This is a genomic window from Formosa sp. Hel1_33_131, from assembly GCF_001735745.1.
Classification (GTDB): Bacteria; Bacteroidota; Bacteroidia; order Flavobacteriales; family Flavobacteriaceae; genus Hel1-33-131.
This window is the reverse complement of the sequence record NZ_CP017260.1, coordinates 1-115,343: the sequence shown is the minus strand read 5'-3', so window position 1 is coordinate 115,343 and position 115,343 is coordinate 1. Positions and strand designations below refer to the sequence as shown.

Here is a 115,343-nt window from a genome sequence, read left to right as displayed (position 1 = left end):
AACAGAGAATAAATAACAAATTTTTTATACATTAGATTTAAATAAATGACACCAATGAATTTTTTAAAAAAACTTGGACTCACTAATATGTTATTGCTCGGCTTGTGTGCAATCATTATCTGTGTTTCCGAATACTTGTTTATGACAGGCGATGAGTTACATGGTATTTTTGTAGGGATCTGGGCACCAATGCTTCTAGGTTTAATGATATTCTTTAAACTCTTCCGTCTTGACCGCTAACTCCATCGTCCTCTCATTTTCTATTTTTGTATCTGTATGCGTTGTGATATGGGCTGTTGTTTTAATAAAACAATTTAACGATATTGGAAAAAAATAATAAGACCCTTAATCAATCCTTATGAGCTCTAAAAAACTAGGTTTAAACACTATTTGCACCCATTCAGGGTCCATCGAAGACAAAACCTTTCAAGGGAGTGTGTCGCCACTGTATATGTCAACGTCTTTTAATTTTATGGATGTTGATACCAAGCGCTATCCACGATATTTTAATACGCCAAACCAAGAACATCTATCAAAAAAAATTGCGGCTTTAGAACATGCGGAAGCAGCCTTGATTTTTGGTTCTGGAATGGCAGCAATTTCTGCAACTCTTTTAACCTTTTTAAAATCGGGAGACCATGCAGTGATTCAAAATGATATTTATGGGGGAACGCGTAATTTTATAGAGTCGCATTTCGCGAATTACGGCATAGAATATAGCTTTACGAAAGATTTATCTTACAAGGCATTTGAAGATTGTATTCAATCGAATACCAAATTAATTTATATAGAAACGCCTTCCAATCCACTCATGAAGTTAGTGGATATATTTGCGATTGCGAAATTGGCTAAAAATCATAAGATCATTACAGCTGCAGACAATACATTTGCGTCTCCAATCATTCAAAATCCGATTGATTTAGGGATTGATATTGTGATGCACAGTGCTACTAAATACTTTGGAGGACACAGCGACATTAGTGCTGGTGCGGTGGCTTCCTCTCAAGAAATTATGGATAAAATCTGGAGTCTAGCAAAAGATTTTGGAGGGAACCTGAGTGATTATACCGTTTGGTTGCTCGAAAGAAGTATGAAAACCTTGGGCATTCGTGTGAAAGCACAACAACGCAATGCGAAACGTTTGGCTAAATTTTTAGAAAAACATTCCGCTGTAAAAACAGTCTATTATCCCGGACTAAAATCCAATGAGTATCACAGCTTGGCTAAAATTCAGATGAAAGGGTATGGCGCTATGCTTTCTTTTGAACTTACAGATAAGTACGATGCTGAAAAATTCTTAGAAGCCTTGACACTCATCAAACCTTCTATGAGTTTGGCAGGCGTGGAAAGCACCATGTTATTGCCATCAAAAACTTCCCATGCATTACTCTCTGAATTTGATCGTGCGACACAAGGTATTACGGATCAATTGATTCGTTTTTCTGTAGGCATTGAAACTAAGAAAGATTTAATTGAAGATATAGAGCAGGCCATTTCTGCGAGCAATCCTAAAAAATAACTTTATGAAAATTGATATCCTTGCTTTTGGTGCCCATCCGGACGATGTAGAATTGAGCTGTGGCGGTACAATTTTTAAAGAAATTCAAAACGGAAAAACCGTTGGGATTATAGATCTCTCAAAAGGGGAGTTAGGAACAAGGGGCACTGCCGAGACTCGAAAGGTGGAAGCTGCCAATGCGGCTGAGATATTAGGCGTGTCGTTTAGAGAAAACCTGAATTTTTCGGATGGATTTATAATGAATGATAAAGCCCACCAACTAGAAATCATAAAAACAATACGTCAATACCGTCCCGAAATTGTGTTGTGCAATGCTGTTGATGACCGCCATACAGACCACGGAAAGGCAAGTCAGCTCGTCAGTGATGCTTGTTTTTTAAGCGGATTGGTGAAAATTGAGACCCATTCTGATGGAAAAAAGGATTTACAAGCGCCTTGGCGTCCAAAATCTGTTTACCATTATATACAATGGAAAACCCTTCAACCTGATTTTGTCGTGGATATTAGTTCGCAAATTGAACAGAAAATGGCTTCAGTTTTAGCCTATGCAACCCAATTCTATGACCCTAAGAGTCAGGCTCCTGAAACACCAATTTCTTCAAAAAACTTTGTAGATAGTATCCGTTACAGAGCCGCCGATCTCGGTCGTTTGGTAGGGGTGGACTATGCCGAAGGATTTAATGTAGAACGCCTTCCAGCAATAGATTCGTTATTTGACTTAAAATAATATAAAAAAAGGTTTGTATAAAATACTAAATACTATACATTTGCAACGCATTATTTGAATGCCAAACGGTGGTTGTAGCTCAGCTGGTTAGAGCACTGGTTTGTGGTACCAGGGGTCGCCGGTTCGAACCCGGTCTTCCACCCAAAAAGCAAAAGCTTCTCTAAATTTTAGAGAAGCTTTTTTTGTACACTTAATTTTGGTTTGTTTTACTCCACAGCCTTATCAACTCTAACGGCGTCTTCTCTATTGGCCAATTCCCAAGCCGTATGAAACACCAAGCGCGTTCTGTTCTCTAATAAATCGTATTCAATCTTATCTGGTGTATCTGTTGCCTTGTGGTAATCGGCATGGGTTCCATTAAAATAAAATATAATCGGAATGTTGTTTTTAGCAAAATTATAATGATCCGATCGGTAATAAAAACGATTGGGATCGTTCTCGTCATTATAAGTATAGTCCAATTCAATATTGGTGTATTTTGTATTCATTTCCTCAGATAGGTTGTGAAGATCGGTACTTAACTTATCACTTCCAATAAGGTAGATATAATTGCGTTTTCCTTCGGTTCTTTTGGGGTCGGTACGTCCAATCATGTCAATGTTTAAGTTGGAAACAGTCTGCGCTAAAGGCACAATTGGATCGTAATCCGTATAATACTGTGAACCTAACAATCCTTTTTCTTCGCCTGTCACATGTAAGAATATCACAGAACGCTTAGGTCCTTGACCTTTTTCTTGAGCTGCTTTAAAAGCTTCAGCGATTTCCAAAATAGCAACCGTACCAGAGCCATCATCATCCGCTCCGTTAAAAACTTCGCCGTCGTGCATGCCAACATGGTCTAAATGCGCAGAAAGAATGATGTATTCATCAGGTTTTTCGCTTCCTTTAATCATGGCGGCGACATTCTCAGAAATAATAGGTTCACTGACTTGTTTAAAATCGATTTCAATTGTGTTCGTTTTTAATAAAACGGCACCCATTGCTTCGCTCACTAGGAAGCCATACATGGGTTCTTCGTTGACATCTAAGGCCAAATTACTTTCACCTCCACGTTCGTCACGTGCTTGGTAATAGTTTGCATAGCGTTTAAACATCGCATCGTTAATCAGAAAGAAGGCTTTAGCTCCCAATTCTTTGGCGGTATTTTGTTTTGATCGCATTGCTTGACGTCCATTAGACCACTTAGAAATTTCATCAGTACCACTCATAAGATAGGTGCCATCTTCATTTTTTGGTTCGCCTGCAATAGCCACTACAATTTTATTGGTCACATCCATGTCTTTATAGTCATTATAAAGTGCATCTTTAATTCCATAACCAACCACAACAATATCACTTGCGTTGATGACGCTTGATTTTGCATCGGTAATGCTTATAAAATCTTGATAATATTCAAATGAAGTCTCATCTATATTTATAGATACTTTTGGAGTTTCTACCAATACTAAAGGCACATTTTGAAAATAATCTCCATCAGCCTTGGCTGCAGCGATTCCTAGATTTGTATAGCTATTCTTTAGATACTCTATAGCTATTTTTTGTCCTTTGGTCCCTGTTTCTCTCCCTTCAAATTCATCAGAAGCATAGGTGTAGAGTTTTTCTTTTAATTCTTCTGCTGTGATGCTAGAAGCAAAGGTCTCTTGGTTTTGAGCCTGACCAATGTTTTGGTTTGCTATCAATATAAATAGTAATAGCGTGATTTTAAGTTTCATAGAGTTGTATTAATGAAATGAATATTTATACAACGATATTACAAAAATTATAGTAACATTTAATTGATTTTAGCATTTTTTATACTTTTTAACCGTTTTTGATGATGGCAACTTCCATCTTAAAAGTACTTTAAAGTGTATGATTTTTACGATTAAAGTAAAAATCAATAGGTTTTGAATATTATTTTTGTTTAAATTTGCAACTTATATCTTAAACAAAATAATGATTATGAAAAAATTAATTACTTTATTATCTCTTGCCGTTGTAGGATTTACATTCGGTCAAGAAGAAGAGCCAAAATTGACTTTTAGTGGGTCGGTTGATGCTTATTACAGAGCAAATTTAGATGCTCCAAATGACGAAAATGCAATTGCACCAGGGTCTTCATTTGCAAACCTTTCAGGGTTTTCATTAGGAATGGCAAATATTGTTGCAAGCTATGAAGCTTCTAACGTTGGAGTTGTTGCTGATTTGGTTTTTGGACCCAGAGGAACGGATGCTGTTTTTGCATCTCCAATGAATTCAAGTTCTGCGAACGTTATCAATCAATTGTATGCCTACTGGAATGTAAGCGAAAAGGTGACCTTGACAATGGGTAATTTCAATACTTTTTTAGGGTATGAAGTTATTTCTCCTGTTGGAAACTTTAACTACAGTACGTCGTATTTATTTTCTTACGGACCGTTCAGTCATACAGGAATAAAAGCTGATTTTGATTTCGGTGATGATTTGACTTTAATGGCTGCTATTATGAATCCTACAGATTTAACTGAGTACAATCCTACAGGCGATTATGCAGTAGGTGTTCAGCTTGGGTACAAAGGACAGTACTTAAATTACTTAGCGTCTCAAGATTCTTTTGAAGTTGATTTCACAGGTGGAATTGATATTTCTGAGTCTTTTTTCTTAGGAATTAACGCTGCTTATTTTGATGCTACGGATGATATTGATATCGACACAAGTTTTGCAGGTGTTGCATTGTATCCTCAAGTTTCGACTTCAGATAAGTTTTCTGTAGGTTTAAGAGCTGAGTACTTTGTTGAAACTGAAGGTGGTGCTGGTGGTATTGGCGCTTATGATTTCAAAGGCGATGCAGATGTATTTGCAGTAACTTTAACAGGAAATTATTCAGTAGGTAACTTAATGATCAAGCCAGAATTTAGATTGGATTCAGCAAGTGAAGAAGCTACTTTTATGGACAATGATTTAATGCCTTCAAACAGCTTATCATCATTTGTATTAGCAGCGGTTTATTCGTTCTAACAAACATTTTATAATTTTTAAAAGGAGCCTTACGGGCTCCTTTTTTTGTTTAAATTTTTAAAACATTCACTTAAACAGTTTTTCAGAACTAAGTCCTCACATCTGTTGAGGGCTTTTTTATATATGATATTTTATAATATATTTGGCGAATTATTAATCATATAAACCCAAAACTATTATGAAAAAATTATTATTAACAGCTGTAGCTGTATTCGCTTTAACAACTGTTACTGCACAAACTGAAAAAGGAAGTTTATTAATTGAAACGAACATTGCCAATCAAATGGTGGGAACCACATCATTTTCACTTCTTTCTGCTGATGGAGAAATTGTATATTCATTAGGACTTGATGGCGGTTATTTTATCATGGATGACCTTGCAATTAAAGTAGGGTTGGGGTATGCCTCTAATTCTGTAACAGACGAAAATGTTTTTTCTTACCGTTTAGGAGCAAAGTATTACTTGATGAGTAAAATTCCTTTAACTCTTGATTATACTGGAGCTATAATTAAAGATTATGACGAAAACCCTTCATGGGTCGGCTTAGGAGCTGGTTATGCAATTTTCTTAGGGTCAAATGTCTCTATTGAACCTGGTTTGCGTTACAATGTATCTATGAACGACAAATTTTCTAAAGAAAATTTAATTCAACTTAACATTGGTTTTGCGTTACATTTTTAATATTCAATAGTTAAACAAAAAAAAGAAGCCTTAGGCTTCTTTTTTTTGTTTATAACTTAACTGTAATTACTTAAACAATAATTTTAAAGCTGTATTGGATCAAACTAATTAGAATACACGTGGCGTCAAAGGAAAAGAATACACTTCAGAGTTCTTAAACTTTAGGTTTTACTGAGTATAATCAGTATATCTATAGAGGTTTGTCGTATTATTCCCCCGAGAGCCAATCTACAATATATATTAATAAAATGTAATTATTTTCAATATTTTTGAATTTTAGAATTGTATCTTTAATTATTTTGTTTAATTTTACATTATTAATAATAAACTAAAATTAAAATTATGAAAAAATTATTACTTACGGCAGTACTAGCTTTGTTTTTAACAAACACAATGTCTGCTCAAGACTCTAAAGGGTATGTAGGTGTATCAATTGGTGCAGCGATTCCACAAGGAGATTTAGCTGACACAGCTAAAACAGGTTTAGACTTAGGCCTTATCAATGCAGGTTACCGTTTCAATGAAACATGGGGAGCAACTGTAAACTGGGGTGCTACTGGTCATGCTTTAGAAGGTACTGATGATGGTAGTATTGGAGTTGGATATTTTGCTGTAGGTCCAATGATTTCTTTTGGTGACTTTGACTTCAAACCTCAATATGCTTTTTCTTCTGCGACTATCGATTCAGGAGGAGCAGAACTTGATGTTGATATGGAATCTGCTTGGATCATTGGCGCAACTTACAACTACTCTCTTGGGGATAACTGGGGTTTAGCTGCTAATTTAGATTACTTTACTTTCACAGTAGAAGACGCTGATGACTCTGAGTCAATCATGAAGTTTTCTGTTGGAGTTCAGTACAAGTTCTAAGAAAACATTCTTAAATACTTTAAATCAAAGAGGAAGCGTCGCTTCCTCTTTTTTTATACCATAACTTTTGTATTTTTGTGGAATGAACCGAGCATGTTAAAAACAATGTAATTCAAGAGAATGAATGACAGCGAACACATATGACGGATAAAAAAACAATAAGAAAGACATATGAAAAAAATCATTATCATCAATGGCCCTAACTTAAATTTATTAGGCAAACGTGAGCCCGGTATTTATGGCGCTCAATCATTTGAAGACTTTTATACAGATTTAAAAACTAAATATGAAGGGTTTGAATTATCATATTTTCAATCCAATATAGAAGGGGAGTTGATTGATAAAATTCAAGAAGTTGGGTTTTCTTTCGATGGTATTATTTTAAATGCAGCGGCTTATACCCACACATCTGTTGGAATCGGAGATGCCATCAAAGCCATTGAAACCCCAGTCATCGAAGTGCATATCTCCAATACCTTTGCTAGAGAAGAGTTCAGGCATCAATCTTATATATCTCCAAACGCCAAAGGAGTGATCCTAGGGTTTGGTTTGCAAAGCTACGAGCTCGCATTACAAAGTTTCTTATAACAAAAAAGACGGTCTTTTCAGATCGTCTTTAATTTATAATATGTGCGTTGTGTTTATATATGAATCACTTCGCCATAAGCATCTGCTACAGCTTCCATTACTGCCTCACTCATTGTAGGGTGTGGGTGAATTGTTTTTAAAACTTCATGGCCAGTGGTTTCAAGTTTTCGACCTAAGACCGCTTCTGCAATCATATCCGTGACGCCGGTACCAATCATATGGCATCCTAACCACTCGCCATATTTGGCATCAAAAATCACTTTTACAAACCCTTCTTTATGTCCGCCAGCACTTGCTTTTCCTGAAGCAGAAAATGGAAATTTTCCAACTTTAATATCAATGCCTTTGTCTTTTGCTTGGGCTTCTGTCAGTCCAACACTTGCGATTTCTGGAGTACAATAGGTACAGCCTGGAATGTTTCCGTAATCAATAGCTTCTACATGTTGCCCCGCAATTTTTTCGACACATAAAATGCCTTCGGCAGAAGCAACGTGCGCGAGGGCAGGCCCCGGCGTTACATCGCCAATTGCATAATAGCCTGGGATGTTTGTTTGGTAAAAATCATTGACTAATATTTTATCTCTATCGACTACAATACCAACATCTTCTAAACCAATATTTTCAATGTTTGTTTTGATTCCAACGGCAGATAACACCATATCAGCTTCTAAAACTTCTTCTCCTTTTTTTGTTTTGATCGTCGCTTTGACCCCTTCACCAGAAGTATCAACAGAAGTGACTTCCGTAGATGTTAAAACCTTAATCCCACTTTTCTTAAACGAACGTTCTAGTTGTTTAGAAACATCTTCATCTTCGACAGGTACAATGCGAGGTAAATACTCAACAACCGTAACATCCGTTCCCATGGAATTATAGAAATAAGCAAATTCAACGCCTATGGCACCAGAGCCTACAATTATTAATTTTTTGGGTTGTTTCTCTAAAGTCATTGCTTTTCGGTAGCCAATTACTTTTTCACCATCTTGTGGTAAATTAGGCAATTCACGCGAGCGTGCTCCTGTAGCAATGATGATATGATCCGCACTGTATTCAGTACCATCAACATCGACTTTTTTCCCTGGCTTTAAAGTTCCATAACCAGAAATGACATCGATTTTATTTTTTTTCATTAAGAACTGAACGCCTTTACTCATGCCATCGGCTACATTTCGACTTCGGTTGACAACCGCATCAAAATCTTTATCAAATTCTTTGACCGTCAAGCCGTAATCATTGGCATGTTTAAGGTATTCAAATACTTGTGCAGACTTTAAAAGTGCTTTGGTAGGAATACACCCCCAGTTGAGACAAACGCCTCCTAAACTTTCCTTCTCAATGACTGCAGTTTTAAGACCTAATTGAGAAGCTCTTATTGCTGTAACGTAACCTCCGGGGCCACTTCCTAAAACGATAACATCGTATTTGCTCATAAAATCGGTATTTTGAATTGGTTTCAAGCTGCAAATTTACAAAACCTAATTGTAATATTAAAGGTCTTCAGTAAAATGTGTTTTGCTTTTTTCTTTTGAAAATTTTGAAGCATTAAAATCTCCAGAGGTTCCTTTAGGAATTGACAAGCATTGCCAGTCCGTATTTTTGATAAGTTTTCCAATAAAAACGAGTTGCCCCATATGATAGGCATAATGGGCTAACTGCCTGTTTAAGGCTTCTTGGACTGTGTGTCCCTGATTTCGGATGTAGATTATGGTATTTAAATCTTTTTCAACCAACTGATTAAAAGTGTTGAAAAAACAATCCCATCCTTTGTTCCAATGTTCCAAAATAGTTTCTTTATCCCAAGTATCATTGTTAAATTCTTGATCTCTATTTCGCCATGATTTTTCGCCATCCTCATTGAAAATATTTGTCCACCTCGAAAGCATATTTCCAGAAAGATGTTTGACAATTGTAGCCACGGAATTACTCTCTTCGTTTAGAGTCCAATTCAATTCGGCATCCGAAAGTTGTCCAATGGTTTTTTCACCTAGAGATTTATAGTAGTTAAATTCTTTAGATACACTTTCTAGGGTTGTGATTTTGTTTTTCAAATCTGTTATGAATTGATTTTTATTATGAAATGAATTTAGAAATTTTTCGACATTTATATGTAGGTTTTGTATATCGCAAAGATATTTACAAAAAGCAGAAAAAGTAATAAATACAACCACCCTAATTTTGCGATCTTTGTATTCATCATATAAATACCGTAAAAAGGGTAGTAGTCTATTTTAGCTTATCCTACGATAATCAACAATTTAAACGATTAATTAATTTACAATAGAAATGCTTCTCAGCTTTTGTAGTTTTGCTGTAATTTTATATTAAAGAACTTATTGTTTGTCGATTAAGATTTTAATTTGTCTGGGGTTTGTCTACTATCAAATATCTGTAATATTAAAACACGATTATCTTTGATTTTATAGATAATCTTAAAATGTTTATAAACAGCTCTGTACTGATTTGATTTTAAGTTTTCTTCTGTTTGATATAATACATCTATGCTCAAAGCATCTCCTGTTTTCTTAATACCATTTATTACACTATTAGCACCTGACACTGTTTTCAACCTCTTAACATAGAAATTCCAAATTCTCTTTAAATTAATTGTAGATCTTTTAGACCAAACTACTTGACCCATGTAGATATTTCTTTTTCTAATTCATCAGATGTTAAGTAATCACCTCTTTCTATTTCTTTTTCAGCTTTTTCCAATTCAGCTTGATACTCCGGTAATGTTAAGGGATCTCCTTCTACTGTATAAGCTACGATTTTATCAGCTACAAATTTCTCTTTAATTGAATCTACTCTGTTTAAAGCATCTTCACTTAAATTAAGAATCCATTGTATCAATTCATTTCTTTTTGCTTCTATGTTCATAATTTTAAAATATTATATTGTAAATATAATAAAACTGTGTCAATTTTCATATCTAAATTATTTATACTCCAACTTTTTTCAGTAATGAAAAACTATTATTTTATTGTTTTTAAAGAGGGAAATATTTGATAAGCCCTCCCATACTTTTAGCGTGGTCCTGCCACGTCTTTAGCGTGGACTTCAAACACATTCCCTTATTAGGGACAGCTTAGCGTAAAAGAGTTGTAAAGCTAGCATGGAAGTACAGATTTAGTGATCGTTAAACTTCAAACTCACAGAGTTGACGCAGTAGCGCGTGCCGGTTTCGGTAGGACCGTCATTAAACACATGTCCTAAGTGACCCTCACAGGTTTTACACACAATTTCGGTTCGGATCATGCCGAGAGTTTTATCGGAGATATACCCAACTTTCCCTTTGATCGCTTCATCAAAACTTGGCCATCCACAATGGGCATCAAACTTGGTACTACTTTCAAAAAGAGGTTCATTACAGCCTGCACAACAATAGGTGCCTTTTTCAAAATGTAGATTGTAAGTTCCTGAATGTGGCATCTCAGTGCCTTTTTTTCTAAGAATTCGGTATTGTTCATCCGTTAATTCTTCTTTCCAATTTTTGTCGGTTTTATTCATTTGGTGTTGGTGTAAATATTAAAGCAGCGCCATTGATACAATGCCGTTTGCCAGTTGTTTTTCGAGGTCCATCATTAAACACATGTCCAAGATGCCCTCCACAAGTTGCACAATGTTCTTCGGTGCGTGCCATCCCAATATTATAATCGACGGAAAAAGACACATTTCCTTTAATCTCTTTATCAAAACTAGGCCATCCTGAACCCGAATCAAACTTATCTGCGCCGTCAAAAAGAGGGGTATTGCAAGCGGCACAACTGTAAATTCCAGGCTTATATATTTTATTTAAAGGACTTGAAAATGCACGTTCGGTGCCGGCTTCTCTCAAGACACGGAATTGAAGTTCACTCAGTTGCATTTTCCATTCTTGCTTGGTTTTCGTCACTGGGAATACTTCCTTTTTTTGGGCAGTTGTTTGACAAGAAAATAGAAGACTGAGTATGCAAATTGAGATTATTTTTTTGATATTCATGAGTAGGGTTTTAAATTTTTATTAAAAATAAGTATTTATTTAATCAGTTACTTTTTTTTCACATAAATTTGTGACTATAAGTTTATTTCAGTGTCAAATCGGTAGAACGTTTTTACTAATTAAAAACATAAAAACAATTAAAAATGAAAAATCAGCTTTTAACTTTTATAGTGTGCCTCTTTTGTTTGTCTTGTGCGACCAATCCGTTTACGGGGAAAAAAACCATGGCATTTATGCCAAACACACAGTTGTTACCAATGGCTTTTGCGGAGTACGATAAATTTCTATCTGAACACAAAGTCATTAAAGGAACTCCTGATGCAGAAATGATTACTCGAGTAGGGCAGCGAATTTCAGTGTCTGCAGAACGTTGGTTAGATGCCAATAACCACCAAGGGTATTTGAAAGATTATAAATGGGAATACAATTTGGTCGATGATAAAGCCGTGAATGCTTGGTGTATGCCTGGCGGTAAAATCGTGTTTTATACAGGTATATTACCAATTGCTAAAAATGAAGCAGCCATTGCTGCGATTATGGGACATGAAGTTGCCCATGCTTTAGCAAACCATGGTCAGCAACGAATGAGTGCAGGCATGATTCAACAAGGGGTAGGAGTTGGTGTTGCGATGGCTACCAAGGATAAAAGTGCGTCAGAACAAAATATGTGGATGCAAGCATTCGCGGTTGGCTCTTCTGTTGGAGGGATGCTGCCTTTTAGTCGAGCGCACGAAACGGAGGCGGATCAAATTGGTTTATACCTCACAGCTATTGCTGGCTATGACCCCGATGAAGCATCTTTATTATGGGAACGCATGAAAGCAAATAGTGGAGGTAAAAGCCCTCCCGAATTTTTGAGCACACACCCGTCAAATGATTCTCGAATCGCCAATTTAAGAGCATTAGCAGCCAAGGCAAAAGAAGAAGCCCGTAAATTTGGAGTGACATCTTTTAGGTAATATTGACTTTATAATTGAATTAAATCATTAAATTAGGAGCTGCTTAACTAAATAAGCAGCTTTTTTTATGAAAAAATTTGAAAAAGGAAGTAAGCAACTAACCAAAGCTTGGGCTTTTTATGACTGGGCGAACTCCGTTTATCCTCTAGTAATTAGTACGGCAATATTCCCCATTTATTACGATAGTATGACCAGTTCATTTGCAAACGATGCTGGCGATATTTCCTATTTAGGGATGTTCTGGGATCCAATTAGCTTATACGATTATACACTGTCATTCTCTTTTTTAATAGTGGCCTGCTGTTCACCCATCCTCTCTGCTATTGCAGATTATATGGGGAATAAATTAAAATTTTTAAAATTCTTTTGCCTCTTGGGAGCACTCTCCGTAATGTGCTTGTTCTTTTTTACAGGTCCTGAAACTTTATGGGTGGCACTCACATTTACCATTTTGGCAAGCATCGGATTTTGGGGAAGTTTGGTGTTTTACAATGCTTACTTACCTGAAGTCGCTTTTCCAGAACAACAAGATAAAGTCAGTGCTCAAGGATTTATTTATGGGTATGCAGGCTCCGTCATATTACTTGTTTTTAGTCTTTTTATGGTAGAAAAACCAGAATTATTTGGAATTCCGGACAAAGCTTTAGCAACTCGAATTACCTTTTTATTGGTGGGTATCTGGTGGTTGGGCTTTGCTCAATTCACGTACCGTCGATTGCCAAACAATGTGTTTGATCGTAAACCAGAAAAAGACTTTATATGGAAAGGCCTTAAAGAATTGAAAATCGTTTTGAAAGAACTAATCAATTACCCCCAACTAAAATACTTTTTAGTCTCCTTTTTCTGTTTTAGTGTGGGGGTTCAAACCATTGTGTTGATGGCTGGGATTTTTGGAAGTAATGAACTCGGGTTGCCAACTATAAATTTAATTCTTACGATTATACTCGTTCAACTAGTTGCTATTTTGGGGGCCTATTTATTTTCAAGATTATCCACTAAAATCGGAAACATCAGAACCTTAAAACTGACCCTTATTATATGGTTAGGCGTTTGTTTTTTAGCCTTTTCTTTAGATAAGAGTCAAGCGTATGTTGATTACTACTTTTATGGCTTGGGCATTGTCCTAGGATTAGTTCTAGGGGCGACCCAATCCATTGGACGTTCGACCTACTCTAAGTTGTTACCAGATACACATGACCACGCCACTTATTTTAGTTTTTATGATGTCACCGAAAAATTAGCGATTGTATTAGGGATGTTTGTATTTGGGTTGCTCAATTCAATTACAAATTCTATGCAATATTCGGTGCTTTCATTGGCAGTCTTTTTTGCGATTGCCTACATTGTTTTAAGCCGTGTCAAAGCCACGGAATATGTCAAATAATTCTTATTAATTCCGTCAAAACTTAAATTGGCATAACAATTGAACTTTATTGATCTGAACGAAAGTCTCTACTCTGTTAAAAGAAGATAACTTCCGTTTTGTACGAACTATTAATATCAAATCAGTTCTGTTTTATGACAGAATGACCTAATATACCTATGAGCAAATCAAAATTTACAATGCTTGACAATTTGTCATTACAAGACTTTGATGAAAATTCAGAGTTAATTCCGTTAATGACCACTGAAGACGAAGAAGCTATAAAAAATGAATCCCTTCCAGAAACAATCTCGATTCTTTCCCTACGGAATACTGTTTTATTTCCAGGAGTCGTCATCCCAATTACAGCAGGGCGCGACAAGTCCATCCAATTAATTAACGAAGCAAATTCAGGTTCAAAAGTGATTGGAGTGGTCTCTCAAAAAGATGAGACTGTAGAAGACCCTAGCATTGATGACATCTATAGAACAGGAACCGTTGCACGTATTTTAAAAGTGCTTAAAATGCCCGACGGAAATACGACCGTCATCATTCAAGGGAAAAAACGATTTGAAATTTCTGAAATGGTTTCAGAAACCCCTTATATGGTTGCTAAAATTCAGGATGTTCCTGAAGTGAGCCCTTTAAGCACCACGGAGTTCCCAGCAATTATAGAGTCGATTAAAGACCTTGCCCTTCAAATCATCAAGCAAAGTCCAACGATTCCTAGTGAAGCATCTTTTGCGATTAAAAACATTGAAAGCAGTTCGTTTTTGATCAATTTTGTGTCTTCAAACATGAATTTATTGGTTGTTGAAAAACAGAAATTACTAGAAGTCCATGACCTTCAAGAACGTGCTTTATTGACCTTAAAGCACATGAATGTTGAGTTTCAACGCTTAGAACTCAAAAACGACATTCAGTCCAAAGTGCAAAGCGACATGAATCAGCAACAGCGCGAATATTTCTTACAACAGCAAATCAAAACCATTCAAGAAGAATTGGGAGGGGTGAGCTATGAGGAGGAAATTGAAGAAATGAAAGCACGTGCCGTTAAAAAGAAATGGAATGAAAAGGTAGAGGCACATTTTAATAAAGAAATTGGAAAGTTACAACGCATGAATCCACAAGTAGCGGAGTATTCAATTCAACGTAATTATTTAGACCTGTTTTTAGATTTACCATGGGATTCTTTTAGTAAAGATAATTTTGATTTGAAACGCGCTCAAAAAATATTGGACCGCGATCACTTTGGTTTAGAAGAAGTCAAACGTCGAATTATTGAATATTTGGCAGTTTTGAAACTTAGAAATGACATGAAATCTCCGATCCTTTGTTTATATGGACCTCCAGGTGTTGGTAAAACATCCTTAGGGAAATCCATCGCAGAAGCTTTGGGAAGAGAATATGTGAGAATTTCTTTAGGAGGCCTTCGAGATGAAGCCGAAATAAGAGGTCACAGAAAAACATATATTGGCGCCATGCCCGGACGAATTTTGCAAAGTTTAAAAAAGGCAGGCACTTCCAATCCTGTTTTTGTGTTGGATGAAATTGACAAGCTATCGAGCTCCAATCAAGGAGATCCGTCGTCGGCAATGTTAGAAGTTTTAGATCCCGAACAAAATTCGGAGTTTTACGACAACTTTTTAGAAATGGGGTATGACCTTTCAAAAGTGATGTTTGTAGCCACATCAAACAGTTTGAACACCATTCAGCCTGCGCTTTTAGATCGTATGGAGATTATTAATGTAAGTGGATATACCATTGAAGAGAAAGTTCAAATAGGAAAGAAATTCCTTTTACCTAAGCAAATTAAAGAACACGGAATGAAAACTTCCGATCTCAAAATTGCACAACCTCAATTAGAAAAAATAGTGGAAGGTTATACAAGAGAATCAGGAGTTCGTGGACTTGAAAAACAAATCGCTAAAATGGTGCGTTATGCAGCCAAAAATATTGCGATGGAAGAAACATACGAAGTTAAGGTTTCCAACGAAGCGATTGTTAAAGTTTTAGGCAGTGCAAAACTAGAGCGTGATAAATACGAAAATAATGATGTTGCTGGTGTCGTTACTGGATTGGCATGGACACGTGTAGGAGGTGATATTTTATTTATTGAATCTATTTTATCTAAAGGAAAAGGGACTTTAAATATCACTGGGAATTTAGGAAAAGTAATGAAAGAATCGGCAACTATTGCGATGGAATATATCAAAGCAAATGCGGATTTATATGGTTTAAAATCAGATATTTTTGACAGCTATAATGTACACATCCACGTTCCAGAAGGAGCCACTCCAAAAGATGGTCCAAGTGCCGGAATTACGATGTTAACTTCTTTGGTGTCTTTATTTACACAGAAAAAAATAAAGAAGAGTTTAGCAATGACAGGCGAAATTACTTTGCGAGGAAAAGTACTTCCGGTAGGGGGTATCAAAGAGAAAATTTTGGCTGCCAAACGTGCTAAGATCAAAGAGATCATTCTTTCTAAAGAAAACAAAAGTGATATTGAAGATATCAATCAAACGTATCTAAAGGGCTTAACATTTCATTTTGTTTCAGAAATGAGTGAAGTCATCGATATCGCGATCACAAATCAAAAAGTAAAAAACGCAAAAACACTCTAATTTTTAATATTTGGGCTCCGCTCAAAATAAACCCTTCTAATATTCGTTTTAGAATTGATTTATATATTTTTGCATGCGAATGAGGATATTGGTGTCGTTTTTTTTGGTTCTGAGTTGTAGTAGTGCTGTGCACGCGCAATTAGGAGGCGAATCTACATACCAGTTTCTAAATTTAATATCCTCACCACGCCAAGCTGCCTTAGGAGGTAAATCCATTACGAATGTGGACTATGATGTCACACAAGCATTGTACAACCCTGCGACTATTAATGTAGAAATGGACAACCAATTGGCAGTGAATTACTCGAGTTATTTAGGAGATATTAGTTACGGAACAGCCGCCTATGCGTACACATGGGATCGAAGAACGCAAACCTTTCATGTTGGAATGACTTATGTGAATTATGGTAGTTTTGATGGCTATGATGAAAATGGAATAAGTACAGGGGAATTTTCAGGAAGCGAAGCTGCTTTTTCCGTCGGATATGCAACTCAAATAGGCTATTCAGATTTTTATGCAGGGGCAAATCTTAAATTGATATCTTCTAAACTAGAACAATATAATTCCTTAGGAATTGCTACCGATGTGGGTTTTATATATATAAATGAGTACTTAGATTTTAATGCGGCATTGGTGATTCGTAATTTTGGAATGCAATTAACAACCTATGCAGGTGTGAAAGAATCATTGCCATTTGAAATTGATCTTGGATTTTCTCAAAAACTTGAAAATGTGCCGTTAAGATGGCATTTGACATTAGAGAATTTACAACAATGGCCCATAGCCACTGAGAATCCCGCCCGTGGTACGACCGATTTAAATGGTACGCAAACCCCCGAAGAAGTCGGGTTTTTTAGCAATATAATACGGCATACCATTCTCGGATTAGAATTATTCCCAGATAAAGGATTTAACATTCGAGTGGGGTATAGTTTTAGAAGGGCAGCGGAGTTAAAGATTTTAGAACAACGAAATTTTTCAGGGCTTTCTTTTGGGATTGGCTTGAAATTTAATAAATTGAGGTTTAGTTACACACATGCACGCTATTCATCGGCGGCAAATACAAGTTTTCTAGGACTTCAAATAAATTTACAATAGTGAAAAAAATAACAATTGCCATCGATGGTTTTTCTTCAACAGGGAAGAGTACGCTCGCTAAACAATTAGCACAAAAGCTTCAATATGTATATGTGGATTCTGGGGCGATGTACCGCGCAGTCGCTCTATATACCTTACAACATAAATTAATTCAAGACAAGGTTCTTGATACAGCAGCACTGATAAATCAGTTGCCATTGATTAAAGTGACTTTTCAATACAATGAATCTTTAAAAGCGTCTGAAATTTACTTGAATGGCGTGAATGTGGATACCGAAATTCGTACCATGGAAGTTTCAAATACTGTGAGTACAGTAGCAGCAGTCCCAGAAGTGCGCCAACAATTGGTCGCCTTACAGCAACAAATGGGGGCTGATAAAGGAATTGTGATGGATGGTAGAGATATTGGTACTGTGGTTTTTCCTGATGCTGAATTGAAACTGTTTATGACCGCCTCAGCAGATACACGTGCCCAACGTCGTTATGACGAACTGATAGGAGGGGGCACAGCGGTCACTTTTGAAGCTGTTCTTGAAAACATTACTTCTAGAGACCATATCGATTCTACACGAGAAGATTCTCCGCTTTTTAAAGCCGATGATGCCATTGAAATTGACAATTCAAATCTAAGTTTGGAGCAGCAATTTGAACAAGTTTTAGCACTTGTAAATTCAAAACTATAACATTCATAGCCTCTCCCTTAAAAACAGATAAGAAATCATTTGGAATCATTAGGGATAAATCGTAACATTGCACTCCTTTTAGCAAATAATAGATTCAGTAAAAGGAAATAACTTTAATTAATAACGCTTTTATAGAAGGGCTTAATCGAATTTAGCTTCTGTAAAATACAAATTTTAAAACAGCCATGGCTGAAGAAAACACAAATGTGGAAGAAGTAACTGCAGAAACTACCGCAGTAGAAACTCCAGAAGTAAACGAAGCTCAAGCAAATCCTGAGCAATTCCTAAAAGATTTTAACTGGCATAATTACGAAGAGGGTATTGACCCTGTGGACGATGCTAAACTTGATGAATTTGAGAAGTTAGTTGCAAGTAATTTTGTAGACACTCTTGATGATCAAGTTGTTGAAGGTACTGTTATTCATATTTCTGATCGTGATGCGATTATTGATATCAATGCAAAATCTGAAGGGGTTATTTCATTAAACGAATTTCGTTACAATCCAAACCTTACTATTGGAGACAAAGTAGAAGTTTTAATTGATGTGCGTGAAGATGCTACAGGTCAATTGATTCTTTCTCACCGTAAGGCTAGAGTTATCAAAGCATGGGATCGTGTGATCGCTGCGAATGAAACTGGAGAAATTGTAAACGGTTTTGTTAAATGTCGTACCAAAGGTGGTATGATTGTCGATGTATTTGGTATTGAAGCATTCTTACCAGGATCACAAATCGATGTGAAGCCAATTAGAGATTACGATCAGTATGTAAACAAAACAATGGAATTCAAAGTGGTTAAAATCAACCACGAATTCAAAAACGTTGTTGTTTCGCATAAAGCGCTTATTGAAGCGGATATCGAAATCCAGAAGAAAGAAATTATCAGTCAATTAGAAAAAGGTCAAGTTCTTGAAGGAGTGGTTAAAAATATCACCTCTTACGGGGTCTTTATGGATCTTGGTGGCGTAGATGGTTTAGTTCATATTACAGACCTTTCTTGGTCTAGAATCAATCATCCAAGTGAGATTGTAGAACTGGATCAAAAACTAAACGTTGTAATCCTTGACTTTGATGAAAATAAATCAAGAATTCAATTAGGTCTTAAACAATTAAGCAAACACCCATGGGATGCTCTTGGCGAAGAGGTTAAAATTGGAGACGAAATTGAAGGTAAAGTTGTAGTCATTGCTGATTATGGCGCATTTATTGAAGTTGTAGAAGGAGTAGAAGGCTTAATTCACGTTTCTGAAATGTCTTGGTCAACTCACTTACGTTCTGCACAAGATTTCGTTAAAGTAGGCGATAAAATTAAAGCTCAGATCTTAACTTTAGATAGAGAAGATCGTAAAATGTCATTAGGTATCAAGCAATTATCTGCTGACCCTTGGACAGACATTACTTCTAAATTCCCTGTTGCTTCTAAGCATACAGGAATTGTAAGAAACTTCACAAACTTTGGTGTTTTTGTTGAATTAGAAGAAGGTATTGATGGATTGATTTACATCTCTGATTTATCTTGGACTAAGAAAGTGAAACATCCTAGCGAATTTTGTGCTGTAGGAGATAACTTAGAAGTTGTTGTTCTTGAATTAGACGTAGAAGCTAGAAAATTAAGCTTAGGTCATAAACAAACAACAGATAACCCTTGGGATAAATATCAAACGGAATTTGCTTTAAACACTAAGCATACAGCTTCAATTGAAGAGATTGTTGACAAAGGTGCTACAGTGAAATTCAATGAAGATGTTATTGCATTTGTGCCCTCACGTCATCTTGAAAAAGAGGATGGGAATAAGCTCAAAAAAGGTGAAGAAGCTGAGTTTGTAATCATTGAATTCAATAAAGAATTCAAACGTGTTGTGGCTTCTCACACTGCTCTTTTTAAAGCAGAAGAAGTGAAGCATGTGAAAGCAGCCGTTAAAAAAGCAGCAAGTAGTGCAGCAGAAGCAAAACCTACTTTAGGAGATGCCAATGATGCTTTACAAGCACTTAAAGACAAAATGGACGGGAAATAATCCCAACCAAGTCTTATAATTTAAAAGAGCCTTCTCAATTGATTAGGCTCTTTTTTTATGTTTAATTTTTCATTAAGTGTCTTACTATTTTTTGTCATCCGGCTTTTGATGCCACAGGGTCAAATACTGACCTGTCGCCATTTTACGGGCCATGTAGATGGCTTTGTCCGCACGGTCGCCAACAAACAATTCATTGATTGTTTCCAGCCATAATTGCAGCCATTTGCCAAAATGCAGTGGGTCTATTGTATAGTCTAAATTTTTGTCCACCTTAAGGTGTTTCTGAGTAGGATTTCCTTTAAATTTTCGCACACCAAATAAATTGGTTTCCCAAAAATCAGTCAATTTTATAAGATGTGATGACCACTCATCTTCACTAATATGAGAATTGAATATGGGGCCTAACAATTCGTCTTTTCTAATTTTAGAATAAAAGGTATGGACTAAGAACTGGACGTCTTCTCTGGTTTCTATCGGTTTCATAACTTTGATTTTAGGAGGTTTCAGCGACATTTTCTACACGTTTTGCGGTGTCTAATTTTGAGAGTGTTAAACGAATCACACTGTCTTTTAAAGCTGTTAAATTGTGAGGGATATTTCCTTTCAAAGCAATAATAGCTCCTTTTTCCAAAGAAGATATTTCACCTTCAACTCCAAAATCGATTGCACCTTCTAAGACATGAACCCCGATGGGAAAAGGGGTTTTGTGTTCCTTCATTTTCTGATCTTTTGCCAGCAGTATTCTGATTTCTTTTGAAAAGGAAGTTTCTAAGATGACGCTGGTCGTAATTCGGTCGCGGTTAAACTGGAGTGCGTCGTTAAGGGATGCTGTTTTCATAATTATCTATAGTTTGTTTATCCCAAGCCACTACTTTTACACCTGAAGAGTAGTGAATTTTATTTGGTTTACTTATTATTAATTTGTTGAATTTTTTATAATTAATATTAATTTTTTTTAATTCAATATTTCGTAATGACCATTCTAGATGATGAATTTCAAATTTATTAAGGATTTTTTTAGTGTCCTGAAAAAGAGCATACCTTTCAGTTAACCATTTATCTAATGAATCTTTATTATTATTTACTTCTCCAATATCATAAGTAACTTCGAATTGATCTTTGAATTGTGAGTTATATGAAGTATATGTATTATTAGTTCTTTTCATATTTGAAAACCGATAGGGAAGTTTAGAAATTCCTTTAGCTATTTCACAAGACAAACGTTTACCTCCTTCAATACTTAAAAAATAGACTCCTGACTTATTATTTTTTTTCACATAAGTTCTGATATTGATTTCATCAAAATTTGAAATTGGTAAAAATGATAGAAAGTTTTTTGGTCTAATATTTTCCATAGTGAATGCTACAACAGATACCCATGCTTTTCCATCGTAAAGATCAATTTCTAATCCTTTTGGAAGAAACTTTTTTAAATCATCTAGTTCAACTTGCCAATGAAGAAATATGGCTTGATTCCATTCTTGATAAAATTTCCAAGGTTCAGATGGAATATTCCAAGGTCTATGCGCTGTGTTATGTAAGAGTTCTTTAATATTCATTATTTCTAAAAATAACTCCCAATTCCAAAAGAAACACAATAATAGTAAAAAATACCAATCTCAAAAATTAGATATGTTTCATTTACAAAAAGCAATCGTATAATTTGGTTACTTAATTCGTTCAGAAGAATTGGCGTTGGGGCTTTTTCTAATTATAAATATACCAAAAAAAAGCCGCTTCGTTGCAGAAGCGGCTTAAAATTTTAATGAAAATTATTAGGAATCAATCGATCCTAAGACACGTTTCATAAAGCTATTCAGAGCTTCTTTTTGTGGTGTGCCGTCTTTAATCATTTTATGAACTTCAAGGGCGCCATACATATTAGAAATTAATTCTCCAATTACATCTAATTCTTCGTCTTTTAGACTTGGAACTTCGGTGAGTGCTTCTAAAGTTTCAAGGGTTTCCACGATGTAATCTTCGTCGTTTGCCTCAATAAATTGCGTTAAATGTTTAATTACTGGCAGTTTCATCTACAAGTTCTTTTAGCACGTCAAACTTATTAGTTTGCGTTTGGTTTATAAATTGTCCTATTTTAAAAATTGCAAAAGTAGGCAAATTGTCCACCGTTGCGAGTTTTCTGCTTTCAGGGAATTTTTCTGCATCTACGATTACAAAGGTCGCCTCTGGCATTTCAGACGCTAATTTTTTAAACTTAGGTTTCATAATTCTACAATTTCCACACCAGGTCGCGGAGTATTGTACCACCACAAATGGATTGTCAGAAATAATTGCTTGCAGATTGTCTTCAGAAAGTTCTTGCATGATAAATAGTTTTTAGTGAGAAGCTAAATAGCTCGCAGTTCCTTTTGCATTTGGAGCCATGGCGTCTTTGCCTTCTTCCCAGTTTGCTGGACAAACTTCTCCTTTTTCTTGTACGTGTGTGTAGGCGTCTACCAATCTTAAAAACTCAGATACATTTCGTCCAAGTGGCATGTGGTTGACACTTTCGTGAACCACGGTTCCTTCTTCGTCAATAATGTAAGTCGCTCTGTAAGTAACGTTGTCACCTTCTACAAGTACCACACCCGTTTCTTCGTTGTATGTTTCGTCTGAGATGTCTAAAATCCCAAGTGTTGATGCTAAGTTTCTGTTAGAATCCGCTAAAATAGGGTAGGTAACACCTTCAATACCACCGTTGTCTTTCGCTGTTGATAACCATGCAAAATGCACTTCTGGTGTATCACAAGAGGCACCAATTACGATGGTGTTTCTTTTTTCAAACTCAGCCTTCGCCGCTTCGAATGCGTGTAATTCTGTTGGGCATACAAAAGTAAAATCTTTTGGGTACCAAAATAAGAGTACTTTTTTCTTGTTGTTGATTGCTTCTTCGAGAACGTTTACTTTAAAAGTATCGCCCATTTCGTTCATTGCATCTACATTTAAATTCGGGAATTTTTTTCCTACAATTGCCATAATATCTTTTTATTGGTTATTAAATTGATAGCCGCAAAGATAGGGTATGATTATTCTTATTTTAGTTTAGAAAAATTATAATTTCCTATACTACTATAAGTATAAATGATTCTTGTAAAACGAAAGCTAATTAGGACTTTTTGAGCTGTTTTATTTTGATGGAAAATGCCGCGAATAAGAGGGTCATAAACGGACTGATCCAATTGAAAAAAGCAAAGATAAAATAATCTGCAACCGAGACGCCTAGTACACCACTTTGATAAGCGCCACAGGTATTCCAAGGAACCAATACCGATGTTACGGTTCCAGAATCTTCAAGTGTACGGCTTAAGTTTTCAGGGGCCAATCCACGATCTTTATACGCTTTTTTAAACATTTTCCCTGGGATAACCAATGCTAAATATTGATCAGAAGCAGTGACGTTCAGTGCCAAACAGCTCGCAACAGTGCTGGCAAACAATCCAAAGGTATTGGTAGCCAAACTTAATAATGCTTTACTAATTCGAGAAAGTGCTCCTATAGCATCCATAACGCCTCCAAAGACCATGGCACAAACGATTAGCCAAATGGTTCCTAACATACCACTCATTCCGCCAGAAGTAAATAAATCGTTCAGTTCTAAACTCGTCGTCACAACGGCTGTGTCAACCGTAATCGCTTTCATAACGCCTTTATAAGCGGCTTCAAAACTCAATGTATTTGTTTCTGCGATTGCCATGATAATTTGTGGTTGTGCAATCACGGCTGCAATCGCTCCCAACAACGTTCCAATAAGCAATGCTATTAAGGGCGGTGTTTTTTTAACGATTAAGATGATAACTAAAACGGGGACACTAAACAACCAAGGCGAAATATTAAATGCGCCATCAATGGCCTGAAGTTTATCAGAAATATCGGGGGTTCCATTGGTATCAATATTCAATCCAATAATTAAAAAAATAATTAGGGTTATTATAATAGTAGGCACTGTTGTTAAAGCCATGTATTTTATGTGATCAAACAATTCACTCCCAGCCATTGCAGGTGCTAAATTTGTAGTATCACTAAGTGGCGACATTTTATCGCCAAAATAGCCTCCAGATAATACGGCTCCAGCAGTCATTCCAGGAGAGATCCCTAAAGTGTTTCCGATTCCAATTAATGCAATTCCTACAGTAGCAGAGGTGGTCCAACTACTTCCTGTGGCAATGGATATGATGGAACAAATGATGACCGAGGCTACAAGAAAAAACGTGGGGTTTAAGATTTGTAATCCATAATAAATCATTGATGGAATGACCCCACTAATGAGCCAAGTTCCAGCTAATGCTCCCACCATTAATAAAATTAATAGTGCTCCTGTTGTGGACTTCACATTTTCGGCAACTTCCTCTAACATTTTCTTGTAACTGACTTTGTTATAAAAACCAACAATGGCGGCGACGGCAGCTCCTAAGATCAAAATAAATTGATTACTACCACTAAGAGCATCATCTCCAAAGACATAAAATACATTGTAAAACAACATCGCCACAAGGGCTACAACAGGGATGAGTGCTTCCCATATATTCAACTCTTTATTTTCAATAATTGCGTTGTCTGCGGGTTCGTTTGGGGTAATGTTTTGACTTTTCATAGGACAGTTCTTCAATGATTTTGAACTGTAATGTTACGATTTTAGTCTAAGCTTTGCAAATGCAAAGAGAAATTCAAATTCAATGCAGCCTTTTCAATTATCTTAATTTAGGAAAAGAGGTTGGGTCCACTTCATGAAACATGTTATAAACCTTTTCAAACACATCATCTGCGGAGGGTTTGCTGAAATAATCACCATCGGTACCATAAGCGGGTCGGTGTTCTTTAGCGGTTAGTATTTGGGGTTTGCTGTCTAAATTTTGATAGACGTTTTGATGTTCTAAAATTTCATTAAGAATATAAGCGGAGGCTCCACCAGGAACATCTTCATCAACAATAAGAAGACGATTTGTTTTTTCAACACTTTTTGAAATATCTTTTTGAAGGTCAAAGGGGATGAGAGATTGAATGTCAATAATTTCAACATCGATATCCACTTCCAATAATTCTTTGGCAGCTTGCTCCACAATACGTAAGGTAGAGCCATAAGATACAATGGTAAGATCGGCTCCTTGCTTGATTGTTTCCACAATACCAACGGGTGTTCTGAATTCGCCTAAGTTGGAAGGTTCTTTTTCCTTTAAACGGTATCCATTCAAACACTCCACTACCAAGGCAGGCTGATCACTTTCTAAAAGTGTATTGTAAAACCCAGCTGCTTTGGTCATGTTTCTTGGTACCAATACAAACACACCTCTGATTAGATTTAGAATTCCTCCCAATTGAGAACCAGAATGCCAAATACCTTCTAAACGGTGTCCACGTGTTCTAATAATTAAGGGTGCTTTTTGTTTTCCAAACGTACGGTAATGCAGGGTTGACAAATCATCACTGATGATTTGAAGTGCATAGACCATATAATCAAGATATTGAATTTCAGCGATGGGTCTGAGTCCACGTAACGCCATTCCAATTCCCTGTCCTATAATGGTTGCTTCACGAATTCCAGTATCTGAAACTCTCATTTCACCATACTTTTCTTGCAAGCCTTCGAGTCCTTGATTGACATCTCCAATCGTTCCAGTATCTTCTCCAAAAATTAAAACATCAGGATGTTTACTTAAAATTTTATCAAAATTATCACGCAAGATGACACGACCATCTACTTGTTTTGAAGTTTCATCAAAAACTGGAAGTACTTCAGGAATATTGGTGGCTCTTGAATTTGATTCACTATAAAGAAGCGTGCTGTATTTTGGTTGAATTTTTTCAAAATAAGCATTCACCCATTGCACTAATTTATCTTTTTCAGGAGTGTTCTCGTGGATTAAGTGTTTTAAAATATGACGGGCGGTACTTAAAATGTCTTTTCGTAACGGGTCGTGAATAAGCTCTAACTGAGAGATCATCTTATAAATAAACGCTCTTTGAGATGCCGTCACTGCTGCGGACTTCATAAGCTTTAAAGCCTCTTGTCTTTCATTTTCTAAGGGCTCAGAAAATTCTTTCCAGGCTTTTATTTTTCCTTCGCGAACTTTCTTTTTTGCAGTGCGATCGATGGCTGTAATTTCATCTTCTGTCGCAATGTCATTAGAAATAATCCAGTCGCGAAATTTCAGGTTACAGTCATTCGATTTCTCCCATGCCAATCGTTCTTCATCTTTATACCTTTCGTGAGACCCTGAAGTAGAATGTCCTTGAGGCTGTGTAAGTTCATTCACATGAATTAAAACAGGGATGTGTTCTGTTCTTGAGAGTTGACTGGCTTTTTGATAGGTGTTAATGAGTTCCACATAATCCCATCCTTTTACTCTTAGGATTTCGTAGCCTTTATGTTTTGAATCTCTTTGAAATCCTTTTAAAACTTCAGAAATATTTTCTTTTGTTGTTTGATGTCTTGCATGTACAGAGATGCCGTATTCATCGTCCCAAACACTGACAACCATAGGGACTTGAAGCACTCCAGCAGCATTTATCGTTTCAAAAAATACGCCTTCACTTGTACTCGCATTTCCAATGGTTCCCCAAGCGACTTCATTTCCTGAGTTAGAAAATTTTTCGGAATCAATATCTTTAAGATTTCGGTAGATTTTTGATGCTTGTGCCAGTCCTAATAATCGTGGCATTTGAGCTCCAGTAGGGGATATGTCTGAACTTGAGTTTTTTTGTTGGGTTAGATTTTTCCAATCAAAATTATCATCTAATGAATGGGTTGTAAAATGTCCTCCCATTTGCCTTCCGGCACTCATAGGATCTTGATAGATATCTGTAGTTCCGTAAAGGCCTGAAAAGAATTGTTCGATGCTCAGTTTTCCAATCGCCATCATAAAGGTTTGATCTCTGTAATAGCCGGATCTAAAATCACCATTTTGAAATGCTTTTGCCCAAGCCAATTGTGGCAGTTCTTTTCCGTCACCAAAAATTCCGAATTTTGCTTTTCCTGTCAAAACCTCGCGGCGTCCAAGAAGGCTGCATTCTCTACTCGTGACCGCTATGGTATAGTCATTCAACACTTCAGTTTTGAAGTCCTCAAATGTTATATCTTTAGTAAGGTCATTTTTGGTTTGCATTCTAAATAATTTTATTGAGGCACAAATATAAAATATTTCAAGGCTTTGTCCTATGCTTTGTAATGTTAATTAAGTAACGGGTTGGGAATGAGAAACATGAAACCTGTTATTTTGAAAAGAAGTGTTTTGAATTAAAACCATTCCCTTCTAAACAGCCCTAAAAGAGCTTTGGGTTCTGCAGTAAACACAAATCGTATTTTCTGACTGTACTGAGGTTGGTCGATTTCCCATCCTAGGTTAGAATAGAACGGAAAATAGATTTCAAAATAATCTGTAATAAGATTGAGTCGGATTCCAGCATCATACACAAATATGGGATCATTCCCTTTGTTTTTCAACACGCCAACATCTCCATAGGCTTGTATGTATTTCCAAATCGAAACACTGGCATTTAGAGAGGTTAACCACTCATTTGCAAATGCGGTATCTAGTTTTGATTTGAATCCACCTTCGGCAATTATGAGTTGTTGACTGAAGATGCCCGTAGATTCAAATTGCCCTAAATAATTATAATCGAACAAATAATCGGTGGGACGGTCCAAAGCAAAATCGAAATTTTTCTCACCAGTTGGAATTTTAGAATATAAGAAGGCTCCAGCATAAACTCTTACATTATAAAATTGATTTTTATTGGAGCGTCTCCTAATTTCGTAGTTAAAGGATAATTTCCCAAATTGGTCTGAAAATTGAGCATCTAGAAACCATTTATGATATTTTTTAAAGCCATTATTTGCATCGATATATCGAATGTTAAACACTTTATATGGAGGGGCAACCGCTTCATCATCTTCTATTTTCACAAAATCTTTTTCGATACCAACATATCTGAAACTCAAACTTTTTAATTCGTTTGATCTTAGATTAGAAGCATCTCTAAAATTGAAATTAACATAAGGCACGGTCTTGGTTACAAAAGCATTTTCGGCAAAACTTGCGTGCGTTATAGCCATCCCAAAATTGATATTATATAGGTTTTGATCTTCAAAAAAGGTGTTATATCGAACCTTTGCACCTCCTGTGAGCGCATTCGAAGTCACACTGTATATAGGAGTGATTCCAAACAAAAAGGGTTTATTTAAGACCCCTTTGTTATTGACATTCATTCCTAAATTCAGACCGTCATAGATGTTTTTAAACTCTACAATGGGTAAAAAATACAATTGATTATCATGTGGAGACTCCACATCTTTAAAAAACCGAATTTGAAACGGTTTGTTAAATAATGAATTTCCCGATATCGATTTCCAGTTGTTTCTCAAATCAAATTCAGGAACCTTTTTATCATAGTTAAGCACTAATTTATCCGCCTGAATGTTGGGAACGACAAATTGTTTTTTAGCACCAATTTCAGTAAGCCATTGTTTCGAAATGACTTTGCCGTCTTTAAGCATAAAAAGTGAAATAGGTCTTTGCCCTTTTTTCTTATTTTTAACCGTAAAATAGATAGAGTCTTTCGTGGTTTCAACATCAGTGATTTTATAATCTATTTGTTGGGAGTTGGTCAAATAGGAATCAAAAAACCAATCGATGTCTTTTGAAGTTTTTGTCTTTAAATAGGTTTTGAAACGCGCTGTAGTTAGAAGTTCTTGCGTAGGCGTATTTACAAGCTCTTTTATCCATTCTTCAACCTTTGAATCCTCAATGATATCTTCAAGATATAAAAGCCCTAAGGCCGCTTTATATTTGCTGGATAGGTTGGCGTTAAATTTTAAAAGTTCATCTTTTGGAGTATTTAATGCTTGATCGCGACCTGTTCGCACCATGTGTAAATAGGTCAAAGGGTATTGGTCATTGAACTTCAGTTTGGCTAAATTATAAGATTTGATTCCCCAAACATTGGATAGTTTTCCTATTAATGATTCATCGGTATAAAATTGTTCGACATATTTCATTAACATAAAATTCTCAAATCCTGCCTGTAGCCAATACGATTCTCTTGGGTTTATTTTTAAGTGTCGTTTTAAATAAAGCCTTGTTAAGTTTTTTAGAAGATTCAGTTCATATTTAAATTGTTTAGAAAAGGGTGCTAAAAAGTCTGGAATGATATTTAAGCCATAAATAGGATATTTATTCAAGTCTGTATTTGTAATCAACAAATTATCTTGTGAATAGACTGCGAGTTCTGAATCTAAAAAACTAACAATTTTTTTAAAGATATCTATTTGCTTTAAAGCACTTATTTTAGTTTCGTTACTATCTGTGATGATGTTCAAGTTCTGAACGTTAAATCTAAAAAAGGGCGTTTTGGAAATGTAAAGACGACTGTCTGTACGCTTCTCTCCTGTAAAATTAAAGGTATTTTTTTGTTCTTTTGTTTGTGTGGATCTTAAATTTAACTCGGAGGCGACATCATAAAATTCAGGAACGTTCATGCTGATGTCTATGCTTGATTCCGGTGTGTAATAATCCTGAATATTCTTATTACTGTACAATTTCCATTCGGAATGTTCATAAACCGCGGGTGAAAAATACCAGTATTTTAAATTGAAATCTCCATCCTTTGTGACTCCGTAGCCTGTAAATCGATCGCTTTGAATCTGAAGGGTATATTCAAAATGTAATGTTGTAGATGTGTTTGGTAACAATTCATTTTCTAGTGTGACTTTGAAAATGTCTGGTTGGTTTTCTAAATAGTTGTAATCGATAGAGTTTCCAGCAGAATTTTGAATCGCAGTTATTTCTGTAAAGCCACGATCTTTTGGTTTTACCGAGAGTAGGGCATTGTCAAATTCTTCTATAAATCGTTTTGCAAGAGGCGTTGTTGGACTGCTATAGCTGGACGTCCAATCATTAAAATACAACGCACTTAAACTCTCATCAGAATTATTTTGATAGTCAATGCGTTGTTTTATAGTTATGGTATTCTTCTCTGCATCTAAGACAGCCTCTATTTGCATGGCATGTTGTCCAAAAACAGAGGATACACTTATATAAATAATAAGCGTTAATAGGGCCTTTAATAACGGTCTTACAGTCAACAATTTAGTTTTGTACAATTAGAAATTAGGGCTTAATTGATATTCTTTATAAAAATTATTTAGAATGCTAATGACTTCATCAGAAGTATCTACCACGTGAATTAAGTCTAAATCTTTGGCGCTAATGGTTTCAAAACGTTCTAATAAGGTCGCTTTAATCCATTCTAACAAGCCGTTCCAAAAGGTAGATCCTACAAGAATAACAGGAAATTTTTCAATTTTTTTAGTTTGAATTAATGTAATGGCTTCAAACAGTTCATCCAAGGTTCCAAAGCCTCCAGGCATCACAACAATTCCTTGAGAATATTTTACAAACATCACCTTTCTAACAAAAAAATAGTCAAAATCTAAACTCTTATCGCGGTCGATATATGGATTGTTATGTTGTTCAAAAGGGAGCTCAATGTTAAGTCCAACAGATGTTCCGCCTGCTAAATGTGCGCCTTTATTTCCAGCTTCCATAATTCCAGGGCCACCGCCCGTAATAACGCCGTAACCAGCATCTACAATCGCTGCTGCGACTTCTGTAGATAATTTATAATAGGTGTCTTCTGTCGGCGTTCTTGCAGATCCAAAAATGGACACACAAGGCCCAATCTTACTCATTTTCTCAAACCCATTTACAAATTCCCCCATGATTTTAAAAATCGCCCAAGAGTCGTTTGTTTTTATTTCATTCCACCCTTTGTGTTTCTGTTCCGGTCCCATAATTCAATTTTATTTAATGCCTACTAATGTAATTCTTTTTTTAAAAACTTAGCAGTATGACTCGTTTTGTTTTTTATAACAACTTCTGGCGTTCCCTTTACAAGAATCTCGCCACCGCCTTTACCACCCTCAGGACCAATGTCTATGATGTAATCAACGGTTTTTATCACATCTAAATTGTGTTCGATAATAATCACCGTATTGCCTTTGTTTACCAATTTATTAAGCACACCCATTAACACGCGAATGTCTTCGAAATGAAGCCCCGTTGTCGGTTCGTCTAAAATATAAATGGTATTTCCAGTGTCGCGCTTGCTCAGTTCTGTGGCCAATTTAATCCGTTGTGCCTCCCCACCAGAAAGCGTAGTACTTTGTTGTCCTAACGTAATGTAGCCCAAACCAACATCTTTAATGGTTTTTAATTTTCGGTGAATTTTCGGAATCAACTCAAAGAAATCCACGCCTTCATCGATCGTCATATTCAAGACATCACTGATTGATTTTCCTTTGTACCTAATTTCTAAGGTTTCTCTATTAAATCGTTTCCCCTGACAGGATTCGCATTCGACATAAACATCTGGCAAGAAGTTCATTTCAATAACTCTCAGACCACCACCTCTACATGTTTCACAGCGTCCACCAACCACATTAAAACTAAAGCGTCCTAATTTGTAACCGCGAATCATGGCTTCTGGGATTTTAGCAAATAAGGCCCTGATTTCTCCAAATACCCCTGTATAAGTAGCAGGATTACTTCGTGGCGTTCGTCCAATAGGTGACTGATTGATATCGATCACTTTGTCTAAATGTTCCAAGCCTTTAATAGATTTATAAGGCATCGGTTCCATCACTCCATGAAAATAATAATTATTTAAAATAGGGTAGAGGGTTTCATTTATTAAGGTCGATTTACCACTTCCTGAAACACCTGTTATTCCAATCATTTTGGCGAGTGGTAACTTTATGGACACATTTTTCAGGTTATTTCCTGTACATCCTTTGAGCTCTAAAAACTTTCCATTTCCTTCTCTACGGGTTTTTGGAACTTCAATTTTTTTAACACCACTCAAATAATCCGCGGTCATAGTGCCACTATTTAGAATGTCTTTTGGCGTTCCTTGACTGATAATTTCCCCGCCATGTTTTCCCGCTTTTGGTCCAATATCAATCACATGATCTGCTTGTTCTATCATCTCTTTATCGTGTTCTACCACAATCACCGAATTCCCTACGTCTCTTAAAGCAATTAAAGATTTGATGAGTTTTTCATTATCTCGTTGGTGCAAACCAACGCTTGGTTCATCTAAAATATACAAGACCCCCACCAGTTGTGAGCCTATTTGTGTAGCCAAACGAATCCGTTGGGCTTCTCCACCAGAAAGAGATTTTGAACTTCTACTGATTGATAAATAATCCAAACCAACATCCAAGAGGAATTGTAAGCGTGTCGAAATTTCTTTAATAATTTCTTTCGAAATGATTTCTTGATTTTTAGAAAGATGATTTGGTAATTCTTTGAACCATTCGGCTAAATCTACCACATCCATTTCAGAAAGTTCGGCAATATTTTGAGAGTTAATTTTGAAGTATAACGATTCTTTTTTAAGTCGAGAGCCTTCACAAGTTGGACATTTAATATTGTCCATATAGCTTTTTGCCCAACGTTGGATGGACGTAGAATCGGCATTCTTGTATTGGCTTTCGATAAAATTAGCGATGCCTTCAAAATTAATCACATAATTACGTGAAACGCCTAAGGTTTTACTATCCACTGAAAAATCATCTTTACCACCGTATAAGATAATCTTTAAGGCTTCCTTTGGGATTTTTGAAATGGGATCCGAAAGCTTGAAATCAAAGCGTCGTCCTATGAGCTCTAATTGTCTAAACATCCAAGATTCTTTCTGAGCACCTTGTGGTGCAAGCCCTCCATTTTTTATAGACAGACTTGTGTCAGGAATGATTTTGGTTTCATTTACTTTATAAAGCGTTCCAATACCACTACAGTCTGGGCACGCGCCTTTGGGAGAATTGAATGAAAAGTTGTTTGGTTCTGGGTTTGGATAGGAAATTCCAGATGTGGGACACATCAAATCTCGACTGAAAAAACGCACTTCTTTGGTGTCTTCTTCAATGACCATCAGCACATTTTCGCCATGATACATTGCTGTATTGATGCTTTCGTTCAGTCGACTTGTGGACTGTGCCGTTGCGTCAATTTTAAGACGGTCGATCACAATTTCAATATCGTGCATTTTATATCGGTCTAGCATCATGCCTTTGGTAATATCGACAATTACACCATCAGTTCTCACTTTCACGAAGCCTTGTTTTGCAATCTGTTCAAACAGCTCTCTGTAATGTCCTTTTCGAGAACGTATGACAGGCGATAAAATGGAGATGCGTTGCCCGTTAAAGGATTCTAATATCAGGTCTTTGATTTGGTCATCGTTATAACTTACCATTTTTTCATTGGTATTATAACTGTAGGCATCGGATCCTCTTGCAAATAGTAACCTTAAAAAATCATAAATTTCGGTAATGGTTCCTACCGTCGATCGGGGCGATTTACTCGTTGTTTTTTGTTCAATCGCAATGACTGGCGAAAGCCCATCAATTTTATCAACATCAGGCCGTTCTAAACTCCCTAAAAACTGACGTGCATAGGCTGAAAAGGTTTCAATATAACGGCGTTGCCCTTCCGCATAAATCGTATCAAATGCCAACGAAGATTTTCCACTTCCTGAAAGCCCTGTAATCACTACCAATTGATCCCGAGGAATCTTTACATCAATATTTTTTAAATTGTGTACTCTGGCACCTTTTACTTCTATAAATTCATCAAACTTGCTCATAAATATGTTCTGTACGCGCTTAATTAGTTGTCATTAAAATAGATCAATACTTCCTTTACCTTCCCTAACAATAGTCACTTCCGTTCCATTGACTTCGATAATCGTTGACGGCTGATTGTCTCCATAACCACCATCAATAACCATGTCAACTTTAGAATTCCATTTTTCAAAAATCAATTCTGGATCTGTAGTGTATTCCAGAATCTCGTCCTCATCATGAATCGACGTAGATACAATTGGATTGCCCAATGCCTTTACAATTTCCAACGCAATTGAGTTATCTGGAATTCGAATTCCAACCGTTTTCTTTTTCTTAAACGGATGCGGCAATGTATTCGCTCCAGGAAGAATAAAGGTATAAGGTCCTGGAAGATTTCGTTTCAAAAGTTTAAATATGGGCGTTTCAATTTGGGTCACATAATCACTCAAATTACTCAAGTCATGACAAATAAACGAAAAGTTTGACCGCTCCAGTTTGACGCCTTTAATTTTGGCAACACGTTCCAAAGCCTTTACGTTGGTAATGTCACATCCCAATCCATAAACTGTATCCGTTGGATAGATAATCAGCCCTCCCTTTTTAAGGACTTCAACCACCTTTTGAATGGCCTTTGGGTTTGGATTTTCTGGATATATTTTGAGAAGTTCGGACATAAAATTCAGTGTGTTTATGAAATGATTTCAAGTTTTGCAAACCGTAGCAATAGCTTTTTAACACCTCCCGTTTCAAATTTAATTTCAGCCTTCAAATCCGCTGCTTTTCCTTCGATACTTAACACATTTCCTTTTCCAAATCGTTGGTGATTCACAACATCACCTACAATTAATTTATTGTCAAATAAGTTAGTATTGGGTTTTGTTTCACTGACCTTTTTTAAATTCTTAGGTGTCGATATTTGAAATTTCTCTTGAACTTTTGGCTTGGCTTTCATGTAAGCCGGCTTCTTGTAGCGCACCGTATTTGGGTCCACATCTCCAAAAATATCAGCACTTAACATCGGGTTGAAACGGCGTTCTTCTTTAGGCGTGACAATCTCCAAATACTGCTCATCAATTTCTTCGATAAAGCGACTGGGTTCTGAATCTACGAGTTTCCCCCAGCGGTATCGCGAGAGGGCATAGGTCAGATAGGCTTGTTTTTCAGCACGGGTCAACGCCACGTAAAATAAACGGCGTTCTTCTTCCAATTCTTCACGTGTACTCATGCTCATTGCACTCGGGAATAAATCTTCTTCCAAACCAACAATATACACATACGGAAACTCCAATCCTTTTGCCAAATGGATGGTCATCAATGCCACCTTGTCGCTGTCGTCACCTTCTTCATTATCTAAGTCCGTTGCCAGAGCAACATCTTCTAAAAACTCTGCAATGGATCCTGTGGAGTCCGCTAATTCTTGTTGTCCTTCCACAAAATCTTTGATCCCATTCAGCAATTCTTCAATGTTTTCCAAACGGGTAATGCCTTCGGGAGTTCCATCTTTTTTAAACTCCTGAATCAATCCACTGGCTTTACATACATTCTCTGCCAAATCAAAGGCATTCATTGTTTGACTCATCACCTTAAAACTTTCAATCATCGTTGTAAAGTTTTGCAGTTTGGTTTTAGTCCCCGCATTGATGTTTATGGGAAGCTCATGAAGGTGTTTTAGAATTTCAAAAATGGTTTTATTATGTTCATTGGCAGATACAATTAGACGGTCAATCGTTGTTTGACCAATCCCTCGCCCAGGAAAATTAATGATCCGTTTTAAAGCCTCTTCATCTGAAGGATTGATGATAATTCTCAAATAGGAGAGGACATCTTTTATTTCTTTTCGTTGATAAAAGGACAAGCCTCCGTAAATCCGATATTCCAAACCTCGTTTTCTCAAGGCATCTTCAATCGATCGCGATTGTGCATTGGTACGATACAGTACGGCAAAATCACCATTCTTGGCTTGGTTTTGCATCTTGTTTTCAAAGATAGTACTGGCAATATAACGCCCTTCGTCACCATCCGTTAATGATCGGTTGACAATAATTTTGGGACCTTCTTCATTCGCCGTCCAAACTACTTTTTCTAGCTTGGTTTGATTTTTTTCAATAATAGAATTGGCAGCATTCACAATGTTTTTTGTCGAACGGTAATTCTGCTCCAATCGGAACATTTTTACATTGTCATAATCCTTTTGAAAATTTAAGATATTATTGATGTTCGCTCCTCGAAATGCATAAATACTTTGGGCATCATCTCCCACAACACAAATGTTTTGGAAACGGTCCGAAAGTGCTCGTACAATTAAATATTGAGAGTGGTTTGTATCTTGATACTCATCCACTAAAATATACCGAAAACGATCTTGATATTTTGCCAACACTTCAGGGAATCGTGTGATTAATTCGTTGGTTTTGAGTAATAAATCATCAAAATCCATCGCACCCGCTTTGAAACAACGGGATACATATTCTTTATAAATCTCGCCCATTTCGGGGCGTTTTGCCATGACATCCGCTTCCTTCAGATCGGGATTTTGAAAATAGGCTTTGACCGTAATCAAACTGTTTTTATAGGAGGAGATTCGAGATTGGACTTGCTTGTATTTATAGATGTCTTTATCCAGTTTTTTCTCCTTTATAATCGAAGAAATTAAGCGTTGCGAATCTTGTGTGTCATAAATCGTAAAATTGGAAGGGTAGCCCAATTTATCGGCTTCAATACGTAATATTTTTGCAAATACAGAGTGAAAGGTTCCCATCCACAGGTTTTTCGCTTCGCTATCTCCTACAATCGAAGAAATACGTGTTTTCATTTCACGAGCCGCCTTGTTGGTAAAAGTGAGGGATAAAATATTAAAAGGATCCACACCTTCGCTCATCAAATAGGCGATGCGGTAGGTGAGGACTCTGGTTTTTCCAGAACCTGCACCTGCGATGATAATCATTGGTCCTTCTTTTTGAAGGGTGGGCGCTAATTGTGCCTCGTTAAGTTGACTTAAATATTGTTTCAAATTTCGTTTTTTCTAAGACGTGAAATTAAGGAATGTAATTCGTATTTTTAAAAGGAAGTCCTATAAATTATAAACAATTCTAGGGAAGTTACTAAAAGCGTTTGAAGACATTAATTTTTGCTTTTATATTGAAGGAAATTATTAACTTGGCATTTATTAATCAACACATCACACATTTAAATGGAAATTGAGTTTTATAGCCTTATCATGTATTGCATTCCAGCCCTTATAACAGGTGCGATTGCGTATTTATTTTTCAAAGAGTACACCAACAACGAAAGTAAAAGACGTCACTATATCCTTCATAAATCGCTTCAAAAAGAAGTGCTTCCTGTAAAACTTCAGGCGTATGAGCGTTTGGCGTTGGTTTTGGAGCGTATGGCTCCCAATAATTTACTCATTAGAATTCAACCTATTTCTCAACGAAAGGAAGATTATGAGCAGTTACTGATTCAGAATATCGAACAAGAGTTTGAGCATAATTTAGCTCAGCAAATCTATTTGTCGGAAGAATGTTGGAACATCATTTTAACCGCTAAAAACACGACCATTCAATTTATTAGAAATTGTGACATTTCAAACAGCGCCGAATCCGCTGATAAATTTCGCGAATTAGTCCTCACAAAATCGATGGATATGCCATCACCAAGCAATGCTGCCTTAGCGTATTTAAAAAATGAAGTGAGTAATTTACTAACGTATTAAAGTGGATTGATGCAAAACACATTACTTCAAACTCCCATTGATTATCTGAAAGGTGTAGGGCCTGGGCGTGCCGAAGTATTGCGTAAAGAATTAGGGATTCAGACCTATCAAGACCTGATTAATTTATTTCCAAACCGGTACATCGATCGCACGCAATTTTATAAGGTTTCTGAACTGCAACCTACCAATGCTGAAGTTCAAATTGTCGGTCAGATTACAGGATTCAAAGAAATTGCTCAGAAACGCGGTAAACGCCTTGTAGCAACCTTTAGAGATGAAACGGGCTACGTGGAATTGGTTTGGTTTAGAGGCCATAAATGGATTCGTGAGCATCTGAAAACGCATACGGATTATGTGATTTTTGGAAAGATCAATTTGTTCAATGGGACTTTTAGTATGCCGCATCCCGATATCGAACTCAAAACAGATTATGACAAAAGCCTGTCGAAAGCGATTCAACCCATTTATCCCTCCACAGAAAAATTAGCGAACCGAGGCATTTCGAACCGTGTGATTTGTAAGATCATGGAACAATTGTTTTTGCAATTGAATGGGCGATTTGAAGAATCGCTTTCTACGGAGATTTTAGAACATCAAAAACTAATATCTAAAAGCGAAGCTTTTTTAAATGTACATTTTCCAAAGACTCAAAATTTACTGAGTCTGTCTCAATTTCGTTTAAAGTTTGAAGAATTATTTTACATCCAGCTTCAGCTCATTCTTAAAAACATCATTCACAAGACCAAAATAAAGGGCTACCGATTTGAAACCGTCGGTTCCTATTTTAACACCTTTTATAAAGAACATTTGCCTTTCGAATTGACCAACGCTCAAAAACGGGTGTTGAAAGAAATTCGAATTGATATGGACAGTAATGCCCAAATGAACCGCTTGTTACAGGGCGATGTGGGCTCGGGGAAAACTATTGTGGCGTTGATGTCCATGCTCATCGCAATTGATAATGATTTTCAAGCGACACTGATGGCACCCACAGAAATTTTATCATTTCAGCATTACAACGGCTTGAAACCGTTTTGTGACCTAATTGGGGTTAAGATCGGATTGTTAACAGGGTCGAGTAAAACCGCGGCCCGACGCATCATTCACGAACAATTAGAATCGGGGGAATTACAAATCATTATTGGAACGCATGCGCTTTTAGAGGACAAGGTGAAGTTCAAGAATCTTGGCTTGGCAATCATTGACGAGCAACACCGTTTTGGAGTCGCACAACGTAGCAAACTGTGGAAAAAAAATGTGTCGCCACCACATATTTTGGTGATGACTGCGACGCCCATCCCACGCACCTTAGCAATGTCTGTTTATGGCGATTTAGATATTTCTGTGATTGATGAATTGCCGGCAGGTAGAAAACCGATTAAAACCGTGCACCGTTTTGACAGCAATCGTCTGAAAGTACTTGGGTTTATTAGAGATGAAATTGCAAAAGGACGCCAAATTTATATTGTATATCCATTGATTAACGAAAGTGAAACCTTGGATTTTAAGGATTTAATGGATGGTTATGAAGGTATTGTACGGGACTTTCCAACCCCAAAATACCAAGTATCCATTGTACATGGGCAAATGAAACCCGCCGATAAAGAATTTGAGATGCAACGTTTTGTCAAAGGCGAAACGCAGATCATGGTTGCCACAACCGTGATTGAAGTAGGCGTTAATGTACCCAATGCTTCGGTGATGATAATTGAAAGTGCCGAACGGTTTGGGCTTTCGCAACTCCACCAATTGAGAGGGCGTGTAGGGCGTGGAAGTGAGCAAAGTTATTGTATTTTAATGACAGGGTCTAAACTTGGAGATAACAGTAAAACCCGCATGAAAACCATGGTCAATTCGAGTGATGGATTTGAAATTGCGGAAGTTGATTTACGACTCCGAGGCCCAGGCGATATGATGGGCACTCAACAAAGTGGGATCTTAGAATTGAAAATCGCCAATATTGTAAAGGATAAAGACATCTTGTCTTTGGCACGGCATTGGGCTAAAAAGGTGCTGGTTTCCGATCCGAAATTAATCGATCCAAAGCATCAACCCATTGCGCAAACCTATATCAAAATGGGAAAATATAAGAATATCTGGAATTATATTAGTTAGGGTTTTAAGAAGCTAAAAAATCATCACTGAGTGTTTGCAGGTCTTTTATCACCAGTCTAAAATCGGCTTCAAAAAGTGTGTAGAATTCTTTTAATTCCTGTCCAGCCTTGTCCATTCCCGATCTGTTTTTTGTACGCCGATTCATACCAGCTAACACACGGTCAATACCTTCTAGTTCGGCATAGATTAAAAGCCAGTTGCCCTCCATCATAATAGGTGCTATTTTTTGAATGTTAGCGGGGAGTATTTCAAAATTATCTCGCAATAATTTATAAAACGATTGAATGTAATCGGCTAAAGGAATATCAGAATACTCCGACCAATTTTTAGCTAAAAAATGATCGTAAAATATATCTACTATAATCCCTGAATAATGCCCGTAATTTTTATGAAGTCGTTTGGTGCTTTGCCGAAAAGCGGGGTGGGCATCCGTTGTTGTATCTATTTGACGGTGCAGTAAGATTCCTTTTTGGATTTCGGGAGGGTAAGTGTCGTATTTTGAGCCTTTAATACTGTCTGCAATAAAGTTGCCAATCATAATATCGGGCTGACCTCCAGAAAGAAAAATATGTGCCAAGTAATTCATATGGCAATATTATGAATACATTTTAATATAATTGATTTGAAGTCTTATATTTGTTGAAACTTATTTTTTACATGACACTCATCAAATCAATTTCAGGAATTCGCGGTACCATTGGAGGTACTGTTGGAGATAATTTAACCCCTATAGACACTGTGAAATTCGCTGCGGCGTACGGAACGTGGATCAAATCACAACGCACTAAAGAAAATTACCGTGTGGTGGTTGGAAGAGATGCTCGAATTTCGGGAGCGATGGTTCAAAACTTAGTCATGAATACACTGATTGGAATGGGGATTGATGTGATTGATTTAGACCTGTCAACGACACCAACCGTTGAAATTGCAGTCCCTTTAGAACATGCTGATGGCGGTATTATCTTGACGGCGAGTCATAACCCAAAACAATGGAATGCTTTAAAACTTTTAGATCATAATGGAGAGTTTTTAAATGCCGAACACAGCCAACGTGTTTTAGATATCGCAGCGGCAGATGCTATGGAATTTGCGGATGTAGATGATTTAGGCACAATTACTGAAAATCAAGCTTATTTTGACATTCATATCGATGAAGTGTTGGATCTGGAATTTGTGAATGTAAAAGCAATTTCGGACTGTAATTTTAAAGTGGTGGTCGATGCTGTGAATTCTACGGGTGGGATTGCCATTCCACTTTTGTTGGAACGTTTAGGTGTTGAGGCAGTCAAAATTCATTGCGAACCCAACGGACAATTTCCACACAATCCAGAACCGCTGAAGCAACACTTAACAGATTTATCCGAAAAGGTAGTGTCTTCTCATGCCGACTTTGGAATTGCCGTCGATCCAGATGTGGACCGTTTGGCATTTATGGATGAAAAGGGAGTGATGTTTGGAGAAGAATATACTTTAGTGGCTTGTGCCGATTATATTTTAAGTCAACGCCCAGGAAATACGGTGAGTAATCTCAGTTCTACACGAGCGTTGAGAGATGTGACCGAAAAACATGGCGGAACGTATACAGCGAGTGCCGTAGGAGAAGTGAATGTCGTCAACGCCATGAAAGCAACCAATGCGGTTATTGGGGGTGAAGGCAACGGCGGAATTATTTATCCTGAGTCACATTATGGACGTGATGCCTTGGTAGGAGTGGCCTTATTTCTGAGTTTATTAGCGGAGCGTAAAATAGCGGTTAGCGAGCTGAGGGCTAGTTATCCTTCTTACTTTATGAGCAAGAAGAAAATTGACTTAAATCCTTCTATTGATGTGGATGCTATTTTAGTGGCGATGGAAGCCAAGTACGCACACGAACAAATTTCTACAATTGATGGAGTTAAAATCGATTTTGCTTCCGAGTGGGTGCATTTAAGAAAAAGCAATACAGAAGCCATTATTCGCATCTATACAGAAGCACCATCTCAAGAAAAAGCAGATGTTTTAGCTGATAAAATTATTGATGAAATAAAGAAAGTAGCGGGACTTTAAAGCTCGCGATGTTTCCAACGTTTGTGCGTCCAAAGGTAATATTCAGGCGCTTCGTGAATTTGAGTTTCCACAAGTTTTAGAAATTTGTCAGTAATTTCATAATCCTTAAAGTCAGTTGGGTTTTCTGCCAAGGTTTGAAAGGTTGCTTCATAGTATCCTCTTTTTTTACGTTCTACAGCAAAAAACACAACAGGCATGTCCAGTTTTTTAGCCATCATTTCGGCACCAGTATGTACGGGAACTTTAATACCCATAAATTCATTCCAGTGACGGGCTTTGTCTTTCTTAGGCGATTGGTCGGAGGCAAATCCATTCATGGACAGAATGCCATTTTTTTTGGCTTCTTCCAAAACAGAAAATGTTTCTTTGGTTGTAATGAGATAACTGTTGTAACGGGCTCTAATGGACTTGATTAAGCGATCGAAATACTTGTTTTGAAGTCTTTTATAGATGCCATAACCGCGATGACTCGTGTAGGTTTGAAGAATAAAAATCCATTCCCAACTACCATAGTGCGCACACATAAGCACGATGCTTTTGTTTTGTTTTTCAAAACCCTTAATGATATCCAAATTTTTAAAGGTGTAACGCGCCTTCATGGACTCCAAGGAAATATTCATTGATTTGATAGATTCCAAAATCATATCACAAAAATGGTGATAGAATTTCTTTGAAATCGTCTTAATTTCTAAATCCGATTTTTCAGGGAATACAAGTTTAAGATTCTCTCGAACAGTTTTTTTTCTATAGCCAAAAACATGGTACATCAACACATATAAAAGGTCTGAAACGGCGTATAGCAATCGAAATGGGAGAATGGAAACCATCCACAAAATTGGGTAAATTAAAATGTACGCTAGTAATTGCATTTAAAAAGATTAAATTTACAGTCGCAAATATATAGTTTATTTAATATATCCCTATGGACATTTCTATTTATACCCTGATTATTATAGCCCTCAACGCACTTTGCTCTTTTAAGGGTTTTAAAGATCGTTCTTTTTTTGAGACGTATAAGTTTAATGTGGGAGGCATCAAACGTGGTGAACAACTCCGTATGTTGGTCTCTGGGTTTCTACATGTTGACTTGCAACATCTGTTATTTAATATGTTTGCACTCTATATTTTTGGAGATATAGTAATCAATAGCGTGGGGCCGTTTTATTTCTTTTTGATTTATTTTGGCAGTTTAATTTCTGGCAACCTATTATCTTATTACTTTCATAAAAATGAACCTTACTATTCTGCAGTAGGAGCGAGTGGTGCTGCGACGGGCATCTTATACGCCGCTATTTTGTTGTACCCTGGAATGGAATTGTATCTGTATTTTATTCCCATTCCGATTCCATCTTATGTGGTAGGAGTCGGGTATATGTTGTATTCCATTTATGGGATGAAATCACGGGTTGGAAATATAGGACACGACGCCCATTTTGGTGGAGCTATTGGAGGGTATGTTCTTACATTGTTGATTGCTCCTCAAGTTTTAGAGACTCATTTATGGATGGTAATCGTTCTCGCTATTCCAATTGTTATTCTGTTTGTGATGCATAAAAACAATAAGATTTAGAAGTAACTATTCTTAACTTACTCCAATAAGCTCTTAATTTTCGCTTCCAATTCAGCACCTCTTAAACGTTCGGCGATAAGAGTTCCGTTTTCGTCCAAAATAAAGGTCGCAGGAATCGAATTGACACTGTAAGCTTGTGCAATGGGGTCTTGCCAGAACTTTAGATTAGAGACGTTATACCAACTTAGTTGATCTTTTTTTATGGCCTCAATCCAAAACGCTTTCTGATCTCCGCGTTCCAATGAAACACTGATAATTTCTAATCCTTTTGAATGGTAGGTGTCATAAAGTCTTACCAAATTAGGGTTTTCAATTCGGCAGGGCTTGCACCAAGAGGCCCAAAAATCAACAATGGTAACTTTTCCTTTAATTTTACTTAAGGTGATTTGTTCTCCCTCTGGATTAGGCGCAGAGAAGTCAGGCGCTTTCATGCCAATTTTTATTTTCGCTTTATTTGGGTTGCTTTCAATTTTTTCTTTAATACGATTTGAGATCTGTTGATTTGTTTCGTTTTTAGTCTTGATAGACTCTTCGATATTTTCGTAGGCTTTAGTTGCCAATTCCAGATCAAAGCCCTTTTGTCCTGTAAGACCTTCCAATATAAATAATGAAAAATCGGAATCGTTATTTTCTTCAATAAATTCATATCCGAAATTTTTCAATTGGGCTCTCAAAAAATCTCCTTTCTTTTGAAGTGCTTTTAAGCCTTCTGAATCTTTTTCAGAACTTAAGAACTCAGCTTTCACAGCCTCGATCGCTTCTGTTTTTTCTTGGTATTTATTTTTATAATCATTAAAAACTTTATTGTTATAAGTACCTTCTACTTTTGATTTATGAATACTATCTTTATAAATTTCTATATTAATATTTCCAGGTTCTATAAAAACAGAGGTTTGACCTCTCACGCCATCAATGGTCAAGGCACGCATTTCGGCCCCTTTTATTTCTCCTTTAAAACGAAACGTTCCATTAAAAACAATAGCAGTATCGGTGGCTTTTCTATTTCTGCCATTTTCAGTCTTTATCAAATAGGCTCTTAAGCCATCATAAACGCCCTCAGCTTTGACAAATACTTCGTATTCGCCTTCATGATTTGACGTTGAAGGTTTGCAACCAAACAAAAGTGCAATAACAAGGATAGAAATGATTTGAGTTTTCATCTGTAAGTATTTTAAATTTTTACAAAAATAAATTAAAAATATTACTTCTCCCATTTGAAGTAATATTAATACTTTTGTAAAAAATTAATCCATTGTATCAAAACGACACTATTATTGCTTTAGCCACTCCGTCCGGAGCAGGCGCGATTGCTATTATTCGACTTTCAGGCCCTGAAGCAATTACGAAAGTAGATGCGTTTTTTAAATCGATACATGCCAAAAAACTAACGACTCAAAAAACACATACCATTCATTTAGGACATATCGTAGAAGATTCACGAATTTTGGACGAAGTATTGGTATCTGTTTTTAAAAATCCAAAATCCTACACAGGTGAGGATGTGGTGGAGGTTTCTTGTCATGGGAGCTCTTATATACAACAAGAAATCATACAATTATTTGTACGTAACGGAGCGCGTATTGCAAATCCAGGGGAATTTACCCTCCGTGCATTTCTCAACGCAAAGCTCGATTTGAGTCAGGCCGAAGCCGTAGCTGATTTGATTGCTAGTGATAACAAAGCCTCCCATCAAATTGCTATGCAACAGATGCGTGGAGGGTTTAGTAATGAGATTAAAGTTTTACGTGATGAGTTGTTAAACTTTGCTTCCTTGATTGAATTAGAACTTGATTTTTCTGAGGAAGATGTAGAGTTTGCAGATCGGAAACAATTTGAAGATTTATTAGAACGTATTATTAAGGTATTAAAACATTTGATTGATTCGTTTTCAACCGGGAATGTAATCAAAAATGGAATTCCAATTTCTATAATTGGGGCACCTAATGTGGGGAAATCTACGTTATTAAACGCGCTTTTAAACGAAGATAAAGCCATTGTAAGTGATATTGCTGGAACAACTCGTGATGCTATCGAAGATGAAATTACAATCGAAGGCATTAAGTTTCGATTTATAGATACAGCGGGCATTCGAACCACCAAGGATGCCATTGAAAGTATCGGTATCAAAAAAACATTTGAAAAAATCACCCAATCCCAAGTGGTATTATATTTACTAGATGCTACTAAGGTCACAACAGAAACTATTCAGATTTTTAATTCAGAGATTCGAAAAATTCAAGAACAGTACCCAGATAAACAACTGATCGTTGTAGCTAATAAAATGGATGAAGCGGATCAGGAATATATTGAAACCTCTTTTGTATATCCTCATACGCTTTTTACTTCTGCTAAAAGCGGGTTGGGTATCGATACTTTAAAAGCGAAGTTGTTAGAATTTGTAAATACAGGTGCTTTGAGAAATAATGATACCATCATTACAAACTCCAGACATTACGATTCTCTTTTAAAAGCACTGGCTGAAGTTCAAAAAGTACAACAGGGGATGGATGCTAACCTTTCTGGAGATTTATTAGCAATAGACATCCGTCAGGCATTGTATCATTTTGGTGAGATTACCGGCGAAATTACTTCAGACGACCTGTTAGGGAATATCTTTGCAAACTTTTGTATTGGAAAGTAATTAGACACAATAAATACGAAATCACCCTTCAGGTTTTTCAAGTTTAAACATGCTATCTTTTGTCACACGGGTGTACCAATCACCCCCTAAGCGTGCGACAAGATCTAATTTTTCGGAATCAATTTGGTTGTTTTCATCTAAGAACTCCGATTTCACATGGATGTGAACTACTTTGGCTATGATCAATTGGCCAGCACCGCCATGTTCACCAAGAGAGACAATATTTTCAACTACACATTCAAAAGAGACTGGGGATTCCATAACTCTCGGGGGCTTCACTTTAATCGAGGGGACTTCAGTCAATCCTGTTTCTGTAAATTCATTCACGCCTTTGTCATACTCTTTACTCGTTTCTGACATTTGTTCGACAATTGAATAATCAACGATATTAATCACTACTTCTTTTGTTTCTGTAGCATTTTGAAGCGTATGTTTTGTAGTGTTATCGCGTACACGTCTTGCCGGTGAGAAAATTAATATGGGTGGATTAGAGCTAAATACATTAAAAAAGCTAAATGGACTCAAGTTGACATTTCCCTTGGCGTCTATGGTACTTGCAAACGCAATAGGTCTTGGAGCAATAGCGGAGGAGAGCAGTCTATGAACATCTCTAGTTTCTAGTAATTCGGGATCAAATGATTTTATGGTTGACATGCTATTTTTTTTAAGTAGTTTTTAAAAGTGTTGATTTAACGGCTCCAAACCCAACTCGGATTTCACCTTTTTGACAATGACCTCTCATAATCACGGTATCATTATCTTGAATAAATTTACGTGAGCCTCCTTCAAGTAGTTCCACAGGTTTTGAGCCTGCCCACGACAACTCGAGCATTGATCCATAGGAATCGGGACTTTTTCCACTGATGGTGCCTGAAGCCATTAAATCGCCTACATTCAAATTACAACCATTAACGGTATGATGCGCTAGCTGTTGGTTCATGTTCCAATACATATATTTGAAATTGGAGTGACTCACCACCGTTTCTTTACAATTTTCTGGTTGAATGGATACTTCTAAATTAATGTCATAATTTTTAGATCCCTTGAAATTCAAATAGGGCAGAACCGTCGGTTCTTGTTTAGGACCGTCAATTTTAAACGGTTCTAAAGCTTCTAAAGTCACCACCCATGGCGACATAGATGATGCAAAACTTTTCGCTAAAAAGGGACCTAAAGGAACGTATTCCCATTTTTGAATGTCCCGTGCCGACCAGTCGTTAAATAATACCTTTCCAAAAATATACTCATCAGCGGCATCTGTTGAAACAGAATCGCCAAGTTTGGTTGATTTCCCGATGATAAAGCCCATTTCTAGTTCAAAGTCTACTCGTGTAGAGGCTTGAAAAACAGGCGCCGTATTGGGAGCTAAAACCACCTGTCCTTTTGGACGGTGTACGTTTTCACCACTAACGATGATAGAGGAAGCGCGTCCGTGATAACCAACGGGTAAATGTTTCCAGTTTGGCAGCAACGCATTGTCAGGATCTCTGAACATGGTGCCTATATTGGTGGCGTGTTCTATGCTTGAATAAAAATCGGTATAATCACCGACTTTTACAGGTAAATGCATCTGCACGGAGCTTTGTTTTATAAATACAGAAGGGTGTGATTTTAATACAGAATTTTCATTGCATAATTCGACTTGAATGTATTCTCTGATTTTTACGGTCGTCGATTTCCCTAAGGCAATAAAATCATTTAAGTACTCTGACTCTAAGACGGTAATATCAAAATCTAAATCTTTAAAAACACCCAACTCAAAAGCGGCATATACATCTACTATTTTATCTCCAATAGCAACACCAACTCTTTTGATGTGATCGGATTCTGAAAAAATACCAAAGGGTAAATTATAAATACTAAAATCAGAATTATTATCAATTTTAATCCAAGATTGCATACGTTATTTTTTAATAATTAAATCCAAACCATCAGTGATGAGCTTGGTAAAATGTTTGTTTTTTTTCAATGTGAGCAGCTGCTCGTAAACCGCATCCATTAAAGATAAATCTTTATCGTAAACCAACTCATACAATTCCAATAAGATTAACCATTCTGAGGGATAGTTTGATTTAACTTCCTTAAATACAGATGTTAAAGAATTAAAATCTACTATTTTTTGAATTCTATGATTTTTTACGGTTTCATACAGTTGATGCAGTTGTTGTTCTTTATCAGAATAAATGATTTTAGCGGTTTTCGTTTCTGAAATCGTATATATATCTTCAAAAGAATTTGAATCCGCTGGACCCGCAAATGCGGAACAGATATGGTTTCCGATGGCCATGTCGTAAACACCCCAACTCGGATCAAATAAGACGGTCTCAAAATGGGTAACTCTACAGTTCTTAAACGTGATTAAAATAATTTTTCCTTGAAGATCTCTTTTGCCTGTAATGATTTTTCCTTCAACTGTGACGCCCCCTTCAAAATTAAGACGGGTCGTTTTACCTTCCACAATACCATAAACTTCCAGGTCTTTTGGAGACATGTCTTCAATCGCAATATTAATTCCCTCTAATTTTCCTACGGGACTCCCAAACCCACTAGGGTGTTGTTCGGTTCCGTGCCCAATTAGTTCGGTTCCATTAACAGATAATGCTGTTGGACTGTTGGTTTGAAAGTAAATAGGGGTGTTGTTGGCGTCTAAAACGTTGTTAAATATTCCTGACACTTGAATGCCTGTACTCAATTCGATCGTTCCCAGTTTTTTGGAAACAATCAGTTTTTTCAACCCTTTTAAACCGCCAGTTCGTATCGCCATGGTATTTGCAAATTTTTCTAAAACAAAGCTAAGACTTGCAAAGTTAGGAATGACAAATAATTGGGGTTGAGTGTTGGTAATGTCAAAATTGACTTCGGCTGCTTCAATTGAATACGGAATTTTTTTCACCTCTTTTTTTAAACACAATTGACTTTCTTCGATGGAAGATAACAAACCTGCGCCATATAATTTTGGATTTTCGAGTGTTCCAATAAGTCCATATTCAACTGTCCACCAATGGAGGTTTCTAATTTTAGCCATTTCAGAAAGTTCACCCATATTTTCTTGAAGCGTATTTACAGCTTTGGTAGCTTCCAAAATTTCTGTTTTTGTAGAATTTGGATTCTCTTTTAAAATGGATAAAAGCCGAATGGCCTCGTACATTTCATCGTCTTTGGGTGATGAAATGGCTTTACAACCAATCTCTCCTAACCGTCTTAGGTATTCCGAGTATTCTGGATTTGCAATGATAGGCGCATGTCCTGCTGCTTCGTGAATAATGTCGGGAGCGGGTGTATAATTTATGTGGTCAATGGTTCTAATATCAGAAGAAATTACGAGCACATTATAGGCTTGAAATTCCATAAAGGCATTGGGTGGAATAAATCCATCGACAGCAACGGCTGCCCATCCAATGTCTTTCAGAATGCGATTCATGCCTTCCATTTTAGGAATTGTTTCCTCATCGATTCCCGTTTTTTTTAGACCATTGCTGTAACTTTTATGCGCTATTTGTTTTAAAACATGAATATTCAAACGCATCACATACCGCCATACCGCTTGATTTTGAGCCGTATAGTCTTTATAAGGTTGTTGTACTATAAACTTATGAAGGTGCTTCGGTAGCTTTTCAGTAACGCTGTTAAACTGCATTGTATGTCCATGAATGGCTGTTGGCATTAAAATATCCAATTAAAGGGTTCCTCTATTTTCTTGTTCTCTTTCGATAGATTCAAATAGGGCTTTGAAGTTTCCAGCACCAAACCCTCTAGCACCCATTCTTTGAATGATTTCAAAAAACAAGGTGGGTCTGTCTTCTACAGGTTTCGTAAATATTTGTAATAAATACCCTTCTTCATCTGCGTCAATCATAATCCCAAGAGATTTTAATTTTTCAATATCTTCTGCTAATTCATGGTTGTGATCAGAAAGTCTTTTTGGAACAGATTTGTAATAGTCGTCGGGTGGTGTGCTTAAAAACTCAACCCCTTTAGCTCTCATTTTTGCGACCGTATCAATGATGTCATTTGAGGCAACAGCAATATGTTGCACTCCTGGACCATTGTAAAAGTCTAAGTATTCCTCAATTTGAGATTTCTTTTTTCCTTCTGCAGGTTCGTTAATTGGAAATTTAATTCTTCCGTTTCCGTTACTCATTACTTTACTCATTAATGCGGAGTATTCTGTTGTAATTTGCTTATCATCAAAAGATAAGAAGTTTACAAAGCCCATAACATCTTCGTAATATTTTACCCAGATATCCATTTCATTCCAGCCAACATTCCCTACCATATGGTCTATAAATTTAAGACCCATAGGTTCAGGATTGTATTCTGATTCCCATTTTCTATAACCTGGTAAAAACACCCCTGTGTAGTTTTTTCTTTCTACAAATATGTGAACGGTTTCACCATAGGTATAAATTCCAGCTCTCACTATTTCGCCATGTTCGTCTTTTTCAACCCTTGGTTCCATATAAGATTTTGCACCTCTTTTGGTCGTTTCTTCCCACGACTTTTTAGCGTCATCAACCCACAAAGCAACAACTTTCACCCCATCACCATGCTTAGATAAATGTTCGTTCATCCATGAATCTGGATTAAGTGGAGTGGTTAATACGATTCTTATTTTATCTTGTTTTACTACATAAGATGCATAATCTTTACATCCTGTTTCTAATCCTTTATAAGCATGCGATTGAAATCCAAAAGCAGTTTTGTAAAAGTGGGCTGCTTGTTTTGCATTACCTACAATAAATTCTACATAATCAGTTCCTAATAACGGAAGAAAATCTTGTGCTTCTTTAAATATTTTTTCCAATCCGTATTCTACATTTTCTATTTTACTCATATCCGTTAGTTTTTTAATTTTTTTATTCTGTAATCCAGGATTTATAATAATCTTCGTTTTGTAATTTTATAGCTTCTTCCGTCACCATTAACGGACTAAAGGTGTCCACCATCACTGCAAGTTCAAAAGTTTCTTTTTTACCAATACTTTTTTCCATGGTTCCTGGGTGTGGTCCGTGTGGAATCCCCGCAGGGTGTAGGGTAATACTCCCCTTGTTAATATCATTTCTACTCATAAAATCACCATCTACATAATAGAGGACTTCATCAGAATCAATGTTAGAATGATTGTAAGGTGCTGGTACCGCATTTGGGTGGTAATCATAAAGTCTAGGAACAAACGAACAGATGACAAAGGTGCTTGTTTCAAATGTTTGGTGAATGGGTGGCGGTTGATGAATCATCCCTGTAATGGGTTCAAAATCGTGAATAGAAAATTTATACGGAAAATTATAGCCATCCCAACCAACCACACTAAATGGGTGCGCTGCATACACGTATTCGTGAATGGTATCTTGTTTTTTTACTTTGATTATAAAATCGCCCATTTCATTAAACGTTTCAAGTTCAGTAGGCGGGTGGAGGTCTCTTTCGCAATAAGGCGCACCTTCTACATGTTGTCCAAACCAATTTCTATAACGTTTTGGGGTGTAAACGGGGCTCTTGGATTCAACGATAAATAAACGGTTGTTTGCATCGTTAAACTCAATTTGATAGATGATTCCTCGTGGAATTACTAGGTAATCCCCATACTTAAATTCTATATTTCCTAAATTAGTTCTCAGTTTCCCTGAGCCTTCATGGATAAATAGCACTTCGTCAGAATCGGTATTTTTATAAAAATAACTGGTTAACGATTCTTTAGGAGCTGCCAAACTAATTTGACAATCTTTGTTGACCAAAACACATTTTCTGCTTTCTAAATAATCATCTACGGGAGCCACTTGATAACCTTCAAGTTTTAAGGATTTCATGTTTTTAGACACCGCAATTTTTGGCGCTACATCGTAAGATTTTAAGATTGCTTTGACTTGTGTAGGGCGTTGTGTATGGTACATCAAAGTTGACATGCCATCAAACCCGATGGTGCCAAACAATTCTTCATAATAGAAATTATCGTTTGCATCTTTAAAAATAGTGTGTCGCTTAGGCGGAATTTTTCCTAACGTATGATATCTAGGCATAATATAAGATTAAAATTTAAGTCAGTATTTAAAATAACTGATAAGAACAAATCTAAATATAATATAAGTTACTTATTTGTTTATTACTAAAACAGTTTCTAAATAAGAATATTTATATGTATTTTTGTATTAATAAATAGTTTTATTCTTTTTACGAATAATTTTAAAACCATTAATATATATATTTTCTAGATGCTCGAAAAACTGAACAAAACCGATATTGAAATATTAAGGCTGTTACAACAAAACAGTAACCGTACCATAAAGAACATCGCCGACCTCTTAGGGATGACCACAACTCCTGTTTTTGATCGTATTAAAAAATTAGAAAAAAGGGGTTTTATTAGTAAATATGCTGCGATTTTAAACTCCAAAAAATTAGGTTTAAAATTGACTGTTTTTGCTGGAATTGCTCTTAAGAATCATACACGGAGTTATTTAGAGAAATTTGTCAAAACCATTGATGGATTTCCTGAAGTAGTAGAGTGCCACCGTGTGTCGGGTAATTTTGATTATTTACTAAAATTAGTATTAGTGGATATAGAAGACTACGAACAATTTATCTTAACCAAACTCGCTCTTATAACCGATTTAAGTAACGTACAAAGTTATGTGGCGCTGTCACAAAGTAAATCGACTAATGAGGTGAATTTGGATCATTTGATGTGATGATTGTGGTTTCTCTAATACTCTTGAACTAATACTTCTGTTGGAATATTTAGAGCTGTATTTAATTTTCGAATCATACTCAGTGTCAACTTACGTTTGCGATTTAGTATTTCACTTACTCGACTTGTAAATCCAACGATTTCTGCCAAGTCTTTTTGTTTCATCCCCATTTGTTCCATACGGAATTTTATCGCCTCAATTGGGTCTGGCATTGCAATGGGGTAATGTTTTTCCTCATATTTTTCAATTAAAATTGAAAGTACTTCGGCTTCATCTCCTTCTGGTGAATCAATTTCTGCGTGAAAGATAATCTCTAACCTCTCTAAAGCTAGGTTATAGTCTTGTTCTGTTTTTAGAGGGCTAATATTCATAATCATATTGTTTTAACGTCAATTTCATCATTTTTTTAAATTTATTCATTGATTTTAAGGGATTTAAAAACCAAACAGGTTTTAATTTACAGACCTAATTATTACGATCTATTTCAATTTCCTCAATCTCAAAATCTGGTGCAAGTGGTGGTGGAGGCATTGACAAAGTGTCCAGATATGATATTCCTCTTGTTGAAAACACCATAGCTTTTTTTATTGCTTTAATTTTAGAAGTATAACTTATGTTAAAAAGAAAATCATACAAATCAATAATATATTTGGGCGCTTCGCCATGAGAATAACTGGTGTTTGCTTCAAATTTACCTGAACATATTCTCATTTTATAGTAACCAACATCTACCACATTTCCATCATAGGAATCTTTTACTTCATTATTTTTTAATTTAGTTACTAATTTATTTAAACGATCCTTTTCAATTGACGTTAGTGTTTTATAATACAAACCTAAACGGGAATTATATTTAATAAAATTCACGTATAATGTATCGTTAAGAACTTTAATATCCATAACTGGGCAATTCCCAAAACATTCATAAGATGAGAATTCTATAAAATTCAATTCATTGTTACTTTTTTTACAACTTACAAATAGTAAACTAAAAGCCATCAAAAAGATTATTCTATTTCTGTACATTTTTTATTTTTTTAAATTATGTAGTGAGCAAAGAAAAAATTGCTGAAATACTAACAGATGCTTTTGTTGAAAAGAGCGCAGGTTTGTCATAAGAGTCGGAACCCGATTTGGGAAGGTTCTTGTTCCAAATATATAAATTTTAAGATTAAGACGCTAAAAATGGGAAAGAGTTAATCACTTGACCTTTAGAAATGGTCGAAGTGGCTTTTCACAAGGGAGTTCACTCCCTTGTTTTGTATATGTGTTGGAGGCAATTACCTAACCGAGAACTCGTATCTAAAACTAAAAAGTCTCCCTCAATACAATCAAGCTTGCTTTATAGCCCGTGGTCAATAACCATTCTCCGGAGCCGATGAGGCTATCACTTTCATTATACACCTTTAGCTGGGCGGTGTTGGGACTGGAGCTTCCTTCGTTAAGTGCGATAAATTCAATGGTATTTAACCCTTCTTTTAATTCGATGTCAATAATATAGGCCGAATTACGAAGGGTAATATTCGGATGAATGATGGCTTTATTGAGCATTAATTTAATCCGATCGCCGTCTTCATATTCGTGATCTCGACAGAGGATACGAATGTATTTGGATTTGGTTTTAATGTCGCCGAGATAGTAATTCCTCGAAAACTTAGAAACGTCTTTGTGATTCTCATTAAATTGTTGTTTGATCTCCCAAGTAGGATCTACCACATCGCGCGTTTCGGTGATGCCATATTTTTTTTTTGCAAAGCCATCAATCGGTTTGATGCCCATGGTGATTTCAAATCCTTTATCGGTCAATCCCACAATAGGAGAGAGCGTCAAAGGAAACTGATCGGACAGCGGATTGCGCTCTAATGCCAATGCTTTGATCCGAAATGTTTCTTGATTGGTATCTAGCTGTGAATACACCGCATGTTGCATTCCAATTAATAACAGTAACAGCATCAAACTTCGATTCATAAAGTGTATTGGCATTTCTTAAGTTGTAAAGGTATTGATTTGATTGTTAACTTTCTTGTACAGCGCCAAATATAAAATTGCGCTTTCCTAGTTTTTTATAAGCATTCAATAAGTGTTCCAAATTTGTGAGTGTTCATAATTTTAGGGTAATTCATTGTATGTTTGTACTTTAAAAAGTAGTGATTCGAAACGTGTTATATAGAATAAAGTTATTAAAAATAAATATAATATAAATATATATTATGAAATAGTTATATGTGATTCGCTACACATATTGTAATTTTGAAATAAGAACAATTAAATCATGGGAAATATTATAAAAATTAGTAAAAATCCTAAGACTACAAAGAAGGCTTTTTTGTCTTCTAAAAAAGTAATTCATAAAGCCAAAGTTTTGACTCCATCGGATGTTAAAGAAAACCGTTCAATGGCTTATACGTATCTAAACTTATAAGTTAAAATAGTTTGCTAGGCCATTGTTTTAATTATAAACCCGTAGGCAAGACTACATTAAACGGCATTCAAACGGATTTATATTCTTTTAAATGTACCTACAACTTAGCCTATGTGCTTGAAGTTGAACACCATCCAGATAATATTTACATAATAAAGTTCTTTCAAAAAAACCATAAAGATTCGAGCTATCGCTATAGTTTGCTAAATAAAAAGTCAATCAGAAAGGGGTCGTCTGGTGCGAAAAATTTCTTAATCATTCTTAACACGATAATAAAAGTTGTTTTAGAGATCTATTCCAAAAATAAATCAAGTTCTTTTGGATTTATAGGGTCACCGACAAAAGACGAGCTAAATAAAAAAGTCAACAAAGCGAATATAAATATTGACGGAACGGTGGCTCAAACAAAACGATTCAACACTTACGGAATCTATGTGAAGCGTTATTTTTCACCTGAAAAATTTGAACATATTGAAATAAGCACTTCGAGTAGTTATTTAATAAAAAGTAAAAAATCTAATTTAAAATTAAAAAGTGTTGAACTTTTTTTTCAAAACTATATTGAACTCTATTGTTAGTAATAAAACCTATTTAACATTTTATTTACTAGTGTATATGTTCAAAATAAATAAGACTTTAGGGTATTAATGAAAGGTAAGACGCATTGGTTATCATGTTTTAGAGTGCTAAGGTTCACAATATTTTTATGTTTTTTTAAAAAAGTTTAAACCGCTTCATTAAAAACCATCCATTTTCATACCTTTAAACTTTCTATATTTATTTTTATTGCAAACACATCTCACATCTTTAAAACAGCAGCTATCTGGAGAACTTTACGACAGTGATCTTGTGAAAACCTTGTACGCCACAGATGCATCTGTGTACAGAGAGTTGCCTTATGCGGTTGCCATTCCAAAAACAACAGAAGACATCAAACGTTTGATTGAATTTGCAAGTGCTAATGCATTGTCAATTATTCCGCGTGCGGCAGGCACCTCTTTAGCAGGCCAATGTGTTGGCGATGGAATCGTTGTAGATGTATCTAAATATATGAATGAGATCTTGGAAATTAATACCCAAGAACAATGGGTGCGTGTACAACCCGGTGTGGTTCGAGATCATTTGAATACATTTCTTAAACCGTATGGTTTCTTTTTTGGACCTAATACATCGACTGCCAATCGCTGTACGATGGGAGGGATGGTCGGAAATAATTCTTGTGGTTCGACTTCCATTGTGTATGGAGCCACCCGCGATCACACTTTAGCAGTCAAAGCCATTTTAAGTGATGGAAGCGATGTTGAATTTTCAGCTCTTAGTAAAGAAGAATTTATCTCAAAAACAAAAGGCACTTCGTTAGAAGCCGCCTTATACAAACATATTTTCGCAGAGCTTGATAATCACATCATTCGGGAACAAATTGAGACAGGCTATCCAAAAGCGTCCATTACGCGACGCAATACAGGCTATGCCGTAGATGCATTGATGCAAACCAATGTATTTGAAGAATCTAAGGAGGATTTTAATTTCTCTAAACTACTTTGTGGTTCCGAAGGTACTTTAGCATTTACCACAGAACTAAAACTTCAAATTGTGCCCTTGCCAAAACCTTTTCAAGTGGTTTTAAATGCGCATTTCAATTCCATAACCGAAAGCCTTCAAGCGACCTTAATCGCCATGAAACAAGCACCTTCTGCTTGTGAATTGATGGACAAAACCATTTTGGATTGTACCAAAGATAACATCACCCAGCAAAAAAATCGATTCTTTGTCGAAGGCGATCCAGAAGCAATTCTAATGGTGGAGTTTAGAGGCGATACTTTAGAGGATGCCAAGCAACAGGCCTTCCAATTAGAAACGAATCTTAAAGCCTCTAACTTAGGTTATGCCTATAAATTAGTCGAAGGAGATGACTGCAATAAAGTATGGGATTTGAGAAAAGCAGGCTTGGGACTTTTGGCAAATATTCCAGGAGATGCTAAAGCTGTTGCCTGTATTGAAGATACCGCTGTGGCCTTGGACGATTTGCCACTTTATATTGAAGCGTTTACCACGCTTATGAAATCCTACCATCAAAAAGCGGTGTACTATGCACATGCTGGGGCAGGGGAATTACATCTAAGACCGATCTTAAATTTAAAATCATCTACAGATGTGGCATTGTTTCGATCTATTAGTGAAGCCTCTGCAAAATTGGTAAAATCATTTAAAGGAGCCCTCAGTGGAGAACATGGCGATGGCCGTGTTCGATCGGAATTTATTCCCTTAGTTTTAGGGGAGGAAAATTACCAACTTCTAAAACGCATCAAATCGACTTGGGATCCTTTAGCACTGTTCAATCCAGGGAAAATTGTGAATGCCGTTCCGATGGATGCTGCCTTGCGTTACGAAGCAGATAAAACCCTTCCAAAAGTAGAAACCCTTTATAATTTTGAATCAACTGGAGGTATTTTAAACACGGTAGAAAAATGCAATGGCTCTGGCGATTGTCGAAAATTAAGTTTTGCAGGTGGAACCATGTGTCCAAGTTATAGAGCGACCTTGGATGAAAAAGATTCTACGCGGGGTCGTGCCAATGTATTACGAGAATTTTTAACCCAAAACACTAAAGAGAATCCGTTCGATCATCCAGAGATTAAAGAAGCGTTGGACCTTTGTGTGTCTTGTAAGGCGTGTAAATCAGAATGTCCTTCCAATGTTGATATGGCAAGTCTGAAAGCAGAGTTTTTATATCAGTATCAAAAAACAAATCCGGTTTCACTCCGAAGTAAACTCATTGCACACAATGCTAAAATAAATGCGGTTGCTCGTCGGTTTGCAGGTATTTATAATTTTATTGGAAAAAGCTCTTGGTTTAAATCCCTCATAGGCGTGCATCCAAAACGGTCGCTTCCAAACTTACAGTCTAAAACGTTACGACAATGGTTTGACAGCGTTCAACAGGGAAATCATCCAAGAAGCGTTTATTTATTTTGTGATGAATACACCAATCATTACGACGTAGAAATTGGTAAAAAAACAATCTTACTCTTAAATAAATTAGGGTATAAGGTTCACATGCCCAAACATCCTGAAAGTGCCCGTGCCTATATTTCAAAAGGATTTTTAGACCAAGCTAAAAGCATTGCTACAGAAAATATAAACACCTTTAGTAATTTGGTTTCTAAAGATAGGCCCTTGGTGGGAATTGAGCCGTCTGCCATTTTAGGTTTTAGGGATGAATATCCAAACCTTGTTGATGTGGAGTTGAAATCCAACGCTGAAAATTTAGCCCAAAATGTATTTATGATTGAAGAATTTCTAGCCAATGAAATGACCGAAAATAAGATTGACGTTTCAAAGTTTACCACAAAAACAGAAACCATCCATTATCATGGACATTGCCATCAAAAAGCATTGTCCTCCAATACGTATGCCGAAACTATTTTAGCTATCCCTCCTAATTTCAAGGTTGAAACCATAGACGCTGGATGTTGCGGTATGGCGGGATCTTTTGGTTATGAAAAAGAACATTACGAATTAAGCCAACAAATAGGAGAGGACCGCTTATTTCCTTCTTTGAGAGGTTTAGATACAGACGTTCTCTTGTCGGCTTCTGGTACAAGTTGTAGGCATCAAATTAGAGACGGAGTGAATAAAACAGCCCTGCATCCTATTGAGGTTCTGTACGACGCACTAAATGAGCCACTATGAGTTATTTAGAATTTATAGGATATTTCGGAGCTTTTTTAACAGGTATTGTGATCGGTCTTTTTGGAGGTGGAGGCTCTATTTTGGCAGTTCCGATATTTGTTTATCTATTTAAATTAAACCCTGTCATCGCCACCAGTTATTCTATGTTTGTCGTTGGGTCTTCAGCGGCTATTGGAACACTTATTAATCTAAAAAAGAAGTTGATTGAATACAAAACTGCAGGTATATTTACATTGCCAGCACTGGTGTCTGTATTTCTGACACGCCGTTTTTTAATCCCCAATATTCCAGAGGTGCTGCTATCTTCTGAATCTTTTGACATCACAAAAGAGATGGGATTGATGTTGTTTTTTAGTAGTATTATAATGTTATCATCTGTTCTTATGATGAAAAAACCCAAAACAGAAACCATCACGAATTTAAACACCAATAAGAATTATGGTTTATTGATTTTTATAGGGCTAGGCGTTGGTGTTTTAACAGGGTTGGTAGGTGCTGGTGGTGGATTTATTATTGTGCCAGCATTGGTGTTATTCGCACGATTAACAATCAAACAAGCCGTCACTACCTCATTAATAATTATTACTTTTAATTCACTTATTGGATTTAGTTCTGATGTGTCCTTCTTAGAAATTGAGTGGAATTTTCTCATGCTCTTTACAGTCATTTCTGTTTTAGGAATTTTTGTGGGTACTTATATTTCAAATTATATACGTGAATCGACCTTAAAAACCAACTTTGCTCGCTTTATGATTCTAATGGCTGTGGTAATTATTTTCAAGGAATTGATTTCTTAAGTTGTAACATTTTTCCTTTGTTAGCGTCAAATAGATAAACCTACAAATCATGAAACAAGACAATCAAGCCATCGTGCTCATGCACCTTTCTCAATTAGCAACCTTTGCGTTGGCATTTGGAAGCATCCTAATTCCTCTTATCATCTGGTTTACGCAAAAAGATAAAATAAAAGACTTAGATGCCCACGGAAAAATGATTCTAAATTTTCAGTTTAGCCTTTTGATTTACAGCTTTATATGCATCCCGTTAGTTTTTGTAGGAGTGGGGATTATAGGCCTAATTGTAATTTTAGTGATGTCAATTGTATATCCAATCAAAAATGCAATTAAAGCAAGCGATGAACAGCTACCTGTCTATCCGTATAGCATCCCGTTTTTAAAATAATGTCTTGCAGTGTTGAGGTTCACTGTCATTAAATCATCAAGCAGCAATGTTATTTTAATTTTTTCATTACCTTTGTACTTCGAATACGTTGAACAACTATGAGTCCAAAAGTTTTACTTAACAATAAGGAAGTAAACATCATTCTACATCGATTGGCTTGTCAACTCATTGAAAAACATACCGACTTTTCTAACACCGTTTTAATTGGTTTACAACCAAGAGGCATCTTTTTAGCACAACGCATAAAGACGCTTTTAATGGAAGAATATAAGCTTCCTGACGTCCAATTAGGTTTGTTAGACATCACGTTTTATAGAGATGATTTTAGGCGATCGGATAAAGTACTCGAAGCAAATTCTACCGAAATTGATTTTTTGATTGAAGGCAAACGCGTTGTGTTTATTGACGATGTGTTATATACAGGGCGAAGTATTCGTGCGGCTTTGACTGCCATCCAATCGTTTGGACGTCCGAATGAGATTGAATTGCTAACCCTTATAGACCGACGTTTTAGCAGACATTTACCCATACAGCCAGATTACAGAGGCCGGCAAGTCGATGCTATTAATGACGAAAAAGTATTGGTAAACTGGAAAGAAACAAGCGGTGAAGATGCCGTTTATTTGATAAAAAATTAGACCATGAGCGAACTGAGTGTAGATCATTTATTAGGAATAAAATATCTCAACAACGATGATATTAACCTTATTTTTGACACTGCCGATCACTTTAAGAAAGTGATCAATCGTCCCATAAAAAAAGTACCTTCCCTTAGAGATATTACAATTGCCAACCTCTTTTTTGAAAATTCAACGCGTACAAAACTCTCTTTTGAACTGGCTCAAAAACGCTTGTCTGCCGATGTGATCAACTTCTCCTCTGGACAATCGTCTGTGAGTAAGGGAGAAACGCTGGTCGATACAGTTAATAACATTCTCTCTATGAAAGTAGATATGGTGGTCATGCGCCATCCGAATCCTGGGGCGGCGACCTTTTTGTCGAAACATATAGATGCACAGATCATCAATGCGGGCGACGGTGCACACGAACATCCAACGCAAGCCCTTTTAGACACCTATTCAATTCGTGAAAAGTATGGCGAAGTAAAAGGTAAAAAAATAGTCATTGTCGGAGATATCTTACACAGCAGGGTTGCACTCTCAAACATCTTTGCCTTGCGATTACAAGGAGCAGAAGTCATGGTTTGCGGACCAAAAACCCTCATTCCAAAATACATTGATAAACTTGGAGTGAAGGTTGAGACAAACTTACGTAAAGCACTAAATTGGTGTAATATAGCGAATATGTTGCGGGTTCAAAACGAACGCATGGAAATCAGTTATTTCCCTACCACAAGAGAATACACACAACAGTACGGAGTTACTAAAGATTTGTTAGAATCTTTGGATAAAGAAATTACCATTATGCACCCAGGGCCTATCAACAGAGGAGTTGAAATTACCAGTGAAGTGGCGGATTCTGGTCAAGCTATTATTTTAAATCAAGTTGAAAATGGAGTGGCCATTCGAATGGCAGTCATGTACCTTTTAGCTTCTAAAATTAAACAATAAGATGACTATAGAACAGGATAATTCGACGGCAATAATTACTCAAGAAAAGACAAGTCTTTCGGAATTTTCTAAGAAATTCTCAGTGCTCCACGAACGTTTTAAAGAAGGCAATGTGATTTTACAACTCAACGATGCACACTCAGATTCTATGGATGTGTTAGTGTCGCTGTCAAAAACGCATCGCGAATTAAATCATTCTTTTGTAGTGGTCAGTGCACAGCTAAATCAAAATGATTTCGAAGATGATTTCACCGTCGTTCCAACACTTCAAGAGGCACACGATTATATTGAAATGGAACAAATGGAACGCGATTTAGGAATTTAATACCACAACTTTGAAACTTTCCATACTCGGTTGCTACAGTGCAACTCCCAGAATTATAGCCCATACCACCTCTCAAGTTTTAGAAACTCGTGGGCATTTATTTTTAATTGATTGTGGCGAAGGCACTCAAGTTGAGTTGAGACGTCATAAAATCAAGTTCAACCAGATCAAGCACATCTTTATTTCTCATTTACATGGTGATCACTATTTTGGATTGGTGGGCTTAGTTTCCACTTTTCGATTGCTAACACGAGAAACGGATTTACATATTTACGGTCCTAAAGGCTTAAAGGAATTGATTACCCTCCAGATGAAACTAGCGGATTCATGGACTAATTTTAAATTGATTTTTCATGTATTGTCCTCTAAATCATCCGAACTCATTTTTGAAGATGAAAAAGTATCTGTCCATACCATTCCTTTAGACCATCGCATATATACCAATGGATTTTTGTTTAAAGAAAAACCGTATGAACGAAAGTTAGACATCGATAAAGCCGAAGCACTCAACATCAATAAAGCCTATTTTAGAAAACTCAAACAAGGCGACGATGTGGTCAATGAGGAAGGCACTTTAATTCCGAATGCAGAGGTGACTTATGACGGTCATCAGACTAAGAGTTATGCTTTTTGTAGCGATACGGCTTATAAAGAGGACATCATACCCATTATTAAAGATGTGGATATGTTGTATCATGAATCCACTTTTATGGACGCTCACGAGCACTTATGCGTCAAAACAAAGCATTCTACGGCCAAACAAGCTGCCACCATTGCATTGAAAGCCAATGCCAAACAATTGATCTTAGGACATTACTCCACACGTTACGGAGGGTTAGAAGGATTTAAAACAGAAGCAAATACGGTTTTTAAAGACGTATTGCTTGCGGATGACGGGAAAGTATTTGACTTTTAGAAGCTTTCAAATACTCCCAAACCAAACAAGGCAAAATCATATTTCACAGGATCTTTTGGATCTAATTTACGAAGAGAAGCATCCAACTCAGCCAGTGCTTTGGCATCATTTTGAGAACGTTGAAGCATTCCTAGTTTTCGGGCGACATTTCCAGAGTGTACATCCAAAGGGCAGGAGAGTTGAGAAGGGGAGAGCTGCGTCCACAAACCAAAATCAACCTTGGTGTCATTTGGGCGAACCATCCATCTTAAAAACATATTAATTCGCTTTGCAGCCGATTTTTTTAAGGGATCACTGATGTGTTTTTGAGTGCGTTGGAGGTGGTCAATTTCAAAAAAATGTTGCTTTAAATGGTGAATTGCGCTTTGTAAGCTATCCGTTTTTGCATAGGTATTAAAAACACCTTCCAATCCGTTGTGATGGGTGTAGATGTGTTTTAGACTTTCCATAAACTGAATACAATCAAGCCCGTTAAAAGTGCGATGTACAAAGGAATTTAGAGGTTCTAAATCTTTGGGTTGGTGCTGCATCACAAATTGATAAGGCGCATCATCCATCAAACTCATCAAGCGTTTGGCGTTGTTGATAATGCTTTTTCTATTGCCCCAAGCAATGGTGGCGGTGAGAAAGCCTGAAATTTCAATATCTTCTTTTAAGGTATAACGGTGTGGAATTTGAAGAGGGTCCGATCCAATAAAATCAGGGGTATTGTACTGAACGACTTTAGCGTCCAAAAATTCTTTGAGTTCAGAAAAATTTAATTTTGACACTCTAGTTCGTTTTTACAAGTCCATCACTCATCGTTATTTTTCGATCGGCCATATCTGCTAATTCATGATTATGCGTCACAATAACAAAGGTTTGTCCGAACCGATCTCTTAATTTAAAAAATAATTTATGGAGTTGTTCAGCAGATTCACTGTCTAAATTCCCCGAAGGTTCATCGGCAAAAATAACAGAAGGACTGTTGATTAATGCCCGTGCCACGGCGACGCGTTGTTGTTCGCCACCTGAAAGTTCGTTTGGCTTGTGGTTTTTTCGTTCCTCTAGCCCTAAAAACTGAAGTAATTCAAGTGCTTTTGCTTCGGCTTCCTTTTGTAGAGTTCCCTTTATAAAAGCAGGAATACAGATGTTTTCAAGGGCTGTGAATTCAGGCAGTAATTGATGAAATTGAAAAATAAATCCCAATTGTTCATTTCTAAATTTAGCCATCGCGGTATCAGAGAGTGCAGCCACATCAATTCCATTAATTAGCAATTGACTATCTGGGTTTTTAGAGTAAAAATCCAAGGTGCCTAAAATCTGTAATAAGGTCGTTTTGCCAGCTCCAGAGGCACCAACAATAGAAACAATCTCACCTTTTTCAATAGTTAAATCAACTCCTTTAAGAACATGAAGTTCATCGTAATATTTATGTATTTGCTTTGCAATAATCATACTGTGAAATTAAGTTTTATAGTTTTTATGTGCAATTATTTAAGCGAATTTTAATTAATTGTTTACTAACTTTGACATCTAATTAATTTGATATGAAGCGTGCGATTTTTGCGGGAGGGTGTTTTTGGTGTACCGAAGCCGTATTTATTCGACTTAAAGGAGTTGAGAATGTGAAATCTGGATACACTGGAGGGTTTATTAAAAACCCAGCGTATCGCGAAGTCTGTCAAGGACGCACGGGCCATACAGAGGGGATTCGATTGGATTACGATGAAACATTAATTTCTTATGCCGAATTATTAGAAGTATTTTTTGCAACCCATGATCCCACAACCCTCAACCGTCAAGCGAATGATGTAGGCACGCAATACCGTTCCTCCATTTTTTATACGGATGACGATCAGTTTGAAACTGCGAGGCAGTTTATAAAACACCTCAATGATTCTCATATTTTTGAAGACCCAATTGTCACTGAATTAATGCCTTTGGAAGTGTTTTATGATGCCGAGGATGATCATGATAGTTACTACGACCTAAACAGGGAACAGCCTTATTGTACCTATTTAATCGATCCGAAAATTAAAAAGCTAACGACTCATTTTAAAACGATTTTAAAGTAAGATTTTTAATCCTAAATCAAACTTATTATGAACCTAAATAACAAATCAAAATCAACAAAATTATTTCTTGGATTGTGTTTTGATGCACTAGGGTATGTCTCTTTTGTATTCCCTTTTTTTGATATTTTATGGGCGCCTTTATCATCTTATTTGATGACTGAATTATACAAGGGTAAAAAAGGAAAAATAGCCGCAGTTTTTGTTTTTATTGAAGAAGCACTTCCGTTCTCTGATGTGATTCCCACATTTACTATCATGTGGATTTATACGTATTATTTTGACAAATCAACTAAAGCTTCAAACAAAGCTCCAAATTAGCAGGACGTCCTTGATAATACTTGATTCATTGAAAAAGTATTCTGGTGTTTCAAGAAATAAAAATGTTAAGTTTTAAAAAGAGAAGAGTCGTGTAATTAACGAAATGACTTCTGAGTAGATACCTTAATCTTTTAAAAATTTACCCAATCCAAAACGGCGAATCATTTTCTTTTCAAAGTTCCAGAAAAACTGAAACTGACCAAAAACCCATCCAATTAAGACCAATAAGACTTGATAAAAAAACAGGCTAATCACAGTGAATAAAATCCAATACAGTAAAGGGTTTAAGTTATCTTGAGTAATTCCCAACCATTTAATGACCGGACGTCCGACAAGCACGGAAGAGGACCCTGTAATCGCAAAAACGATAAAAATCCGAATGAGTTCCCAGCGTTGATTGACAATCCATTTAGGTTCTAATTTTTCGATGGTGTACAGCACTATTTTCAGGAGTACATAAAACATGACGAAAGAAACAGGGATGGTCATATAAAGCGTAGTAAGTGGGAGTAAAGACGTTAATCTAAATGCACTATACCCTAAGACTACAAGCCCAAGAAACGGAAACAAGAGTTGCCAATTTTGTGTAATGTTCCAGTTTACTTTAAATGTTTTCATTTTTCAAATATACTACAACTTAAAAAACCTTAACGACTCTGTTAAGGTTTTTTTGAAATGTATTAAAATTTAATATTATTACTTCAATATAGAAATAATTTGAGATGCTAATTCAGAACCAATACGATCTTGCGCTTGATTTGTAGCGGCACCAATATGAGGGGTTAAAGAAATTTTTGGATTCATTAATATTTGAACTGCTGGCGTTGGTTCGCTTTCAAAAGTGTCCAAGCCTGCAAAGGCTAATTTGTTAGAATCAAGTGCTGCAACAAGCGCAACTTCATTGACGACACCACCACGCGCGGCATTGATCAACGCAGAGCCATCCTTCATAAGTTCAAATTCAGCTTCGCCAATGACGAAATCTTTTTGAGCTGGTACATGTAAGGTAATAAAATCAGATTCCTTTAATACCGTTTCTTTAGAGACAGTTTTGATTTCGAAATCAACTGTTTGACCATCGTGAAACGATAAAGAAAGGGTTGTTTTTTCTAAGAATGGATCAAAAGCAATTACTTTCATTCCGAGGCCTAAAGCCATTTTTGCAGTGGCTTGACCAATTCTACCAAATCCAATGACTCCTAAAGTTTTACCTCTTAATTCAGTACCTTTTGCATACGCTTTCTTAAGGTTTTTGAATTTAGATTCGCCTTCTAAAGGCATCGTTCTGTTAGAGTCGTATAAGAAACGAACTCCCGAAAATAAATGTGCGAATACCAATTCTGCTACCGACTCCGAAGAAGCGGCAGGTGTATTGATAACACTCAATCCTTTTTCACGGGCATATTCAACATCAATATTGTCCATTCCAACACCACCTCTACCAATAATTTTTAGGTTAGGGCAGGCGTCAATAAGATCTTGTCTTACCGTTGTTGCACTTCGTACAAGAAGCGCTACAATGTTTTCGGTATTGATAAAATTCTCTAATTGTTCTTGTGCTACAGTGGTTGTAAGGACTTCAAATCCTGCTGCAGTTAAATCATCGATTCCACTTTGTGAAATTCCGTCGTTTGCTAGTATTTTCATTTTTTATGCTTTTCGTTCTAATTCACTCATGACATCTACCAAAGTTGCTACGCTTTCCAAAGGCAGTGCGTTATACATGGAAGCTCTGTAACCTCCAACACTTCTGTGTCCATTTAATCCATTAATTCCCGCTTCTTTCCACATCGCATCAAAGGATACTTTGAGCTTGTCGTCCGTAAGAGAAAATGTGGCATTCATTGTCGATCGATCTGCAGTTGCAGCAAAGCCTTTAAACAAAGGGTTTAGATCAATTTCTGAATACATCAAACGTGCTTTTTTAAAGTTTTCTTTCTCAATCGCTTCGATACCTCCTAGGCTTTTTAGCCACTCAAGGGTAAGCATTGAAGTATAGACAGCAAATACAGGAGGTGTATTGAACATACTTTCCTTATCGGCGTGTACTTTATAGTCCATCATAGATGGAATTTTTCGGGTTACTTTTCCTAGAATTTCTTCTTTAACAACCACTAAGGTCGTTCCTGCAGGCCCCATATTTTTTTGAGCACCAGCATAGATTAAATCAAATTTTGAAAAATCAAGGGTACGAGAAAATATATCACTACTCATATCACAAACTAAAGGGATATCAAGTTTTGGAAATGATTTCATTTGTGTTCCAAAAATGGTGTTGTTGGAAGTACAATGGAAGTAATCAGCGTCCGTTGGTATTTTATAGCCTTTAGGAATGTAGTTAAAATTAGCCTCTTTAGAAGAACCCACTTCTAGGATGTCACCATAGAGTTTGGCTTCTTTGATTGCTTTGTCACTCCAAGTTCCTGTGTTCAGGTATGCAGCACGTTTTTCTAATAAGTTTAAAGCAACTGCTAAAAACTGAGTGCTTGCACCTCCTTGAAGGAACAAGGCTTTGTAGCCTTTACCTTCCAATCCTAATAATTCAAGCGCTAAGGCACTTGCATTTTCCATCACATCAATAAATGCTTTACTACGGTGTGATATTTCGATTAATGACAAACCATCATCAAAACTTAAGACTGCTTGTGCGGATTTTTCTAAAACTTCTTGAGGGAGGATACAAGGTCCTGCGCTAAAATTGTGTTTTTTCATTTGAATTTTATTGAGTGAGCGAATTGCAAATTAATGTTAATTTTTTCAAGCTGTAAAGGTCTGAATTAATAAAAGATAATTATATATGAAAATGCTAATATTATGTTATATTTTTAACAAAAAATCAACAGTATCAACGCCATCCGCATAATCTTCTAATTGGGGCGTTTGTGTGCTCCCAAAAGAAAGATGGTCTTCAGATATATTATTTGAAACAATGCATTGGATTTTATCGGCATCGCTGTTTAATTTGTCAGTTAAGGTTTCAAGGCTGTCATAATGCTCGTAAAACAGTGTTGCAATAGGGGAGGCGTAGCTTGGATCTTCCTTGATCATTAGGAACCCGTTCTCAAGCATTTTGAATTCACTCATTAAATAGACGGCTTTGTTGTAATCATAATTATTGGCATATTTAGCCCCATTGATAATCGGGTGCCAGTGGTACATGGCATCAAAAAAGGCATCAAAGTTATAGCCTTTTGGAATAAAGAGTTTCGAAACACTGCGACATCCCAGTCCGTAGTATTGAAAAATATCGTTGGATAGTTTTAATAAATCTTCCTTTGTTTCATCCCCAGTTAAGATCGCTAGCGAATTTCTATTTTTTCGTATGATTGACGGTTTGTCCTTGAAATAATACTCAAAATAGCGCGCGGTATTGTTGCTCCCTGTGGCGATCACGGCATCAAAACCTTCTAGCTTTTGTTCTAAAAAAGTAACCCTGCCTTTGAGTTCTGGGGCGGCTTTGGTTAGATATAAGGATATAAAAGGCAAGAGGTGTTTGTCGTTAGACGATTGTTTAACAATGATTTCGTGATTGCAGATCAAGGCACATAAAAAATCATGAAACCCAACGAGTGGAATATTTCCTGCCATGACAATGGCGACCTTTTTTTGTGAAGCTGCTTCAAGGGGATAGTTGGACACCCAAGAATTTAAGGTGTCGGTAGTGAGTAGTTTTGCCCAACTTTCAATGGCAAATAAAATATTTGTTTCTGAAAACCATCCATTGTGTTCTTTAGATAGTTTTATTTGATGTTTAAATCCGTCGAAAAATAAATCATTAAAAAGCACAGATTCATTTTTTAGCGTTGATTCTGTAGTAAATTGGGATAAAAATCGCCCTAATTCATTTAAAGCCTTAATTGTATTTGTTTTGTGATTCATTATTTGTTTAACCGCTTTTTTGGAGTTATTTTTGCATGCAAATTTAAGTAATAAATACGCAACAACAGCTATGGCAATTATTATAACTGACGAATGTATCAATTGTGGGGCTTGTGAGCCTGAATGTCCAAACACAGCCATCTATGAAGGTGCTGACGATTGGCGCTATAAAGATGGTACAAGTCTTGAAGGAGATTTGGTGTTAACGGATGGAAAGCAAGTGAATGCTGATGCCGCTCAGACGCCTATAAGCGACGAACTCTATTATATTGTACCCGATAAATGCACGGAGTGTGTGGGCTTCCATGAGGAGCCACAGTGTGCTGCTGTGTGTCCTGTGGATTGTTGTGTGCCAGATGATTCGCATGTAGAGAGTGAAGAAGTGTTGTTAGGGAAACAACGCTTTATGCATCCAGAATAATTCAGAAATTTTTTTATATAAAAAAGCCACGCAAATTTTGCGTGGCTTTTTCGTTTGTTTCAATCTAGCAATTGATTAGAACTTGTAGTTTAACGATAAGTTAAACATCGTTCCTAATTGGCTAAAGTGGTAACCATCATACGTCATTTGAGAATAACGTTGGTTAAAACTAATTAAATTTGATTGGTTTTTCACTTGACTAGCATCTGCTAAAAGTGCTTGACCTGCAGCATTTTCTGCTTTGAATTCCCATTCAGGTAATACATTAAATAGGTTGTTAACGTTAAATGCAATTGTGAATTTATCAGTCGCGTTAAAGTTAATCCCTAAATCAGTAACAACCTTAGGAGTAAATTCTGTTCTTAAGTCATTACTCATTCCTTGTTGCTTGAACGTTGTTTTACCAAAATACGTATTGTTTAAATTCCATCCGAATTTTCCAACTTCGTAATTAGCTCCTAAAATCCATTTTGTTTCTGGTCTAGACGTAAAGAATAAAGCTTCTTGAGTTGCATTCACAACCGATTGTCCAGCATTTGCTACAAGAGGAATATCTTTAACATCTCCATCTCTTTCGTTTGTGATGGTATAGTTTCCAGACAAGTTAAGATCTAATACTCCTGTACCTAGTTTAATATCTCTTTTGCTGATTACAACATCAAGACCTGAAGTTCTTGTGTTTAAAGCGTTAGAGAAATAACTAACATCACTCAAGTTGTTTTGAGTAAGTAGCTGATCTAATGGGTTGGTAGCATCTCCTGTTGCTCCAATCTCAGAACCTAATACAATACGGTCTTTTACAGCAATGTTGTAGTAATCAACTGTAAAACTTAAGGTGTTAGTTAATTTCCCACCTAAACCAATTGTAAAGTTATTAGATGTTTCAGCATCTAATTCTTCTATTCCTAAAAGCTTCGCTTGCGTCGATACATTGTTAATTAACCCACCAACTTGAATCCCTTGACCAGGCACAAAGCTATACTGTGCTTTTTGTGTATAAATCTGGTGTAATGTAGGGGCTCTAAATCCTGAAGATACAGAAGCTCTAGCAGTAATCTTGTCAGATAACTTCAAACGAGAACTTAACTTGTATACAAATGTGTTACCAAAATCAGAATAGTTTTCAGCTCTAACAGTACCACTTAATAAGAAAGCGTCAGACACATCATAATCTAAAGAGAAGTAACCTCCAAAGTTATAACGATTGAATTTACCAGAGTTTTCTGGGCTATTTCCTGCAAAAGAATCGGCACCACCACCATCGTAAGATGCTAATTCACCTTCAATTACTTCAAAGGTTTCATTTCTAAACTCAGCACCCATACCAATACTTACTTTGTCAGAAAGAATTCTATTGATATCAATGTTTCCTACATTATGAGAAAAACGTGTTCCACCCGGATCAAATGATTGCTTACTATTTGCACCATATAAAGGAGTCGCTTCAAAATCGCCCGATGTAGGGTTAAAAGAAACACCATATACTTCATTTCTGTTATGAGAATCATTCACCTTATAGGTTTGTGCATTACCACCAGTTGTGAAACTTAAATCTACATTCCAATCGTTGATTGTTGTTTTTAAACCAACAGTTCCATTGTAATCATTTAATAAACCTTCAAAGGTTGGTACATATCCGTCATAACCTCCAGCTGTATTAGGATTGTCTCCAGGGAAAAAATCAGCTAAATAAGGAAATGCATCTGCAGTTCTCCAATAAGGAGTTCTGTAGTTTGCATAAGAATTTACTTTCTTGTACACATATGCTGCGTTAAAATACAACTCTGTATTGTCAGCAACATCATAACCACCATTAATTAAAAACTTAGAAGCAGCCGTTTCAGGAGATCCATTGATGTTATTTGCATCTGGATTACGAGTTAAAAACTCCTCAACAAAAGCTAAATCTGCAGCAGTGTTTGCTGTAAAATCAGCAGCTTCACCAGCAGCATCTACTGTTCCTGGTCTGTTAGCTAAGCTTGTTTTAGACATGTCAACAGTATAGTTAATAAAGCCTTTATCGTCTCCGATAGCAGTTCCATTATTTACACTAACACCCAACATTTCGCCATCACCTTCAGAAGTGATTCCTGTTCTCACAGTTACAGATCCATCTGCTACGTTGTCTTTTAAGATGATGTTCATTACACCAGCAATTGCATCCGATCCGTATTGTGCAGAAGCACCGTCACGAAGAATTTCAACACGCTTGATAGCGTCTGTTGGAATTGCAGAGATGTCAGCACCTGTTTCACCACGACCTGGAGAGGTTTGTGTGTACAACAATGCACTTAGATTTTTACGTTTTCCATTAATAAGGATCAACGTTCTACTAGGTCCCATGTTTCTGATTTCATAAGGATCTAATAAAGAAGTCGCATCGTTCACTGGCGTTTGTACCGTGTTAAATGATGGAATTCTGTACTGTAATGCTTTGTCAAACGTTGCTTGACCTGTTCTAGAAAGCTCTTTGGCTTGTAGAACATCCACTGGAAGTGGAGAATCTGCATTACTTCTTGGTGCTGTACGCGATCCAACAAGGTAAACTTCGTCTAAAGAAGAACCATCTTGAAGGGTCACATTCACGACCGACTGATTTGCTACTGAAACTTCTTGAGTCTCGTAACCTACATAACTAAACACAAGAATTGCATCTGAAGCTGCACTGATTTGATAGTTTCCATCAAAGTCAGAAATTGCTCCATTGCTTGTGCCTTTTTCAACGACATTAACTCCTGTAATAGGAGCTCCATCTGCTCCAGATACCGTTCCGGTAACTTGAGCTGTTGCAAAATTAATACTAGCAAAGGCTAGCATTAGGATGTAAAAATTTTTCATTTGTTATAGTTTGTTAATAATTAGTTAAACAAATATACTTTAATATAATTAACAAATCTTTAATATTAGTGTAAAAAAATAATCAAATTAGTAATCTAATGATCTATTATTACGAAAACAACAGAATATAATTGATGTATAGTTTGTGATAATACAATAATAAAAAACGTTTAAAATAATATTAAATATCATAAACAAATATATTGTAATTCCTTTTTTAAGCCTTTATAAAAAAATAACAATAAAACAGAATGGCTTGATTTTAATGATTTAAATTAATATTTAGTCGATTAAAAATAAAAAAGAGGAGATTTAAGTAATCAAAACAGAGAGATTAAATGTTGATTTAAATAATTACATTTGCAATCAAATTTTTTAAGATATGAAAGCAGGTATTGTTGGATTGCCAAACGTTGGAAAATCAACCCTTTTTAATTGTTTATCAAATGCTAAAGCACAAAGTGCGAATTTCCCATTTTGCACAATTGAACCCAATATAGGGGTGGTCAATGTGCCAGATCCACGGTTATCAAAACTGGAGGAATTGGTTGTGCCAGAAAAAGTGGTTCCTGCTACGGTGGAGATTGTGGATATTGCAGGACTTGTAAAAGGGGCTAGTAAAGGTGAAGGACTGGGGAATCAATTTTTAGGAAACATTCGTGAAACGGATGCTATTCTACACGTATTGCGTTGTTTTGATGACACCAATATTATTCATGTTGATGAAACCGTCGATCCGATTAGAGATAAAGAAACCATTGATATGGAGCTTCAATTGAAAGATTTGGAGACCACTGAAAAAAAACTAGAAAAAGTAAAACGCGCTTCTCGAACGGGCAATAAAGACGCTCAAAAAGAAGAAGTGATTTTAATAAAAATAAAAGAAAATTTAGAAGCTGGAATTTCCATTCGCGCCCTTGAATTTTCTGAAGATGATTATTTAGAATTTGTAAAACCCCTCCAATTTATTACCGACAAACCAGTGATGTATGTCTGTAATGTGGATGAAGCATCCGCAGTTTCAGGAAATGCCTATGTAGATTTAGTCAAAGCAAACGTTGCCAATGAAAATGCAGAAGTATTGGTACTTGCGGTAGGGACGGAAGCTGATATTAATGAATTAGATGACTATGAAGAACGCAAACTATTTCTTCAAGATATTGGACTGGACGAACCTGGTTCTGCAAAACTGATCCGTTCGGCGTATAAATTATTAACGCTGCAAACGTATTTTACGGCGGGTGTTAAAGAAGTGCGCGCTTGGACCATCAATATAGGAAGCTCTGCACCACAAGCTGCTGGGGTGATTCATACCGATTTTGAAAAAGGATTTATTCGTGCCGAAGTCATTGCGTATGAAGACTTTGAAAGTTTAGGATCTGAAGCAAAAGTGAAAGAGGCAGGGAAAATGCGTGTGGAAGGTAAAAATTACACTGTCAAAGATGGAGACGTCATGCATTTCCTTTTTAATGTATAAAAAAATAAGTACTAATAAATTGAAAGCCAATGTTCTCAACAACATTGGTTTTTTTTTGTTAATTAATTTGTGTTTTAAAGGTTTTATTTTTTATGCTGATGTACTATATTAGCGTCCTGTCAGGAAATACTTTATGGCTCAAAATACAGATTACACAGAAGATAACATTAGATCCCTCGATTGGAAGGAGCATATTCGTATGCGCCCCGGTATGTACATTGGGAAACTTGGAGATGGCTCTTCGGCTGATGATGGTATTTATATTTTATTGAAAGAGGTTTTAGACAACTCTATTGATGAATTTGTCATGGGTGCAGGTAAATCCATTGAGATTTCCATTCAAGGCAGTAAAGTCATTGTGCGCGATTTTGGTCGTGGCATTCCGTTAGGAAAAGTCGTTGATGTGGTTTCTAAAATGAATACCGGTGGTAAATATGATTCTCGTGCCTTTAAGAAATCAGTTGGTCTAAATGGGGTTGGTACCAAAGCCGTCAATGCATTGTCCTCCTTTTTTAGAGTGGAATCGACGCGAGACGGGAAATCGGCTTCCGCTGAATTTTCATCAGGAGTTTTAAACCATCAAGATTTATTAGACGACACCACCAGACGTAAAGGAACCAAAGTGTCCTTTGTGCCCGATGAAGTTATATTTAAAAATTACAAGTACCGAAATGAGTATGTCGCACGTATGCTTAAAAACTACGTGTATTTGAATCCGGGCTTGACCATTTTATTTAATGGTGAAAAGTTTTTCAGTGAAAATGGATTAAAGGATTTATTAGAAGACAATACCAATGCTACGGATATGACCTATCCAATCATCCACCTGAAAGGGGAAGATATTGAAGTCGCCATTACCCACAGTAAAACCCAATACAGTGAAGAATACCACTCCTTTGTCAACGGTCAAAACACCACTCAAGGAGGGACGCATTTAGCGGCTTTTAGAGAGGCGTTGGTCAAAACCATTCGAGAGTTTTATGGTAAAAACTATGAAGCATCCGATGTTCGGAAATCGATCATTTCTGCCATTGCAATTAAAGTCATGGAGCCTGTTTTTGAAAGTCAAACAAAAACAAAATTAGGGTCGACCGATATGGGAGGCGAGTTGCCAACCGTCCGAACCTTTATCAATGATTTTTTAAAAACACAGTTAGATAATTTTCTACATAAAAATCCAGATACCGCCGAAGCCATTCAGCGCAAAATTTTACAAGCCGAACGCGAACGAAAAGAATTGTCGGGTATCCGTAAGATGGCGAAAGATCGTGCTAAAAAATCGAGCCTACACAATAAAAAACTAAGAGATTGTCGTGTACATTTTGGAGATATCAAAAATGGACGTAATCTAGAATCTACCTTATTTATAACCGAGGGAGATTCCGCATCTGGTAGCATCACCAAATCCAGAGATGTCAATACACAAGCCGTTTTTAGTCTAAAAGGAAAGCCTTTAAATTGTTATGGGCTCACCAAAAAAATTGTGTATGAAAACGAAGAATTTAATCTGTTGCAAGCGGCTTTAAATATTGAAGAATCGATTGAAGATTTACGTTACAATAACATTGTTATCGCAACGGATGCCGATGTCGATGGAATGCACATCCGTTTATTATTGATCACATTTTTCCTTCAATTTTTCCCAGAAATTATTAAAGAAGGTCATCTATATATCTTACAAACGCCTTTATTCAGAGTGCGTAATAAAAAAGAAACCATCTATTGTTATTCGGAACAAGAACGTAGAGATGCGGTTCAGAAATTAAAGCCAAAACCTGAAATCACTCGATTTAAGGGATTAGGAGAAATCTCGCCAAATGAATTTAAATATTTTATTGGGGAAGACATTCGATTGGATCCTGTGATGTTAGATTCTGACACCACGATTGAATCCTTACTTCAATTTTATATGGGTAAAAACACACCCGACCGTCAAAAATTTATTATTGAAAATCTAAAAGTTGAACTTGATATTATCGAAGAAGAGGTATGATAGAAGAAAACGACGGTATCACAAATGACAACACGGACAATCAAGAAACGATTACTCGAGTTACGGGTATGTTTAAAGATTGGTTCTTAGATTATGCGTCCTATGTTATTTTAGAACGTGCAGTTCCTGCTATTGAAGACGGATTTAAACCTGTTCAGCGTCGGATTTTACATTCGATGAAAGATTTGGATGATGGTCGCTATAATAAGGTTGCTAATATTGTAGGTCATACCATGCAGTACCACCCGCACGGGGATGCAAGTATTGCCGATGCGATGGTTCAAATTGGTCAAAAAGATTTACTTATTGATGCGCAAGGAAACTGGGGAAATGTTCTCACAGGAGACAGAGCTGCCGCCTCAAGATATATTGAAGCACGACTTTCTAAATTTGCGTTAGACGTTGTTTTTAATCCAAAAATTACAGAATGGCAAGCCTCTTACGATGGGCGTCGCAAGGAGCCGATCAATCTTCCTGTCATGTTTCCGTTGCTATTAGCACAAGGAGCCGAAGGAATTGCCGTTGGACTGTCCACAAAAGTATTGCCTCATAACTTTATCGAACTTATTGAGGCGTCTATAAAACATCTTCAAGGAAAACGATTCACCATTCTTCCTGATTTTGCTACAGGTGGTGTGGCAGATTTCAGCAATTACAATGATGGATTACGAGGGGGAAGAGTCCGTTGTAGAGCGAAAATCTCACAACTCAACAAAAACACCTTGGTCATTACCGAAGTTCCTTTTGGAACGACTACCTCTTCATTAATTGATTCTATTCTTAAAGCCAATGAGAAAAGTAAAATTAGAATCAAAAAAATCGAAGACAACACTGCTGCGGAAGTTGAGATTTTAGTGCACTTACCAGCAGGAATATCTCCTGATAAAACCATCGATGCCTTATTTGCGTTCACCTCTTGTGAAACGGCTATTTCGCCTCTGGGATGTGTTATTGAGGATAACAAGCCATTGTTTGTGGGTGTCACCGAAATGTTGAGACGTTCTACAGATCATACGGTAGAATTATTAAAACAAGAATTAGAAATTAAATTAGGTGAGTTTGAAGAGCAATGGCATTTTGCTTCTTTGGAACGCATCTTTATAGAAAATAGAATTTACCGCGATATTGAAGAAGAAGAAACGTGGTCAGGTGTGATTAGCGCGATTGATAAGGGACTTCAACCTCATATCAAACATTTAAAGCGTGCGATTACGGAAGAGGATATCTCTAGATTAACAGAAATCCGAATTAAGAGAATTTCTAAGTTTGACATTGACAAAGCCCAACAGAAAATTGATGCTTTGGAAGATCAAATTGCGGAAACCAAAGGGTTTTTAGCAAATCTAATCAACTACGCGATTGATTATTTCAAACGCTTAAGATCTGAATACGGCGCTGGAAAAGAGCGTAAAACCGAAATCAAAACGTTTGGGGATGTAGATGCGACAAAAGTTATTATTAGAAACACAAAACTCTATGTCAATAGAAAAGAAGGCTTTGTAGGAACAGGCCTGAAACGTGATGAATATGTATGTGATTGCAGTGACATTGACGATATTATCGTGTTTACGAAAGATGGTAAACTGATGATTACGAAGGTGGATAGTAAAACCTTTGTTGGTAAAGATATTATTCATGTGGCTGTTTTTAAGAAAAAAGATAAGCGTACCATTTATAATATGATTTATAAAGATGGTAAAGGCGGGGCCTCTTATATCAAACGGTTTGCGGTTACAGGGGTGACTCGCGATCGTGAATATGATTTGACGACAGGAAAGCCAGCTTCTGATGTTTGGTATTTTTCTGCCAATCCAAATGGCGAAGGCGAAGTTGTTTCGGTCTTATTACGTCAAGTAGGAAGTATTAAAAAATTAAAATGGGACATCGATTTTGCAGATGTTATTATAAAAGGAAGGGTCTCTAAAGGAAACCTAGTTACTAAGCATGCCGTGAAACGCATCGAACTTAAGGAAAAAGGAGTCAGTACACTGAAGCCTCGAAAAATTTGGTTCGATGATACCATTCAGCGTTTAAACGTGGACGGTCGTGGTGAGTTGGTAGGAGAGTTTAGAGGGGAAGACCGCATTTTGGTTGTCACGCAATCTGGAATTGCTAAAACGATTATCCCTGAAATTACGGCGCATTTTGATGAGGATATGATTGTCTTGGAGAAATGGATTCCTAACAAACCGATATCTGCTATTTACTTCGATGGTGAAAAAGAAAGACACTATGTCAAGCGTTTTTTAATTGAAAACGAAAACAGAGAAGATGTCTTTATTTCTGAACATGCTTCCAGCGTCTTAGAAATAGTTTCCACCGATTGGCGCCCCGTCGCAAAAATAGCGTTTGCTAAAGACAGAGGAAAAGAACGTCGTGAAGATCAAATTATCGATTTTGAACAGTTTATCAGCGTCAAAGGTGTTTCGGCTTTAGGAAACCAATTGACAAAGCTAAAAGTCAATCAAATCGACCTGATGGAATCCTTGCCTTACGAACAAGCTGAGGAAACCCCTGCGGATGAAATAGATGTCGTTGGAGAAGAAATTGTAGAGACTCCAGCAGAGACTATCACGGAAGACACGAAAGAAATTTCAGAAAAACCTCTAACGGAAAATAAGGCTATAGATCCAGCAAAAGACTCTGAATCAGATATAGATGCTAATGATGAAGGGCAAACCACCTTATTCTAATATAAGACGTTTCGCTTCTCCTTTTTGTTTGTTAGTATCGCCTACATAGCCGTATTCAAACCTGTAGCTATCTTTTGTTGTTGTTAGAATTTTAAGATGAATGTCTTTTTGTTCTGCACGGTTTTTAGGGTTAATGGTTTTAAAAACCATCTCACAATCATTGATCCAACGTACATTGGTAGAGTCTATAGAACCATTAAAAGCTTCCACTTGAAGCTCCGACGTTCTAGAGAATGTCGATGTATAGTCAACCCTATCAATGGTAATTGTACTCTCAAAAGTTCCTGTTTTAAAATCATTACAATTGCGTTCTACTTCGTAGCAACTGCTAAATACTAAAGCACTCAATATTATTAGATATTTCATTTATTTTGGATGTAAAAATTCAAATGATTGATGCTACAAACATACAAAACGGATCTAGCAATCTAAATTATTTAGATGTATTCATCGAATAATTCTTAAAACTCCCATCTCGATAAAAAATCACGATACGTTCAATAGAGTCATCCCCATTAGAAATTGCAGCAATAGGATTTGAAGGAATTTGTGTGGACTCAACTTTTTGGGGTGGGGCAGAGCTTTTAGGAAATTCACCGACACCACTTAAAAGCCATAAAAGTTCAATGTCTGGAAAAGCATTGAGCACTTTGGTGATAAATTCTAAGCTTGGTTTATTTCGACCACTTAATATATGAGAAATACTGGAGCGTTGTACCGTGATAATTTCAGCAAAGGCAGAAGCCGATAAACCATAATAGTCGAGGATTTTTTTGAGTCGGGTGTTGAATTCGGTTGTGTTTATCATTGTTTACATGTGTAGCATTATAAGGCGGTTACAAATGTAACACATTGATGTCTTATATGCAAACAACGGTGTAAGTTGATTGAAAATAGAGTAAATCATAACTTTAATTAATCTACATAATATATTGATAAATAAGTTATTAATATGCATTAAGTAAAAAACACTTTTAATCCGACTTACAGTGTGCATTTATCTCACAAACTCGTTTACATTTGTGAATGATAAACTCTTTTAGTTCGTTTACAAATGTAAAAGGTAGAATGTTTACATTTGTAATCTTATTAAATACGCATGTTAGACGCACCTTACTTTATATCACAATACAATTCCTTAAAAGCAACTACTTTAGGAAACCGTTATATCACAAATGCACATATTGAACCCTTGTTAAATTCCTTGTCGAAACAATTCAGTCAAACCATTTTAGGGGTTTCGGAAGCTGGACTGCCAATTCACGGCCTTCAAATTGGGAGGGGTTCCAAGCGTATTTTAATATGGTCGCAAATGCATGGTAACGAAAGCACAACTACAAAAGCACTTTTTGATCTCTTTAGTTATTTTGAATTACCCGATTCTAAAACGCTTTTAGAGGGATGTACGCTTTTTATAATTCCGATCCTTAATCCAGATGGGGCAGAAGCCTATACGCGTTTAAACGGCAATCAAATCGATTTAAATAGAGATGCAAAGGCGTTGACTCAGTCTGAAAGTAAAATTTTAAGAACGGCTTATGAGGACTTTAAACCTCATTTTTGTTTCAATATGCATGGGCAACGTACGATTTTTAGCGCAGGAAATACGCATAATTCTGCTGTTCTTAGCTTCCTGTCACCTTCTGAAAATGAAGAACGCTCTTTAACAGTCACCCGTCAGAAATCGATGGAAATCATACAGGTCATGAATCAAGCATTACAGCCGTATTTACCCAACCAAATTGGGCGTTACGACGATGGGTTTAACGACAGTTGTGTAGGAGATTATTTTCAGAGTCATGGAACGCCCACCATTCTGTTTGAGGCGGGGCATTTTCCAGAGGACTACAAGAGGGAAGAAACACGAAAATACATGGCCTTAGCCCTTATTAGCGCTCTGGACTATGTAGCAACCAACCCTGTATCAGGCGATGCTTACAAACCATATTTTGATATTCCTGAAAATGGTAAATTATTTTACGATGTCATCGTTAGAAATGCATTGCTCAATCCATTAACCCCAAAAGTGTTTAGTGATATAGGTATACAGTTTACGGAAGTGTTAGTGTCTGGAGTAGTTCGGTTTCAACCTAAAGTTGCGTTTATCGGAGATTTAAATGATAAACTAGGACACTTAGAGCTGGATGCTAACTTTAAGCAGGTGTCGCATCCTGATTTTGAGGTGTTGTCAGAAGATTACGAAATCGATTTCATTACGATAGAATTAACGAAGATATCATTGTTTGGTAATAATAATTTAATATAAGCTTTCATTTTTTGTTTAAAATTTAGTAAATTTGCAAATATCTTGAATATTAATTATAATGAAAATAAATAAATTGGCCAAAGTAAAATTAGACGAAATCGATCACCAAATATTAGATATGTTGATTGACAATACAAGAGTTCCGTTCACTGATATCGCTAAAAAATTACTAATTTCTGCTGGTACGGTTCACGTGAGAGTAAAAAAGATGGAGGATGCCAAAATTATTAAAGGTTCTTCTTTAACCTTGGATTATCAAAAATTAGGATATTCTTTTATTGCTTATGTAGGTGTTTTTCTACAGAATACTTCTCAAACAAAATTTGTTTTAGAGCGTATTTATGAAATTCCACATGTAACGGTTGCACACATCACAACAGGTAAATTTAATATCTTCTGTAAAATTCGTGCAAAGAGCACAACACATGCAAAGGAAATTATCTTTAAGTTAGATGAGATTGAAGGTGTTTACAGAACAGAAACAATGATTTCACTAGAAGAAAGTATCAACGATAAAAAACGTTTGATGCATTCTATTTTTAATGATTTGAGTGATTAAATGGGTTTATGAGGCGTAATATGAAAAGGCTTCATCGATTAACTGATCCTCAACAATGACATCAACCTTACAAATTCCAATAGATTCTAGCAGTGCATATTTAATTTGCCCGTGAGAATTCTTTTTATCATACTTCAAAAGCTCTATTATTGAGCTTTTGTCGTTTTTGGTAAGATCTACAGTACCGTAAATCGTTTTAAACGTATTTTTTATTTGGGTGAGTTCTTCTTCTGAGAGTCCGCAAGTCTTCATCGATAAATAGCCTTCCATAATCATTCCTGCGGCAATAGCTTCCCCGTGCAGTAAAGTTTGTAGGTTGTCATTGTCCAAACAATAGGATTCAATCGCATGCCCCAAAGTGTGACCGAAATTTAATTGTTTTCGCTCGCCTTGTTCATTTGGATCTCGCTTCACCACTTCGTTTTTTATAATGATAGACTCGTGGATTAAGCCTTCTAAGTCAGAAATATTTAAAGCCTTTAAATCGCACAAACGGTTCCAATAATCTGAATCTTTAATCAATCCATGTTTTAACATTTCAGCAAGTCCAGAGCGCATTTCTTCCGCTGGAAGCGTTTCTAAAAAGGAAACATCTACAAGCACCATGTCGCTAAAATTAATGACTCCAATTTGGTTTTTAATTGTTCCTAAATCCACCCCTGTTTTTCCTCCAACAGAAGCATCTACCATGGATAGGAGTGAAGTTGGTACGTTTATAAAACGGATACCACGTTTAAATGTGGACGCTACAAACCCTCCTAAATCGGTGACAACACCACCGCCCAAATTGATAATCAATGATTTTCGGTCGCCATCCAAATCAGAGAGACTGTGCCAAATTTGAGTACAAGTATCCAATGTTTTATGGATTTCTCCCGCTTCCATCTCAATGATTTCTAAAGTCATATCAATGTCAATGTTTGATAAAAACTTTGGCAAACAATGGGTGTGCGTATTCGTGTCCACCAAGATGAATATTTTAGAAAAATGGGAAGTTTCTAAATAGGCATTTAATTCTTTATAACAGGTTTCATTAAAATGAATTGAATACGATGTGGATGGTATGGTTTTCATGAATTAAGTGGTCAAAATATTAAAGCGTGAAATTAAGTAGAAATTTATAAATAATATAATTACTATTAAATATATTTGTGAGAAACTAAAAGCATTTATTATGGCTGTTGATTTTAACAACACAAAAATAGCGTTTCATCTTAAATCTGATTTGGAATTGGAACGCGCCTATTTTTTGTTTAAAATGATTTCGATTGAACCCCTCGTTCGTATTGGGACTGCCGCTACTAACTTTGCACTCAAAGCGCATCTTCCGGTTGAAGGTTTGATCCGCTCCACCGTATTTGACCATTTTTGTGGTGGGGTCAATGAACAAGATTGTGTGCCAACAATAGATAAAATGTATGCCAGTAAGGTGTACAGTGTTTTAGATTACTCTGTTGAAGGGAAAGGGGTGGAGAGTCAATTTGATTTAGCCCTTGAAACCATTTTAAAGCTTATTGAATTTTCTAAAGACAAAGAAGCCTTGCCTATCGCCGTATTCAAGCCGAGTGCTTTTGGAAGTTTTGATTTGTATCAAAAAATCAGTGAAAAGAAAACGTTGACAGCATCTGAAAATGAACAATGGGAACGCATCAAAAATCGCTTTGAAAAAGTATGTGCATCAGGGAAATTAAATAATGTAAAAATCCTTATTGATGCGGAGGAAAGCTGGATTCAAGATGCGGTGGATGATTTGATTTTAGAATTGATGCAAACTTTTAATACCGATGCTTTGATCGTTTACAGCACCTTACAAACCTACCGTTGGGACCGTTTGGACTATCTTAAAGAAATTCATGCCAAAGCCAAACAGAATAATTTTAAACTAGGGTTTAAGGTGGTTCGGGGGGCTTATATGGAAAAGGAACGAAATCGCGCTAAAGAGTTGGGTTATAAATCGCCTATTTGTGGTACGAAGGAAATCACGGACGCCCTGTTTAATGATACAATTACGTATATACTTTCTAATCTGGATTCCATCCATCTTTTTATTGGAACGCATAATGAAGAAAGTTCTCAATTAGCACTAGAACTCATGGAAACCTCTAAGATATCTAACAATGATGCTCGTGTTTGGTTTGGACAGCTTTACGGCATGAGTGACCATATTAGCTACAACTTGGCGGAACAAGGCTATAACGTCGCTAAATACGTCCCTTTTGGCCCCGTAAAAGATGTGATGCCATACCTAATTAGAAGGGCGGAGGAAAACACCTCGGTTGCTGGACAAACAAGTCGAGAGCTCTCCTTGATAAAAAAAGAAAAACAAAGACGAAATGTCTAACGGATTATAAGTGTTTTGATTGTTGCTACGCGTTCACAATTTTCAACATCCAATTCATAGACATCTCCCACAACACGATACGTTTTGCAAGGCACTGAATTGGTGTCACTTTTGCTGAAATTTATATCTGCCCCTTTAAATATGGAATTTAAAGTTAAGGTATCAATTACATTGTTATTGAGTTGCTCTTGAACGGATTCAGAATATTTAAGACTCTTAATTTGAATGTTTTTCAATACACGCGCATCAGGGCCGTAGGCACAACTTGTTTTTTTTCCACTTAAAAAAAACATTAAAAAGACCAATCCTATGGAGAAGCCTCCAAAGTAAAAGACAAAACGGTAAGCAAGCTTCATTTATTAATTTTAAAAGATTAAAAGATTGGCATCGCTGTACTCTAAACCAAACCAATCGGCTACAGATTTATTCGTTAAAATGCCGTGGTAAAAGTACAATCCATTTTTTAATCCCATGTCAAATCTTAGTGAATTTTCTATCCCTCCATCTTCTGCAATTTTCAAAAGATAGGGTGTAAATATATTACTAATTGACACTGAGGAAGTTCGTGCATAACGCGCCGGAATATTAGGGACACAATAATGTATCACATCGTGTTTTACAAAAGTGGGGTTGTCATGAGAAGTAACTTCACTGGTTTCAAAACAGCCGCCCATATCGATACTGACATCTATAATCACAGATCCTGGCTTCATTTGTTCTACCAATGCTTCACTCACTAAAATAGGCGCTCTGTTGTTTCCTTTTGCCGCTCCAATAGCCACATCGCAACGCATCAATGCTTTTTGAAGGTTTTTAGGTTGCATCGTCGACGTGTAAATCGTTCGACCAATATTCGCTTGCAAGGCACGGAGTTTGCTGATCGAATTATCAAACACACGGACGTTGGCTCCGAGTCCAATGGCAGCACGTGCTGCAAATTCACCAACAGTTCCGGCACCAATAATCACCACTTCTGTTGGAGGGACACCACTAATGTTCCCAAACATCAAACCGTTGCCTTCATTTGTAATGGACATAATTTCTGAGGCGATTAGAATAGAGGCAGAGCCTGCAATTTCACTCAGTTGGCGCACCGCAGTAAACGCTCCTTCTTGATCTTTTATAAATTCAAACCCCAATGCTGTGACTTGTTTTTCGGCGAGTTTCTTAAAATATTCTTTATGCTGCATTTTTAATTGTAGTGCAGAAATCAAAAGTGCTTTAGGATTTAATAGGGCAATTTCCTCTAAAGTTGGAGGTTCAACTTTTAGAATTATAGGGCAGGCAAATACTTTCGCTCTGTCCTTAGATATTTCTGCGCCCGCTTCGCTGTATTCATGATCTTCAAAACTGGCATTGTCTCCCGCACCAGATTCAATCAATAAACGGTGTCCATTGCTTGTCAGCGCCGAAACGGCATCGGGGGTGAGACACACTCTTTTTTCTTGAAAAGAGGTTTCTTTTGGGATGCCAATAAACAAGGCTCCTTTTTCCTTCGTCAATTCTAAAGTTTCTTCTTTCGGAAGTAATTGTTCTCGTGTAAAAGGGGAAGTTGGTTTATGCATAGCCTTTAGTATAAAGCATCTAATTTACAATTATTTTTTTGATCACCCCTAAGAAAGTTTTTTTTCTGAGAGTTTGAGAATTCTACCGCCATTTTCAGCAAGGGACAATTCTAAAACAGTGACGTTTTCAGGAAGTAAATTTTCAATCTTTTCAGGCCACTCGATAAAATTCCATACACCAGAACAAAAATAATCTTCAATTCCCATGTCCAATGCTTCATATTGGTTTTTGAGTCTGTAAAAATCAAAATGATAGACGGTATCCTCTGTAACTTTATACTCATTCACAATGGAAAATGTGGGACTGGAAGCAGTATCGGCTCCACCCATTTCTTTGACCATGGCGCTAATGAGTGTTGTTTTTCCTGTGCCCATTTCTCCATAAAACAACAGTGTTTTGGACTGCGCATTTTTCAGAATTGTTTGCGCGACTTCTGCTAATTCTTCGAGCTTGAAATGTAGTTCTTTAGTCATTTTAGCGAGGATTTAAAACCACAAAAGGAATAATGACTTCTTCTAAAGAGATGCCTCCATGTTGATAGGTATTTCTAAAATAATTCACATAGTAATTGTAATTATTTGGATATGCAAAAAACAGATTGTCCTTGGCAAAAATAAAGGTGCTATTCATTGCTGCTGAAGGGAGGTGAATTGATTTAGGATCTTTTACTGCCAACACATCTTTTCCTTCATAAGAAATGCTGCGTCCTGTTTTATAGCGTAAATTAAGACTGGTGTCTTTATTACCAACGACTTTAGAAGGATTTTTTACGTTGATGGTTCCGTGGTCTGTAGTGATAATGAGTTTAAAATTAAGCTCTTTGGCTTGTTTGATAATCTCTAATAAGGGCGAATTTTGAAACCAACTCTTGGTAAGCGATCTGTAGCCTTTGTCGTTGGAAGCAAGTTCTTTCAGAACTTCCATTTCGGTTTTTGCATGGGACAACATGTCCACAAAATTATAGACCAAAACGGTTAAGTCATTCTGCGCTTTTGTTTTAAAGGTTTCCGATAGTTTTTTTCCTGCTCTTAAATTCGTGATTTTTATATATTCATGTTTCAAATGTGAAAGCCCTAAGCGTTTTAATTGCGCTTCTAAAAATTCGGCTTCAAATAAATTTTTACCACCCTCATCTGTATCGTTTTTCCAATACTGAGGATATAATTTCTCCATTTCACTAGGCATTAACCCTGAGAATATTGCATTTCTAGCGTACTGAGTCGCCGTTGGAAGAATACTGTAATACAAACTTTCTTCTTGTGTTTTATAGTGGTTGTTTACTGTAGGTTCCAGTATTTTCCATTGGTCATATCTTAAATTATCAATAACAATAAGCAAGGTAGGCTGGGAGTCGCTAAGCTCGTTTGCAATCTTATTTTTAAAGAGGGTATGAGACATCACAGGCGCTTGGTGGTCCTCAAACCAATCGGGATAAAACTTCTCAATAAAGCGTCCAAATTGTTGATTTGCTTCCATTTTTTGAGCGTCTAATATTTCACTCATGGTGGCATCGTTGGACGATTCTAACTCTAATTCCCAAAACACTAATTTTTTATAAAGTTGTTCCCATTCTTCAAATGAATTTATTTCATTTAAATTCATAGATATTTTACGAAATTCTTGTAAGTAATTAGAAGATGTTTTTTCTGAAACTAGTCTGTTGTGATCTAGGTTTTTCTTAAGTGATAAAAGAATTTGGTTCGGATTGACGGGCTTAATGAGATAATCGGCAATTTTATTTCCAATTGCATCTTCCATAATATACTCTTCTTCACTCTTCGTAATCATCACTACCGGAAGTGTTGCTTTAATTTCTTTGAGTTCAGACAAGGTTTCTAATCCCGACAGACCGGGCATGTTTTCATCTAAAAACACAATATCAAAATCATTTTCTTTGATAAGTGTAAGCGCTTCTGTACCACTTTGACAAGGGGTTACGGTATAATTTCTTTGTTCTAAAAATATGATATGAGACTTTAAAAACTCAATTTCATCATCGACCCATAAAATATTAATGTTACCCATCTGTTATATTTTTTTTAGTTAAGAATAGAAGTCCTTTCATTTTAGTATTTTTACGTCGTAAAACTTTTTAAAGAAAGTTTAGAATGTAAATTTAACACTATAAAGTTTGAATACGAACAACAAGCTTAAAATATTTAACGATCCAATTTACGGATTTATTACAATCCCGAACACATTAATTTTCGATTTAATCGCACACAAATATTTTCAGCGATTGCGACGAATTTCTCAGATGGGCTTATCGTATTTGGTATATCCTGGGGCGCACCACACCCGATTTCATCATGCGTTGGGCTGTCTGCATCTCATGCAAAATGCAGTTCGAATTTTAAGGTTTAAAGGAGTCCAAATTTCTGAAGCGGAAGAAAACGGCTTGTACATCGCTATTTTGCTGCATGACATTGGACATGGACCATTCAGTCATGCGATGGAACACAGCATTGTAGAAAATATCAGTCACGAAGCAATTTCTTTAAAATTCATGGAAACCTTAAACATAGAATTTAAGGGCGCGCTTGATGTAGCGATTTCAATGTTTAAAGGGGATTACAGTCGTAAGTTTTTTGGACAACTGATCTCTGGACAATTGGATATTGATCGTTCTGATTATTTGAAAAGAGATAGTTTTTATACAGGAGTCTCCGAAGGAAACATCAACAGTGAGCGTTTGATTTCAATGATGAATGTTGTGAACGATGAATTGGTCATTGAAGAAAAAGGGATTTATTCTATTGAGAAATTTTTAACGGCGCGCCGCTTGATGTATTGGCAAGTCTATCTTCATAAAACAAGTTTGGTTGCCGAACAAATGATCACGCGCATTTTGAAACGTGCCAAGGAATTGACGCACAAAGGAGTGAAGTTAGAAGCCAGTTCCGCCTTAAGTTTCTTTTTAAACAGCAGTACCAATCCCACTAATTTTGAGGCGGCTACTTTGAATCAATTTTCATTATTGGATGATTATGATGTGATGTCGGCTTTAAAATCGTGGCAATTTCACGATGATTTTGTGTTGAGTCATCTCTCAGAAATGATCTTAAACAGAACCTTATTAAAAATAAAATTCAAAAACAATCGGATTGCTGATTCCAAAGTGGAATCCATCAAACAAGACCTTATGTTAGAATATACATTAGATGCTCATGAAGCCTCTTATTTTGTGTTTAATGGGCATGTAGAAAACTTAGCATACAACCCACAGCAGGGGGGACTTAAGATTTTATATAAAAATGGAAAAATCAAAGATATCATAAAAGCATCGGACCACCTCTCTTCAAAAGTACTGTCTAAAACAGTTACAAAGCATTATATATGCTTTCCAAAGGATATTCTTTGATAATTTTTTTTACTTTTGCAAGTAATGAAATTTACAGCCACACAAATAGCAGAGATATTAAACGGAGAAATTATTGGAAACCCGGATGTTGAAGTCCATACACTTTCCAAAATTGAAGAAGCAGCTGAAGGCTCCCTTACTTTTTTAGCAAATCCAAAATACACTCCTTATATATACACGACTCATGCTTCAATAGCCATCGTCGGTCAGGACTTTGTTTCTGAACAGAAAATAGAAGCCACACTCATCAAAGTTGAAAATGCGTACAGTTCATTTTCTAAATTATTGGAGTATTACAACCATATAAAAAACAATAAATTAGGGGTTGAATCTCCTATATTTATTTCAGATTCAGCCACTTATGGCGAAGCTGTTTATATTGGTGCATTTTCTCATATTGGTGAAAATGTAGTGATAGGCGATCACGTGAAAATTTATCCAAATACTTTTATTGGAGATAATGTTACCATCGGATCACATACGACCTTGTTTTCTGGTGTTAAAATTTATTCTGATTGTGTGATTGGTGCGCATTGTTTTATCAATTCTGCGGCGGTGATTGGAGCTGACGGATTTGGATTTTCCCCCGATGAAACTGGCGCGTATCAAAAAGTACCACAAATTGGAAATGTCATTATTGAAGACCATGTAGATATCGGAGCTGCCACGACTATTGACCGCGCTACGCTTGGATCGACCCTCATAAAAAAAGGCGTAAAACTTGACAATCACATTCAAGTAGCACATAATGTGGTGATTGGAGAGAATACAGTGATTGCTGCCCAAACAGGCATTGCGGGATCTGCCAAAATTGGTACGAACTGTCAAATTGGTGGACAGGTCGGAGTTGCAGGGCATATCGTCATTGGAAACAATGTGAAAATCCAAGCACAGTCAGGCATCGGACATAATATTAAAGACAACGAAGTCTTGCAAGGATCTCCAGCATTTTCTTTTAGAGATTATTATAAATCATACATTCATTTCAAGAACCTACCAAATATTGTAAAGACCGTTAATACATTAGAAAAAACCCTTAAATCATGATTATTAAATCTGAATCGAAACAAACAACGATTTCCAAAAAAGTATCTTTAAAAGGTGTGGGACTTCATACTGGTTTAGAAGTCGAAATAAACTTCCTTCCTGCTGATATTAATAATGGATATACTTTTAGGAGAATTGACCTAGAAGGTCTGCCCATGATTAAAGCAGATGCCAATCTTGTAACGAATACCCAACGTGGGACTTGCTTAGAAAGAAATGGGGTCACGATACAAACATGTGAACACGTGCTCGCTGCACTTGTGGGACTTGAGATTGATAATGTTGTCATAGAGTTAAGCACTTCAGAACCTCCAATTATGGATGGGTCTTCGAAGTATTTTATAGAAGCTTTAGAAACTGCGGGGACTAAAGAGCAAGAAGCTTACAGAGAAGTGTTTGTGGTTAAAGATGTTATTTCTTACTCCGATGAAGAAACGGGTAGTGAAATTACGATCATCCCGTCTGATGAATATCAGGTCACAACAATGGTCGATTTTGGAACCAAAGTATTGGGAACTCAAAATGCAACCCTACAGCATTTATCAAATTTCAAAAAAGAAATTTCAGAATCACGTACTTTTAGTTTTTTACATGAATTAGAAATGCTCCTTGAGAATGGATTGATTAAAGGCGGTGACTTAAACAATGCCATTGTTTATGTGGATAAGCCCATTTCAACAGAAACGATGGAGCGTTTAAAAATAGCCTTCAATAAAGATTCTATTTCAGTGAAGCCCAATGGGATTTTGGACAACCTTACATTGCATTCTCCTAATGAAGCTGCACGTCATAAACTTTTGGATGTTATAGGGGATTTAGCCCTTATTGGGACGCGTATTCAAGGGAAGGTTATTGCGAATAAACCAGGTCATTTTGTAAATACTCAATTTGCGAAAAAAATATCTAAAATCATTAAAATGGAACGTCGTAATAATGTTCCTAATATCGATTTAAATCAACCCCCATTAATGGATGTAAATGCCATTATGGATATGTTGCCACACCGTCCACCTTTTTTACTTTTAGATAAGGTCTATGAATTATCTCAAAACCATGTGATTGGATGTAAGAATGTGACAATGAATGAATCGTTCTTTGTGGGACACTTTCCTGGAGCTCCCGTAATGCCCGGTGTTTTAATTATTGAAGCGATGGCGCAAACAGGTGGAATACTGGTTTTAAATACCGTTCCTGATCCAGAAAATTACCTTACTTTTTTCATGAAAATGGACAATGTGAAGTTCAAACAAAAAGTGGTACCAGGAGACACGCTTATATTCAATTGTACACTAATCACTCCTATAAGAAGAGGGATTTGTCACATGCAAGGCTATGCCTATGCCAATGGAAAATTATGTGCTGAGGCCGAATTAATGGCTCAAATAACGAAAGTTAAATAAATCTGTTTTACATCAAAAAACGAACAACATGAATCAACCTTTAGCATACGTACACCCTGGAGCAAAAATTGCCAAAAATGTGGTGATAGAACCTTTTACCACGATCAATAACAATGTTGTGATAGGAGAGGGGACTTGGATCGGATCAAACGTTACAATTATGGAAGGTGCGCGCATCGGAAAAAATTGTAGTATTTTCCCTGGCTCTGTCATTTCTGCAATGCCACAAGATCTTAAATATGACGATGAAGACACCACTGTTGTTATTGGAAATAATGTTACCATAAGAGAATGTGTCACCATCAATCGTGGAACTACAGATAAAATGAAAACCGTCATCGGAGATAATTGTTTGATTATGGCCTATTGCCATATTGCGCATGATTGTACCGTTGGAAATAACTGTATATTTTCAAATAATAGTACACTCGCTGGACACACCACAGTTGGCGACTCTGTTGTATTGGCCGGAATGACTGCTGTACATCAGTTCTGTTCTATTGGAAATCACGCCTTTGTTACAGGAGGATCTTTGGTTCGTAAAGATGTGCCCCCTTATGTAAAGGCCGCAAGAGAGCCTTTGTCTTATGTTGGAATCAATTCGGTAGGACTCAGACGTCGCGGATTTACTTCGGATAAGATTAAAGAAATACAGAATATATACCGATTACTCTATCAAAAAAATTATAACAATTCTCAAGCTTCCGAAATTATTGAAGCTGAAATGGAAGCCACTCCAGAGCGTGATGAAATTTTACAATTCATCAAAAATTCTCATCGTGGAATTATGAAAGGATATTTTAAATCTAATTAAACACACATATGGCAAGTACATCAGATATTAGAAATGGATTATGCATACGATATAGTCACGATATTTTTAAAGTGATTGAATTTTTACACGTGAAACCTGGAAAAGGGCCAGCGTTTGTAAGAACCAAAATGAAGAGTGTCACTAATGGAAAAGTGATAGACAATACCTTTTCAGCAGGACACAAGATTGAGGAAGTCAGAGTGGAAACGCATAAATTTCAATTTTTATACAATGATGGGGAAACGTTTCATTTCATGAATACAGCCGATTACTCCCAAATAGAACTCCAAAAAGCAGTTTTAGACAGTCCCGATTTAATGAAAGAAGGCGAAGTTGTAACGGTGCTCATCAATACAGAAGATAGCTCTCCACTTTCGGTAGATTTACCAGCGAGTGTTATTCTTGAAGTGACTTCAACAGAACCAGGCATCAAAGGCAATACAGCGACCAATGCGACTAAACCCGCCACAGTAGAAACTGGTGCAACGGTGATGGTTCCTTTATTTATTAATGAAGGTGATAAAATTAAAGTAGAGACTGCCAAAGGATCGTACAAAGAACGTATTAAAGAATAGTATGAACTTTCTTCAGCCACAGGCCTTAAAAGAAATTGCATCCCTGATTGAGTGTGAATATGTAGGGGATCCAAACTTTGAAGTATTGGGTATGAATGAAATTCACGTGGTATCTGCTGGTGACATCGTCTTTGTGGACCATCCAAAATATTACGATAAAGCCCTTGCTTCTAAAGCAACGGTGGTACTTATCAATAAAAAAGTGGAATGTCCAGAAGGAAAAGTACTCCTAATTTCTGACGATCCATTTAGAGATTTCAACAAACTCACGGCGCATTTTAAACCCTTTCAAGCATCTCATAAACCGATTTCAGACTCCGCAAAAATTGGAACTGGCACAACCCTTCAACCCAACTGTTTTATTGGAAACAATGTGGTGATTGGAGACCATTGTACAATCCATTCTAACGTAAGTATATATGATGGAACTATTATTGGAGATAATGTCATTATTCATGCAAATACAGTTTTAGGAGCTAGCGCTTTCTATTATAAGAAACGTCCCGAAGGTTACGATCAATTACAATCGTGTGGTCGTGTCATCATTGAAAATGAGGTTCATATTGGTGCTTCTTGTACCATTGATCGTGGCGTTACTGGCGACACAACTATCGGAGCAGGCTCTAAACTGGACAATTTGATTCAGGTGGGGCATGACACTCTGATCGGAAAAAACTGCTTAATTGCGTCTCAAACGGGCATTGCTGGCTGTTGTGTTATTGAAGATGATGTCACTATTTGGGGACAAGTGGGCACCACGAGTGGAATCACTATTGGCGCTAAAGCGGTTGTCTTGGGCCAAACAGGCGTTTCAAAATCAATTGAAGGCGGCAAAACATACTTTGGAACACCCATTGAAGAGGCGCGAACCAAACTAAAAGAATTGGCATTACTTCGTAAATTACCAGAGATCATTCAAGAATTAAAACAAAATAAAAATGGATAGAATTTTAAATGCTAAAACCTTTAAAATTTCCATTCAAAAAATTACATTTGCAGCAGTTAAAAAACTAATAAAAACAAAACCAGATGAGTGTTTTAGTAAATAAAGATTCAAAAATAATAGTTCAAGGATTTACGGGGAGTGAAGGCACATTTCATGCTTCACAAATGATTGACTACGGAACGAACGTTGTGGGTGGTGTAACGCCCGGAAAAGGTGGACAAACACATTTAGATAAACCTGTTTTTAATACCGTTCAAGAAGCGGTAGAGAAAGTAGGAGCGGATACAACCATTATTTTTGTACCACCCGCTTTTGCAGCCGATGCTATTATGGAAGCAGCCGATGCTGGTATTAAAGTGATTATTACAATTACCGAAGGAATTCCCGTAGCCGATATGATCAAGGCTTCTAACTATATTAGTGGAAAAGACTGCCGTTTGGTAGGTCCTAACTGCCCTGGGGTGATTACACCCGGAGAAGCAAAAGTAGGCATCATGCCTGGATTTGTTTTCAAAAAAGGAACAGTTGGTGTTGTTTCTAAATCAGGAACTTTAACTTATGAAGCAGCGGATCAAGTAGTGAAACAAGGGTTAGGAATTACCACTGCGATTGGAATTGGTGGCGACCCAATTATTGGAACCACAACCAAAGAAGCTTTAGAAATGCTTATCAACGATTCAGAAACCGAATGTGTGGTGATGATTGGTGAAATTGGTGGGCAACTTGAAGGAGATGCTGCCAAATGGTATAAAGAAAGCGGTAGCAAAAAACCAGTAGTTGGATTTATTGCTGGTGAAACGGCACCTGCCGGACGTACGATGGGACATGCTGGTGCTATTGTTGGTGGAAGTGATGACACTGCCCAAGCTAAAAAGCAAATCATGAGAGAATGTGGTATCCACGTTGTGGAATCTCCTGCAGAAATTGGGAAGAAAGTAGCAGAAGTGCTGGCTTAGAAAATTCTTTTTTATATAATATCTAACCTCCTAATTTTATTGGGAGGTTTTTTGTGTGATATATTTCAATTGTATGTTACCGAATTGTTAAAATTTAAGACAACCATTTTTTTAAATTAACTTTTCGTTATAACTTTAGAGTTCCTAAATCTATTATTATTATTATTATGAAACTTAAAATTCTCATTTTACTTTTTATCCCTCGCTGCCGCACGAATCCTTTCGTGTGGTCATAAAGAAAAGTAACGAGTTTGATAAAAACAAAGAATTGTATTTTAAATTTAAGAAGGAGGTTAGATGAGTAGAAATTATAAATTTCATAATCCAGAAGAATATGTTTATAGTAGTGCCGTTGATTATGCAGATCAAAAAGGATTTATAGATGATGTGCTGGTTTTTAGAATGTTAAATCACCACACGAAAGGATTCGTGCGGTATCCGGGGAGAGCTATCATAGTTCTGTTAATCAGGCAGGTCATCAGAATGTTGTAGCAAAATAAATTGCATTTCATTTAGATTTAATTGATGTTCCACAAACTTTTAATCTTTACGAAAGGAATGGAGATTTAGCGTCAATTAATCTTAGGAATTATGACGACTATAATTCTAATCAACATTTTGTCTATTTAAGGAAAGACTTATTTAATAAATTTCTTAAGGATAACAATTATAAATTTATTTGGAGTATTTGGGGAGAAAGAGAAGTTCACTTTGAAGGGCATATGGTAGCTCGTCAATTTGCACAAGAACATGGAGTAGATGGATATAAAAGTTTAAACAGATAATACCTTATTCTGAATAATAAAAATGAAATTTATTTCGTTTTTTTATTTTGGTCTTGAAAAGTATTAAATACAGAATATACAATCACCTGATTTTGATATTCTTCGTATATAATTATGTAAGGAAATCTTTTTAACGGAAGTTCTCGAAAGACTGGCTTTCTCTTTATTTCAAATAATGCCTCACCATTTTTTAGGGTTTGAAAATAGCCATCTAAATAATTGAAAAAATCTGCACCTAATCCAATTTGCTTGGACTCGTACCATTCTATTGCTTTATCAATTTCTATTTGCGCTTCAAGTTCAATGATTAATTTAGAACCCATACTTATTTCTCAATTTTTGTCTGACTTCGTCCCAAGTAGAACCACTTGTTTCTCCTGCATGATATTTGCGACGACGTTCTTCAACAATTTTATAATGTTCCTCTGGAATAATAGATGGGGCTTGTGTAGATGTATTAATAGAATCAAAAACACCATCTAAAGCTATAAGTTTTGAATCGTCTTGTATAAACAAATTAAATTGTTCTATCAGTTTAGCTCTTAATTCTAATGCTCCCATAATATTATCTTTTAGATAAACAAAGATACATAAATCATTCCAAACGTATGATTTTTAGAGAAACATTAGGTCAATTCATGACAAAGAATTAGTTTAGGAATAGCACATGGGTTGTCTAAAATTACATATTGAAACTGTACCAAATTTAAGGTTGGCATACTCAAAAAAAGAGGTAAAGCCCTTAAAAAAGACGGGGGGCTTCTATCCCTTTGGACTTGAACATAAAGGGTACAATAATAACATGAGCGCCTTTAGAAATAGCGTGGCGTCACGTTTTAAATTTGGAGGTAAAGAGTCTGGGGAAGAACTCGGATTGGATTGGATTGGTACGATGTCTCTGCAAGAAATTATGATCCTGCTTTGGGACGTTGGATGAACCTTGACCCTTTAGCTGAAATTCCTCAAAACTTATCTTTATCGCCTTATAATTTTGTCAAAAATAATCCTATAAAGTTTGTTGACCCTCGCTGCCGCACGAATCCTTTCGTGTGGTCATAAAGAAAAGTAACGAGTTTGATAAAAACAAAGAATTGTATTTTAAATTTAAGAAGGAGGTTAGATGAGTAGAAATTATAAATTTCATAATCCAGAAGAATATGTTTATAGTAGTGCCGTTGATTATGCAGGTCAAAAAGGATTTATAGATGATGTGCTGGTTTTTAGAATGTTAAATTACCACACGAAAGGATTCGTGCGGTAGCGGGGAATTTACTGGTAAAGAGTGAGTATTTAATTTTAAACACTAGAGGCTGTCTAAAAGTCTTTTTTCTTGTCAAGCTGAAGTGGTTTCTGCTTCTCATTAATATTGATTTACAATACTTTGAGATTCTGAAATAAAACAGAATGACATTTTTTTTAATTTATTAAACAATCCCTTTTTATTTAATCCTCAAATTCAGTCGCATTATAAGCGCCTAAATCGGGTGGGGACGTGCGTGTGGTGTTTGTGATATCCACGTTTAAGTTTCCTACGACAATACCTGAGCCTTCTGCAGGAGACCCAAATGGAATGTTCAATTGGTTTATAGAAGGATCTAAAAACTGAGGATCGTTGTTAAACATCACATTTTCGAAGTGATCTGTATTGCTAAAATCGTATTGGGACTCTGAATAAAACCCTGTTGGGTCGTCAAAGTAAATTAAACTATTGGTGAATTTAAAATTAAATACTTCAGAGGGTTCTTTCTCCAACAACAATTCTGGATTGTCATTTCCATAAATAATACAGTTGGTAAAATTCGCAGATTCTAAAGGATTTGTAAATACGGTGTTTTCTGCATCAATAATAAAATTATTAAGTAATAAGGCCGGGAATTGTCTAAAGCTATTGGCCCAATAGTTAGCGATGGTCGAATGCGTGAAATTATAATTTCCACCGTAGGTACCCGCAAAAGAGGACACGCCGCTAATATTGAGCACTACATTTTCAGCACTGATGGAAGTACCTCTTCCCAAGATCCCAAAATTACTGGAGTTATAAATCTGTGAATTTGTAATCACGAGTTTTGTAGGATCGTCTTGATTGCCATCACTTAAAATACCCACGGTTCCATTTTTGATGGTTGCATGATTGATGCTGTTGTTGGTACTGCCATTCAACAACCAGATAGCTTCCCATTGCCCAGGAATGTCTTCGTAAAGGGGTTCCAAACGATCGCCCTGAATGATGATTTCATTCTCCAAAATTTCGGCATCTAAACTCGGCAATCCATTGATGTGTAAAGAAGCATTTTCAGTGATCAGAAGCCCCGAATTGGCATGAAAATGCACACGGGCTCCCGCATTAATGTCAAGTGTTTTTCCGTCTGCAACAGCCGCATAGCCGTAAATCACATAAGGTTTTTCATTGGTAAATGTTAATTCTGAATCTTCTAAAAAACGCCCTTGCACATTGGTTTCATCGTCAACACCATCGCCGTCTACATCAAAAATGAGTGTTTCTACGACGCCATTCGCATCTTTATTTGGATAGATAAATACGGCATCTTTCACTAAGGTTACCAATTCTACTTTTTGAGTGTTCGGGCCCGTTCCAAATTCAATCGCATCGGTGTATAAAAACTGGGTTTCATTGGCGACTAAGGGCTGAATGTCAATGGTGGTTTCAATAAATACAAACATACTGTCTTGTGCCAGAAGTTCTACATTTTCAAATTCTTTTCCGACTAGTGTTCCGTTTCCAATCATACCATCCACATTCATTCGGTAATTGGAATTCTGTCCGTTGCTCAATTTTAAAGACGGAATCAGAATGTCGTTATCAGAGTTGTTATACACTTTAAGGGTATAGGTGCTAGAACCAATATTTGAAAAAATAGTATCTAAATAGACGGTGTCTTTTGAAAAGCTAAGAGTGCCCGTACTTGGTGTAAATTCAAAATCTTGACGACAAGAACTCCAAAAAATGAGTATAAAAAAACTAATTATAAAATAAAGGGAGCGGATCATAAGTTGTAGTGTTTTGGTAAAAATATAACTTTTGAATTAAACGAATCGTATGTAGGTCTTTAAATTTTATTCATTAATAAAAATCAAGTATTCTTTACTCAGTTTAAATAGTTGATCCATCAACTCGAACCTTTTTGATGCACCAAGCAGGGAATCATCCAATTGTTTCCCTTCACAATAATTGAAAAATAATTGAATATGATCCGTTTGAATGCCTAAGCTTTCAGTGAGGAATTGGTAGTTAAATTCTAAATCTTTACGGAACAGGGAGTCTAATTGTTCAAGCTTGATTTGCTTTTTAGATTCTACATTCTTTTTTTTAAAAAGCTTACCAATCTTACTAAAAATTGCCATAAAATCCATATTTGGGTTCGGGGTCACATATTTATTGGGATTTTGTTTTTTATCTGATTTTAAGTTTTTTTGAAAGTCTTTAGAATATTTTTTCTCATCAAACGCTTTCGTTTTTTGACCAGTGCTTAAAATGACTTCGTCAAGTTCGTTAAGCATACGTTTCAAATCGACAATAAACACTTCTTCAAAATCAAGTTGTTTGAGTATAATTTCTTTCCTTTTATATAAAATGGATTCAAACACAAGGGTGTCATTAATTTTAGCTTGGATTTTAAATGTTCCGTTCTCATCAGAATAGCTTTTAATTCCTTGAGAAACGTTGCGAATGGTTACGTTTTTGGCGGTCGATTTTGCATCAAATAGAATCCCTGAAATTGATTGTGAGGAACCCACAATCGGCATTATTAAGAGGAGGGTTAATAGTGGTTTAAGCATTAGGGGTTAAGTTTTATTCAAAATAAAACAATCCAGATTACTATCACAGACAGATTAAGAATGCCTTAACACACATTTAAACTAAAATTAACGAAACACTTTAGCAATCTCAGGGCTGATTCGTTTTGGTTTTTTGCTTGTTGCATCTAACAAGCACCAAGTGGTTTCAGATTTGACAATCAATTTGTCACTGTTCTTATGATACATTTCAACGATGCGTGTAGAGCTGACGCCCTCAGAGCGTGTGACATAGGTTTTGAGGTGAATTTCATCGTGGAGTTTGGCAGCAGATTTATAATCGATGTGATGGCTCAATAAGACCCAAATATTTTCTTGTTGTTGGAGTGGAGTGGTGGAAGCTTCCCAATGCGACTTCGCAATATCTTGAACCCATTGCACATAACGCACATTATTCACATGCATTAAGTCGTCTAAGTCGTCCGAAACAACAGATCGAGTGGCTTCAAATACCATCATTAATTTTCAATAATTTTAACTTCAAATAATTTATCCCAACGTTTTCCAGTCACAAATAAGGTTTTTGTTTTTGGGTTGTAGGCCATTCCATTTAAAACATCCAATCCTTGGTGTTTGGTTACTTTTGTTTTTAAGGCTTTAAAATCGATGACCGCTTCGATCGCTCCATTTTCTGGATTGATGATGGCGATACCATCTTTCTGATAGCGATTTGCATAAATTTTTCCATCCACCCATTCCAATTCATTGAGGTTTGTCAATTTCTCTTTATTGGTGTAGGCTTGCAAAGACCCTTCTTCCGCCAGAGTTTTAGGATTCAAAAACCACAGATATTCAGATCCATCAGATTTATAAAACTTCTGACCGTCATTACACAGTCCCCAACCTTCTTTACTTTGTCCGTAATTAAAGGTTTCTATCTGTTCAAAACTATTGACATCATACACCAACCCACGGCCTTCTTTCCATGTGAGTTGATAAATTTTATCATTTAAAACCGAGAGCCCTTCCCCAAAATAAGAAGAACTTAAATCAACATTTTTAACAACGGATCCATTCTTATAATCAAGTTTTCTCAGTTTAGATTCGCCGTATTGCCCCGTACTTTCATAAAGGTCTCCCTTATAAAACTCAAGTCCTTGTGTATAAGATGTGATATCGTGAGCATAGGTATTTACAATTTCATAGGTATATATTTTTGGTGGTTTGGCATTCACCACCACCACTTTTTTAAGGGCGACTTCAAAAGTATCGTCATAAAATACTTTGGCTTTTATGAGTTTTTCTCCTAAGGGTATTGCTGATAAATCAACGGAAGCCGTAATTATTTTAGTATCCAAAGTCAACTGAATAGAGTCAAAATCTCTATTGTTTGGATTTAGAAGCTCAATAGAAAGTGTTTCAGCATTGGAAATTATGTTTGTTTCGCTGTTTGTTTTGATTGAAAAGTTTGATTTGGTGGTTGATCCGCAGGCGGAGATCAAAACGTTAAGTCCGATGAATGTCAATAGTTTGTAGGTATGCATAGTGCAATTATATTTTTTAGCAATTTATTTATTTATATTCAGTTAAAAAAATCATTGCGTGAATATTAAAACTTTGTATCTTTGCAGAGGCAAGTCCTACACAACTAGCTCCTGTTGAATCCTCCAGGGCGGGAACGCAGCAAAGGTAAATGGTCGTAGCAGTGTGATGTAGGTAGCTTGCCATTTTTTGTATCCCATAGTTTCCATAAATCTTTCCTATCTTTAGCTTCTTAAATCACGATATTCAATGGCAAAAGTTGTTTTAATTACAGGCGGATCTTCTGGGATTGGAAAATCAATAGGAGAGTACCTTACCGACAAAGGTTTTACCGTTTATGGTACAAGCCGTTTTCCAGAAAAATATACAGATTCTAAGTTTCCAATTATAAAATTAGACGTCACCCAAACAGCGTCCATTTCTGAATGTGTTTCTGAATTGATTTCCAAAACAGGTCAAATTGATGTATTGGTCAATAATGCCGGGATTGGAATTACGGGACCTTTAGAAGAAATCCCAATGGAGGAGATGAAACGTAATTTTGAAACGAATCTATTTGGACCTATAAATATGATCAATGCCGTGTTGCCTTATATGCGAACGCAAAAATCAGGACAAATTCTAAACATCACGTCTATTGCGGGCTATATGGGATTGCCGTTTAGAGGGGTGTACAGTGCGAGTAAAGGCGCTTTGGAGCTGATTACGGAATCGTATCGTATGGAACTCAAAGCATTTAATATTACGATGAGTAATATTGCCCCTGGTGATTTTGCCACTAATATTGCAGCAGGACGTTACCATGCGCCTTTATTAGAAGATTCCCCCTATAAAGTAGCTTACGGCACCACTTTAAATTTGATGGACTCCCACGTTGATTCTGGGAAAAATCCGTTGCTCATGGCTCAGGTTATTCATAAAATTATCACCTCTAAAAACCCAAAAATTCATTATAAAGTTGGGGCATTTCTACAAAAGTTTTCAGTGGTTTTAAAGCGCATCCTTCCAGATTTGTGGTATGAGAAGCTTTTAAGTCGTTTTTATAATATATAAGGCAACCTATTATTTTTTAAAATAACTGTTGTCAAGCAGTTATAATGTACTAATTTTGTTCCCATTAATTCAAACCAAAAAAAATCATGAAATTTTTTATTGACACTGCCAATTTAGATCAGATTAAAGAAGCGCAAGACCTAGGTGTTTTGGATGGCGTTACTACCAACCCCTCATTAATGGCCAAAGAAGGCATCACTGGTGCAGAAAACATTTTGAACCACTACAAAGCCATTTGTGCAATTGTTGAAGGAGATGTGTCTGCGGAAGTTATTTCTACAGATTTTGATGGGATGGTTAAAGAAGGGGAGGCTCTAGCAGCTTTGCATCCACAAATTGTGGTGAAACTTCCAATGATTAAAGACGGTGTAAAAGCGTGTAAATATTTCAGCGATAAAGGCATTAGAACCAATGTTACTTTGGTGTTTTCACCCGGGCAAGCTTTGTTAGCTGCTAAAGCAGGTGCGACTTATGTATCGCCGTTTATTGGGCGTTTGGATGATATCTCAACAGACGGTTTAAATTTAATTGCGGAGATTCGTCTTATCTACGATAATTACGGATTTGGTACTGAAATTTTAGCAGCTTCTGTACGTCATACCATGCACGTGATTGACTGTGCTAAATTAGGCGCCGATGTCATGACAGGTCCTTTGAGCTCTATTGAAGGTTTGTTACGTCACCCATTGACTGATAGTGGTTTGGCTAAATTTTTAGAAGATTATAAAAAAGGAAATTAATTATTTGATTTAAATAGATGCAGTTTGCGAAGGCTGTCTAGAAAGATTTTGCTTTGTCAATCTGAACTTGCTTCAGATTCTGAAATAAACCTGCCTACCGTCAGGCAGGTTCAGAATGACAGTTTTTCTACTTTTTAGAGAGTCTTTTTTTATTTGTATTTTTTAAGAGAGACTTCAAATTCAGGATCAAACAAATCGGCGGTAGCATTTAAAATAACGCCATTACGATCCACAATCAAAACTTTTTTTATGTAGTTAATCGCCAAGCGTTTTTTGGCATAGGAGGGATCTGCAAAACGGTATTCGTTGTTGATTTTGAACTGATTTCCGAAAATCATATTTTTCCATACATAGGTGTGCATGGAGTTGATATTGATGGCAACAAAATCAATGTTTGGTAATTTTTCTTGTAGGGTTTTCACTTTGATATGACTGTTTTCAAAATGGTAACGACTGGCATTGTCCCAAAAATAAATCACCGTTGTTTTATCAAATATCGTATTGATATTTACGGTTTCATTTGTATGATTGATCACTTCAATCGCTGGGAGCGGATAGCCCGGTTGCAAACCTTGCACATTTTTAAACAAGTCTTTAATGTATTTTTTATCCTTTTCATTGGTGCTTTTATCCAAAAAAGATTGGTACAAAATATAACTCTGATCGATGGAGTTTGAATTGGAAATGAAATTTCGTGTGGTATATTTTAATAAATTATTTTTAATCATGGTATTGGTCACCAAGCTATCGATGAGCTCTAACTTTCGACTGGTGTAGTCTAGCTGATGATCCTCCAAAGTGAATTCCGGATTGGCAGTAGTCAATTGTTCCAGTGCCAAATTATTGATATGAGGAAATAAAAAATTATAGTAGGGATAAAAATCTTTAAGATCGATATCGTTGTAAACAATTTCCTCCCTGAACTCATAAAAATCAGAAGGGAGTTCTTTAAAATTACTGAAATTATGAACGCCAAAATGACGGAACGGATACAATTCTTTTCGGGTGAAATAATGGTATTTTATACTGGAAAGGGCTACCTTTTTAAAGAGCTCAGAATTTAGGTTTTTAGTCATAAAAAACTCTAAGTCTTTGGTGTTTTTAGAAATGAATGCTTCTATATTTTGATGGTATTTTTCAGGTGGTTTGGCGTAAAACGCATTGGTTTTACGATCTTCTTTCTCTAGTTTTAATAAAAGATTAATAAGATAATTATTTTTTTTAGCGCCAATCCCATTATAAACAATTGATTCGTCAAAATCGTGGGTATTGATGTGCATCATAATACTGTCATTTTCTTCTAGTAAAATGGATTGGTATTTTCCGCCATGTACAAAAGAATGAATCCCCGGTTTGAAGTTTGTGAAATGATGAAAAAACCGATTCTCATCATTCAGATATAAGGTGTCTGTATTGTTTTGTGTATCATATAAAACCACATAATTATTGCTGGGATTGATGATGTCCCCACCCACAAAAACAGGCTTGATTTCTTCGGGACTGGTCTGACAGCCCACAAAGATTAAAAGCCCAAAAAGGAGGTGTATTGGTTTCATCTATTTAAAAATATGGCAATTAATATCTTGATACTTTCAAAAGTACGCTATGATATGATTTATTCTTGTTAAGGCGTTGTTAAATTACGAGGCGGTTTAATTTGATGGGTGGTTTGATTTATTTACTTTTGCAAAAAATTATTTTAAGCATGTTATCAGTTTCAAACTTATCAGTACAATTTGGAAAACGAATTCTTTTTGATGAAGTCAATACGTCTTTCAATACCGGAAATTGCTATGGAATTATTGGCGCCAATGGGGCTGGGAAATCTACATTTCTAAATATCATAGCAGGGGTGCAAGAACCCACTTCTGGACATGTGCACTTGGAGCCCGGGAAACGCATGTCGGTACTTGAGCAAAATCACAATCTTTACGATGAGCATACCGTATTGGAAACGGTGATTATGGGAAACAATCCGCTGTTTAAAATTAAGGCTGAAATTGACGCCTTGTACAACGATTATTCAGATGCAAATGCCGACCGTATTGGAGAGCTTCAAGTGAAGTTTGAAGAAATGAACGGATGGAATGCCGACAGTGATGCGGCGTCTATGCTCTCAAATTTAGGGATCAAAGAAGAGCACCACTACACCCTAATGAAAGATTTGGACGGAAAACAAAAGGTTCGCGTCTTGTTGGCACAAGCCCTGTTTGGATCGCCAGATGTGTTAATTATGGATGAGCCTACCAATGATTTGGATTATGAAACCATCTCTTGGTTAGAGCATTTCTTAGCCAATTACGATAGTTGTGTGATTGTGGTATCGCATGACCGTCACTTTTTGGATGCGGTATGTACACATATTTCAGATATCGATTTTAATAAGATCAACCACTTCTCTGGGAATTATACATTTTGGTACGAGTCGTCTCAATTGGCTGCCAAACAACGCGCCCAACTGAATAAAAAGTCAGAAGATAAAAAGAAAGAATTAGAAGAATTCATCCGTCGTTTTTCTGCCAATATGGCGAAGTCCAAACAAGCCACGAGTCGAAAGAAAATGATTGATAAGTTAGATGTGGCGGACATTCGTCCTTCTAGCAGACGTTATCCAGCCATTATTTTCGAACGCGAACGCGAAGCAGGAGATCAGATTTTAAATGTTGAAAAATTAGCCTACCAATTGGAAGGTGACACGCTTTTTGATAAGATTGATTTTAACTTGAACAAAGGCGATAAAGTGGTGGTGTATTCTAAAGATTCCCGAGCCACTTCTGCATTCTACGACATCGTCACAAAAAAATTAGAGGCTAAAAGCGGAACATTCCAATGGGGTGTGACCACAACGCAATCGTATTTGCCTTTAGATAATAGCAGCTTTTTTAAGAATGCCATGAATTTGGTGGAATGGTTGCGACAGTGGACCAAAACGGAAGAAGAACGCGAAGAAGTACACATTCGTGGGTTTTTAGGGAAAATGATTTTCAGTGGGGAAGAAGCGCTCAAACAATCGAACGTACTGTCGGGTGGCGAAAAAGTGCGTTGTATGCTTTCCCGTATGATGATGATGCGTGCCAACGTCCTCATGCTCGATGAACCGACCAACCACTTGGATTTGGAAAGTATCACAGCCTTTAATAATTCCTTAAAAAACTTTAAAGGAACGGTATTGTTTACCACCCACGATCATGAGTTTGCACAAACCTTGGCCAATAGGGTGATTGAGCTGACGCCTAAGGGCGTAATTGATCGTTACACGACCTTTGATGAGTATATGCAAGATTCTAAGATTAAGGAGCTTCGTACAAAGATGTATGGGTAGGAGGGTAAGTTTATTTGTTCAGTGCTTATCCGTTCTAAATTTAATTTTTTTAGTCATAGAATACGGAGCTAGGTTTTTTGAATTAATATTTTTAACTCATTTACCCAGCTAATATATTCTGTAAGTTGTTTAGTCATACCTAAAAAAAACTTATTACGTTGTTTTATAACTACTAAAAAAACACGATATTATAGTTTGAATAAGCTCGGGATCATAAGAAAAAGAAATCGTAACGATTGATTCATCGCGAAATGTACTCGGAAGTAGCTGTAGGTTTTTCATAAAGCAAGAACATATTTGGGTTCTGTTATACTCCAAATTAGTAAAAAAAGGAAAGTACTCACAATGAAGTCTTTTTTTATTAGTTCGTCACACTTATTTTGGATTTATAGAGTCCCTTATAGTATCAAATTAACAGCTTTAACTCCCAATGATTGGGAATTTATTTGTATATTTGTAGGATTAAGCCCATTATACCGATGATCAAATTACCAAACACGAAAGACAATATTAGAGTAATACAGGAATTTATTGCTGAGACAAAAAAAAAGAATTTTAGAAGGTGAGGCTAAAACTTTCACAAAAAAAGCAAGTTTGGAGTTAGAAAACTTGATGATTGATTATGATATAAATGCAAATGCTATTGAAGATGCGATTCTAAAATTAACTCCTAAAAATTATTACAGAGGCGTTGATCCTTCTGGAGGTGCTGATTTTAACGTTTGTGCGTTTCGTGTGTTTGTCGGAGCTGATAGAATTGAGATTTATTTGAAATACGGACTAGAAATTCGTGGGTTACAGGTGTTGGTTTTTTCAAATCATATTCCTGATTATACAATGGATCAACCGTTTAAAAATTAAAAACTATGGAAGCAAAAAAAAATATAACAAGAGAACAAAAACCTACAAATGAATTAGAAAGAACTGTAGAAAAAAAAGTCAAAGGGATTATATTATCATACAAGGAAGTGTATTATTTGGATTATGAAGTGGATGAAAATACTGGTATGATTCATAGGGAGCATAAGGTTGCGTTTTATACCAAGAGTCAAATGAATCGTAATTTAAAATCACTAAAGAGTGCTTATCTTATTTCTAAAGGAGCGGCAGCTCCAGAAGAAATTATTCGTTTCAGGAAAAAACACCACATTGCTGCATCAACATTAAGTGTTATTTTAGGATTTAGTAAAAACACCATTTCTAATATCGAAAATGATGGCGTCACCTCTTTAGTTAGTGGACGATTAATTAAGATGAGCATTAATAATAAAGATATAATGTCCCATTATATTCGAGTATGTGATTCTATTGACACTCGTAAAAAAGAAAAATTTTCTAAGAAACTACTGGAATTAGGGATGTAGGGGATTTGAAATCACTTAAGTCTTGTCTTTTTTATACTCATACCCATCAAGCAAAAAAAAGGATAAAAAACCGAAGCTTCTTATCCTTTCATCCTTTAATATCTTAGTTTTTAATCTTTATTCTATGATGAGTTTTGTTATTTTATAGAGTTTAGTATCACTTTGAACTTTACAGAAATACAGTCCTGAACTGATGGTTCCTCTGTTTAATTTAATTTCATTCGCTCCTAAAGTCGCTTCATGCGTGATTGTTTTTACCAAACTTCCCAATTGATTGTAAACCAATACTTCTACAGTTTCTAAACGTTGACTTGTAAAATGGAAGGTTGTACTAGATTTCATAGGGTTAGGGGATACCACGAGTGTATTTAAGGGGTCTTCCGATTGCGAACTCGTTGTTGAAAAACGAAGGTGTTGTATCGTCATTTCTTTTGTTTCTACTTCGCCTGTTTCTGCGAGCATTGTAAATACGATAGACGTGATGTCATTAGGGATAAAATCAGTCCCGTTAATGGAAGTGAAATTAGAAAATGGTATGCTATAATCTTGCAAATTGTTTGTGAGGGGAATAGTTGTTTTGTATTGAGATCCCCAATCCGTTACACTTTCTTTCACCAACCGAATTATCAACTTGCCAGTCCCTTTTGCTTTTAATTTTAAGCTTTGATATTCCGTAAAATTGATAGGACTAAACTTTGGGGTGAGGGCTCTGTAAGCAGCCATATATGCATTGGTACTGCCGACTAACTCTATATTACGTTCGACAGCAAACTCATCCTCATGAAATGGTTCCTCATTAGGATTTACCTCATACGTATGAACGAGCATAGTGTCTGGGGCATCATCATAGCCCCAAGGACCATCAGACATAAATAAATCATCTGGAATTGAAATACCATCACCGATTCTAAAACCAATATCAAACAAGTTTCCAGCATCTATTTCCATATTGGTGATGTAATTACCCTCTAGATCTATGGTTGACGATACCTGCTCCACCGAATTGGTTTCTGTGGCTCTTAAGACCACCATCAAACGTAATGGTATGAGTTCCGTTGGTATTTACAATTTGTAAATCGAGTTTGCCGTTGTGGTATTTGCCTTTTCTAACAAATACAGAAGGGGGTGCAGAATTATGATACGCTACAATGGGCTTTTGAACCTCTAATAAACGCACCACTTCTTTTCCAAGACGTAATAAATCATCTAAAGAGTTAGACCATATTTGGAAATTATAAAACGCTGTATCCGCTTCATACTTATCTAAATTCCAATGACTCTCAATAGCAAAGTTGTTGTCATCTGTTACTTTTGCAGAAAGACTCAAAACAAATTCTAAGGAGCCATCGGTATTTTTTATCAACGCTTTTATGAATTGTTGATCTTGAATTTCTAGAGTCGATACCGAAATTAACTGAGCACCTAATAAACGATCACAAATATATTTGGTATGTTCATAGACACCATCCTCCGTTTTTAGAACCAATATAGAACTTACATTTTCACCCGCTCTTAAATAATCAACAGAATAAACATCTGAAGCATTGGTAATGCCTATTAAATCTCTAGGAGAAGATTCAATCACAAGATCTTCATTCACAACTTCAAGAGGAATGAAGTCTGATAATTCAAATTGGTATCCGTTGTTTGAAGCATTTCTTCCGTAGGATATCGATTTTTCAAATTGCTTTGCAGTTGCTTTATCAAACCTATAACTTGTTTTAGCGCGTTTAAAATTTCGTTTACTAATTTGCTGAGAGAGTCTGTTATTACTTTCTAAACCCCCTGAATTACCACCAGTCGTTGGATCTTCTATAACTGGACAAGATGCAACTCCAGAACATGAAGGGTCATCACAATCGATTAATCCATCACCATCATCGTCTAGTCCATTGATACAATCTTCCTGAGGTACTGGAGCCGTTGGGCAACGCGCACCATCATTACTAGAACTGGAAGGTCCAAAAGCAAATAGATTCGAATTCATGGTACTGTTAGCATTCAAGTCTTGAACGTTTTGGATGATATAGATGGTTCCTGTTTGATTGGCACTGACATAAAATCGCCCTGAAGCATCAAAATAAACAGCGCCATAGGTATAATTTAATCCGGAGAGAATTGGCACTTCACCCAAGCTTTGTACAGTTCCGGTTTCGGCATTTATACGGTATAAAATATTGGATCCTTTTTCAATGGAATACAACAAATTATCTACGGCATTAAATGCCCAATCATGGATATTTATATCTTGAGATAAAGTTAGAGTAGCCATATACTGACTATAGTTGGCAGAATTTGGATTTAAATCGATGCTATGATAGGTTGTGCCGTCACCTTTTAAATAATAGATTCCTGAGGCACTCACACCTCCAACATAGCGTCCGTTTATGGGCAACTCATCAATATAAAAAAGGTTGGTTTCAAAGTTCTTACCAATCCGTACAATGGTTTTTGAGGGTGCACTTAACGAACCCCAAATAAATCCATCTATAGGATTATAAGCCGCAGCATTGATATTTCCTGGTGTTATGTCGGTTGCAACTGTATATGAATTTCCAGAAGCTAAATCGATGGCATAGACATCGTTGTGTTGAAATAGATAGGCATTATAATCACAATAAAAGGGAGTGTCTTGTATTGTCAATTCATTGGTTGTCGTATCCGAAACTGTTTGCCCATTTGAACTTCTAGAAACGGTTACGATTACACCATAGGTTCCAGAACTTAAAACTTCCCCGATGGGTAAGCTCCAATTTAGAGTGTCTATAAGCAATCCATTATCCGTCGTATAAACGGTTCCATTTAAGCTTACTGACAAGCTGTCATCGCCTAACATGGTGCTTCCCCAACTGCCAGTTAATGTAGGTGTGGTATTCTCTGTAGTTAAAAAATTGACGGTTGGAATTACAATATTCCCGGAAGTGATATTATTTAAAGTCCCATTAATAACCACGCCTAAATCGACCCAAGTTCTATCAAGTTCTCCTTGAATACGGTCATCAACTCCAATAACATCTCCATTTGATGTTTGACTCGTGGACGTAAAACCATACAATGCGATAATTGAATCTCCATCGATTGACAAACCAAAATTATCTAACACATAGGCTTTTATACTTTCTTCTGTAAAACCAAATTTTATCCAAAAATCGGTCCCGCTATTTCCACCGTCTAAATCAGTTCCAGCACTGTAGTCACTGATCACTGCGTTTCTAGAAGTTAACTCTAACTCATTATTTTGAGAGCCATTTAACCAGGATGTTTGGGAAGGAGACAGTCCAGACATTGAGTAATCTCTCAAATGAAATGCCACAAAAGGTGTCTGACTTTTCACATTAGCTTCAATAAATATATCAGCGATATAATCGCCACTAATATCCAATCCAAAATAGAAAGATGCATTGGGGTTGCTTTGTCCCATTCTGACTCTAAAGTAATAAACATCATCTGTTATACCATCATTAAAGGAAACGGTTTCATTTTGAGTTTCCATAATTGCATGTGTAGCATTCCCAACAAAATCGGTATCTGCATTGGATTGCTGATCATCATTGGGATCAAAATTTTCTAGTTGTATTAAGGACTTCCAATCTCCACTTGCATTATTTACAATATTGGTTTGAGCTGAAGTAATAAAAGTTATTAGGATTATCACTATTCTAAGAAGTACTGTTTTTTTCATTGTATTATTATTTATAACACAAATTTATACCACTACAATAGCAAGAATTTCAATTTTCGATAAATGATAATTACCTGTAGATGAAAGGGGGTTGTATTAAGTTTAATAATTAGCTCTAATTAATAAAGGAAAATTAAATACTGATAAACAGCTAGTTATATCGAATGGGCTGATTGGGATTAAAGCTAAGAGTTCCTATAAAAACCTCTAAAAATTCTTATATTTTATTTTCCCACATTGCGCATAGTTTTCATCTCGATTTAAATCAAGTTTCACATTTTTACTAAATTTTTGAAGTACTCTTTTATACTCCACTATTTTTTCGTCTGTAACAGATGGATTTTTAATTTTAAAGGTGTAATAATCGATCGTTCCATTTTTATCAAAATAGATTCTATTCATAATAGTAATGGTTGAATCCGAAACTTCCCATTTAAATTTTTCTTCTTTAATGAAATGAGATAGATTTTTATGAAATTTAGCCCAAGAAGCCGCCACAAGTTTATACTCATCTGCGGTCACATTTCTAGGGTCAAGTAGATTCGTGTAGGTACTGTCTAAATTCATTTTTTTTAGGACATTGTAGGCTGTTTTATTGTTTCCACTGACCACTTTAGGTCCTTTAATATCGATTTCTTTGGGGGTTTGTTTACAGCTAATGAATCCGATAATTAATAAAATTATAATTCTGTTTGATAATTTCATAAGATTTGTTTTATAGTCTCTCATGTTTTTAAAAAATTGTGTACCCAAATATTATTGATACTGTTTTGAAGTCTGAACTCCAAAAAACATAATCTCCTAAAACTTCCCTACTGGTCTGATATCTGAACTCTAAACCATATTTATCATTTAGTTTGTAACCCATTCCGAATGCTAAATTGTTTCGAGAATCAATTTTTAAGGATTTAAAATTTGAGTTATCTGATCTTTTTTGTTCGATTGAAGTTTTAAAACTAAAATCTAACACGTAAGAAGCATTAATAAAAACTTTAGAAGTACTATTTATAAAAAAATAATGCCTTATCCCTAAAGGAACTTCAATAGAATTATAGTTTACTTCTGATATTATTTTACCTCCTAAAACATTACTTACATCAGTTGTTTTTTCTGCCTTATAGTTTTGATAAGTAGGTTCTATAAAAACAGACCATTTATTTTTATTAAAAGGAAATATATATTCTGCTTCTAAACCAAAACCGATACTTAATTTATTACTAAATTTAGTATCTGAAGTGCTATAACTAGAATTTTGAATGTTTAAAGAAGAATTATTAAGGCGAGGCCTTAGAGTTAAATTAAATAAATCTATTTTTTGTTTTTTTTCATAGTTGATAAACTCTGAATTACTACAGACATTAAATTCAGTAAAAAACCGAATCAAACTATTTTTTTTATATTCCAAATTTTCAATGTTTTTCATCGTAATTGAGGAACATTTTAAATCATTCCATAATTGTTGTTTAAACCTGTTATTTTTACCTAAATCGTATTCATTGATTTTATAATTTTTAAAAACCAACTGTTCTATAGCTGCGTTTCCTTTATTATAAAAGTATCGTTCTAAATTCCCTTCTTTATAATGGTATAAATTAGCTTTGCCTTCTATTATTACTTTTAGAAATAGCTGTTCTTCTTTAAATATCGGTGCTTTAGTATCGCTCAAGTAGTTTAAGTTCCCACTCGACCGATCTATTTTAACGGCACTTCTAATGTATTTTGAGGCCTTTAGAATTCCAAATTCTTTAATTGATGTGATACCAATATATTTAGCTTTTGTATTTTCTGAAAGTTTGTATTCAATTTCACTGGGGTTATTCACCCAATCAATATTTTTGATTAAACAATTAATTTTTTTGTCAGAGTTATCAATGTAATACCCTTTTTCAAAAGATATTTGTGAATAGCTATTAATACTTATAATTGCTATTAATAGGAGTAGAGCTTTTCTTTTCATTTTATTAATTTTTATTCGACCTAAGACATGGGATTTTCCCATTTGGAGTGTAAAAATTAGAAATAAATTATTCTATCTATTCATAACGATCAAGGCTATTTTATTTCTTCACCATCTTATAATTTAATCTCTCTGCATCCGCTTCAATATTTAAAAAATAGAGACCAGGAGTCCCTCTTAATATAAAACTCAAATCTTTTGTGTTTTTAAAGTGCTTCACATCAATTGTTTTACCAGTTACATCTGAAATGTAAATTTTAACAGCTTTGTAAGTCTTATTTAAAATAAGATTTACATTCCCATTTGTTGGATTTGGATGTACTACGGAGCTGATTATAGGCTTGTTATTAGCGATGTTTAATGTGGTATCAGCTGTAACTGTAATCTCATCAATAGAAAATGCTGGGACTGCAGCAGCCGTCGAGGTTGTAGTGTTGTTTACGAAACGAAATGCAAATAACACACTGGATTGGTTGTCCCAAGCAGTATCCGATAAGGATGCTTGTGTCCAAGTAGAAGTATTGTTATAGCTCGTTTGTTTTGACACCCAATTAGATCCATTATCGAGACTGTAATATACCTCACCAAACGCGTCATTACTGCCAGCACATACCCACCAAAAATTAAATTTTATTCCTGAATAGCCTGTTGTAGAAATAGAAGAAGTCATCTTTGAGAAATTTGATCCACCAGCTATACCACATAAACTCACAGCAGGTGCGTACGACGAGCAATTAATTCCAGCATTGATGGCTAACTGTGCTGAGATGTGTATATAATTACTTGACGGTCCACTAGTGATTCCAGTGGGTTGTGCAGGTGTATTAGCAATAGGAATAGTCTGTGTCACTCCGACACAAGTAATGCTGGCAGAACCGCCCGTATAAGTATTATTCATTTGCCAAATATTATCGGTTGTGGAGGCATTTAAATCCGACGTATTAAGCGTGAATTTATTTCCAGATTCAAACGTTTCCGTAAATAAAGTGGTAGAGGTTTGGGAAATTCCAAAATTTGCGAGTAGTAATGCAACGAATACTAAGTTTACTTTTTTCATGTGTTTGTTTTTATTGTTTTATAAATGTGATGTAGCAGAAAAAGTCTCAATCCCTTAAAACTAAAAAGTGATCAAAACAAGGCCTGTTTACAAGGGTCTCGTTTTATAGTAAAACAAAACTTACAAAAAAATAATATTGGTTATGAAGAAAAGCTGTGGGGCGAAACTTCAGGATAAATATATAATAAATAACTAAATCTGGAAACCTTTTAATTAATAATTTACAGATTATATAATATAACACAAAAAAAGACCCTAAGAAGCTAGATTTAGTAAGGCAAAAACATTATTTCACGTTCCATTCATAAAAGTTAGACTCTGTATTTAATTCAAACCCTGTTTTTGGATATAACTTATTCCCAATCAAATTTGATTTTTCAGTTTCTAAAAACATGCCACAAGCATTGGATTCTGCTACCAGCGTTTTAGCCATTTCTATCAACCCGATTGAAACTCCTTTACCACGCGATTCTGGATATACAAACAAATCGTTTAGCAGCCAAAACTTCTTCATACGGGTTGAAGAGAAAAGTGGGTATAATTGTACAAATCCAACTAATTTGTTCTCAGTAGTTTCGACTACAAAAAGTTCAGAGTCCTTATTAGAAATGCGTTCTTCCAAAAAAGTTTTGGCACCTTCAATATCTGTTGTTTTGCCATAGAACATTCTATACGCATCAAACAATTCAGAAAATTGATTTAAGTCTTTAGGAGTTCCTTTTCTGTAATTCATTGTGGATCGTATTAAATAGTCTGTTTACTTCTGAGCAAGTTGCCAAGCGTTAGGGCGAAATTTTGAAATAAATATAATAATAAAAAAGCATTCCCGTCGGAATGCTTCTTAAATTTATATATGAAAAATTTAGGTATTAGCTGTTAAGCATCACAGGCATGACGAGCATGGTGACTGTTTCGCCTTCGTCCAATCCGTCAATAGGAGTAAGGATTCCTGCACGGTTGGGCATACTCATTTCCAATTGAACATCATCAGCATTTAAGTTGCTCAACATTTCGGATAAGAAACGAGAGTTAAACCCAATTTGCATATCATCGCCTTGGTAATCACAAGTCAAGCGTTCTTCGGCTTTGTTGCTGTAATCAATGTCTTCCGCCGAAATGTTAAGTTCTGCACCTGCAATTTTTAAGCGAATTTGATGCGTTGTCTTATTTGAAAATATAGACACACGACGTACCGAGTTCAAAAATTGATTGCGGCTAATCGTTAAGTGGTTTGGATTTTCCTTTGGAATTACTGCTTCGTAATTTGGATATTTACCATCAATCAAACGACAGATTACCACAGAATTTTCAAACGAAAATTTAGCATTAGAATCGTTGTATTCAATTGTGACATCGTCATCGCTTCCCGCCAGAATACCTTTTAATAAATTTAATGGTTTTTTAGGCATGATGAATTCAGCTGTTTCATTGGCAGTCACATCGGTACGAGAATATTTAACTAGTTTGTGCGCATCGGTAGCTACAAAGGTCAAACTCTCTGTTGAAAACTGAAAAAAGACGCCACTCATTACGGGGCGTAAATCGTCATTTCCAGCGGCAAAAATCGTTTTTGAAATGGCAGTGGCCAATATATGTGCACCAATCACTGTGGTACTAGGACTGTCTAAAGAAATCGCTTTTGGAAACTCGTCAGCACTTGCGTATGCCAACGCATATTTTCCATGATTAGAACTAATTTCAATCGTATTATTCTCTTCAATTACAAACGTCAACGGTTGCTCAGGAAAGGTTTTAAGCGTTTCTAACAAGAGTTTAGCAGGAATGGCAACACTGCCTTCGCTCTCACTTTCGACTTCCAGAGTGGAGGCCATGGTGGTTTCTAAATCACTTGCGGAAACCGTTAGTTTTGAATGTTCTAATTCAAATAAGAAATTGTCTAAAATCGGCAGGGTGTTCGAATTGTTAATCACGCCACCTAGGACTTGAAGTTGTTTTAATAAATACGTACTGGAAACTATAAATTTCAT

110 protein-coding genes, 1 tRNA gene and 1 other RNA gene are annotated in these 115,343 nt (G+C 36.2%); 53 read left to right on the top strand and 59 right to left on the bottom strand.

Annotated features, from left to right (window positions below; all coding sequences use genetic code 11):
• Positions 1 to 358: 358 nt before the first annotated feature.
• From FORMB_RS00545 to FORMB_RS00535, 3 genes are all read left to right on the top strand, one after another.
• Positions 359 to 1,519, top strand: coding sequence for a trans-sulfuration enzyme family protein (locus tag FORMB_RS00545; RefSeq protein WP_069675597.1), 1,161 nt, complete (start codon positions 359 to 361; stop codon positions 1,517 to 1,519).
• 4 nt (positions 1,520 to 1,523) lie between these two features.
• A complete protein-coding gene (gene bshB1 / locus FORMB_RS00540) occupies positions 1,524 to 2,246 on the top strand; it encodes a bacillithiol biosynthesis deacetylase BshB1 (protein ID WP_069675596.1) in 723 nt (240 codons plus the stop codon).
• A 67-nt stretch (positions 2,247 to 2,313) separates the two neighbouring features.
• Positions 2,314 to 2,389, top strand: a tRNA-His gene (locus tag FORMB_RS00535).
• A gap of 63 nt (positions 2,390 to 2,452) precedes the next feature.
• Here FORMB_RS00535 and FORMB_RS00530 read toward each other — a convergent pair.
• Positions 2,453 to 3,958 (bottom strand): M28 family peptidase, encoded by a 1,506-nt coding sequence (locus tag FORMB_RS00530; RefSeq protein WP_069675595.1) that lies wholly within the window; start codon positions 3,956 to 3,958, stop codon positions 2,453 to 2,455.
• A gap of 229 nt (positions 3,959 to 4,187) precedes the next feature.
• Between FORMB_RS00530 and FORMB_RS00525 the strand changes: the two genes are divergently transcribed.
• From FORMB_RS00525 to aroQ, 4 genes are all read left to right on the top strand, one after another.
• Entirely contained in the window at positions 4,188 to 5,222 is a 1,035-nt protein-coding gene (locus FORMB_RS00525; RefSeq protein ID WP_069677844.1) for a porin, read from the top strand.
• A 178-nt stretch (positions 5,223 to 5,400) separates the two neighbouring features.
• Complete coding sequence (locus FORMB_RS00520) at positions 5,401 to 5,904, top strand: hypothetical protein (protein ID WP_069675594.1); 504 nt, start codon at positions 5,401 to 5,403, stop codon at positions 5,902 to 5,904.
• 342 nt (positions 5,905 to 6,246) lie between these two features.
• Positions 6,247 to 6,774: an outer membrane beta-barrel protein gene (locus FORMB_RS00515; protein ID WP_069675593.1), complete on the top strand. Its 528-nt coding sequence runs from the start codon at positions 6,247 to 6,249 to the stop codon at positions 6,772 to 6,774.
• Between the two features lie 171 nt (positions 6,775 to 6,945).
• Positions 6,946 to 7,362, top strand: coding sequence for a type II 3-dehydroquinate dehydratase (gene aroQ, locus FORMB_RS00510; protein WP_069675592.1), 417 nt, complete (start codon positions 6,946 to 6,948; stop codon positions 7,360 to 7,362).
• Between the two features lie 53 nt (positions 7,363 to 7,415).
• Here the strand turns inward: aroQ and lpdA are convergent, their stop codons facing one another.
• The 6 genes from lpdA to msrB (FORMB_RS00480) form a co-directional block, all read right to left on the bottom strand.
• Positions 7,416 to 8,792, bottom strand: a complete 1,377-nt coding sequence (gene lpdA / locus FORMB_RS00505; RefSeq protein ID WP_069677843.1) for a dihydrolipoyl dehydrogenase — start codon at positions 8,790 to 8,792, stop codon at positions 7,416 to 7,418.
• 57 nt (positions 8,793 to 8,849) lie between these two features.
• A complete protein-coding gene (locus FORMB_RS00500; protein WP_069677842.1) occupies positions 8,850 to 9,410 on the bottom strand; it encodes a DUF1572 family protein in 561 nt (186 codons plus the stop codon).
• A gap of 296 nt (positions 9,411 to 9,706) precedes the next feature.
• Positions 9,707 to 10,000: a type II toxin-antitoxin system RelE/ParE family toxin gene (locus FORMB_RS00495; protein ID WP_069675591.1), complete on the bottom strand. Its 294-nt coding sequence runs from the start codon at positions 9,998 to 10,000 to the stop codon at positions 9,707 to 9,709.
• The gene (locus FORMB_RS00490; RefSeq protein ID WP_069675590.1) at positions 9,988 to 10,239 is read right to left on the bottom strand and encodes a hypothetical protein; all 252 of its coding nucleotides are present in this window, start codon (positions 10,237 to 10,239) and stop codon (positions 9,988 to 9,990) included. The genes FORMB_RS00495 and FORMB_RS00490 overlap by 13 nt, the downstream gene beginning before the upstream one ends.
• Before the next feature lie 249 nt (positions 10,240 to 10,488).
• On the bottom strand, positions 10,489 to 10,869 hold the full coding sequence (msrB, locus tag FORMB_RS00485) for a peptide-methionine (R)-S-oxide reductase MsrB (RefSeq protein WP_069675589.1): 381 nt from the start codon (positions 10,867 to 10,869) through the stop codon (positions 10,489 to 10,491).
• The gene (msrB, locus tag FORMB_RS00480; RefSeq protein WP_069677841.1) at positions 10,862 to 11,335 is read right to left on the bottom strand and encodes a peptide-methionine (R)-S-oxide reductase MsrB; all 474 of its coding nucleotides are present in this window, start codon (positions 11,333 to 11,335) and stop codon (positions 10,862 to 10,864) included. Before msrB (FORMB_RS00480) ends, msrB (FORMB_RS00485) begins: the two co-directional genes overlap by 8 nt.
• Before the next feature lie 149 nt (positions 11,336 to 11,484).
• On the opposite strand from msrB (FORMB_RS00480), the gene FORMB_RS00475 reads away from it, so the two are divergent.
• The 6 genes from FORMB_RS00475 to rpsA all read left to right on the top strand — a co-directional run bounded on the left by FORMB_RS00475 (position 11,485) and on the right by rpsA (position 20,087).
• Positions 11,485 to 12,300 (top strand): M48 family metallopeptidase, encoded by an 816-nt coding sequence (locus tag FORMB_RS00475; RefSeq protein WP_069675588.1) that lies wholly within the window; start codon positions 11,485 to 11,487, stop codon positions 12,298 to 12,300.
• Positions 12,301 to 12,367: 67 nt separating this feature from the next.
• The gene (locus tag FORMB_RS00470; protein WP_069675587.1) at positions 12,368 to 13,684 is read left to right on the top strand and encodes an MFS transporter; all 1,317 of its coding nucleotides are present in this window, start codon (positions 12,368 to 12,370) and stop codon (positions 13,682 to 13,684) included.
• A gap of 158 nt (positions 13,685 to 13,842) precedes the next feature.
• Complete coding sequence (gene lon / locus FORMB_RS00465) at positions 13,843 to 16,290, top strand: endopeptidase La (protein WP_069675586.1); 2,448 nt, start codon at positions 13,843 to 13,845, stop codon at positions 16,288 to 16,290.
• Between the two features lie 73 nt (positions 16,291 to 16,363).
• Positions 16,364 to 17,389: a type IX secretion system protein PorQ gene (gene porQ / locus FORMB_RS00460; RefSeq protein ID WP_069675585.1), complete on the top strand. Its 1,026-nt coding sequence runs from the start codon at positions 16,364 to 16,366 to the stop codon at positions 17,387 to 17,389.
• Positions 17,389 to 18,072, top strand: a complete 684-nt coding sequence (gene cmk, locus FORMB_RS00455) for a (d)CMP kinase (RefSeq protein WP_069675584.1) — start codon at positions 17,389 to 17,391, stop codon at positions 18,070 to 18,072. The genes porQ and cmk overlap by 1 nt, the downstream gene beginning before the upstream one ends.
• 185 nt (positions 18,073 to 18,257) lie before the next feature.
• On the top strand, positions 18,258 to 20,087 hold the full coding sequence (gene rpsA / locus FORMB_RS00450; protein ID WP_069675583.1) for a 30S ribosomal protein S1: 1,830 nt from the start codon (positions 18,258 to 18,260) through the stop codon (positions 20,085 to 20,087).
• Between the two features lie 84 nt (positions 20,088 to 20,171).
• Here the strand turns inward: rpsA and FORMB_RS00445 are convergent, their stop codons facing one another.
• From FORMB_RS00445 to FORMB_RS00385, 13 genes are all read right to left on the bottom strand, one after another.
• Positions 20,172 to 20,600, bottom strand: a complete 429-nt coding sequence (locus FORMB_RS00445; RefSeq protein ID WP_231925555.1) for a group III truncated hemoglobin — start codon at positions 20,598 to 20,600, stop codon at positions 20,172 to 20,174.
• Complete coding sequence (locus FORMB_RS00440; RefSeq protein ID WP_069675582.1) at positions 20,581 to 20,925, bottom strand: cupin; 345 nt, start codon at positions 20,923 to 20,925, stop codon at positions 20,581 to 20,583. The genes FORMB_RS00445 and FORMB_RS00440 overlap by 20 nt, the downstream gene beginning before the upstream one ends.
• Positions 20,906 to 21,646 carry a YqjF family protein gene (locus FORMB_RS00435; RefSeq protein ID WP_069675581.1) on the bottom strand — a complete coding sequence of 247 codons (741 nt, stop codon included), beginning with the start codon at positions 21,644 to 21,646 and terminating at the stop codon, positions 20,906 to 20,908. The genes FORMB_RS00440 and FORMB_RS00435 overlap by 20 nt, the downstream gene beginning before the upstream one ends.
• Positions 21,647 to 21,862: 216 nt before the next feature.
• Positions 21,863 to 22,120, bottom strand: coding sequence for a DUF6952 family protein (locus tag FORMB_RS00430; RefSeq protein WP_069675580.1), 258 nt, complete (start codon positions 22,118 to 22,120; stop codon positions 21,863 to 21,865).
• Positions 22,101 to 22,415 (bottom strand): thioredoxin family protein, encoded by a 315-nt coding sequence (locus FORMB_RS00425; protein ID WP_069675579.1) that lies wholly within the window; start codon positions 22,413 to 22,415, stop codon positions 22,101 to 22,103. The genes FORMB_RS00430 and FORMB_RS00425 overlap by 20 nt, the downstream gene beginning before the upstream one ends.
• 9 nt (positions 22,416 to 22,424) lie before the next feature.
• A complete protein-coding gene (locus FORMB_RS00420) occupies positions 22,425 to 23,063 on the bottom strand; it encodes a peroxiredoxin (protein WP_069675578.1) in 639 nt (212 codons plus the stop codon).
• Positions 23,064 to 23,193: 130 nt separating this feature from the next.
• On the bottom strand, positions 23,194 to 24,678 hold the full coding sequence (gene nhaC, locus FORMB_RS00415; RefSeq protein ID WP_069675577.1) for a Na+/H+ antiporter NhaC: 1,485 nt from the start codon (positions 24,676 to 24,678) through the stop codon (positions 23,194 to 23,196).
• A gap of 97 nt (positions 24,679 to 24,775) precedes the next feature.
• Positions 24,776 to 27,187, bottom strand: coding sequence for an alpha-ketoacid dehydrogenase subunit alpha/beta (locus FORMB_RS00410; RefSeq protein WP_069675576.1), 2,412 nt, complete (start codon positions 27,185 to 27,187; stop codon positions 24,776 to 24,778).
• Positions 27,188 to 27,318: 131 nt separating this feature from the next.
• Positions 27,319 to 30,165, bottom strand: a complete 2,847-nt coding sequence (locus tag FORMB_RS00405) for a metalloprotease (RefSeq protein WP_157498048.1) — start codon at positions 30,163 to 30,165, stop codon at positions 27,319 to 27,321.
• Between the two features lie 18 nt (positions 30,166 to 30,183).
• On the bottom strand, positions 30,184 to 30,873 hold the full coding sequence (locus tag FORMB_RS00400; protein ID WP_069675575.1) for a TIGR00730 family Rossman fold protein: 690 nt from the start codon (positions 30,871 to 30,873) through the stop codon (positions 30,184 to 30,186).
• Positions 30,874 to 30,896: 23 nt separating this feature from the next.
• Positions 30,897 to 33,728, bottom strand: coding sequence for an excinuclease ABC subunit UvrA (uvrA, locus tag FORMB_RS00395; protein ID WP_069675574.1), 2,832 nt, complete (start codon positions 33,726 to 33,728; stop codon positions 30,897 to 30,899).
• A gap of 33 nt (positions 33,729 to 33,761) precedes the next feature.
• Positions 33,762 to 34,382: an L-threonylcarbamoyladenylate synthase gene (locus FORMB_RS00390; RefSeq protein ID WP_069675573.1), complete on the bottom strand. Its 621-nt coding sequence runs from the start codon at positions 34,380 to 34,382 to the stop codon at positions 33,762 to 33,764.
• Positions 34,383 to 34,396: 14 nt separating this feature from the next.
• On the bottom strand, positions 34,397 to 36,718 hold the full coding sequence (locus tag FORMB_RS00385; RefSeq protein ID WP_069675572.1) for an ATP-dependent helicase: 2,322 nt from the start codon (positions 36,716 to 36,718) through the stop codon (positions 34,397 to 34,399).
• Between the two features lie 180 nt (positions 36,719 to 36,898).
• Here FORMB_RS00385 and FORMB_RS00380 point away from each other — a divergent pair, with 180 nt between their 5' ends.
• Positions 36,899 to 37,423 (top strand): DUF7935 family protein, encoded by a 525-nt coding sequence (locus FORMB_RS00380; protein WP_069675571.1) that lies wholly within the window; start codon positions 36,899 to 36,901, stop codon positions 37,421 to 37,423.
• 9 nt (positions 37,424 to 37,432) lie between these two features.
• Complete coding sequence (gene recG / locus FORMB_RS00375; protein WP_069675570.1) at positions 37,433 to 39,538, top strand: ATP-dependent DNA helicase RecG; 2,106 nt, start codon at positions 37,433 to 37,435, stop codon at positions 39,536 to 39,538.
• Positions 39,539 to 39,542: 4 nt separating this feature from the next.
• Here the strand turns inward: recG and FORMB_RS00370 are convergent, their stop codons facing one another.
• Complete coding sequence (locus FORMB_RS00370) at positions 39,543 to 40,124, bottom strand: acyl carrier protein phosphodiesterase (protein ID WP_069675569.1); 582 nt, start codon at positions 40,122 to 40,124, stop codon at positions 39,543 to 39,545.
• Positions 40,125 to 40,195: 71 nt separating this feature from the next.
• On the opposite strand from FORMB_RS00370, the gene glmM reads away from it, so the two are divergent.
• Complete coding sequence (glmM, locus tag FORMB_RS00365; protein WP_069675568.1) at positions 40,196 to 41,584, top strand: phosphoglucosamine mutase; 1,389 nt, start codon at positions 40,196 to 40,198, stop codon at positions 41,582 to 41,584.
• Here the strand turns inward: glmM and FORMB_RS00360 are convergent.
• Entirely contained in the window at positions 41,581 to 42,453 is an 873-nt protein-coding gene (locus tag FORMB_RS00360; RefSeq protein WP_069675567.1) for a lysophospholipid acyltransferase family protein, read from the bottom strand. The two genes, glmM and FORMB_RS00360, sit on opposite strands and share 4 nt — an antisense overlap.
• A gap of 53 nt (positions 42,454 to 42,506) precedes the next feature.
• Between FORMB_RS00360 and FORMB_RS00355 the strand changes: the two genes are divergently transcribed.
• The gene (locus FORMB_RS00355; RefSeq protein ID WP_069675566.1) at positions 42,507 to 43,154 is read left to right on the top strand and encodes a rhomboid family intramembrane serine protease; all 648 of its coding nucleotides are present in this window, start codon (positions 42,507 to 42,509) and stop codon (positions 43,152 to 43,154) included.
• Between the two features lie 17 nt (positions 43,155 to 43,171).
• Here the strand turns inward: FORMB_RS00355 and FORMB_RS00350 are convergent, their stop codons facing one another.
• The gene (locus FORMB_RS00350) at positions 43,172 to 44,314 is read right to left on the bottom strand and encodes a TlpA disulfide reductase family protein (protein ID WP_197493479.1); all 1,143 of its coding nucleotides are present in this window, start codon (positions 44,312 to 44,314) and stop codon (positions 43,172 to 43,174) included.
• A gap of 92 nt (positions 44,315 to 44,406) precedes the next feature.
• On the opposite strand from FORMB_RS00350, the gene mnmE reads away from it, so the two are divergent.
• The gene (gene mnmE, locus FORMB_RS00345) at positions 44,407 to 45,795 is read left to right on the top strand and encodes a tRNA uridine-5-carboxymethylaminomethyl(34) synthesis GTPase MnmE (protein WP_069675564.1); all 1,389 of its coding nucleotides are present in this window, start codon (positions 44,407 to 44,409) and stop codon (positions 45,793 to 45,795) included.
• 21 nt (positions 45,796 to 45,816) lie between these two features.
• On the opposite strand, the gene FORMB_RS00340 is transcribed toward mnmE, so the two are convergent.
• Genes FORMB_RS00340 through FORMB_RS00320 form a run of 5 tightly spaced genes read right to left on the bottom strand, consistent with a single transcriptional unit; the run spans position 45,817 to position 51,812 of the window.
• Positions 45,817 to 46,449 (bottom strand): flavin reductase family protein, encoded by a 633-nt coding sequence (locus tag FORMB_RS00340; protein WP_069675563.1) that lies wholly within the window; start codon positions 46,447 to 46,449, stop codon positions 45,817 to 45,819.
• Positions 46,450 to 46,459: 10 nt separating this feature from the next.
• Entirely contained in the window at positions 46,460 to 47,695 is a 1,236-nt protein-coding gene (gene fahA, locus FORMB_RS00335; protein WP_069675562.1) for a fumarylacetoacetase, read from the bottom strand.
• Between the two features lie 3 nt (positions 47,696 to 47,698).
• Positions 47,699 to 49,459 (bottom strand): aromatic amino acid hydroxylase, encoded by a 1,761-nt coding sequence (locus tag FORMB_RS00330; RefSeq protein ID WP_231925554.1) that lies wholly within the window; start codon positions 49,457 to 49,459, stop codon positions 47,699 to 47,701.
• 12 nt (positions 49,460 to 49,471) lie between these two features.
• Positions 49,472 to 50,629, bottom strand: coding sequence for a 4-hydroxyphenylpyruvate dioxygenase (gene hppD / locus FORMB_RS00325; protein ID WP_069675561.1), 1,158 nt, complete (start codon positions 50,627 to 50,629; stop codon positions 49,472 to 49,474).
• A 22-nt stretch (positions 50,630 to 50,651) separates the two neighbouring features.
• Entirely contained in the window at positions 50,652 to 51,812 is a 1,161-nt protein-coding gene (locus FORMB_RS00320; protein WP_069675560.1) for a homogentisate 1,2-dioxygenase, read from the bottom strand.
• Between the two features lie 192 nt (positions 51,813 to 52,004).
• On the opposite strand from FORMB_RS00320, the gene FORMB_RS00315 reads away from it, so the two are divergent.
• The gene (locus FORMB_RS00315) at positions 52,005 to 52,481 is read left to right on the top strand and encodes an Lrp/AsnC family transcriptional regulator (protein WP_069675559.1); all 477 of its coding nucleotides are present in this window, start codon (positions 52,005 to 52,007) and stop codon (positions 52,479 to 52,481) included.
• Positions 52,482 to 52,495: 14 nt separating this feature from the next.
• Here FORMB_RS00315 and FORMB_RS00310 read toward each other — a convergent pair whose 3' ends face one another.
• The 3 genes from FORMB_RS00310 to FORMB_RS00300 form a co-directional block, all read right to left on the bottom strand.
• Positions 52,496 to 52,852: a helix-turn-helix domain-containing protein gene (locus FORMB_RS00310; protein WP_069677837.1), complete on the bottom strand. Its 357-nt coding sequence runs from the start codon at positions 52,850 to 52,852 to the stop codon at positions 52,496 to 52,498.
• A 94-nt stretch (positions 52,853 to 52,946) separates the two neighbouring features.
• The gene (locus FORMB_RS00305) at positions 52,947 to 53,507 is read right to left on the bottom strand and encodes a DUF6438 domain-containing protein (RefSeq protein ID WP_069675558.1); all 561 of its coding nucleotides are present in this window, start codon (positions 53,505 to 53,507) and stop codon (positions 52,947 to 52,949) included.
• Positions 53,508 to 53,789: 282 nt separating this feature from the next.
• The gene (locus tag FORMB_RS00300; RefSeq protein ID WP_157498047.1) at positions 53,790 to 54,464 is read right to left on the bottom strand and encodes a hypothetical protein; all 675 of its coding nucleotides are present in this window, start codon (positions 54,462 to 54,464) and stop codon (positions 53,790 to 53,792) included.
• A 450-nt stretch (positions 54,465 to 54,914) separates the two neighbouring features.
• Here FORMB_RS00300 and FORMB_RS00295 point away from each other — a divergent pair, with 450 nt between their 5' ends.
• The 8 genes from FORMB_RS00295 (at position 54,915) to FORMB_RS00260 (ending at position 62,590) form a co-directional block, all read left to right on the top strand.
• Entirely contained in the window at positions 54,915 to 55,481 is a 567-nt protein-coding gene (locus FORMB_RS00295; RefSeq protein ID WP_069675556.1) for a hypothetical protein, read from the top strand.
• A gap of 208 nt (positions 55,482 to 55,689) precedes the next feature.
• Complete coding sequence (locus tag FORMB_RS00290) at positions 55,690 to 58,596, top strand: FAD-binding and (Fe-S)-binding domain-containing protein (protein WP_069675555.1); 2,907 nt, start codon at positions 55,690 to 55,692, stop codon at positions 58,594 to 58,596.
• Complete coding sequence (locus tag FORMB_RS00285) at positions 58,593 to 59,393, top strand: sulfite exporter TauE/SafE family protein (RefSeq protein WP_069675554.1); 801 nt, start codon at positions 58,593 to 58,595, stop codon at positions 59,391 to 59,393. The genes FORMB_RS00290 and FORMB_RS00285 overlap by 4 nt, the downstream gene beginning before the upstream one ends.
• Before the next feature lie 49 nt (positions 59,394 to 59,442).
• A complete protein-coding gene (locus FORMB_RS00280; protein WP_069675553.1) occupies positions 59,443 to 59,778 on the top strand; it encodes a DUF4870 domain-containing protein in 336 nt (111 codons plus the stop codon).
• Positions 59,779 to 59,876: 98 nt separating this feature from the next.
• Positions 59,877 to 60,416 (top strand): bifunctional pyr operon transcriptional regulator/uracil phosphoribosyltransferase PyrR, encoded by a 540-nt coding sequence (pyrR, locus tag FORMB_RS00275; protein WP_069675552.1) that lies wholly within the window; start codon positions 59,877 to 59,879, stop codon positions 60,414 to 60,416.
• Between the two features lie 3 nt (positions 60,417 to 60,419).
• Positions 60,420 to 61,349 carry an aspartate carbamoyltransferase catalytic subunit gene (locus FORMB_RS00270; RefSeq protein WP_069675551.1) on the top strand — a complete coding sequence of 310 codons (930 nt, stop codon included), beginning with the start codon at positions 60,420 to 60,422 and terminating at the stop codon, positions 61,347 to 61,349.
• Between the two features lies 1 nt (position 61,350).
• A complete protein-coding gene (locus tag FORMB_RS00265; protein ID WP_069675550.1) occupies positions 61,351 to 61,674 on the top strand; it encodes a hypothetical protein in 324 nt (107 codons plus the stop codon).
• 10 nt (positions 61,675 to 61,684) lie between these two features.
• The gene (locus FORMB_RS00260) at positions 61,685 to 62,590 is read left to right on the top strand and encodes a ribonuclease Z (protein WP_069675549.1); all 906 of its coding nucleotides are present in this window, start codon (positions 61,685 to 61,687) and stop codon (positions 62,588 to 62,590) included.
• On the opposite strand, the gene FORMB_RS00255 is transcribed toward FORMB_RS00260, so the two are convergent.
• Both FORMB_RS00255 and FORMB_RS00250 read right to left on the bottom strand, forming a co-directional pair.
• Complete coding sequence (locus tag FORMB_RS00255) at positions 62,587 to 63,360, bottom strand: TIGR02757 family protein (protein WP_069675548.1); 774 nt, start codon at positions 63,358 to 63,360, stop codon at positions 62,587 to 62,589. The genes FORMB_RS00260 and FORMB_RS00255 overlap by 4 nt on opposite strands.
• A gap of 1 nt (position 63,361) precedes the next feature.
• Positions 63,362 to 64,027, bottom strand: coding sequence for an ABC transporter ATP-binding protein (locus FORMB_RS00250; protein ID WP_069675547.1), 666 nt, complete (start codon positions 64,025 to 64,027; stop codon positions 63,362 to 63,364).
• A gap of 92 nt (positions 64,028 to 64,119) precedes the next feature.
• Here FORMB_RS00250 and msrA point away from each other — a divergent pair, with 92 nt between their 5' ends.
• Positions 64,120 to 64,647 carry a peptide-methionine (S)-S-oxide reductase MsrA gene (gene msrA / locus FORMB_RS00245; RefSeq protein ID WP_069675546.1) on the top strand — a complete coding sequence of 176 codons (528 nt, stop codon included), beginning with the start codon at positions 64,120 to 64,122 and terminating at the stop codon, positions 64,645 to 64,647.
• Positions 64,648 to 64,674: 27 nt separating this feature from the next.
• Positions 64,675 to 64,965 (top strand): hypothetical protein, encoded by a 291-nt coding sequence (locus tag FORMB_RS00240; RefSeq protein WP_069675545.1) that lies wholly within the window; start codon positions 64,675 to 64,677, stop codon positions 64,963 to 64,965.
• Between the two features lie 123 nt (positions 64,966 to 65,088).
• On the opposite strand, the gene FORMB_RS00235 is transcribed toward FORMB_RS00240, so the two are convergent.
• From FORMB_RS00235 to FORMB_RS00220, 4 genes are all read right to left on the bottom strand, one after another.
• Entirely contained in the window at positions 65,089 to 65,583 is a 495-nt protein-coding gene (locus FORMB_RS00235; RefSeq protein WP_069675544.1) for a DUF6787 family protein, read from the bottom strand.
• Between the two features lie 78 nt (positions 65,584 to 65,661).
• Positions 65,662 to 66,612, bottom strand: a complete 951-nt coding sequence (locus FORMB_RS00230; RefSeq protein ID WP_069675543.1) for a D-2-hydroxyacid dehydrogenase — start codon at positions 66,610 to 66,612, stop codon at positions 65,662 to 65,664.
• 3 nt (positions 66,613 to 66,615) lie between these two features.
• Positions 66,616 to 67,677 carry a 3-phosphoserine/phosphohydroxythreonine transaminase gene (gene serC / locus FORMB_RS00225; protein ID WP_069675542.1) on the bottom strand — a complete coding sequence of 354 codons (1,062 nt, stop codon included), beginning with the start codon at positions 67,675 to 67,677 and terminating at the stop codon, positions 66,616 to 66,618.
• Between the two features lie 105 nt (positions 67,678 to 67,782).
• Positions 67,783 to 68,844: an acyl-CoA reductase gene (locus FORMB_RS00220; RefSeq protein WP_069677836.1), complete on the bottom strand. Its 1,062-nt coding sequence runs from the start codon at positions 68,842 to 68,844 to the stop codon at positions 67,783 to 67,785.
• A gap of 70 nt (positions 68,845 to 68,914) precedes the next feature.
• On the opposite strand from FORMB_RS00220, the gene FORMB_RS00215 reads away from it, so the two are divergent.
• Positions 68,915 to 69,265, top strand: a complete 351-nt coding sequence (locus FORMB_RS00215) for a 4Fe-4S dicluster domain-containing protein (protein WP_069675541.1) — start codon at positions 68,915 to 68,917, stop codon at positions 69,263 to 69,265.
• A gap of 75 nt (positions 69,266 to 69,340) precedes the next feature.
• Here FORMB_RS00215 and FORMB_RS00210 read toward each other — a convergent pair whose 3' ends face one another.
• Positions 69,341 to 72,103: a TonB-dependent receptor gene (locus FORMB_RS00210; RefSeq protein ID WP_069675540.1), complete on the bottom strand. Its 2,763-nt coding sequence runs from the start codon at positions 72,101 to 72,103 to the stop codon at positions 69,341 to 69,343.
• 382 nt (positions 72,104 to 72,485) lie between these two features.
• Here FORMB_RS00210 and ychF point away from each other — a divergent pair, with 382 nt between their 5' ends.
• The 3 genes from ychF to FORMB_RS00195 all read left to right on the top strand — a co-directional run bounded on the left by ychF (position 72,486) and on the right by FORMB_RS00195 (position 78,266).
• Positions 72,486 to 73,580: a redox-regulated ATPase YchF gene (gene ychF / locus FORMB_RS00205; protein ID WP_069675539.1), complete on the top strand. Its 1,095-nt coding sequence runs from the start codon at positions 72,486 to 72,488 to the stop codon at positions 73,578 to 73,580.
• Between the two features lie 133 nt (positions 73,581 to 73,713).
• Positions 73,714 to 75,573 (top strand): DNA topoisomerase IV subunit B, encoded by a 1,860-nt coding sequence (locus FORMB_RS00200; protein WP_069675538.1) that lies wholly within the window; start codon positions 73,714 to 73,716, stop codon positions 75,571 to 75,573.
• Positions 75,570 to 78,266, top strand: coding sequence for a DNA gyrase/topoisomerase IV subunit A (locus FORMB_RS00195; RefSeq protein WP_069675537.1), 2,697 nt, complete (start codon positions 75,570 to 75,572; stop codon positions 78,264 to 78,266). Before FORMB_RS00200 ends, FORMB_RS00195 begins: the two co-directional genes overlap by 4 nt.
• On the opposite strand, the gene FORMB_RS00190 is transcribed toward FORMB_RS00195, so the two are convergent.
• Both FORMB_RS00190 and FORMB_RS00185 read right to left on the bottom strand, forming a co-directional pair.
• Positions 78,258 to 78,632, bottom strand: a complete 375-nt coding sequence (locus tag FORMB_RS00190) for a DNA topoisomerase IV (RefSeq protein ID WP_069675536.1) — start codon at positions 78,630 to 78,632, stop codon at positions 78,258 to 78,260. The genes FORMB_RS00195 and FORMB_RS00190 overlap by 9 nt on opposite strands.
• A gap of 67 nt (positions 78,633 to 78,699) precedes the next feature.
• Positions 78,700 to 79,074, bottom strand: coding sequence for a helix-turn-helix domain-containing protein (locus FORMB_RS00185; protein ID WP_069675535.1), 375 nt, complete (start codon positions 79,072 to 79,074; stop codon positions 78,700 to 78,702).
• A 291-nt stretch (positions 79,075 to 79,365) separates the two neighbouring features.
• Here FORMB_RS00185 and FORMB_RS00180 point away from each other — a divergent pair, with 291 nt between their 5' ends.
• Together FORMB_RS00180 and FORMB_RS00175 are read left to right on the top strand one after the other, a co-directional pair.
• Positions 79,366 to 80,532 carry a M14 family zinc carboxypeptidase gene (locus FORMB_RS00180; protein WP_069675534.1) on the top strand — a complete coding sequence of 389 codons (1,167 nt, stop codon included), beginning with the start codon at positions 79,366 to 79,368 and terminating at the stop codon, positions 80,530 to 80,532.
• Between the two features lie 73 nt (positions 80,533 to 80,605).
• A complete protein-coding gene (locus FORMB_RS00175) occupies positions 80,606 to 81,091 on the top strand; it encodes an Lrp/AsnC family transcriptional regulator (protein ID WP_069677835.1) in 486 nt (161 codons plus the stop codon).
• 6 nt (positions 81,092 to 81,097) lie between these two features.
• Here FORMB_RS00175 and aroB read toward each other — a convergent pair whose 3' ends face one another.
• A complete protein-coding gene (gene aroB / locus FORMB_RS00170) occupies positions 81,098 to 82,165 on the bottom strand; it encodes a 3-dehydroquinate synthase (RefSeq protein ID WP_069675533.1) in 1,068 nt (355 codons plus the stop codon).
• A 100-nt stretch (positions 82,166 to 82,265) separates the two neighbouring features.
• Between aroB and FORMB_RS00165 the strand changes: the two genes are divergently transcribed.
• A complete protein-coding gene (locus FORMB_RS00165; RefSeq protein ID WP_069675532.1) occupies positions 82,266 to 83,432 on the top strand; it encodes a proline dehydrogenase family protein in 1,167 nt (388 codons plus the stop codon).
• Here FORMB_RS00165 and FORMB_RS00160 read toward each other — a convergent pair.
• From FORMB_RS00160 to FORMB_RS00145, 4 genes are read right to left on the bottom strand one after another with little or no spacing between them, the layout of a single operon-like run.
• Positions 83,429 to 83,788: a hypothetical protein gene (locus FORMB_RS00160; protein ID WP_069675531.1), complete on the bottom strand. Its 360-nt coding sequence runs from the start codon at positions 83,786 to 83,788 to the stop codon at positions 83,429 to 83,431. The genes FORMB_RS00165 and FORMB_RS00160 overlap by 4 nt on opposite strands.
• Before the next feature lie 9 nt (positions 83,789 to 83,797).
• Positions 83,798 to 84,997: an alanine dehydrogenase gene (locus tag FORMB_RS00155; protein ID WP_069675530.1), complete on the bottom strand. Its 1,200-nt coding sequence runs from the start codon at positions 84,995 to 84,997 to the stop codon at positions 83,798 to 83,800.
• Between the two features lie 48 nt (positions 84,998 to 85,045).
• The gene (tsaE, locus tag FORMB_RS00150) at positions 85,046 to 85,471 is read right to left on the bottom strand and encodes a tRNA (adenosine(37)-N6)-threonylcarbamoyltransferase complex ATPase subunit type 1 TsaE (RefSeq protein WP_069675529.1); all 426 of its coding nucleotides are present in this window, start codon (positions 85,469 to 85,471) and stop codon (positions 85,046 to 85,048) included.
• 1 nt (position 85,472) lies between these two features.
• The gene (locus tag FORMB_RS00145) at positions 85,473 to 87,023 is read right to left on the bottom strand and encodes a T9SS response regulator signal transducer PorX (RefSeq protein ID WP_069675528.1); all 1,551 of its coding nucleotides are present in this window, start codon (positions 87,021 to 87,023) and stop codon (positions 85,473 to 85,475) included.
• A 106-nt stretch (positions 87,024 to 87,129) separates the two neighbouring features.
• On the opposite strand from FORMB_RS00145, the gene FORMB_RS00140 reads away from it, so the two are divergent.
• From FORMB_RS00140 to FORMB_RS00105, 8 genes are all read left to right on the top strand, one after another.
• The gene (locus tag FORMB_RS00140; protein WP_069675527.1) at positions 87,130 to 88,359 is read left to right on the top strand and encodes an HD domain-containing protein; all 1,230 of its coding nucleotides are present in this window, start codon (positions 87,130 to 87,132) and stop codon (positions 88,357 to 88,359) included.
• 24 nt (positions 88,360 to 88,383) lie between these two features.
• Positions 88,384 to 89,406: a UDP-3-O-(3-hydroxymyristoyl)glucosamine N-acyltransferase gene (gene lpxD / locus FORMB_RS00135; protein ID WP_069675526.1), complete on the top strand. Its 1,023-nt coding sequence runs from the start codon at positions 88,384 to 88,386 to the stop codon at positions 89,404 to 89,406.
• Positions 89,403 to 90,806, top strand: coding sequence for a bifunctional UDP-3-O-[3-hydroxymyristoyl] N-acetylglucosamine deacetylase/3-hydroxyacyl-ACP dehydratase (locus tag FORMB_RS00130; protein ID WP_442856520.1), 1,404 nt, complete (start codon positions 89,403 to 89,405; stop codon positions 90,804 to 90,806). The genes lpxD and FORMB_RS00130 overlap by 4 nt, the downstream gene beginning before the upstream one ends.
• 28 nt (positions 90,807 to 90,834) lie before the next feature.
• Positions 90,835 to 91,620: an acyl-ACP--UDP-N-acetylglucosamine O-acyltransferase gene (gene lpxA, locus FORMB_RS00125; RefSeq protein ID WP_069675524.1), complete on the top strand. Its 786-nt coding sequence runs from the start codon at positions 90,835 to 90,837 to the stop codon at positions 91,618 to 91,620.
• Positions 91,621 to 91,628: 8 nt separating this feature from the next.
• Positions 91,629 to 92,195 carry an elongation factor P gene (efp, locus tag FORMB_RS00120; RefSeq protein WP_069675523.1) on the top strand — a complete coding sequence of 189 codons (567 nt, stop codon included), beginning with the start codon at positions 91,629 to 91,631 and terminating at the stop codon, positions 92,193 to 92,195.
• A 1-nt stretch (position 92,196) separates the two neighbouring features.
• Complete coding sequence (locus tag FORMB_RS00115) at positions 92,197 to 93,141, top strand: UDP-3-O-(3-hydroxymyristoyl)glucosamine N-acyltransferase (RefSeq protein ID WP_069675522.1); 945 nt, start codon at positions 92,197 to 92,199, stop codon at positions 93,139 to 93,141.
• A gap of 83 nt (positions 93,142 to 93,224) precedes the next feature.
• Positions 93,225 to 94,097: a succinate--CoA ligase subunit alpha gene (sucD, locus tag FORMB_RS00110; RefSeq protein ID WP_069675521.1), complete on the top strand. Its 873-nt coding sequence runs from the start codon at positions 93,225 to 93,227 to the stop codon at positions 94,095 to 94,097.
• A gap of 297 nt (positions 94,098 to 94,394) precedes the next feature.
• Positions 94,395 to 94,589 carry a hypothetical protein gene (locus FORMB_RS00105; protein ID WP_069675520.1) on the top strand — a complete coding sequence of 65 codons (195 nt, stop codon included), beginning with the start codon at positions 94,395 to 94,397 and terminating at the stop codon, positions 94,587 to 94,589.
• Positions 94,590 to 94,911: 322 nt separating this feature from the next.
• Here FORMB_RS00105 and FORMB_RS00100 read toward each other — a convergent pair whose 3' ends face one another.
• Together FORMB_RS00100 and FORMB_RS00095 are read right to left on the bottom strand one after the other, a co-directional pair.
• Positions 94,912 to 95,205: a hypothetical protein gene (locus FORMB_RS00100; RefSeq protein WP_069675519.1), complete on the bottom strand. Its 294-nt coding sequence runs from the start codon at positions 95,203 to 95,205 to the stop codon at positions 94,912 to 94,914.
• The gene (locus FORMB_RS00095) at positions 95,195 to 95,443 is read right to left on the bottom strand and encodes an addiction module protein (RefSeq protein ID WP_069675518.1); all 249 of its coding nucleotides are present in this window, start codon (positions 95,441 to 95,443) and stop codon (positions 95,195 to 95,197) included. Before FORMB_RS00095 ends, FORMB_RS00100 begins: the two co-directional genes overlap by 11 nt.
• Positions 95,444 to 95,549: 106 nt before the next feature.
• Here FORMB_RS00095 and FORMB_RS12905 point away from each other — a divergent pair, with 106 nt between their 5' ends.
• From FORMB_RS12905 to FORMB_RS12900, 3 genes are all read left to right on the top strand, one after another.
• Positions 95,550 to 95,819, top strand: coding sequence for a hypothetical protein (locus FORMB_RS12905; protein WP_069675517.1), 270 nt, complete (start codon positions 95,550 to 95,552; stop codon positions 95,817 to 95,819).
• Positions 95,816 to 95,941, top strand: a complete 126-nt coding sequence (locus tag FORMB_RS13305; RefSeq protein WP_442856531.1) for a hypothetical protein — start codon at positions 95,816 to 95,818, stop codon at positions 95,939 to 95,941. The genes FORMB_RS12905 and FORMB_RS13305 overlap by 4 nt, the downstream gene beginning before the upstream one ends.
• A gap of 61 nt (positions 95,942 to 96,002) precedes the next feature.
• Positions 96,003 to 96,143, top strand: a complete 141-nt coding sequence (locus FORMB_RS12900) for a hypothetical protein (RefSeq protein WP_157498046.1) — start codon at positions 96,003 to 96,005, stop codon at positions 96,141 to 96,143.
• 182 nt (positions 96,144 to 96,325) lie between these two features.
• Here FORMB_RS12900 and FORMB_RS00085 read toward each other — a convergent pair whose 3' ends face one another.
• The 4 genes from FORMB_RS00085 to FORMB_RS00070 form a co-directional block, all read right to left on the bottom strand.
• On the bottom strand, positions 96,326 to 97,891 hold the full coding sequence (locus FORMB_RS00085; RefSeq protein WP_069675516.1) for a hypothetical protein: 1,566 nt from the start codon (positions 97,889 to 97,891) through the stop codon (positions 96,326 to 96,328).
• Positions 97,892 to 97,957: 66 nt separating this feature from the next.
• Positions 97,958 to 98,680 (bottom strand): hypothetical protein, encoded by a 723-nt coding sequence (locus FORMB_RS00080; protein WP_069675515.1) that lies wholly within the window; start codon positions 98,678 to 98,680, stop codon positions 97,958 to 97,960.
• 87 nt (positions 98,681 to 98,767) lie between these two features.
• Positions 98,768 to 99,157, bottom strand: coding sequence for an acyl-CoA thioesterase (locus FORMB_RS00075; protein ID WP_069675514.1), 390 nt, complete (start codon positions 99,155 to 99,157; stop codon positions 98,768 to 98,770).
• Positions 99,157 to 100,182 carry a glutaminyl-peptide cyclotransferase gene (locus FORMB_RS00070; protein ID WP_069675513.1) on the bottom strand — a complete coding sequence of 342 codons (1,026 nt, stop codon included), beginning with the start codon at positions 100,180 to 100,182 and terminating at the stop codon, positions 99,157 to 99,159. Before FORMB_RS00070 ends, FORMB_RS00075 begins: the two co-directional genes overlap by 1 nt.
• A gap of 87 nt (positions 100,183 to 100,269) precedes the next feature.
• Here FORMB_RS00070 and ffs point away from each other — a divergent pair.
• From ffs to fsa, 3 genes are all read left to right on the top strand, one after another.
• Positions 100,270 to 100,368, top strand: an RNA gene (ffs, locus tag FORMB_RS00065) — signal recognition particle sRNA small type.
• Positions 100,369 to 100,429: 61 nt separating this feature from the next.
• Complete coding sequence (locus FORMB_RS00060) at positions 100,430 to 101,233, top strand: SDR family oxidoreductase (protein WP_069675512.1); 804 nt, start codon at positions 100,430 to 100,432, stop codon at positions 101,231 to 101,233.
• Positions 101,234 to 101,319: 86 nt separating this feature from the next.
• Positions 101,320 to 101,973, top strand: a complete 654-nt coding sequence (gene fsa, locus FORMB_RS00055) for a fructose-6-phosphate aldolase (protein WP_069675511.1) — start codon at positions 101,320 to 101,322, stop codon at positions 101,971 to 101,973.
• Positions 101,974 to 102,122: 149 nt separating this feature from the next.
• Here the strand turns inward: fsa and FORMB_RS00050 are convergent, their stop codons facing one another.
• Complete coding sequence (locus FORMB_RS00050; protein WP_069675510.1) at positions 102,123 to 103,529, bottom strand: TlpA family protein disulfide reductase; 1,407 nt, start codon at positions 103,527 to 103,529, stop codon at positions 102,123 to 102,125.
• 149 nt (positions 103,530 to 103,678) lie between these two features.
• Between FORMB_RS00050 and FORMB_RS00045 the strand changes: the two genes are divergently transcribed.
• The 3 genes from FORMB_RS00045 (at position 103,679) to FORMB_RS00035 (ending at position 106,659) form a co-directional block, all read left to right on the top strand.
• A complete protein-coding gene (locus FORMB_RS00045; RefSeq protein WP_069677834.1) occupies positions 103,679 to 105,295 on the top strand; it encodes an ABC-F family ATP-binding cassette domain-containing protein in 1,617 nt (538 codons plus the stop codon).
• A 594-nt stretch (positions 105,296 to 105,889) separates the two neighbouring features.
• Entirely contained in the window at positions 105,890 to 106,156 is a 267-nt protein-coding gene (locus FORMB_RS00040) for a hypothetical protein (RefSeq protein WP_157498045.1), read from the top strand.
• A gap of 5 nt (positions 106,157 to 106,161) precedes the next feature.
• Positions 106,162 to 106,659: a transcriptional regulator gene (locus tag FORMB_RS00035; RefSeq protein WP_069675508.1), complete on the top strand. Its 498-nt coding sequence runs from the start codon at positions 106,162 to 106,164 to the stop codon at positions 106,657 to 106,659.
• 117 nt (positions 106,660 to 106,776) lie between these two features.
• Here the strand turns inward: FORMB_RS00035 and FORMB_RS13200 are convergent, their stop codons facing one another.
• The 7 genes from FORMB_RS13200 to dnaN form a co-directional block, all read right to left on the bottom strand.
• Entirely contained in the window at positions 106,777 to 107,691 is a 915-nt protein-coding gene (locus FORMB_RS13200) for a T9SS type A sorting domain-containing protein (RefSeq protein ID WP_231925553.1), read from the bottom strand.
• A complete protein-coding gene (locus FORMB_RS13195; protein WP_231925552.1) occupies positions 107,621 to 110,341 on the bottom strand; it encodes a DUF6923 family protein in 2,721 nt (906 codons plus the stop codon). Before FORMB_RS13195 ends, FORMB_RS13200 begins: the two co-directional genes overlap by 71 nt.
• 207 nt (positions 110,342 to 110,548) lie before the next feature.
• Positions 110,549 to 111,046 carry a hypothetical protein gene (locus FORMB_RS00025; protein WP_157498044.1) on the bottom strand — a complete coding sequence of 166 codons (498 nt, stop codon included), beginning with the start codon at positions 111,044 to 111,046 and terminating at the stop codon, positions 110,549 to 110,551.
• 28 nt (positions 111,047 to 111,074) lie between these two features.
• Positions 111,075 to 112,298 carry an outer membrane beta-barrel protein gene (locus FORMB_RS00020; protein WP_069677833.1) on the bottom strand — a complete coding sequence of 408 codons (1,224 nt, stop codon included), beginning with the start codon at positions 112,296 to 112,298 and terminating at the stop codon, positions 111,075 to 111,077.
• A 100-nt stretch (positions 112,299 to 112,398) separates the two neighbouring features.
• Entirely contained in the window at positions 112,399 to 113,355 is a 957-nt protein-coding gene (locus tag FORMB_RS00015) for a T9SS type A sorting domain-containing protein (protein WP_069675506.1), read from the bottom strand.
• A gap of 286 nt (positions 113,356 to 113,641) precedes the next feature.
• Positions 113,642 to 114,088, bottom strand: coding sequence for a GNAT family N-acetyltransferase (locus tag FORMB_RS00010; protein WP_069675505.1), 447 nt, complete (start codon positions 114,086 to 114,088; stop codon positions 113,642 to 113,644).
• A gap of 136 nt (positions 114,089 to 114,224) precedes the next feature.
• On the bottom strand, positions 114,225 to 115,343 hold the full coding sequence (gene dnaN, locus FORMB_RS00005) for a DNA polymerase III subunit beta (RefSeq protein WP_069675504.1): 1,119 nt from the start codon (positions 115,341 to 115,343) through the stop codon (positions 114,225 to 114,227).

Bases quoted from the DNA above. Each gene is read 5' to 3' on its own strand.
- FORMB_RS00400 (WP_069675575.1), bottom strand. From the start codon at position 30,873: ATGGGACCGGAACAGAAACACAAAGGGTGGAATGAAATAAAAACAAAC.
- efp (WP_069675523.1), top strand. From the start codon at position 91,629: ATGGCAAGTACATCAGATATTAGAAATGGATTATGCATACGATATAGT.
- msrA (WP_069675546.1), top strand. From the start codon at position 64,120: ATGAAGCGTGCGATTTTTGCGGGAGGGTGTTTTTGGTGTACCGAAGCC.
- FORMB_RS00050 (WP_069675510.1), bottom strand. From the start codon at position 103,529: ATGAAACCAATACACCTCCTTTTTGGGCTTTTAATCTTTGTGGGCTGT.
- FORMB_RS00105 (WP_069675520.1), top strand. From the start codon at position 94,395: ATGAGTAGAAATTATAAATTTCATAATCCAGAAGAATATGTTTATAGT.
- FORMB_RS00240 (WP_069675545.1), top strand. From the start codon at position 64,675: ATGAACCTAAATAACAAATCAAAATCAACAAAATTATTTCTTGGATTG.
- FORMB_RS00530 (WP_069675595.1), bottom strand. From the start codon at position 3,958: ATGAAACTTAAAATCACGCTATTACTATTTATATTGATAGCAAACCAA.
- FORMB_RS00035 (WP_069675508.1), top strand. From the start codon at position 106,162: ATGGAAGCAAAAAAAAATATAACAAGAGAACAAAAACCTACAAATGAA.
- FORMB_RS00045 (WP_069677834.1), top strand. From the start codon at position 103,679: ATGTTATCAGTTTCAAACTTATCAGTACAATTTGGAAAACGAATTCTT.
- FORMB_RS00160 (WP_069675531.1), bottom strand. From the start codon at position 83,788: ATGAAGCTTGCTTACCGTTTTGTCTTTTACTTTGGAGGCTTCTCCATA.
- ychF (WP_069675539.1), top strand. From the start codon at position 72,486: ATGAAAGCAGGTATTGTTGGATTGCCAAACGTTGGAAAATCAACCCTT.
- porQ (WP_069675585.1), top strand. From the start codon at position 16,364: ATGCGAATGAGGATATTGGTGTCGTTTTTTTTGGTTCTGAGTTGTAGT.
- FORMB_RS00390 (WP_069675573.1), bottom strand. From the start codon at position 34,382: ATGTCCGAACTTCTCAAAATATATCCAGAAAATCCAAACCCAAAGGCC.
- FORMB_RS00230 (WP_069675543.1), bottom strand. From the start codon at position 66,612: ATGAAAATACTAGCAAACGACGGAATTTCACAAAGTGGAATCGATGAT.
- FORMB_RS00280 (WP_069675553.1), top strand. From the start codon at position 59,443: ATGAAACAAGACAATCAAGCCATCGTGCTCATGCACCTTTCTCAATTA.
- FORMB_RS13200 (WP_231925553.1), bottom strand. From the start codon at position 107,691: ATGGTGGTCTTAAGAGCCACAGAAACCAATTCGGTGGAGCAGGTATCG.
- fsa (WP_069675511.1), top strand. From the start codon at position 101,320: ATGAAATTTTTTATTGACACTGCCAATTTAGATCAGATTAAAGAAGCG.
- FORMB_RS12905 (WP_069675517.1), top strand. From the start codon at position 95,550: ATGGGTTGTCTAAAATTACATATTGAAACTGTACCAAATTTAAGGTTG.
- FORMB_RS00445 (WP_231925555.1), bottom strand. From the start codon at position 20,600: ATGTCGCTGAAACCTCCTAAAATCAAAGTTATGAAACCGATAGAAACC.
- FORMB_RS00470 (WP_069675587.1), top strand. From the start codon at position 12,368: ATGAAAAAATTTGAAAAAGGAAGTAAGCAACTAACCAAAGCTTGGGCT.
- FORMB_RS00060 (WP_069675512.1), top strand. From the start codon at position 100,430: ATGGCAAAAGTTGTTTTAATTACAGGCGGATCTTCTGGGATTGGAAAA.
- FORMB_RS00310 (WP_069677837.1), bottom strand. From the start codon at position 52,852: ATGAATATTAGCCCTCTAAAAACAGAACAAGACTATAACCTAGCTTTA.
- FORMB_RS00525 (WP_069677844.1), top strand. From the start codon at position 4,188: ATGAAAAAATTAATTACTTTATTATCTCTTGCCGTTGTAGGATTTACA.
- rpsA (WP_069675583.1), top strand. From the start codon at position 18,258: ATGGCTGAAGAAAACACAAATGTGGAAGAAGTAACTGCAGAAACTACC.
- FORMB_RS00285 (WP_069675554.1), top strand. From the start codon at position 58,593: ATGAGTTATTTAGAATTTATAGGATATTTCGGAGCTTTTTTAACAGGT.
- FORMB_RS13305 (WP_442856531.1), top strand. From the start codon at position 95,816: ATGAACCTTGACCCTTTAGCTGAAATTCCTCAAAACTTATCTTTATCG.
- uvrA (WP_069675574.1), bottom strand. From the start codon at position 33,728: ATGAGCAAGTTTGATGAATTTATAGAAGTAAAAGGTGCCAGAGTACAC.
- FORMB_RS00495 (WP_069675591.1), bottom strand. From the start codon at position 10,000: ATGGGTCAAGTAGTTTGGTCTAAAAGATCTACAATTAATTTAAAGAGA.
- FORMB_RS00085 (WP_069675516.1), bottom strand. From the start codon at position 97,891: ATGATCCGCTCCCTTTATTTTATAATTAGTTTTTTTATACTCATTTTT.
- lpxA (WP_069675524.1), top strand. From the start codon at position 90,835: ATGAATCAACCTTTAGCATACGTACACCCTGGAGCAAAAATTGCCAAA.
- FORMB_RS00130 (WP_442856520.1), top strand. From the start codon at position 89,403: ATGATTATTAAATCTGAATCGAAACAAACAACGATTTCCAAAAAAGTA.
- FORMB_RS00355 (WP_069675566.1), top strand. From the start codon at position 42,507: ATGGACATTTCTATTTATACCCTGATTATTATAGCCCTCAACGCACTT.
- FORMB_RS00490 (WP_069675590.1), bottom strand. From the start codon at position 10,239: ATGAACATAGAAGCAAAAAGAAATGAATTGATACAATGGATTCTTAAT.
- FORMB_RS00015 (WP_069675506.1), bottom strand. From the start codon at position 113,355: ATGAAAAAAGTAAACTTAGTATTCGTTGCATTACTACTCGCAAATTTT.
- pyrR (WP_069675552.1), top strand. From the start codon at position 59,877: ATGAGTCCAAAAGTTTTACTTAACAATAAGGAAGTAAACATCATTCTA.
- FORMB_RS00025 (WP_157498044.1), bottom strand. From the start codon at position 111,046: ATGAAATTATCAAACAGAATTATAATTTTATTAATTATCGGATTCATT.
- FORMB_RS00075 (WP_069675514.1), bottom strand. From the start codon at position 99,157: ATGATGGTATTTGAAGCCACTCGATCTGTTGTTTCGGACGACTTAGAC.
- FORMB_RS00165 (WP_069675532.1), top strand. From the start codon at position 82,266: ATGGCTGTTGATTTTAACAACACAAAAATAGCGTTTCATCTTAAATCT.
- FORMB_RS00070 (WP_069675513.1), bottom strand. From the start codon at position 100,182: ATGCATACCTACAAACTATTGACATTCATCGGACTTAACGTTTTGATC.
- FORMB_RS00265 (WP_069675550.1), top strand. From the start codon at position 61,351: ATGACTATAGAACAGGATAATTCGACGGCAATAATTACTCAAGAAAAG.
- FORMB_RS00200 (WP_069675538.1), top strand. From the start codon at position 73,714: ATGGCTCAAAATACAGATTACACAGAAGATAACATTAGATCCCTCGAT.
- recG (WP_069675570.1), top strand. From the start codon at position 37,433: ATGCAAAACACATTACTTCAAACTCCCATTGATTATCTGAAAGGTGTA.
- FORMB_RS00435 (WP_069675581.1), bottom strand. From the start codon at position 21,646: ATGAATATTAAAGAACTCTTACATAACACAGCGCATAGACCTTGGAAT.
- lpxD (WP_069675526.1), top strand. From the start codon at position 88,384: ATGAAATTTACAGCCACACAAATAGCAGAGATATTAAACGGAGAAATT.
- serC (WP_069675542.1), bottom strand. From the start codon at position 67,677: ATGAAAAAACACAATTTTAGCGCAGGACCTTGTATCCTCCCTCAAGAA.
- FORMB_RS00350 (WP_197493479.1), bottom strand. From the start codon at position 44,314: ATGAAAACTCAAATCATTTCTATCCTTGTTATTGCACTTTTGTTTGGT.
- FORMB_RS00100 (WP_069675519.1), bottom strand. From the start codon at position 95,205: ATGGGTTCTAAATTAATCATTGAACTTGAAGCGCAAATAGAAATTGAT.
- FORMB_RS00360 (WP_069675567.1), bottom strand. From the start codon at position 42,453: ATGCAATTACTAGCGTACATTTTAATTTACCCAATTTTGTGGATGGTT.
- FORMB_RS00300 (WP_157498047.1), bottom strand. From the start codon at position 54,464: ATGCCAATACACTTTATGAATCGAAGTTTGATGCTGTTACTGTTATTA.
- FORMB_RS00315 (WP_069675559.1), top strand. From the start codon at position 52,005: ATGCTCGAAAAACTGAACAAAACCGATATTGAAATATTAAGGCTGTTA.
- lon (WP_069675586.1), top strand. From the start codon at position 13,843: ATGAGCAAATCAAAATTTACAATGCTTGACAATTTGTCATTACAAGAC.
- msrB (WP_069675589.1), bottom strand. From the start codon at position 10,869: ATGAATAAAACCGACAAAAATTGGAAAGAAGAATTAACGGATGAACAA.
- bshB1 (WP_069675596.1), top strand. From the start codon at position 1,524: ATGAAAATTGATATCCTTGCTTTTGGTGCCCATCCGGACGATGTAGAA.
- FORMB_RS00020 (WP_069677833.1), bottom strand. From the start codon at position 112,298: ATGAAAAGAAAAGCTCTACTCCTATTAATAGCAATTATAAGTATTAAT.
- FORMB_RS00210 (WP_069675540.1), bottom strand. From the start codon at position 72,103: ATGAAAAATTTTTACATCCTAATGCTAGCCTTTGCTAGTATTAATTTT.
- FORMB_RS00115 (WP_069675522.1), top strand. From the start codon at position 92,197: ATGAACTTTCTTCAGCCACAGGCCTTAAAAGAAATTGCATCCCTGATT.
- FORMB_RS00430 (WP_069675580.1), bottom strand. From the start codon at position 22,120: ATGAAACTGCCAGTAATTAAACATTTAACGCAATTTATTGAGGCAAAC.
- FORMB_RS00235 (WP_069675544.1), bottom strand. From the start codon at position 65,583: ATGAAAACATTTAAAGTAAACTGGAACATTACACAAAATTGGCAACTC.
- FORMB_RS00195 (WP_069675537.1), top strand. From the start codon at position 75,570: ATGATAGAAGAAAACGACGGTATCACAAATGACAACACGGACAATCAA.
- glmM (WP_069675568.1), top strand. From the start codon at position 40,196: ATGACACTCATCAAATCAATTTCAGGAATTCGCGGTACCATTGGAGGT.
- FORMB_RS00080 (WP_069675515.1), bottom strand. From the start codon at position 98,680: ATGCTTAAACCACTATTAACCCTCCTCTTAATAATGCCGATTGTGGGT.
- FORMB_RS00185 (WP_069675535.1), bottom strand. From the start codon at position 79,074: ATGATAAACACAACCGAATTCAACACCCGACTCAAAAAAATCCTCGAC.
- FORMB_RS00475 (WP_069675588.1), top strand. From the start codon at position 11,485: ATGAAAAATCAGCTTTTAACTTTTATAGTGTGCCTCTTTTGTTTGTCT.
- FORMB_RS00420 (WP_069675578.1), bottom strand. From the start codon at position 23,063: ATGGCAATTGTAGGAAAAAAATTCCCGAATTTAAATGTAGATGCAATG.
- FORMB_RS00220 (WP_069677836.1), bottom strand. From the start codon at position 68,844: ATGAATCACAAAACAAATACAATTAAGGCTTTAAATGAATTAGGGCGA.
- FORMB_RS00515 (WP_069675593.1), top strand. From the start codon at position 6,247: ATGAAAAAATTATTACTTACGGCAGTACTAGCTTTGTTTTTAACAAAC.
- FORMB_RS00270 (WP_069675551.1), top strand. From the start codon at position 60,420: ATGAGCGAACTGAGTGTAGATCATTTATTAGGAATAAAATATCTCAAC.
- sucD (WP_069675521.1), top strand. From the start codon at position 93,225: ATGAGTGTTTTAGTAAATAAAGATTCAAAAATAATAGTTCAAGGATTT.
- FORMB_RS00190 (WP_069675536.1), bottom strand. From the start codon at position 78,632: ATGAAATATCTAATAATATTGAGTGCTTTAGTATTTAGCAGTTGCTAC.
- FORMB_RS00545 (WP_069675597.1), top strand. From the start codon at position 359: ATGAGCTCTAAAAAACTAGGTTTAAACACTATTTGCACCCATTCAGGG.
- nhaC (WP_069675577.1), bottom strand. From the start codon at position 24,678: ATGAAAAGTCAAAACATTACCCCAAACGAACCCGCAGACAACGCAATT.
- FORMB_RS00340 (WP_069675563.1), bottom strand. From the start codon at position 46,449: ATGTCAACCATAAAATCATTTGATCCCGAATTACTAGAAACTAGAGAT.
- FORMB_RS00095 (WP_069675518.1), bottom strand. From the start codon at position 95,443: ATGGGAGCATTAGAATTAAGAGCTAAACTGATAGAACAATTTAATTTG.
- aroQ (WP_069675592.1), top strand. From the start codon at position 6,946: ATGAAAAAAATCATTATCATCAATGGCCCTAACTTAAATTTATTAGGC.
- fahA (WP_069675562.1), bottom strand. From the start codon at position 47,695: ATGCAATCTTGGATTAAAATTGATAATAATTCTGATTTTAGTATTTAT.
- FORMB_RS12900 (WP_157498046.1), top strand. From the start codon at position 96,003: ATGAGTAGAAATTATAAATTTCATAATCCAGAAGAATATGTTTATAGT.
- FORMB_RS00440 (WP_069675582.1), bottom strand. From the start codon at position 20,925: ATGAAAACAGCATCCCTTAACGACGCACTCCAGTTTAACCGCGACCGA.
- FORMB_RS00330 (WP_231925554.1), bottom strand. From the start codon at position 49,459: ATGCCAACAGCCATTCATGGACATACAATGCAGTTTAACAGCGTTACT.
- FORMB_RS00410 (WP_069675576.1), bottom strand. From the start codon at position 27,187: ATGCAAACCAAAAATGACCTTACTAAAGATATAACATTTGAGGACTTC.
- FORMB_RS00250 (WP_069675547.1), bottom strand. From the start codon at position 64,027: ATGATTATTGCAAAGCAAATACATAAATATTACGATGAACTTCATGTT.
- FORMB_RS00010 (WP_069675505.1), bottom strand. From the start codon at position 114,088: ATGAATTACAGAAAAGGAACTCCTAAAGACTTAAATCAATTTTCTGAA.
- tsaE (WP_069675529.1), bottom strand. From the start codon at position 85,471: ATGACTAAAGAACTACATTTCAAGCTCGAAGAATTAGCAGAAGTCGCG.
- FORMB_RS00145 (WP_069675528.1), bottom strand. From the start codon at position 87,023: ATGGGTAACATTAATATTTTATGGGTCGATGATGAAATTGAGTTTTTA.
- FORMB_RS00180 (WP_069675534.1), top strand. From the start codon at position 79,366: ATGTTAGACGCACCTTACTTTATATCACAATACAATTCCTTAAAAGCA.
- FORMB_RS00520 (WP_069675594.1), top strand. From the start codon at position 5,401: ATGAAAAAATTATTATTAACAGCTGTAGCTGTATTCGCTTTAACAACT.
- FORMB_RS00380 (WP_069675571.1), top strand. From the start codon at position 36,899: ATGGAAATTGAGTTTTATAGCCTTATCATGTATTGCATTCCAGCCCTT.
- lpdA (WP_069677843.1), bottom strand. From the start codon at position 8,792: ATGAGCAAATACGATGTTATCGTTTTAGGAAGTGGCCCCGGAGGTTAC.
- FORMB_RS00305 (WP_069675558.1), bottom strand. From the start codon at position 53,507: ATGTACAGAAATAGAATAATCTTTTTGATGGCTTTTAGTTTACTATTT.
- FORMB_RS00370 (WP_069675569.1), bottom strand. From the start codon at position 40,124: ATGAATTACTTGGCACATATTTTTCTTTCTGGAGGTCAGCCCGATATT.
- FORMB_RS00320 (WP_069675560.1), bottom strand. From the start codon at position 51,812: ATGCCTAGATATCATACGTTAGGAAAAATTCCGCCTAAGCGACACACT.
- FORMB_RS00155 (WP_069675530.1), bottom strand. From the start codon at position 84,997: ATGCATAAACCAACTTCCCCTTTTACACGAGAACAATTACTTCCGAAA.
- FORMB_RS13195 (WP_231925552.1), bottom strand. From the start codon at position 110,341: ATGAAAAAAACAGTACTTCTTAGAATAGTGATAATCCTAATAACTTTT.
- hppD (WP_069675561.1), bottom strand. From the start codon at position 50,629: ATGAGTAAAATAGAAAATGTAGAATACGGATTGGAAAAAATATTTAAA.
- dnaN (WP_069675504.1), bottom strand. From the start codon at position 115,343: ATGAAATTTATAGTTTCCAGTACGTATTTATTAAAACAACTTCAAGTC.
- FORMB_RS00215 (WP_069675541.1), top strand. From the start codon at position 68,915: ATGGCAATTATTATAACTGACGAATGTATCAATTGTGGGGCTTGTGAG.
- aroB (WP_069675533.1), bottom strand. From the start codon at position 82,165: ATGAAAACCATACCATCCACATCGTATTCAATTCATTTTAATGAAACC.